This is a genomic window from Gorillibacterium massiliense (assembly GCF_000455485.1).
GTDB classification, from domain to species: domain Bacteria; phylum Bacillota; class Bacilli; order Paenibacillales; family NBRC-103111; genus Gorillibacterium; species Gorillibacterium massiliense.
On the sequence record NZ_CBQR020000061.1, the window covers coordinates 1 to 87705 of the forward strand.

Here is an 87705-nt window from a genome sequence, read left to right on the forward strand (position 1 = left end):
TCTCTTCGAATAACATGGGTGGATTCGATCCGGTTTTCGGTGCGAACGACTCTTATCCGGGCTACTGGCTCGACAACGGCGACGGCACGGTCACTTATGGAACGCTGACAGACAGCACGAAGAAGACGCTGGCTCTGCTGGCAGATTGGTACAAGAAAGGGCTCATTGATCCGGAAGTTGGCACCCGCGATAACGTTTCCGATCCGATCAACGCCAACCAGGCGGGCATCTTCTTCGGCCCTTGGTGGAACGGCGGCTACGGTAACGGCGACTCGTTTAAGAACGACCCGAAGGCCAATTGGCAAGCTTACCCGGTCTATACCGACGACGGAAAATGGAACGTTCATATGAAAGCGACGGGCAGCTCTTATACGCTAATCAGTAAAAATGCGAAGCCCGACGTCGCCAAAGCCATTCTGATCATGAACAACGCCCTCGTGCGAGATGAATCCACCTTCGACATCTCCGTCGCAGTCGCTTGGTACCCGCTGCGCAACGTCATGGCGGCAGCTAACGAGACGGAATACGAGTACAAGGAACTGCTTAAGATTCTGAACGGCCAAGCGAAGCCCGAAGATTATAACATCCCGAACAGTCTATATAAGCTGATGTACGCAGATGCAAAGAAAGTGAAAGATGTCATTAGCCCTCCTTACGATAATCTCAATGTCAGCAACTACAACATGACGAACTTTGGCGACTTCCAGCGGCTATATTCCGTCATGATCGGCGACCGTCCGTACACGACCATCCCGATCGATAAGAAGGTCTACAGCGTAACGTATAACCAAACGCCGACGATGGAGACCAAGTGGGCAAACCTGAAGAAGATGGAGGATGAGACGGTTCTGAAGATCATCCTGGGCCAATCCTCCATCGATTCCTTCGATAAGTTCGTGAAGGATTGGAAAGCTCAAGGTGGCAATGAGATCACGAAGGAAGTAGCGGAACTCCTCAAAAAGTAACCCTCTCCAAACTTGCCAAAGGCGTTAGGCGAGTCCAGCCTTTGGCAAGTTTTTTTATTCAGCCGCGAGAGATAGGAGGTTGATCGTCATGAAAACGAAGGGCGTGCAGAAGCACTATTACTTCATGCTGCTCCCGGGCATGGTGTGGCTCATTCTGTTCAGCATCGTGCCGATGGCCGGCATCGTGATGGCGTTTGAGAATTATAATCCGGGGCAGGGGCTTTTTCATTCCGAATGGGTCGGCATGGACAACTTCAAGTACATGTTCCAGCTGAATGACAGCAAGACGGTCATCATCAACACCTTTGTCATCTCCATCGGGAAAATCGTATTCAACCTGCTGATCCCGCTGATCTTCGCGATTCTCCTGAACGAGTTGAGAAGCTTGCGGTATAAGAAGATCGTCCAGACCGTCGTTTATCTGCCGCACTTTCTGTCGTGGGTCATCATGGCGACGATCGTCATCGGAATCTTCGGCTATTACGGAGTAGTTAACACGGTCATCAAGAGCTTCGGCATGGATCCCAAGCTCTTCATGGCGGATGCGAGGATTTTCCGACAGATCGTAATCGGCACTGACGTATGGAAGGAATTCGGGTATAACGCCATCATCTATCTCGCGGCGCTGACGGGTGTCAACCTGAACTTGTATGAGGCGGCGGCGATCGATGGGGCGGGCCGTTGGCAGAGCATCCGGAACATCACGCTCCCGGCGCTGGCCACCACCGTTGTGCTGCTTGGGGTGCTCAGCCTCGGCAACGTGTTGAATGCTGGGTTCGATCAGGTGTATAACCTGTATAACCCGCTGGTCTACTCCACGGGCGATATTTTAGACACTTGGGTATACCGGCTTGGCCTGCAAAATCTTCAATTCTCCCTTGCCACGGCAGCAGGTCTGTTTAAGTCGGTCATCAGCTTTGTGCTCATTTTTATCTCGTACCGGTTAGCGTATCGCTACGCCGATTACACGGTATTTTAGAGGGGGGAGCGGATTTGGTCCGAAATCGAACGTTAGGCTCGAGAACCTTCGAGACTGCCAACATCGTCATCCTCGCGATTCTGTTGATCAGCTGCCTCTACCCGCTATGGTACACCTTCTGCGTGTCTATCTCCGAGAAGTCGGCAGCGAACGCGGGGCTGGTCACCATCTATCCGATCGGCTTCTCGCTGTCTTCCTATAACGAGATCGTAGGCGACCGTCTCTTTTTTAATTCATTCTGGATCTCGATCCAGCGGACTGTGCTTGGGACGGTTTTCTCTATGCTGGTGTCCGTGCTGATGGCCTATCCGTTGGCGCGCCCCAAGCGGGAGTTCCCTCTTCGCAACACATTCATGTGGATTCTCGTCTTCTGCATGCTTTTCAGCGGCGGCTTGATCCCGTGGTATCTTACGATCCAGCATTATCATATGATCAACAGCATCTGGGCGTTGGTGCTCGGGGGCGGCGTGCCGATCTTCAACGTCATCCTGATCATGAACTTCTTCCGCAACTTGCCGAAGGACTTGAACGAAGCGGCCATCGTGGATGGCGGCGGCCCGTGGTCGATTCTGTTCCGGATTTACATTCCTTGCTCCATTCCCGTGCTCGCAGCGGTGGGGCTGTTTATCAGCGTGTACCATTGGAACGAGTTCTTCAACGGACTGGTGCTCATGAACACGACCGATAAATACCCGCTGCAGACGTATATCCAGCAGTTGGTCGTCAACATTCCAGTCGGCACCAACCTCACTCCTGACCAGTACAAAAAGTTGTCCGAACTGTCCAACCGAACGCTTAACGCCGCTAAGGTGTTTATCGCGATGGTTCCCATGCTGGCTGTCTACCCATTCCTTCAGCGATACTTTGTTTCCGGCATCATGTTGGGCGCGGTGAAGGAATAAGTCAGTTAAGCAAGAGCAAGAGCAAGAGCAAGAGCAAGAGCAAGAGCAAGAGCAAGAGCAAGAGCAAGAGCAAGAGCAAGGCACTCCATCCGAGAGGAAGGAGTGCCTCTTTTTTGTAAAAGAAAACCCCCAGTTTGACTGGGGTTCAGGAAAGCTTACAGCTATGAGTAGAAAATCCTTTGAACTCAATGATAAAATGGGTGCCGGTCTGCCAACCGCACACAAGAAATCAAAGGAGAACAAAGGATGGATAAAAGCAGTCTAGCACACACGAAATGGAACTGTAGTACCAAGCCCTTATAGGGCTGAAGGAAGCCACCGGCTAAGCCGGTGGTTATGACTACACAAGTGCTTCCTTTCCAGACCATTTTTAACAATACTAATTAACTGGAAAGTTTAGCTATATCCATTAACCACCATGTATTTATTTGGATGTAGTATAAAATAGTTTGTAATAGGGAGACGAAACAGCAAGTTACTATGGTTTTCCTTAGTCTTATTTAAGGAGTGAACACTTTGAAATCACCGCAAAATGTTTTGTTTATGAGTTCGTCTTATTACGAATGCCGCAGCATGTTTTCACAATACGTAAAATCCTTATCCGGTGTATATGATAATTACTTAGAAGACCACATACTCGATTCAAGTTTTTATGAAATTCGAATAGATGGGGCAATGATAGGGTATTTTGCAATTCACAATGAGGTGTTGTTAACGCAGTTCTATATTCAAAAATGCAATTGTATATATGCACAAAGTATTTTTGGAAAAGTCATTAAAGAATATCGTATTGAGACTGCCTATGTTCCAACATGTGATGAGTTGTTTTTATCTTTGTGCATGGAAAACCATAAAGAGATTGAAATACAGGCATTTATTTTTGAAGAAAGCGGAAGTGATGTAAGACCACCTGAATTTTCAAAACCGAATTTTAAGCTTGTATCCGAAGATAGGTGGGCGGAAGTAAATGAAATGACAGATGGCTTTTTTGAAGAGATGAATACCGATAAGGTTAAAAAAGACGGATTATTATTTGAGATATATGAGCTTAGTGTCAAGGATGAAGTCTTAGGTTATGGTTTACGTGAAGAAGTAAGGGTTTTTACTGACTATAATGCCACCGGAATGTATGTCATGCCGGAACATCGTCAAAAGGGTGCGGGGAGAAGCATTATTATCTACTTAAAGAACATCTGCGCAGAAAATGGTAAGAAACCGCTACCCGGTTGCTGGTATTATAATCATAATTCTAAATCTACTTTGGAGAGCTCGGGTTTTGTAGCCAAGACCAGGCTTCTAAAAGTAAGGTTTTAATTTACGTAAAGTCCCGATCCTTGATCGGGGCTTTTTCCTTGATACATGAAGTTTTCGAGGTTTTCTCATGGCTTTCTTTGCTCTACTTCTCTTTTTTCCCTAGCCAAAAATAAACCGCAGAGATGATCGTGAAAAACAGAAAATACCCGAAGAAGCTGTAAACATGCAGCCACTTATCGGTATGGGCAAAGAACCCTAGTTGCTCCGCCCATTTTTCCATAACAGGCACCAATAGGCTGACGAATAGGATGAGGATGGACCCCACCAATCTATTCACCAGAGAAAGGCAGTATAAGATAACCATCGTTATGATGGGCAGCCCAAATAGCGTGAAGGCGATATTCACCGGAAAGACTTCCGGAAGCAGCCGATGAGGAAACTGGTACAACCCTTTGCCGACAAAATAGAGATCAAGGTATGTGCCGAGCAGAGAAGCCAGTAGTGCGCATGTGAAGCTATCTTTGGTCCAAAAGGCTGACCGCTTTTTGGGCGAGGGCGGCAACTTCGAGGCGTTCCAGTGTTTTGCAGTATTCACTCTTAATCTCCCCGTCCATCATTTCAATGTCATCCGCTAAATAATCCACTACGCTTATATCCTGAAACCAATCTCCCGGTTCCGCCTCCGGCTGGCTGATATTTTTCCAGGCATACTCAAGCTTTGGACTGTAAATCCGCTTCGCTCCATCGCGCAGCCGGCAAGCTTTTAGCCTTAAGGGGTAGGGAATCCCCGGCACGCTTTCTTTAATGTCATTGAATAAATGCGGCCAGTAATCCTTTCTTGAACCCGTATGCGGGTGACGTTTCGCCCAATCGAGGGCCTGCAAATGGAAATTTTTATTTCTGAACAAAACGGCATATAACCTTTTTCCAAGTAAGATTCGCTCATGGAGAGATTGGAACTGATGCAGGGTCTGCCCCTTTAGCTTTTCACCTTCCGCAGGGAAAAGAATCTGGTTAAAGCTCAGCCAATCCTGAAGGGAAAATTCAAATTTGGATAATACCTCTTTTTGATAATGGTCGTTTTGAATAACTCGTTTTTCCAAGTAGCTTTGTTCATTGATCACTAATGCCATACAAAGGATAAACGGGTCGCGGACGCTCCAATAATAGTTCCAGACCGTCTCCATAAAAGTAGAAACATTCAGATGGGGCAGCAGATAAAATAGGGGGCGATTTTGCTTTAAGCTCTCCTCGTAGAGTAGAAATTGCGGATAGGCATCTTGGAAAATCAACCAATTTCCGCGTTCCAAAAAATGAAAGAACGACTCCTGTTCCTTTTTCGAGAGCAGTCTGGTGAGGAAGTCGCCCTTGAGGTCGGTCATATTCCATCCGCCATTCCGCGATACCATGTGGCCTAAAAAGGCCCAGTGGATGTCAGGATGCTGGAGGTAAAACGCGAGATAGGCTTTTGTGCGGGTCAAGTTATTTACGTTATGGTCCTGGGTGATCACGATGATTCGGTTCAAAAGCTTTTTCTCAGAGAGAGTTAACTCATTCGAGTTCGAGACGGCAGGGGAGATCTTTTTCTTCAATTCCTCGCGAATCGTATCAAGGGGTGTTTTTTGGCGGTTTCTTATGAAAAAAATATCAGCTTCCCTCCCTTATGAATGGCCTTTTGTAGAGCCGAATATGCATAGCTAAAGATGTTTTGCGGGGGGAAGGGGAACGAGAATGACCGATACGGCAAAAGGAAGGGAGTGGATCATTGACATTCTGCGAAATGACCAATCTCCCGATGGATCGTGGGCTTATCCCTTTGACACGGGGATTTCTACCGATGCTTATATGATTATTTTATTGCGATCATTAGAAATTGATGATGAGGAATTGATTGCTGGACTTTGCCGGAGGATTTTAAGCAAGCAGCAGAAAAATGGGGCATGGAAGCTTTTTTATGATGAGGGAGAGGGCAATCTATCCGCTACTTTAGAAGCCTATTATGCGCTGCTTTTTTCCGGATTGTACCCGAAAGAGAACGCGCGTCTTCGCGCCGCCAAACTGTTTATTATGGCTAAAGGCGGGTTGTCGGAAGCGAGTCTGTTTACGAAAGTCATCCTGGCGATAACCGGACAATACAAATGGCCGTCCTGGACCCCTTTACCTATTGAAATGATTCTGCTCCCGCGCCATTTCCCCATCCATTTCTATGCGTTCCCTGTTTTTGCGAGAGTCCATTTGACTCCGATCATGATATTGGCTGATAAAAAGTTCTCCATTCAACCGGCAAATGCTCCTGATCTATCTGATTTGAAGACGCGAAGAGAGGAAGACGATCAATGGGTCCGGTCAAATGCATGGCATTCTCTACACTCCTTGATTCAGGACGGAGTCAGACGATTGTTCGGCATCCCCAGTGAACTGCACCGTTTAGCCCTTGGACGTGCCCAAACATATATGCTGGACCGGTTGGAGCCGGACGGGACCTTTTACAGTTTTTTCACCAGTACCTTTTTGATGATTTTTGCCTTGCTTTCGTTAGGGTATAAAAAAACGGATCCGGTTATTACCAAAGCTGTCCAAGGGATTCGGGCGATGAAATGCGAAATCGATGCCCTTCCTCATATGCAATTTACAACGGCAAATGTATGGAATACCTCGTTAATCGGCTATACGCTTCAGGCAGCGGGAATTCCAAACGAAGACCCAATGGTGATGAAGGCGAATAATTATCTGCTGAGCCGCCAGCATGACCGCTTTGGCGACTGGGTTGTGCATAATCCAAACGGCTTGCCGGGCGGATGGGGATTTTCCGATGTGAACACGATGAATCCGGATGTGGATGACACAACGGCCTCGTTAAGGTCGATAGCCCGATTTTCCCTGAAGAATGGGGCGCCTTGGGGGAGGGGCATCAGCTGGCTTTTGTCGATGCAAAACGATAACGGCGGTTGGCCTGCTTTTGAAAGAAATACCGATAATAAGCTGTTCGAATTCTTTCCAATTGAAAATAGCCGATTTTTACTGGTGGATCCCTCTTGTGCGGATTTAACGGGGAGAACCCTTGAATTTTTCGGAAACTATACCACCCTTCCCGCCAGCCATTCCGCTGTTCGGAGAGCCGTTAATTGGCTGTTAAAAAATCAGCGGAATGATGGGTCGTGGTACGGACGATGGGGGATTTGCTTTATTTACGGTACATGGGGTGCGGTTACGGGTTTGGAAGCAGTGGGCCAGTCGAAAAGCCATCCAAGCATTCAAAAGGCTGCGGCATGGCTTAAGAGTATTCAGAATTCCGACGGCGGATGGGGCGAATCGTGCTGGAGTGACATTAAAATGACCTATGTTCCGTTAAGGACGAGCACGCTGACGGATACGGCTTGGGCGCTGGATACCTTGATCACGATTGCGGACCGGCCGACTGCGACCATCGAAAAAGGAATCCACTATTTGCTGGATTCCCTTGAGAAAGAGGATTGGACCACCGACTATCCAAAAGGCCAAGGCGCGGGGGGGGATCTCTATATGCATTATCATAGTTACCGGTACATTTTCCCCCTGCTTGCATTAGCGCATTACCGAAGAAAATTTGAATGAAAAACGAAAGCATTGGAGACCAATTCGCATTAAAGAGCAGCTAAACCTTGCGAACCAAAATACGGTGAGTTGGCCCATGCGGCAACCTGCAATCGGACCAGACTGCCATCATCGTTGATCGCAAATACGGAGACTGTGCCCTGATTCCCGTTAAGGGTATAAAAATGCCGTCCATCTTTGCTCACTCCAGCATCGATTGGCAAGCCGGTAGGTGATCCGACAGGTGTACTGGTCGTAAGCCCGACAACCGTCAGCGCTCCGTTGCCATCTATACGGTAGGTGGATATTGAGCCACTTAGGGTATTGGTGGTATATGCAAAACGTTCATTCCTCGTTGTTGTAACCCAGCAAGTCGTTTTCTGGCCGTTCAGTACAGTGCCGCTGATCACTTTAAGTATCCCGTTGTCGCTCATTGAATAGGATGACAGTCCATTAGAAAATGCCTCCGTAACGATAAGAACTCCGGAGGATAGGTAACAAGAACCGAAGGGTCCCATACCATTGGAGTCGTTAATGATGGGGCCAGTAACCGTGCCATTTCCACTAACATGATAGACACTTAGATGGTTTGTCGTAAGCTCAGATACGACGATTTTACGGCCATCAGATGTGAATAAGACCCGGGCCGGCTGAGCATTCATAGTACTTAGTGAATGGGTGGACCCCGGGATAGGAGTAAGGCGCCCATTATTTTCGATGTGAAAACCAGAAATATTGGATGCAAAATGATTAGCGTCACTACCCACATTGGAAACATAAAGAAGATTACCGAATCCATCTAAGCTATTTGGCTGAGCACCTCCCGATGGTTTCACATCGGCAAGAACGAGTCCTCCATTGCCCGTAATGATAAAGCTGCTGATACTATTGCTGCCTGCATTAACGGCAAATAAGAATCGCCCGTCACGGGACAACGTTAGTGAGCCTTGAGACGCAAGGGGATCCACGCCATCGTTTGCTGTCGCAGGTGAGACTTCCCTTGTACCTGTACCTCTTCCATTTGTCGGGTAGGCCCCCATAAAGGTGAGTAAACCATTCATATCCCGGAAAAACGCAATGACTTCATTACTTGCTTCCCTATTGGTCATCATGTAAACCATGCTGGCTCTGTTTGATTGTTGCATTTTTCGATACTCCTCTCCAAGTCGTTCTTCGGTTCTTCACGCTATCGTTCCATATTATTCATCTGCAAGAGAAACCTAGAACAATGCCCCTGCAGTTAGAGTGCGAGGGCCCTACTTCGAAGAGCATGTATTTTCGAATGAATGGTTGCCTATTTAACCTGATCAAAAAAAGAAACCCGCGCGTTATTTCGCAGCCGGGTTTCTCGTCATTTCGAGGGTAACCACTCAAATGGGTGGTTGTGTTCGGGTAAGGGTCATTCCCCTTGATAGGCTTTGTGCAGTTCCGCGATGTTGAATTTTTTCATTTTCAAAAACGATTGCGTGACACGGTCTCGCTGTTCCGGCGTACCTTTGGACATCAGCTCGTCCAATACGGATGGGGTGATTTGCCAGGAGACGCCGAACTTGTCTTTCAGCCAACCGCATTGCTCGGCTTTAGGATCGGCAGAGAGCTTTTCCCAGTAGGAGTCGATTTCATCCTGGGTTTCGCAAGAGAGCATCAAGGAAATCGCTTCGTTAAAGGTAAACTGGTGTTCGTAGGCGCTATCCATTGCCGTAAACCATGTATTTTCGATCATAAATTCGCTGAACATGACCGTCCCTTCTTTGTCTGGTGCTTGGTTTGCGCCATAACGGAAGAGGGAGCCGGGTCGGGTATTCCGGAAGACCGAAAGATAGAACTCCCGTGCTTCTTCCGCCCTGCCGCAGTTGTCGCCTACGAACAATAAAGAGGGGATAATCGTCGGCCGGGGCTCTCCTTCGGGATTCGTCAGAATGAGCTGCCACGTGATGCCGTATTTGTCCTGGATCCAGCCGTACCGGGCGCTAAAGGGATATTCGCCTAAAGGCATAAGCGCGGTACCACCTTCGGATAACTTGTTCCATACCTCGTTCAGTTTTTCTCTCGCCTCTTCATCCCGGGACGGATCGAAATTGACCATGAACGAGATCGAAGGATTTAGCGTGAAGTACGGCCCCGCGGAAATGGCCATGAACGGATGTCCCCAGACGCTGAACGAAACAAGATTGCTATCACCTGAAGGTGTATTGTCCAAAGCCGTCGTACTGGTGATTTCGGAATCAGGGAATACCGAACAATAGAACTGCGCGGCTTCCTTTGCCTCCTTGTCAAACCACAAATGGGGGGTAATGAGGTTAGTCTTCTTCATGATCATTGCCTCCTTAAATGGGATAGGCTTTCGGTCTAATTTTATCATAAAAATCAGAGCAATCGGATTTGACGGGACGCCAGATTCGGTTCATCAATGTCCAATGCATCAATGGAATAACATGGATATAATTGTGTCCAAGTTATGAAACTTTATCATATATACAAACTGAAAATTCTTGAATTTCATTTTTTCTATGTGATATAGTAACAAACAGACCGGTCGGTATGGAAGGAAGTTGAAGGAAATGGAAACAAAATCGTTGATTGTCGACATCGCGATAAAGCTATTTCAACAAAAGGGATACAACGGCGTGGGGTTGAACGAAATCCTGCAAAGCGGAAAGATTACCAAAGGGGCGCTTTACCACCATTTTCCGGGTGGGAAGGAAGAGTTGCTGATTGCTTGCATTGAAACCACAAACGCCATGATATGCGAGGATATCGGCAGCATATTCGCAGCTTTCCCGACGACGCAAGCGGCGGCAATTGCCCTGCTGGACAAACTGATCGTTCTATACGAAACGGAAGGGACCATCGCCTTCTACACCATCGGCAGCGTCGTAAGCGGGATGGACTCGCTACACGATCCGGTGCGTAAGGCATGCTCCCGATTGTATGCAGATATGCAGGAAATCTATTCGAATAAGCTTATGGCGGATGGATACTCCCGAGATGCTGCATCTTCCACCGCATTAATGATGACGGCTTCTATCGAAGGCGGAATCATGCTCTGTTTAACGAACCGATCCGCGGATCCCCTCCGCGTGATTAAACGCGGTGTATCAAATCTATTGAAGGAGTTTTAACGAAAAGTGAATAAAGCAATCAAAAGAGGACCGATCATGACGGCGCTTTTCGTAGCCGGCTTTGTCGGATTGTTTAGTGAAACGGCTTTGAACATCGCATTGAATGAATTGACGCAATTGTTTCAAGTGACCCCCACAACCATTCAATGGCTGGCGACGGGGTACTTTTTGACCCTTGGCATTTTAGTTCCAGTAACCGGGATATTGATGCAAAAGTTTTCCACGCGGCAAATGTTTTTGACCTCCATCATGCTGTCCATTGTCGGCACGATTATCGCGGCTCTGGCTCCTGCCTTTGGCATGCTGTTGTGCGCCCGAGTGATCCAAGCGGCGGGTCTGGCAATTATTTTACCTTTGACCCAAAACGTCATATTCACGATTTTCCCTCCGGAGAACCGTGGCGGGGCTATGGGTGTTATGGGCTTGGTGATATTGGCAGGTCCTGCACTCGGACCGACATTGTCTGGACTGATCCTCGATACTCTGTCGTGGCACTGGATATTCTGGTTTACGATTCCGTTCTTGCTCTTTTCGCTGATCGTCGGGTATGTCTTCGTTCCGAACGTCAATAAAATCCGCAACGTTTCCATCGATATCGTTTCCGTTTGCCTGTCCACTGTCGGGTTCGGAGGAATTGTCTATGGCGTCAGCGTGGCTGGTGATTTGGGATGGAACAGCGCAATCGTTATCGGTGCGATTCTGATCGGGCTATTTGCCCTGATCCTATTCTCCTTGCGCCAAACGAAGATGCCAGTACCGATGCTGCAACTAAAAGCGTTCCATCACCCGTTGTTTGTACTCGGTCTGGTCATGAGTTCCATCACGTTTTTAAACATGCTTTCGCTGCTAGTCGTTTTACCGATGTTCATTCAAATGGCTCTATTGGTTACAGCGTTTACGACCGGCTTGCTGCTCCTGCCGGGCAGCGTGCTGAACTGCGTGCTTTCCCCGGTTATCGGGCGCTTGTTCGACCGGTACGGGCCGAGAGCGATCATTACCCCTGGAACGATTCTGATCGCTGCTGGTTACGCTTTATACGCTCAATTTGACGCGGAAACGGCGTTATGGGCGGTGGCACTTACTCATATCGTCATGATGCTGGGGATCGGGATGGTGATCGCATCTGTGCAAACCAACACGCTTAACGCCCTTCCCCGGCAGCTTTACCCTGATGGCATCGCGCTTACTCAAACCTTTCAGCAAGTATCCGGGGCGGTAGGCATCGCTGTGATGGTATCGATTTTTACCTCGAAACAAAACGGCATTTTGGAGGGGGCAGCATCGGAAGCGGCGAATGCCGCGGCAGCGGGCTCTTCCCTTGTGTTCAAGATCGGTTTGGCGTTGGCGGTGATCAACGTTGCACTTAGCTTCTTCCTCAAGAAACCGAAATCATATATGGGGAGCGAATAAGGAAGAAACGATCCCGTAGACCGCCTACCCGGAAGGTACCATACCGTCGCCGGGAGGCTTGGAATCGAGTGGACCAGGTTGCTTTGGTTTGGGCTGCTTCTGTTTGTTCCCAATCAAATTGCGGATCATCTCGACAAGAGGATAAAGGAGCGGTAGGGACACAGTGAATAGCCCATGCACCATCCCAGCTTTCTTGAAGTAGGTATCAATATCGTTGACGTTTTCGAAAAGCCAGTAGGAAATGAAAACAGTGGTGACGGCAAGCATGAGGTTTAGCGGTTTTGAGTCTTTCAAGTTAAGGATTTGGCAAAACAACAGATTGCCGATGCGAATGTACAAGGCGATTTTGATGAACAGAGTGAACAGCCAAAGGATAATCAGGATCGGATCGAGATTGGCCAAAAAAGTGTTCGTGCGGATGAAACGGATCATTTCCAGATTGGGATAAGCGAAATCGCTGGCGAGCTTGGGGCCGAGCAGCAAAACGACTAAAATCATATTGACGATTGAATTGAAGGCGGCGGTTGCGATTGCCCAGAAAATGGCTTTTTTCGTTCTCTTGTAATCCACAAACAGCGGCATGAACCAGACGAGCAAGGAGACATCCGAGAATAAAGAGAAGGCCAAAAAGCTTCCGGGAAGGATCTCCTTTCCTTGCAGATTGGTAATCAAGGCAGAGTAGGAAGCCGGGACGATGGACACGCGGGTTAATAGCGCAATGGGAACAATCATGAAAATGGTGACAAAGAAAATTCCTTGTGCGGAGCGAAATATGGTTTGGAACCCGGCATGGGAGAGGCGGGCGATGCCGATACCGAGCAAAACGGAACCGGCCCATAGCGGGGTTTCCGGCAAGTAAATTTCGATGATAAACTCCGTTAATTGACGGAAGATGTCAGCCGCGAAAAAAAGGCAGGCAAGGGCGACAAACAGAACGAGGGGATAATGCACATATTTGCCGACGACTTCCTTACCATACTGTCCAAGATATTCATCGGGCCTGCGCTTCGAGTAACGCATCAGAATAAGGGTGAGCACAAGCGAGGCTCCACTGCCTATGAGGATGGCAAGCCAGGCCGAGTATCCGGCATATTCCACAATCGGCGTATTGAAAAAACTGACGATGGTGGATATCAAATATTGAGAGAACAGCATGTAGGTTTGGGAAGGATAGATCTTTTCCAAATCAATTCTCCTTATCCGCTGGGATCAGCATGCCTTGGATAGGCGAGATCGTATTCTCGAGAAATGTTAAGATTTTGTGGTTTTCCCGCATGGAGTAGACAAACAGAGTCAGAGACATGCAGAAAAGGGTCAACCCGATCACCTTGACGTAGGTTTTCGGTTTCCTGTTCTTGCGCCACAAATGGTTGAGCTGAAAAGCTGTGAGTATGAAGTAGGCAACGAAGATGGCAATCATTTTTCTGCCTCCGTAGCATGGATATCGGGAATTTTCCCTATGGAGACTCCGCCAAACCGGACAACACGGACATTGACGGACGTCTTGAATTCGACATCCTTTGCATAATAGTCGTGCCAGTCGCTTTTTACATCCTTCCATTTCCGGGGATATTTCCACTCCAGGTAGCGGTTGAGTTGGAAAACGTCGCTGCCGATTTTTTTCGTAAACGCAAGCATATCGTTTATCTGTGTGTTGAGATGCTCGGAAAAAGCGTTCTCGAGTTGATTGACTGCTTCCGTGCTTTTGATATCCAAATCCGATAGCGATGTGATCACTTCTATTTCGGGACGTGCGGTAATATGGAAGCCGACCCTCCCGTTATGCAGGTAGGGAGCGATTCGAACGTGATGCGTACGGATGATCGCATCGATGTATTGTCCATCCGTCGGAGAGGAGATGGCGATGTTTCTTGTTCTGGGCTTATCGACAAGCCAAAGCCCGCCTTGAATGGCGCTCTCCTTTGGAATGGTTGCGACCAGTTTATTATTCCGGAAAAAGCCGTCTCCGCGTAAGCCGATCCAGTTTTTCGCATTTTTCTCGTTTTCGACTCCTGTTTCACCGAATCCGATCATGGGGACAAAATCGTCGCCACCCCGTTCAGACGCAAACAGGAGTTCTTTGATCGTCAGGTCGGATTTCGGAGTCAGTTGCGAATAGGCGAACAAAATATCGGACGGGAAGCGTTCCATGACAACGGGGATTTTGCTTATCCGTTCCGCATTGCCTTGCGTCAGAAAAATGTTGGAGTTTATATGCATGCGGGGTTCGCGTGCTACGAGTTCTAAAATTTGATCGAGTCCTTCTTCCCGCGCCATTCTCTCTCCGATCACGACAATTTTGGTCTGCCCAAAGGTGATCCTGCGGGTACTGTCCGTCTGTATTTCCAGAAACGCCTCCCGAAGATTGGCAGCCGTTTTTGAGACGAAGCCGTAAGGTTTCCCAGCTTGCGAACCGCCGCCGCCGCTGGTCTGGCCGGAGATCAAGCGGTTGGCAAGGGGAAAGCCGATTGTCAGCTTGATGCCTTTATTGGTTTTGTCGATCAAGAATAATTGGGCAAATGCCCGATTGTTCAGTTCAACGGCAGACCAGCAACCCGGCAGGTAGAGTAAAAGAAAGAGAGAAAGCAGCGCGGTGATTCTCCGTATTTTCATAGGCGTCATTCATCCTTATCCTCGGCAGGTTTATCCCACTTACGTCCTTGCAGCCGCCTTCCGGCTTTGGAATTGGTTAACTTAAAGATTGGGCGAACTCCCATCGCCCACCAGGGAGCGCGGACCAGGGTATCCTTCAAATCTTTTCTGATCATTGGGGCAAGCGGCGACAAATAAGGGTAACCGAAGGATTTTAATTCCAAGAGATGGATATAGATCAGAAGCATCGCAATGGCTACTCCGACAAGTCCAAAGCTTGCTGCCAATATCATGATGGGGAACCGCAGCATGCGGAAAGAAAGTCCCAAGTCATAATGCGGAGTTATAAAGGAAGAGATCCCTGTCAACGAAACGATGATGACCATGACGGGGGAAGCGATCCCTGCTTGCACGGCTGCCGTCCCAATGATCAAGGCTCCGATGATGGAAACGGCTTGACCGATGGCTTGCGGGATGCGAACGGCTGCCTCTCGGAGGGCTTCAAAAAACAATTCCATAATGACAGCCTCCAGAACAGCGGGAAACGGAACGACCTCTCGAGCGGAAGCGACAGTGAGCAGTAGGTCTTCCGGAATGATCTCTGGGTGGAAGGTGGTAACTGCGATATAAAAGGATGGAAGCAAGAGAGAAAGAAGGAGGAAGACGAAACGAACCCAACGGATCCAGGTCGCGTACCAAAAGCGAGTGTAATAATCTTCCGCGGACTGCATGAGCATGAATAGGGTGACCGGCGCCATGATCGTGATGGGAGAACCGTCGACGATTACAGCGACCCTCCCCTCCAGAAGGGAGGCGCACACCGTATCGGGACGCTCAGTATATTGGAGTTGGGAAAAGGGAGACATCGGGTTGTCTTCGATAAATTCCTCCAGGTAACTTGAACCGAAGACGCTATTGATTTCGATGGAGCTGAGGCGGTACCTCATTTCCTTAACGAGCTTGTCGTTGTTTTTGCCCTCGATATAAACGAGAACGACTTTTGTTTTGGATTCGGTGCCAATAATCATTTCTTCCGTTTTGAAAGTGCTTAGTTTCAATCGTTTTCGCAGCAGCACAAGATTATCGTCAAGGCTTTCCACAAAGGCTTCCCGGGGTCCGCGAATGACTGTCTCTGTGTCCGGTTTCTCAATTCCCCGCTTGACGGGAGAACTTAACCCGATCAACAATTTCTTCTCGGAGCCGTCGACAATGAGCAGTACCTGCCCATCCAGGACACCGGTTAATGCATCTTCGGGAGTGCTGATTTGCTTCTGCTTGTTTACCGGAAGCGCGCTTTCATCGAACAGATGCTTCAACAGATCTTTTGAATCTGCTGATTCAGGGAATGAGGTCAATGGATTCAAGACGTTGTCCTGAAGGAGTCGAACGTCTACCATGCCATTGATATAGATGATGGTGCACGCAGTTTGGGCGACGGAGAAGTCATGATAAATGATATCAGAACAATTTGCTAACTCCTTTTTCAGGTACCCGACCGTAGCTCTCTGCGAAAGGGGAGCCTCATTTTTTTGATTCGTTGAGGTCTTCGTTTGACCTGAAGTGGAGAAGGCGGATGATTTGCCATGATTTTGATGGGAGATGCGTTTGAGCAACCGTTTCAGGAAGGATTTCATGAGTCCACCTTTTTTTCTCTCTATTTTTTCCATGGGGATTGGTTTTATTCGGGCGGGACAGAGAAGTCCTCTGACTGCCATATGGAGTGGAAAGTGTGATAAAATAAGCGCTAATAACTTCAGTAAAAACCCGAATAATTAACCACAAGGAGCGAAATAAGATGAAGATAGCCGTCATATATGGAGGAACCAGGAGGGGCGGCAATACGGAACTGCTTGCCGAAGCAGCGGTAGCGGGTTTGAACGCCGAACGCATTTTTCTTATGGACCACACGATCCGTCCCATTGAGGATCTTCGCCATAGCGAAGGGGGATTTCATGATGTTGACGATGATTACAACGCGATCATCGATCACGTGATGGAGCATGACATCCTTCTTTTCGCGACGCCGATCTATTGGTATGGGATGTCCGGACTTATGAAGAATTTCATCGACCGCTGGTCTCAAACCTTGAGGGATGCAAACCGCCCTAGTTTCCGGGAACAATTGAAGGGCAAGATGGCATATGTCGTAGCGGTAGGCGGCGATCAGCCCCGTCTGAAAGGGCTGCCGCTGGTGCTTCAGTTCCAGCATATCTTTGATTTCTTCGGTACATCGTACGGCGGCTATATACTTGGAGAAGGCCACCGGCCGGGGGATGTCAAAATGGACACGCAAGCGATACGCGAAGCGGAACTGATGAATGCTAAGTGGAAAGATCAAGTATGAAGATCAAGTATGAAAAAACGAACCACCGGCTTAGCCGGTGGTTCGTTTTTTGACTTTAGTCGGTTGCGTTCAGTCGAAGGGGCGATCGGATATCACACTTCCGCTCATTTCCGAAAACGTTTTCAATTGGAGTGCGGTAAAACGAGCCGAAAACTGCATTTGACATTATACACTGATTGTATTACTTTAATTAAAGTATATAGATTAGAGTGGAGAGGTGGAACTGTTTCATGAAAGCATATCTGAAGAACAAAGCCGTGATGGGTGGGGTATTCATGATGATTTTTTATCAAATTATCATGATCGTCATCTTTATGTCCGGTTACAGCGCGATTCCCAAAAACGTGCCGGACCTTAAAATCGCCATCGTCAACGAGGACACCCAGTATGGGGCACAGCTGATTGAAGGCATTAAAGGGAAACTGCCTTTTGAGACCGTTGCGGAGAAATCGCTGGAGCAAGCGAAGCAGGATTTGAATGATCGGAAGATATCCTTTTTACTGCATATTCCAAAGGATTTTACGGAGAAATTGTCCCAGCAAGGCGAGCAGGTGAAGCTGGAATATTTTATTAACCAGTCCAATCCGGCTTCCGTCGTAAGCACGATGCAGAATGTGGCGACGCAAATCACCGATGGCATAAAAACACAGCTGGAAACCCAAAGCATTCAAGGTGTTCTGCAAAATATGAAGCTGCCGGAAGAGCAGGCGAAACAGCTGGCGGAAGGGATCACCACCAAATTGTCTTCGAATGTGGTACTGACCAATCAGACGCCTGCCGGAATGCATAATCAAATGGCGCCTATGTTCCTGACGATGGCCAATTATGTCGGCGCTATGATTTATTCGATGATGAGTGTGACCGCATTGAACCAGATCAAGAAGAAGACAGGGAAATGGAATGCCTTCCTTTCCTTGCAGGGCTTTAACGTATTGCTTGCGTTGATCGCTCCCCTGGTCGGTGTTTCCATTTACTTTGGGTTCCAGGGCTATGGCGTCGAAGCCTTCTTCCAGGTTTGGCTTACCCATGCACTTGAAATGTTCACGGCCATTGAATTCACTAGTATTTTCTGCTTCCTGTTTGGTCAAGCGGGCATGATCCTGAATATGCCGGTGCTGCTCAGCCAAACCATCGCCGGAGGCGCTGTGCTGCCCCGTGCTATGATGCCTGGATTCTTTAAGGTCATCAGCTATATTTCCCCGATGTATTATACGATTCAGATCGATTTCAACACGTTGTTTGGCGGAGGGAAAACCGGGGAATACTTGCTGGCGCTGGGCATCATTGCAATAAGCGCACTTGCCATCAATGCGGTCGTTCATTTCTTTAATGGCGGCAGAGGTTTAAAGGCCGAGACTGCAATGGAAAAAGGCACTGCATTGGAGCCTTCATTCATGTAAAATAAAAGGGCCGGACACTTGGCTGCATGCGGTGTGCCGGCTCTGTTTCATTGATTTGTTGAGGAGGGAACGGCTTTGTCGCTTCAGATCTTTATTCTCGGCATGCTCTGCGAGGGAGAACACCACCCGTACGATATGAAGAAAATGCTTCTAAAACCTTTAGAGAATGCCATTTCCATTAATGACGGCACTTTGTATTACAATTTCGAGGTCCTGCATAAAAAGGGATATATCGAAAAAAAACAGGTGGTGCAATCGGAGAACCGGCCGGAAAGAACGACTTACGGCATTACGGATAAAGGCAGAGAGGCGCTAGAGAATGAGATCTATTCTGCGTTCCAAAACGTTACCTCCGTGCTATCGCTTTATTCATCCCTTATGTTTCTGGACAAGGTCAATCCGCATAAGCTTGCTTTTATTCTGGAGGAGGTTATTGCCAAGCGTGAGCGTAACCTCGAGCAGGTGGAACTGGCCAACCTCGGCTTGCCTGGCGTTCCTGAAAATAAGAAGGAGGCCGTACGCCTGGTGGTCGACCATGCCGGACAAGCTCTCAAGCAGGATGTGGAATGGCTGAAGAAATTGCTGGTTTATGTACGGGGCCTTCAATAGAAGGAAACGGGAATAAGGACGTTTGTCCAAATAGGAAAGATACAGTTGCGGATAACTTTGCGAATTAGGTTAGAAAACACGCCTTAAGGCGTGTTTTTTTTCATTATATGGAGAATACGCTGAGCGGATGATTACCCCTTGGGGATATTGCGGTATTCGGTGGGAGATTGCCCCATGAGCTTTTTGAACATACGGGAAAAGTAGTAGGGATCGTTCATGCCGACGGATGCGGCGATTTCCTTGACGGTCAAACCGGTGAGATCGAGCATATTGGCGGCGTGCTGCATCTTCATCCGCAGAAAATAATCGATCGGCGAGAAGCCGGTTTCCTTTTTGAAAAGGTGATTGACGTGCTGGCTAGACAAGCCCGTGCTCTTCGCCAGATCGGGCAGTTGGATGGAAGTGGCGACATGCTCTGTCATATACCGGATCGCGTTATCCAGGTGCCGGTCTCGTTTTCGGTCCTGGTCGGAGCGCAGAAGTTCTTGACCTAACCCGCTGATCAACCAGCGCATGGTCTGGGAGACATATACATGGGAGTGGAGGGAATAAGGCCTGTCTGCGATAATCGCCAGCGACTGGTCGATTCGCGCAATGAATTCTCCGCTGAAGCCGGCAGGCAACTTCTTTGGCATGTTTTCAAGCCCGTAAAGATGCGTCAACTCGCCTGTATGCTCTCCTTTTAGGTGAAACCAGTAAATACTCCATGGGTTCTGCTCAGATGCCCAATAACGGTGTGGGATGCCAGCGGGGATGATAACTAGACTGCCAGCAGGGACGGAAACGGAAATTTCTCCGGCTCTTTCAACAAATCCTTCTCCCTCGATGCAATAGATGAAAATATGGGCGTCGATTCCTTCCGGCCGTTCCCGGTAATGGTGTTTCGCGTGGGGGAAAAAACCGATGTCGCTTACAAAGAGCTGCCGCGTCAACTCTGCTCCCGCCAACTCCATCTGCATATATTCCGGAAGAACGAAAAGCCTTTGCTCGCGAAAGCCTTCCTTTTTTTTAATGGGTTCCATGTTTCTTGTTCCCTTCATACGAAATACGAATATCATCCATCATTACCCGCATTTCGTCAATTGGATTCACTCTTGGCCGGGGGTATAGTTAAGCTACCCTGAAAGGAGTGAACGCGTTGAACCAGATAGTGAATGAAAACCGGATGGCAGTCCGAGTGTGGGAGGAGGATGTCATGATTCCCACGTACGGCGTCGGGCAGCCGGACAAGAATCCGATGTTCCTTGAAAAGCGGGTTTACCAAGGCAGTTCCGGGCGGGTTTATCCGCATCCGGTTATCGATAAAATCGAAGACGAGAAGAAGCCTCAGGTGTACCGGATGGTGATTCTCGAGAATGAATATGTCCGGATCGAAATCATGCCGGAGCTGGGCGGACGCATCTATCGAGCTCTCGACAAGACCAATGATTACGACTTTGTCTATTACAATCAGGTGATTAAGCCTGCCCTAGTGGGATTGGCGGGTCCCTGGATTTCGGGAGGCATCGAGTTCAACTGGCCGCAGCATCATCGTCCGAACACCTATGGTCCGGTTGAATACTCTTGCGAAACGGGTGAGGATGGTTCAGCGACGGTATGGGTAAGCGAGATTGACCGGATGTACGGCACGAAGGTGACCGCAGGCTTTACCCTGCACCCCGGAAAAGCCTATCTGGAAATCAGTGCTCAGCTCTACAACCGGACCCCCGAACCGCAAACCTTCCTTTGGTGGGCGAATCCGGCAGTGGCGGTCAATGAGTATACCCAATCCGTCTTTCCGCCCGATGTTACAGCGGTTTTCGATCATGGGAAGCGCGACGTCTCCCGGTTTCCAATTGCGACGGGCACCTATTACAAAATGGATTATTCCGCCGGCGTAGATATTTCACGCTACAAAAACATCCCGGTGCCAACTTCCTATATGGCTTACAAATCGGACTATAATTTCGTCGGTGGATATGATCACGGCGTGCAAGCCGGGTTGCTTCACGTCGCCAATCACCATATCTCCCCTGGGAAAAAACAGTGGACCTGGGGCAACGGAGAATTCGGCCAAGCCTGGGACCGCAACCTGACGGACGAGGACGGACCTTATATTGAGCTGATGACGGGGGTTTATACGGACAATCAACCGGATTTTACATGGCTTGCCCCTTATGAAGTGAAATCTTTTACCCAATATTTCATGCCCTATAAAAAAATCGGCGTCGTAAAAAACGCCTCCATCGAAGCGGCGGTCAATCTGGAGATGGACGATGTGGCACAGCAGGCAACTCTGCAAGTATACGCCACCGGACGATACGAAAATGCTGTCGTTGAGCTGAAAGGAACGGGACGGACGTACATCCGGGAAACGGTTACCCTTTCCCCGACCCAAACGTTCAAATCGCTCGTATCTCTGGCCGAGGCCGATCAAGCCCATGATCTAATTGCGACCGTGCGCGGAGCAGACGGAAGGGTGTTGATTTCCTACCAGCCGAAACGTCCGGAAATTGAAGAGATTCCGGATGCGGCCAAACCGCTTCCCTTACCGGAGGAGCTCAAGACGAACGAACAGCTTTACCTGGCGGGCCTCCATCTGGAGCAGTACCGCCATGCTACCTTTGAGTCGGAGTCCTATTACCTGGAGGGCTTGAAGCGGGACCCGGGAGACATCCGCATAAATGTGGCCTACGGCACCTTGCTGATGCGGCGCGGCATGTTTACGCAGGCGGAATTGCATTTCCGTCAGGCGGTGAAATCGTTAACCTGGCGGAATCCCAACCCGTATGACAGTGAAGCCTACTACCAGTTGGGCTTATCGCTGATGTTCCAAGACCGGCTTCAGGAAGCCTTTGCCGCCTTGTACAAATCAACGTGGTCCGCTGCGTGGCAGGACCCGGGATATTTTACTCTTGCCCAGATCGCAAGCCGAATGGGGAACGAAGACGAAGCACTCCAGCTCGCAGAAAAATCGCTCATCCGCAACGGACGCAACTACCGGGCGAGACATCTGCAAGCGGCGCTGCTGCGTAGACTTGGCAGAGTAGAGGAAGCCTTGGCGTGTTCCGAAGAGACGCTGCGGCTTGATATGGCGGATTTCGGGGCGGCGAATGAGCGCGCATTAGCTCTGGCGGCGATGGGGAGAACGGCCGAATCCGCCGCAGCGATAGCCAGCCTGACACGCTTCATGCGGAACGACGCGCACAATTATTTGAATCTGGCGGCGGACTATGCTGGCGCCGGTCTTTATGGGGAAGCGATCGCCGTGATGGGCCGGATCTTGCCTGAGTCGCAGACAGACGCCTATCCGATGCTGTACTACGCAATGGCTTATGTGATGGAACTCGCAGGCCGTCGCGAAGAGGCAGCCGCATACCGCGATGGCGGCCGGAATACTGCTCCCGACTATTGCTTTCCGAACAGCCTGTTCGAGCAACTCGCACTGGAATGCGCCTTGAAGGCGAATCCATCCGACGACCGTGCCCATTATCTCCTGGGTAATTTGCTGTACGACAAGAAGCGTGCGGAGGATGCGATTCATCATTGGGAAGCTTCGGCGCAGCTCCGGGACACCTTCCCGACGGTTCACCGCAATCTGGCGCTGGCTTATTACAATAAGCGTCATAATCCCGAAGCGGCATTGACATCTTTGAAGCGGGCTTTCGAGACGGGGCCGCAGGATGCGCGGGTATTTTATGAACTGGATCAACTGTACAAAAAATTGGGCTACGCTGCCGAAGTACGATATACGAATATGAACGCTCACATGGAGCTTGTGGAAAAACGCGACGATCTGTTTCTGGAGTGCGTGACGCTCCTCAATTCCTTAGGCAGGCATGAAGATGCGGCGGCGGCGCTGGAAGTCCGCAACTTCCACCCGTGGGAAGGCGGAGAGGGCAAGACGACGGGACAGTATATTTTTGCCCATGTAGAAATGGCGAAGCGGAGCTTGCAGCAGAATTTGTATCAGAAAGCCGCCGGCTTGCTGCAACAGGCTCTCGTCTACCCCGTCAATCTGGGGGAAGGGAAGCTCGCCGGTGCCCAGGAGAACCATATCTACTATTACCTTGGCTGTGCCCATGAGAAAATGGGTGACCATGAGAAAGCCCGGGAATGCTTCGCCGTCGCTTCCCGTGGACTGGAGGAGCCGGCCAGCGCGATGTATTACAACGATCAACCGCCGGATATGATTTTTTATCAAGGATTGGCATGGCGCAAGCTGGGGAACGAAAAGGAAGCCAAGCGACGTTTCAACAAGCTGATGGATTACGCTGAGAAGCATTTGTTCGATGAAGTGACTTTCGACTATTTTGCCGTTTCCTTGCCGGATTTCCTCGTCTTTGAAGACGATCTTAATAAACGCAATCAAATTCACTGCCGGTATATGCGCGGGTTAGGGCTTGCCGGTCTTGGCCGCAGATCAGAGGCTGCTAGCGAATTCGACGAGGCGCTTCGTCTGGACGCCAGTCATCAAGGAGCGAAGATTCATAAAGATTGGCTGTTTACACATGATGATCAAGGAGCAGGGGAGAGATGACCATGACCGGCTATCGTATCGATGCGCGAGAGGACCGCAAGAAGATCGTCCACAAACCGCACTACATGGAAGGCAGCAATCCGTCGGGCGATAAGATCAGCTTCACGAATTACTTTATGGAGGTAAACGGACAGCCTTTCTTCGGGATATGCGGCGAATTTCATTACAGCCGTTATCGTGAAGACCAATGGGAAGACGAATTGATCAAGATGAAGATGGGCGGCATCAATATTGTCTGCACCTATATCTTTTGGAATGTGCACGAGGAAATTCAGGGTGTGTTCGAATGGAGCGGCCGCCGCAATCTCCGTCGGTTCGTCGAATTATGCGGCAAGCACGGTTTGTATGTCATCATTCGCATCGGCCCCTTCGATCATGGGGAAATGCGCAATGGCGGACTGCCGGATTGGCTGTTCGGGCGCCCCTTCGATGTCCGATCCAACGATGAAGGGTATCTGGCTTACGTTAAGGTTCTTTACGAGCAAATTAGCGCACAAGTGCAGGGTTTGTTATTCAAGCAAGGCGGGCCGATCATCGGGACCCAAATCGAGAACGAGCACGGCCACTCCGCCGCCCAATGGGCACTGACAACCGGCATTAGCAATGAATGGTTGACCCAGGGACACGATGGGGAAAATCATATGCGCAAGCTGAAAGAGATGGCGATCCAAGCCGGTATCGAGACTCCGCTGTATACGTGCACAGCGTGGGGCGGCGCCAATGCGCCGGCGGAGGAGATGCTGCCGCTTTGGGGCGGCTATTCCCATTGGCCGTGGATCTACTACGAGCATGACCGTTTCGGTGATATGCGTGAGCATCCGGCGACGCCGGAATATATTTTCCGGGATAAGCATAACAACGGAATCCCATCCAGCTACAACTTTGAACCGACGTATACTCCGGAGGATTACCCGTACGCTTGCTGCGAGATGGGCGGTGGGATGACCCCCTTTTACAAGTACCGTTTCGACTTTCCTTATATCAGCGTGCCGGCGATGACCGGGATCAAGGCGGCGGAAGGCTGCAATCTCATCGGCTATTATATGTATCATGGCGGCTCCAACCCCACGGGCAAACGCGACGTGTTCCTGAACGATCTGGCGACGCCAAAAATCTCCTACGACTTCAACGCCTGCATCGGCGAGTTCGGCCAGGTACGGGAGTCGTATCACCGGACCCGGTTGCAGCATTATTTTTTCCAAACCTTCGAGAACCGGTTCTGCCGGACGAAGACGATTTTGCCGGGCGATACGTCCAAGATGGACCCCCGCGATACGGATACTCTGCGTTACGCCGTTCGGGCATCGGAAGGCTCGGGGTATTTGTTTCTCAATCATTATCAGGATCATGCCGAAACCCACGATCTGCAGGTTGTGGATGGCGTGACTGTTCAGACGGGAGATGCGGACATTCGTTTCCCGCTGCACGGGCCTTTGACGCTTGCAAAAGACAGTTATGCCATGTTGCCTTACCGTTTCGACATGGAAGGCATCCTGCTGGAGATGGCCATGGCGCAACCGATTACCCGGCTTACGGCGCAGGGAATCGTCTATTATTTCTTTGTTTCGCCCAAAGGAATGGCTCCGGAATACGCCTTTCAGACTTCAACGTTAGCTGGGGTGGATGCGGGAAGGGCGCAAGTGTGCGAGGAAAAGGGGATCACAGTTGTGCAGCCCGAGGCGGGAGATTCCACGCCGATTCTGCTGAAGTCGGCTGCGGGTCAGACCGTAGGAGTGATCACTCTAACCGATGAAGAGAGCCTCGGATTTTGGAAAGCCGATATTTGGGGGCAGGAACGGATTCTACTGACGAATGCTAATCTGCTGGTCACAGCCGATGAGGTGAAGCTGGAGGTGACGGATACGGAGGAGGTTACGGTGCGGGTATTTCCCGATTTTGTCGGATGGGGGTCTATCGCAGGCGGAGAACTGCTGGAACGGTTCGAAGAGGGGCTGTACACAGTGTACCGATTCCGCATTCCACGCAAGGAAATCAACTTCGAGCTTAAGCGGGTTAAAGAGGACAAAGCCAGCCTCGCTTTTCCGGCGGATGCTTTTGACGGTATAAAGGATGCATTGCTCAAAATCGAATATACGGGAGATATCGGTTATGCCTTTATCGACGGCGATCTGATCAACGATAATTTCAGCAATGGGAAGACGTGGGAGATCGGGCTGAAGACATTCCGGGAGCGGCTTATTCAAAAGGGGATGTACCTCTATATATCGCCGATCCGCAAAGGCAGCGCGGTCAGCAGCCAAACGACCATGGCCGGTTGGAGCGAGACAGCGGCGGAGTCAATCGCGGAGCTTGCAAGGGTCCGGGCCGTGCCGGTGTATGAGCTTGTTTTGCGGAAAGGCTGATGGCGCAAGATGGACGATAAAGCAGTTCGGATTACGAACTCCACTTACCGAAGCTGGCCATCGATCGTCATGGAGAACGAAATCCTTCGCATTGAAATGATTCCCGGAATTGGAGCGAAAATCGTCTCCATGCAATACAAACCTACGGGAAGAGAGTGGCTTTTGGATGCCGGGACGCGTAAGCTGAATCTGCCTGCCTATGGATCTCCCTTCGGACAAGCGGATATGAGCGGATGGGATGAATGTTTTCCGACCGTCGATCCCTGCTATGCCGATGAGCGGAGGCAGGTTCTGCTGCCTGATCATGGAGAAGTGTGGCCGCTTCCTTGGGAAGCTTCCGTTTCATGCGGAGAAGACGCGGTTACCTGTACCGTGGAGGGAGTTGCGCTACCTTACCGGCTATCACGGACGTTAAGCTTTACTGCTCACGATGCGCTGCGAATGGACTACCGTGCGGAAAATTGCGGCAGCGAGCCTTTGCCTTTTTTATGGGTGCCACATCCGCAATTTGCCGTACCGGAGCCGACGGATATCGTGCTTCCGCCTTCTGTTCAGGAAGTGATTTGCGTCTTTGGCGGACTCACCCAAACGGTCGGTTGCTCCTATCCGTGGGCAGAGGTATCACGGGTGACGGAAGGGCAGACGGGGGACGGGCGCAAGATTTACGTGCCGGGCATCCACCAAGAGGGCTGGTGCGGTTTAGTCGGACAAAATAGCGGAGATTGGCTCTGGATGAAGACCGATCCTGCGCTTGTGCCTTATCTGGGAATCTGGATCGATGAAGGGCTGGGCAACGATCGCAACGCCATAGCCCTGGAACCTTCGATTGGCTATTTCGATCGACTGGATCGTGCCAGATACAACGGCACGGCGCAGATGGTCATGCCAGGGGAATCATGGGAATGGTCGATTACGGTTCTACTCGGAACGGGAATAAGGTGCAGGCCCGATTCTCGATGAGGCAGGCATAGGCATAATCCCCACTTATCTCGGAATACCGCATATCGCAATACCGCATCTGCGAAGGTGCGGTATTTTTTTATCATCTCATTCTCAAGTTGAACCCAAATGCCATCAAATCCGTACATATAATGATACCCGGCGTATTGCATCCGGCAAGGGGGGAATCTTAGTCATACGTCCGAGATCAGGCGTAATTCCTTTATGGGTCTAATAATAAACGAAGCGAGTGAATCACATGAACAATATGAAAGATTTTAAGCCACCGAAAAAGTCCCTTCTTTATTACTACGGAATCACCATCGTGTTGATTTTGTTGATTAATTCCTTTTTGCTTCCTTACATCAATAACCGTTCTGTGAAGGAAGTGGATTACGGGACGTTCTTGCGTATGGTGCAGGACGGCCAGGTTAAGGAAGTAGAAATCCGGGATAACGAGATTGGCTTTACGCCAACGGATAGCTCTTCCGGCACGAAGGTTTATAAAACGGGAGTCGTGGAAGATCCCAAGCTGGTGGACCGGCTGTATGATGCGAAGGTCAGCTTTTCTCGAGTTATCCCCAAGCAAATGTCGCCGCTTTTGAACTTTGTTCTGACCTGGATTCTTCCGTTCGTCATCTTCCTGGTCGTCGGGCAGTGGTTGATGAAGAAAATGGCGGGACGGCTCCCGGGCGGAGGCAATATGATGTCCCTGGGCAAGAGCAACGCCAAAGTGTATGTAGAGTCGGAAACCGGTGTTACCTTCACCAATGTCGCCGGGCAGGATGAGGCGAAGGAAGCGCTGCAGGAAATCGTCGATTTCTTGCACAACCCGAAGAAATACACGGAAATCGGCGCTAGCATTCCCAAGGGTGCGCTCTTGGTAGGCCCTCCGGGTACGGGGAAAACGCTGCTGGCCAAGGCGGTAGCTGGGGAATCCAAGGTTCCGTTCTTCTCCATATCCGGCTCGGAGTTCGTGGAAATGTTCGTCGGCATGGGTGCGGCGCGGGTGCGGGACTTGTTCAAGCAAGCTCAGGAAAAAGCGCCGTGCATCGTGTTTATCGATGAAATTGACGCCATCGGCAAAAGCCGCAATGCTGGCATCGCCGGCGGAAACGATGAGCGGGAGCAAACCTTGAACCAGCTGTTGACAGAGATGGACGGCTTCGATGCGGACAAGGGCGTCGTCATTTTGGCGGCGAGCAACCGCCCAGAAACGTTGGACAAAGCGCTTCTCCGTCCAGGCAGGTTCGACCGCCGGGTGCCCGTTGAACTGCCTGATTTAGCAGGGCGGGAAGCGATCCTGAAAGTTCATGCCAAGAAGATAAAGCTTGCGGAAAACATCGATTTTCACGTCATCGCCAGAGCAACAGCGGGGGCGTCGGGAGCCGATCTGGCTAACATCGTCAACGAAGCCGCGTTGCGGGCTGTTAAGTTTGGCCGCATCAAGGTGACGCAGAACGATTTGGAGGAGTGCGTGGAAGTCGTCATCGCTGGATACCAACGGAAAAACGCGCTTATTTCCATGAAAGACAAGCTGACCATCGCGTATCACGAGGTGGGGCATGCTTTGGTTGCGGCGAAGCAAAGCCATTCCGCTCCCGTTCATAAGATCACGATCATTCCGCGAACCTCCGGCGCGCTAGGTTACACGATGCAGGTGGATGAGCAGGAGACGGTTTTGATGTCCAAAGAGCAAGCCCTCGACAAAATCACGACCTTTATGGGAGGGCGCGCCGCGGAAGAAATCATTTTCAACCGGGTTACTTCAGGCGCATCCAATGACATCGAGCAAGCGACGAAGATCGCCAGAGCGATGGTCACCCGTTTCGGCATGAGCGAAGCCTTCGATATGATGGCTTTGGAAACGGTCAATAACCCTTACTTGGGAGGGGACACGTCATTGCTGGTTTCGGCGGATACGGCATCCAAGATCGACGATGAAGTACTCAAGATCATCAAAGCCTGTCACGAGAAGGCGGTTCGCCTTTTGGAGGAGAATAAGGATAAACTCCACGAAATCACCAAATACTTGATGGAGAAGGAAACCATTACCGGCGAAGAATTCATGGGGATTTTAAAAGAGGACGAAGAGCCGGACGATCAAGCTCAGCCTTGAAGTTTTTGGAGGGGAATTGTGGTAAAATAAGCGCGGGTGCCTTCAGAACAGGCATCCGCTTTTTCTTTTATCATTAGGGCCGCGAGCGAGGGGACAGGCAATCATGGACATCAGCATTATTTCGATCATGACGATCATCAATATTTTATTTGCCGGCATCGTCGTCTTTTTCGAACGCAAGGAAATCGGGGCAACCTGGGCGTGGTTGATGGTTCTCATTTTTATACCGGTTCTGGGCTTCTTTATTTACATCTTCCTGGGGCGATCTTTAAAGCAAAAAAATTTCTTCAAGCTATCTGCAAACGAACGCGCTTATCTAAAGCATGCGGCGGAAGATCAGGCATTGGCGATTCATCAGATGGGTCCTCTTTTAAACAAGCATTCCGATCTGGTGAAAATGAACCTGAAATCGTCCAACGCCCTTGTTACGATGGATAATGAAGTGATGATTTTCCACGACGGCAATGAGAAATTCGATTCATTATTTACCGATATTCAACATGCCAAAAAAGAAATAAACATTCAATATTTCATTATTAAAAGGGACTCCCTGGGAAAAAGATTGCGGGACGCGCTTACCAAGAAAGCACAGGAAGGCGTAAAAGTTCGGCTCCTTTACGATGAAATCGGATCGAGGCAAATCACCCGTTCGTTTTTTAAGGAACTGATTGCGAAGGGCGGAGAGGTGGAAGCCTTTTTCCCATCTCCCATACGGTTGGTGAACTTTCGCATCAATAACCGGAATCACCGGAAGCTGTGCATCATTGACGGGGAGATTGCTTATATCGGCGGGTTCAATGTGGGAAATGAGTACTTGGGTCTAAGTAAAAGGCTGGGCTATTGGCGCGATACGCACTTAAGGATCATCGGAGGAGCGGTCGACCATATTCAGGGCCGGTTTATCCTGGATTGGAATAAGGCGACGAAGCATCATAAAGAGAACTTGGAACAGTTCATGTTCCGACCGGAAAAGCATACGGGTGCCTGCGCCGTGCAAATTATCGCAAGCGGCCCCAACTCGCGGACCGAACATTTGAAAAACATGTATTTGAAATTAATGACGACCGCCAAAAAAAGCATCTATATCCAAACGCCGTACTTCGTTCCCGATTCCAGCTTTATGGATGCCTGTAAAATCGCGCTTTTATCCGGCGTGGATTTGCGGATCATGATCCCCAACAAGTCGGACCATCTGTTTGTCCGCTGGGCGACTCTGTCATCTGTTGGGCAATTGCTGCCCTATGGGGCCAAAATTCTGCTTTACGAGAACGGATTTTTGCACGCGAAGACGATTATCGTCGATGAAGAGGTGGCGTCCGCCGGCACGACGAATGTGGATACCCGCAGCTTTCGTTTGAACTTTGAGGTGAATGCTCTCCTTTATGATGAAAAGGTGGCGAAGCAGCTTCAGGATTTGTTCATTCAGGATAGCGAGGTCTGTACGGAATTGACCTCCGAAAAGTATGCGGCCCGTCCGCTTTTGATCAAAATGATCGAGGCGGTGGCGCGGCTTTTGTCGCCGATCCTTTAGGCGAAAAACACAGTTGGAGAGGTGAGGAAGATGCGATTGACGCGGGAGGAAGTAAAAACGTATCTGAAAAGAATCGGTATATCGGATATCCAACCGCCTACGCTGCCTTACTTGGTAGAACTTCAAAGAGCGCATGTGCAAAAGATTTCCTGGCAAACCGTCAATATTTTCGGAGGAAAACCGGCGTCCATTGATATAAGGGAATCGGTAGGGCTCATCTTGAACCATCGAAGCGGATACTGCTTTCATTTGAACGGCGCTTTTAGTACCCTTCTGCGTTCTTTGGGTTATCAAGTATCCTGGCATGCAGCGGGCGTGCAGTCCATTGACGAAAATTTCGATGTTAATCACCTGGGATTGATCGTCCACGTACCGAATGATGAAACGGGAGACAAATGGATTGCCGATGTTGGGATGGGGGTTATGCCCTATGGGCCGATTTTGCTGAAGGCGGGGGACTATGAACAAGGCCCGTTTTCCTATTCCGTGAAGGAATCGTCGGTAGTCCCAAACGGCTGGCGCTTCGAGCACGATCCAGCGTATTCCAGTATCGGAGTGGAATTGTCGCTTGATGTCGTGACGGATTTGGGCATATTCATGCCTGCACATGAAAAACTGAGCCGATCTGCCGAATCGCCATGGAAGAACTTGTTCGTCGCTCAGCAAATCTATGCCGGGGGATTCAATGAGCTAAAGAATTGCGTATGGAAGAAAACAAACAGGGAAGGCATTGAAAAGACGGAAATCGCCAGCAAATCCCTTTGGCTTGATGTATTGGCGGAAATTTTTCATGAACCGCTTATCAACTATTCGCGTGAAGAACGCAATGAATTGTGGAAGAGGGTACTTGAGCAACATGAGGGGTGGAAGAGGATGGCGAGCATGCAAGGTGCCCCCTCAGGAACTTCATCGGTTATTATGGGATGATTGCCTTCAAGTTCATTTCGAATGTCTTGCCGAAGTATTCGAACTCCAAACTTTAGTATATAATTGCAATAACAAACGAACTGAATCCGTTTTAGGAAAAAGATGGTGAATATCATATGAGCAATAAGATAACCATGCAGCATGTAGCGGATGCGGCAGGCGTCTCGAAATACGTCGTGTCCAAATCCCTGTCTGGCAAGCCTGGTGTAAATGCAGGAACCAAGGAACATGTTCGCCAAACGGCGGTCAAATTGGGGTACCAGTTCACTCCAAGATCTGGAGGCAAGACGCGGCAGGACGGGAACATAATGGACAAGCAAACGATTGTCGTTTTGCTGCCCAATGTTCGTGGCCAGTTTTTGGACTCGCTTTATTGGGGAAGGATCGTTGAGGGGATTACGCAAGAACTAAGAACCTTGGACGCCTCAGGTATCGTCATAACCGATCAAACCGTAGAAAGTTTCCTTTCTATGGTAGACAAGGCGAATATTCACGGTTTCATTGGCGTCGGGGAGATTGATACTGGTGTCTTGCAGGAAGTGAGCCGTCTGAATGTCCCGATCGTATTGATCGACCATGATGATTCGCTGGTTGTTTCGTCCCAACTGTTCGTCAACAATCGCGAATGTGTTTACCAACTAACCAACCATTTGATTTCACTTGGTCACAGAGATATCCGTTTCGTTGGCAATACCGGTTATTCGATTAGCTTCATGAATCGCTGGGACGGGTTTCGGGATGCCATGGAAGAGGGCGGATTGCAGATCGTTGGAAACGATCCTCTTTGTAAATTGCGGGGGGATACCCGAATAGAACACGAAGTGGAAATAGGGAAGATCCTTGAAGCGGATCGGGCTGCTGGAAACTTGCCCACGGCGTTGGTTTGCGCCAATGACGCGATAGCCGTCTGCGCGATGAACGTTATGGATCAGATGAACATACAAGTGCCTGACGACATTTCGATTACCGGATTCGATAATATCGAAGACTCTTACACCAGGATTCCCGGAATTACGACCGTTAACGTAGAGAAAGAAATCCTGGGTAAACGGGCGGTTCACATGCTTTTAGAAAAGATGAAATATACGGGGTTTCCCAGAGAATCCATTTACCTGTCTGCCTCGATCATTTACAGGGGTTCGATTGGTAAAATGAAAAAAGAAAAATGAGTGTCCCAAAGAAAATGTAGAGTAGTTTCATTTGTTTCACTACACAAAAAGAGGTGTGTCTCTCGAGGTCATTAACAATGACTGAGACACCCTCTTTTTTTAGTGTTCAGTTATGATAAAATTATCATAGAATTATCATAACAAGTATAGGAAACTTTAGTTATTTGTAACAGGAGGCATGGCGATGAGATTAACAAAAAACCGGTCCGATTTCGCCCATGCTTTACCCATGGAGTGGAAGCTGATTCTGATCTTCGTCATTCTGATCATGATTCCGATCCCATTATTCGGTTACCTTTCCAACTCGATATACGAGAAATCCATCCGGGCCAAATCGCTCTCCTACTTGACGCAGGTTGTTCAAGATATGTCTGCGAAATTCGACATGTACACCGAAGACATGAAGAGGATTTCGCGCAATCCCGCCTATGTGGATGCGATCAAAGATAATCTGGAGTTGTCCAATGAATTGTATGACAAGTTGGAAAAGGAGCAGGACAAGGGAACAAACACCAGCGATGGTTCGGCTTCCCTGTTCGTTACGCAGGCAATCGAAAGCAGTATCAGTTTTCTGAATAATATCAAGCAAGAAACGCAGTCCATCTATTTATTCGACCGGCATGGGAACCCCTACTACAGCTATAAAAACGGTTTTCGGAGAGACATTGTTCTCCAATATCCGGAATGGAAACAGGCACTGCAAGACCAGGAAGGAAGTCCTCTGCTCCTCAGAACCATGGAGATTGAGACAAATGCCAACATCCGCAATTACGTGTTCTCTGTGATCCGAGAATTGTTTAACGATTCTTATCAGTCCATTGGTATGATCGTTGTGGATTCAAACATCTCCTATCTGGAGAAGGTTGCGGGTGATGTATTGAAGGCTTCCGGAGGCGGCAGGGCTATGATTATCGATCAGAGCAGGTATGTCATATACGACAGCAATAAAGAATATCTAACGAAACAATTGCCGAACGATTCTTGGTTATCCAAAATGGTCGGGGATCAAGGGGATTACATAGCCGATTATTACGGTGAAAAGTCTATGATCGTCTACAATCGTTCAACGATCACGAATTGGACAGTGGTCGTGACTGTTCCTTTGACCGAGCTTACGAGGGATGTGCAGACAAGCCGTGTGCAAAACCTAGTGGCATCATTGTTCCTCACCGGATTGGCTATGTGCCTGTCCGTCATCGTGGCTTTCGCGATTACACGTTCTCTCCGGACGTTAATCAGGCTCATGAAGAACGTGCAAATGGGCGATCTCGACGTTGAATTTCCAGTGACTTACCGCGATGAAGTTGGCCGTTTGGGCCGGCAATTTAACCGGATGATCGAGCGAATCAGGATGTTGATCCAGGAAAACTTTGAAATTGGGGAAAGGAAAAAACAAGCGGAAATCAACGCGCTGCAGAGCCAAATCAACCCCCATTTCCTGTATAATACGCTGGAAACCATCCGAATGACGGCAGAAATCAACGATGATGAAGAAGTAGCGGACATGACCCGGCTGCTGGGGAAAATGCTCCGTTACAGCATATCCAAGGGTAGCGACCTGGTTAAGTTCGAACAGGAGCTCGAACATTTGAAACATTATATTTTGCTGCAACAATACAGATATCCGGGAAAGCTGCGGATCGAGTACGATATTCCTGAGGATATGGAGTCTGTACGTGTATTGAAGCTTATTTTGCAGCCCATCGTGGAGAACGCAATCTTTCACGGCATGGAATCGTCGAGGTCCTTTTTGTTGATAAAAGTTAGCGTCGAAGTCTCGGAGCAAGAATTGAAAATCAGAATCCAGGACAACGGGAAAGGGATGGAACTGTCCGAACTTAAGCAACTACGAAAACGGCTCGAGCAGCCGGGGACAGATAAGAGGGGGATTGGTCTGGGGAACGTCAACGAACGATTGAAAATGCACTATGGCGTTCAATATGGTCTCGAAATCGACAGTGAGGCCGGTTTGGGGACCGAAGTGAAGATCAAAATGCCGATTCATATAGATGGGGGAGACTCGAATGCTTCGAATCTTGATAGCGGACGATGAAGTTAAAATCAGACAGGGGCTTGCCAAAATCATCAGGAAAGCCGGCCCGCAATTTGAAATCGTTGGGCAGTGTGCGGATGCAAAGGAAGTAATGGATGCTCTCACCGAGATTGAAGCGGACGTATTGATTACGGATATTCGCATGCCGGGCAAAAGTGGCCTTGATTTGATCGAAGAGATCAGATCGGTTATTCCGACGATGAAGATCATTATCCTAAGCGGATACGGTGATTTTTCTTATGCACGTCGGGCGATCCACATGGGAGTCTTTGAGTATCTCCTTAAGCCCGTCGACACGGAAGAGCTTTATGTTGCATTGAACAAGCTGCTCAACTCCAATGAACGGAAGGAAGAAAGCAGTGAAAGCACCATTACCTTAGCCGATAACGGGAAAAGTGGAAACCGCGTCATCGAAGAAGTGAAAAAGATGGTTGAAGAGGAATACGGTAAGGTTATCGAGTTGCCTTCGGTAGCGGATCGTGTGTTCTTGACGGCCAGTTATCTAAGCAAACTATTCAAGTCCGAGACGGGTATGACGCTAACCGACTACATTACGGGAGTCCGGATCCACAAAGCGAAAGATTTGCTCAAGGGACGGATCGATCTGAAGACCTACGAAATCGGAGACATGGTCGGCTATCCGGATTCTGCTTATTTCAACAAGACCTTTAAAAAGTACGTTGGCATGACTCCTAAGGAATATAGGGATAGTTAGTGCCATTTCGTCCTCTTCGAGTGCGAATGACGGCTCGATTGTTTGCGTTTATTTAGCATAAAATAAGACAATAAATCGATACGGAATCCATTTTATTATAGGGTTCCTCTTTTTATAATTAACAATGAAAGCGATGTCAAAAAACAGAATGCGCTAATGGGGGGGAAAACCGAACGTGTTTAACATGAGTTATAAGAGCCAGAAAACGTTGATTCTGGTTTCCTTTTTGTTCATTCCGTTGGTTCTATTGTTCACCTTTACGTATTATCCGGCTGCTAACCTGTTTTATTACAGTATGTTGAGGTGGGACGGACTTACGAATAAGGAGTTTATTGGATTCCAGAATTACAAAGAAATTTTTACCAATCCGGATTATTTCGCTGTACTTAAGAACAATCTGTATTACTTTATTGGAGGTGTGGTCCAAACTGGTCTAGCCCTGTATTTCGCGGTTGTCCTGAACGGGAAGATTAGAGGAAGGAACGGATTCCGCGTTATTCTGTTTTTGCCCTACATCATGCATAGTGTAGCGATCGTGTTCATGTTCCAGGCTTTGTTTAATAATCAGTACGGTACGTTAAATGCATTTCTGCATGCCATCGGCCTCGATTTCTTGCAACAGAATTGGTTGGGGGACCGGCCAACGGTTAACTATGCACTGGCGTTTATTTCTCTTTGGAAGTATATGGGGCTCAGTTTGGTTATCTTCATGGGCGCACTTCAATCCATTCCGCAGGATGTCTATGAGGCTGCCAGGATCGATGGTGCATCCGCCAGTCAACAATTCTGGAGTATTACCCTGCCGAGTATTCGCAAGGTTGTGGAACTCCTCTTATTACTTACGATATCCGGAGCGTTGTCAGCGTTTGAAATTCCGTTTATCATGACGGGCGGCGCGAATGGAACGGAAACGTTTATCACGAAGACGATAGCTGTTGCCTTTAGTTTCAATCAAATTGGTTTGGGTTCCGCTCTGGCCGTCGTCATGTTGCTTATCGTTCTGCTCTTCATTGGACTGCAAAAAATCATTTTGAGAGGAGACGATGACCAGTGAGAGAAGAATCCAGAGTAGTAACTTTTCTAAAGTATGTTTCATTGTTGATAGCTGCTTTCGTTGTACTCTTCCCACCTTATACGGTACTCATTGCTTCCTTGAAAAGCAAAGAGGAGTACCTGGCGAGCAGATTTGCCTTTCCGTCCAACATATTTAACATGGACAATTTTCATTACTTATTTTCAAAGACGAAGCTTCTCACGACGGCATATCCAAACACCCTCTATATTATTGTTCTATCGGTTATCGGAAACATTATTCTCGGCACAATGGTCGCTTACGCATTAGGCCGATTTGATTTCAAACTGAAGAAATTTATCTTGGGCGCTTTTATGCTGGCTGCTGTCATCCCTCTCGTCACGACGCAAGTCGCCACATTCCGTGTGATGAAGATGCTCCACTTGTACAATACCATTAACGCTCCAGTAGTACTCTATCTAGGCGCCGACGTGGTATCCATTATGATCTATCTGCAATTCATTAAGAATATTCCCTATGCCCTGGATGAAAGCGCGATGCTTGAAGGGACTTCACTGTTCCGGATTTACTGGAATATCATATTTCCTTTGCTCATGCCTGCAACGGTTACAGTCGCTATTATGCGGATCATATACGTCTATAATGATTTCTACATTCCATTTCTGTATATGCCCAAGCAAAAACTGCAGGTCGTTTCGACAGCCATCTTCCAGTTCGTGGGGCCGAATGCGGCTAGTTGGAACTTGATATCCGCGATGATCGTGTTCATTTTCATTCCGATCATTATCCTGTTCCTGTTTCTGCAAAAATATATTTACGCAGGTGTCGCCAACGGCGCTGTGAAATAGGAGAACGATAGACAGCCGACTGTGAGGCCGGCTGGTCACGGAAAAAGTTATCAAAAAAGTTAGCATAAAAAAATGCAATAAAACAAAAACAAGGACAATGACTTCCGGAATAATGGCAATATATAATCGACATGTAAGCGGTAACAAGTAACCGCTTAACATGAAAATTGGGGGATCAGAAATGAACAAAGCGAAGTTTCTGAGCATGTCCATGGCAGTTGTTTTGTGTGGTACAGCATTGACCGCTTGCGGAAGTTCGAACAGTGACAAAGAAGCGAGCAGCTCGCCAAGCGAGACAAAATCCGGAACATCGGCTTCCGCTGCGCCATCGGCTTCCACTGCACCATCCGCAGATGCAAATGCTAACGTTAAAGGCAAAATTACGTTCATTACAAACCGTACTGACCTTGTAAACGACGGAACGTTTGAAAAGTACAAAAAAGCGTTCATACAAAAGTATCCGAACGTAACAGACGTGGAATTCGAAGGCATCACCAACTACGAGTCCGACATCCGTGTTCGTTTAAATGCTGGTGAAGTCGGCGACGTCGTGCTGATTCCGGGCAACATCGCCAATGCAGATATGGGGAATTTCTTCGAGCCTGTCAACGACCTTGCTGACAGTCTGGGTGATATCTACTTCCATGATTTCAAAGCCAACGAAGGCAAAGTTTACGGAATTGTCGCTGGTGTTAACACGGAAGGTCTCGTCTATAACAAAACCGCATTTGCGAAAGCAGGCATTGCCGCTCCTCCGAAAACTCTTGACGAATTATATGCGGACTGCGAGAAATTGAAAGCAGTTGGCATTACGCCGATGTATATCAACATGGGCGCTCAATGGCCGATGAAGCAATGGGGTGAAGTCCTCGTTCCGTTTATGAGCGGCAATGCCAAATACTTGGATACGATGCTGGAAACGGATGAGCCATTCAAAGTTGACAATGAATTCGGTAAAGGGTTCTCCATCGTAAGAACTTTGATTCAAAAAGGATACGTAGAGAAGGACCTTAACACCAACGTTTGGGAAGCCTCTAAGCCGGATGTGGCAACCGGTAAAGCCGGTATGTACTTCCTCGGAAACTGGGTTATCAACCAGTTGATCGGAGCTGGCGGCAAATCGGAAGATATCGGTTTCTCGCCATTCCCTTATGACAACAGCGGGAAACTGAATGCTCCCCTCAATCCTGACTGGTTCTATGCGATCAGCAAGAACAGCAAAAACAAAGACACAGCTAAGGCATGGATCAAGTTCTTGGTAGAAGACGCCGGGTATGTGGAATCTTCCGGTTTTATTCCTCCGCAAAAATCGAAAAAGTCCGACCTGCCGCAAATTTCCGAATTTATGGCTGCCGGAGCTAATATGATCGAAAGTGTTCCAACCTCCAGCAAATGGAATGAAGTCGGCAACCTTGCGCAAATCGATTTCTACGGAGGAAAATACATTCAAACGGTCGCCGTTGCCAAAGATTTAAAAGGCGAGCTGGACAAGTTGAATGCCAAATGGAAGAAGGCAAGAGCTAGCGCGAAGTAATAAACGGAATATGGCTTCCTGTTAAAATAGAGGAAGAAGATTACCCATTGCTCTGCCTGCCAGGCGAGGATCGTGGTAATCTTCTTCTTTTTTGCGCTTTAACTTCTCGTTCTAACGGCTAAGGCACTGAAGGATATCGGTCCGACAATGTCGGCTCTCGTACCAGCCATTCGGTTTTCGGCTGTGACGGTGTAAATATGGGCGCCCGGTCGTACATTTCGGTCTTCCGCCTGGAATGTAACGGCATAGTTTTGTTCGGAACCGGTGGATTCGATGCCTTGCAGCGTGTTGAAAATCTGCACTCCGTCACGGAAGACTCTGAAGAGGATTTGGGCAATACCCGTAACCCCCCGCACACCCACGGTTGCCACCAAATCAACCCGGTTCGGTCGAGAATTCACTACAGGAATTCGTATCACGACGGTTGCCAGGACCGTTCTTGCTGGTGAACGCCGGATCGTAACCGAATTCGCCAGGTTGAATCTGCTGCGCGGCTGGACGGCAGCTTTATCGAGAATGCGTACTATCAATTGATCAATCCCTCCTTCTGGTAGTTTAAGATATGCCAATAAATAGAGAATGTTTGGATAATCAACTAATGGACTTGATTTGAGTCATATGACCTTCATACATAAAACCCTGGTCGTCTGGAAACACTTAGCAAAGCTTTTCGGCATTCCCATTCTTATCATTCGGGCGAGAGACGACCCAGAGGAGAATCGCATGAAGCTTTTTCAAGTGTTTACAGGTGAAATCCGTCAATTTGTAAAAAAGCCGATACTCATCGTTACCTTTGTCGCGGTTGCGTGCATTCCTCTTCTGTACAGCGGGTTTCTTATTCGCGGAAACTGGAATCCATACGGCAATTTACAAAATCTTCCTATTGCAGTGGTCAATTTGGATGAGGGAGCGGATATCGCAGGGGTAAGCCGCAATGTGGGGGATGAGTTTTTGGCGGAGCTAAGGAAGAACGATACTTTTGCCTGGGATTTCGTCAGCGCAGATGAGGCGGCGCAAGGGATGAGGAGCAACCATTATTATTCGACCATTACGATACCGCCGGATTTTTCTCAGCATGCGGCTTCGTTAACAGGAAATACACCGCAGCAGGCGGAGCTTATTTTCGAATCAAACAGCTATTATAACTTGATTGCCGGACAAATCAGCGAAAACGCTACGAAGGAGCTGCGGACGAAGCTGTCCGAAAGCTTGACCGAATCGTATTCCCGCAGCATTTTGGCCCGCTTTGAGACGGTGGCTGCAGGGTTTGGCGATGCGGCGAAGGGATCGGCGGATCTGCATGCGGGCACTGAGTCGTTGAATGCCGGGATTATTAAATTGAAAACCGGCACGGAGGGGTTGGCGGCCGGAACGCAGAAATTAAGCGCAAGCGTGGGGGCCTTGTACACCGGAGCGGACAAGGTGCAGGCAGGCTCCTCTGAGCTAAGCAAGGGCGCGGCCGATCTAGCCAAAGGAGCCGCGGACTTGCAAAGCGCGGCGGTGAAGCTGCAGGATGGCGCGAGTCAAGCGACAGCGGGAACGGCGTCGCTGCAAACGGGAATGCAGACGTCAAAAGCGGGAGCGGACAAGCTGGCGGCAGGCGCCAAATCGGCTGCGACCGGAAGCGATCAGTTGACGTCCGGCCTATCTTCCTCGGCAGCGGCAAGCAAACAATTAGCCGCCGGCGCGGATCAAGTGGCGGCGGGCTTGGAGCAGTTGGCGGCTGCGCAGCCGGATCTGGCCAAGGATGCGACGGTGCAGAAGCTGCTTGCCGCGAGCAAATCGGTGGCGCAGGGCGCTAAGGATTTGCAGACGGGACAAGCTAAGCTTCTGGCAGGCAGCCAAAACGTGACCAAAGGGTTGGGCACTTTGGCGACAGGCGCGGAGCAGCTCAGCGCCGGGCAGCAGAAGCTGCTTGCGGGAGCGACGGACTTGCAGAAAGGACAAACGCAGCTGCTGGACGGGTTGAAAACCTACAACTCAAAATTCCCTGCGCTTGTAACGGGCAGCCGCAAACTGGAGACGGGGGCGGCTCAAATCAACACGGGGGCGGGGCAGTTGGCAAGCGGCGTCGGACAGTTCGCCACCGGCTTGAACGACGCCGCTACAGGGGCGAAACAGTTGGATTCTGGAGCCGCTGAGCTGGTCACCGGGGCGGGCCAGTTGGCTAACGGTTCCGGACAACTAGCGGATAAATTGAACGATGCGGCGTCGAAAACGGCGGCCGTCAAAGCGGATGACAGCATCATTCAGATGCTGGCCAATCCCGTGAAAATCAGCGAAAACGACGACCGGAAGGTGAAGTATTATGGAGTCGGGATTGCGCCTTATTTTATCTCGATGGCTTTGTTTGCGGGGGCTTTGGTCTTCACGACGGTATACGCCGCCCGCAGCACTACCCAAGCGGGAGCGAACACACTCAGCTTGATGGTCGGCAAGCTGCTCGTCTTCGGCGTGATGAGCGTGATTCAATCCCTTGTCATCTGCACCGTACTGCTTTTGTTCCTGGGCTTTGAAGTGGTGTCCGTGCCCCGGTTCTACCTGTTCACCGTTCTGACGGGACTTACGTTTATGATGTTGATTCAAATGCTGGTAACCTGGCTGGATTTGCCGGGACGCTTCGTTGTGTTGATTTTGATGATCCTGCAGTTGGCTTCCAGCGCCGGGACGTTCCCACTCGAACTGCTGCCGGGTTGGGCAAAAGCGATTCATCCCTGGCTGCCCATGACCTATAGCATAATAGGCTTCCGCGACGTGATCTCTAGCGGCGATTTCACAGCTATGTGGCATCAGGCGGGATACCTTTGCATCTATTTGGTCTTTTCCGTTGCGTTAACTTGCGGGTTCTTCTTGTACCGCATGAAATATTCAGGCAAAGAAAGGGTTTTCCCGGAAACCATTTAGAAGGCTCGCCTATACGTATCCAGTCGCCCCCCGCATTCGGGAAGAAACGGGGGCTTTTTGCCGTGAATCCGGTGACGGGAAAGCTTTCATTCTTTCAATCCGCTATAATAGAAGCATCAGAGAGCTTGAGACGAAGGAAACGGAACATATTTTCCAAGTAACCGTAAGTGCGAATCGTGATCAAGCTGCCCGCGTTTATCCACGTTATCGAATGGTGGGATTCTCTTGAAAGCAAGAGCTATTTTTCTATCGGCATTTGCACTCTTGGGCGTCGGAGTTTTAGGGCTGGTCGGTTATCACCGGTACTTTTACACATTTGAACCGATTAATCCCGCGAATGTCGTGACGGGTCCGATCATTTCACCGGACGGGAAGTACTCGGCCACCGCCTTTTATAAACCGTACGGCGGCGCGGCCGGCGGGGTTACCTACTATGTCCAGATCGAAGAGATGAAGACAGGTGGGAAAAAGACGATCTATGCAAGCGAGCATAAATATTTATTTACGTTAAAATGGACAGGGCCGGATATCTTGGCCATCACGAATAAGAGTCCCGAATATCATGTAGACCGGAGCGCGGAGCTGCATGTGGAAACGGAGATCTACGAAGAGAGCGGGGCGGCCTGCCGAAGCTTTCTTCTTAAAGGTACATACGAAAAATGCTACTCGATGCATGGCTTGTGATTCTAATACTTGATAAAGGTGAGGTGCCCTTTATGCGGGAGAAAATCAAGGAAATCCTTTCGCAAATGACGTTGGAGGAAAAGGCGGGTCTGTGTTCGGGAGCGGATTTTTGGAGTACCAAAGGGATCGACCGGCTTGGGGTGCCTTCCGTTATGATGACCGACGGTCCACATGGGCTGCGGAAGCAGAGAGAAGGCGCCGACCATTTGGGGCTGCACGACAGCGTACCGGCCACTTGTTTTCCTTCGGCGGCGGGCTTGGCGTCATCTTGGAACCGGGACCTGATATGGAGAGTAGGCGAAGCCCTCGGCGAGGAATGCCAAGCGGAGAATGTCGCCGTTTTGCTCGGACCCGGCGCGAACATCAAGCGTTCGCCTTTGTGTGGGCGAAATTTTGAGTATTTTTCTGAAGATCCGTATCTGTCTTCGGAGATGGCCGCTCATCACATTAAAGGCGTTCAGAGCAAAGGGGTCGGCACCTCGCTCAAGCACTTTGCCGCCAATAACCAGGAGCATAGGCGGATGAGCGTCGATGCCATCGTCGATGAGCGTACCTTGCGGGAAATCTATCTGGCCAGTTTCGAGGGGGCCGTAAAGCAGGGGCAGCCATGGAGTGTCATGAGTTCGTACAACCGGATCAACGGAACCTATGCATCGGAAAATGACTGGCTGCTGAACAAGGTGCTTCGTGACGAGTGGGGCTTTGAGGGCTTTGTCGTGTCCGACTGGGGAGCGGTTAACGAACGGGTAGACGCGCTCCGCGCCGGGCTGGAGTTGGAGATGCCGGCCAGCGCGGGGATCGGTGACGCTAAAATCGTAGCGGCGGTGAAAAGCGGCGAACTGGCGGAAGAGGTGCTGGACCGGGCGGTGGAGCGGATGCTCATGTTCGCGCTTCAAGCAGAGGAGAAGAACCAGAAGGGTCCGAAGGCGGATCTTGCCGCTCATCATCGGCTGGCACGGGAAGCGGCACGGGAGAGCATGGTGCTGCTGCGCAACCAAAACGCGATCTTGCCCCTTGCCAAACAAGGGACTGTTGCCGTCCTCGGCGAGTTTGCGAAAAAACCGCGTTATCAGGGAGGCGGAAGCTCCCATGTAAACCCGACGCAACTCGATGAGGCGCTGGCGGAGATGAGCAAGACGGCGGCGGGTGTCCATTTCCTATATGCGCCGGGTTATGAGCTGGACCGAGATGAAACCAACGACGCATTGATTAGAGAAGCCTGCGAGTTGGCGACTAGAGCCGATGTGGTGGTGCTGTTCGCGGGATTGCCGGATCGATATGAGTCGGAGGGCTACGACCGCACCCATTTGGCGATTCCCGCAAGCCAGCAGGCATTGATTGAAGCCGTCTCCGCCGTGCAAAACCGCCTGATCGTGGTTTTGAGCAACGGTGCGCCTGTCGAAATGCCGTGGCTCGACAAAACCCAGGCGGTGCTGGAAGGCTACTTGGGCGGGCAAGCGTTCGGCGGTGCGGTGGCGGATCTGCTTTTTGGCGATGCAAATCCCAGCGGCAAGCTGGCGGAGACGTTCCCGGCGAAGCTCAGCGATACACCGGCTTATTTGAATTTCCCCGGGGAAGGGGACAAGGTGGAGTATCGGGAGGGTCTTTTCGTCGGGTACCGCCATTACGATGCCACGGAGCGGGAACCGCTGTTTCCTTTCGGTTTTGGACTTAGCTATACCTGGTTCGCGTACAGCCATCTTGCCACAGATAAAACAAGTTTGACGGACCGCGATACGGCCCGGGTCAGCTTACAGGTGCAGAACATGGGAACCCGTGCCGGTCAGGAGATCGTCCAGCTGTATGTCCGCGCCATGAACAGCAGCGTCATTCGCCCGCAAAAAGAGCTGAAGGGCTTCCAGAAGATTCATTTGGAGCCTGGCGAGACCAAGACAGTGACCTTCACGCTGGATAAACGTGCCTTCGCCTATTATGACGTCGACCTGCACGATTGGTTTGTAGAAAGCGGAAACTACGAAGTTTTGCTGGGACGCTCCTCCCGGGACATCGAGCTGGGAACGGTGCTGGAGGTTCAGGGCACGCGCAGGAAAACGATTGTTTTTCACCGCAATTCAACGGTTGGCGACCTGCTGGAAAACGCGCGTACAGCCGGAAAAGTAAAGGAATACATGGATGCATTCGGCCTCGGCGATGTGCTCGGTGACAATCCTGAGATGATGTTAGCCATGATGAAGTACATGCCGCTTCGAGCGATGATCGGCTTCGGGCAGGGCAAGTACACGGAAGAGATGTTAGTTCGGGATTTGCAGCAGTTGAACGAGCTGGCTAATGCGGAAGGCGAATAGGCAGGGGTGCAACCAAACCAAGGGGATGGAGCTGGACGACGGCTTCATCCCTTTTTACGGCTATCAATCCCTCATTGACAATGAGAATGAGAATTGTTATCATTTGAAAGTCAAAAAGATCAGCATTACATACTAGATCAGATCATTCTAATAGGAGGCTTTTTACGTGGGTAAAGGAAAGAGAAGATCCATACTGGTACTGGTTAGCTTGATGGTCATGGCGCTGTGGCTGGCGGCATGTGGAGATAAAAAAGAGAGCGGCGAGTCCGCAAGCCCCGCAACCGAAACCGTAAGCCCAGCAGCAACGACAACACCGGCGGCTGAGACGGCAACGGAGAAGAAAATGACAGACGGCATGGGTCATGAGGTAGTCGTTCCTGCCAATCCGAAAAATATTATCGCTTCTTATTTGGAAGATTACTTGGTAGCTCTTGGCGTGAAGCCTGCTGCTCAATGGTCCGTCGCCAACGGCATTCAAGATTATTTGCAGGATACGTTGAAAGGCATCCCGACCATTGCCTACGATCTGCCTTATGAGGCGGTGGCCAGCTTTTCGCCCGATCTCCTGATCATCGGCTCCAACAGCTCGGTGGACGGTGGCAAGTATGACGAATATGCCAAGATCGCGCCGACCTTCGTGCTTGGAGATGAAGTAAACAACGATTGGCGCAAGGCTCTGCTGAAAATCGGCGAAGTACTGAACAAGAGCGGGGAAGCGCAGAAAGTGCTGGACGATTACGAGCAAAAAGTCGCCGATGCAAAAACGAAGCTGCAAGCGGCAGCACCTGATCAATCCGTCGCCGCCATCTGGCTCGTGCAGAAGCAATTCTATGTCGTCAGCGATAAAATGTCCAGCGGTGCCGTCCTCTACAACGATCTCGGCATGAAGGTTCCTAATGTCGTGAAAGAAATTTCGGCAAGCGGAAAGGGCAACTGGAACGCCATCTCCCTGGAAAAATTGGCCGATCTTGACGCCGACAACATCATTTTGGTCAACAGCGATAAAGCAACCGGCTCCGAAGCGCTGAACGACCCGCTTTGGAAATCCGTTCCGGCTGTCAAGAATGGCAAAGTATTTGAATATCCGGCTTCATCCAGCTGGCTGTATTACGGACCGATCGCAAGCTCGCAAATGGTCGACAACGTCCTGGAAAGCATTGCGAAATAAGCTGCGGGATAAGATAAAGGGGGACTTCACGTCCCTCTTTTCGCTTTTGCATCATTTCTATTTTTTATTACATAACTGGAGAAATCGTTGTGACGAAAAAAACGGATCAACTAACACCCGAGCGAGATCGAATGGAAGAGGGCGGGGGACTCTACGCACGGCCCCCTATCGCCATTCTTGTTATGGCAGGCGGACTTATCGCGCTGCTCTTCGGCATCGTGCTGTCCGTAACCTTCGGGGCGAAGGATATTCATTTCTTGACCGTATGGGATGCCGTCTTCCACTATGATTCGAGTTTGAAAGAGCATCAGATCATTCATGAGCTGCGTCTGCCGCGGGTGTTGGGCTGCATGTTGGTCGGGAGCAGCCTCGCTGTGGCCGGCGCGATCATGCAGGGGATGACACGCAATCCGCTGGCGGATTCCGGCTTGCTCGGATTGAACTCCGGGGCGGGTTTCGCCCTGGCCATCATCTTCGCCTTTTTTCCGGGAATGGACTATAAATATCTCATTCTGTACTCTTTCCTCGGCGCGGCGCTCAGCACGGCTTTTGTCTACGGGGTCAGCGCCAGCGTAAAAGGCGGCTTGTCGCCGATGCGGCTTGTTCTTGCGGGCGTTACGCTTTCCACGTTGCTAACGGCACTTAGCGAAGGCATCGCCCTTTACTACCATATCGGCCAGGATCTGGCCTTCTGGTATGCGGGAGGCGCTGCCGGGATGCGGTGGATGCATTTGAAAATCATGTTTCCCTGGATCGTCGTGGCGCTGATCGGCGCGTTCATTTTGTCACGCTCCATTTCGCTCTTAAGCTTGGGCGAAGAAGTGGCGAGAGGGCTTGGACTTCGCACCGGCTTGGTGAAACTCTTGGGCGGCTTGATCGTCGTCATCTTGGCGGGAACGGCTGTATCGGTGGTGGGAGCGGTTTCCTTTGTTGGCTTGCTCGTTCCCCATTTGACGCGACGTCTTGTGGGCGTCGATTACCGCTGGATTATTCCCACTTCCGCCGTACTTGGGGCGGTTCTCGTCGTGCTCGCCGACTTGGCGGCGCGTACCGTTCATCCGCCTTTTGAAACGCCGATCGGGGCGATGATCGCCATCATCGGGGTTCCTTTTTTCCTCTATCTTGCCAACCGGGAAGGGGGCGAGTTGTAATGGCGAGGATTTCTCCTTTATCTCCGGCTGAACGGCACAGACGCACCCGTAACTTGATCGTGGTGAGCGTGTTTATCGTGGGTATTCTTGCGGCTTTCGTCGTCAGCATGAACACGGGAGTCATCAAATTGACGCCGGCGGATTTGCTACGCACGCTATTCGGCGGGGGGACCGATCGGCAAAGGCTGATCCTGTTCGACTTTCGTCTGCCGCGTATCGTGATCTCTCTGCTCGTCGGAGCGGGACTAGCGGTTTCCGGTGCAGTGCTGCAGGCCCTCTCCCGAAACCCTTTAGCCGATCCTGGCGTAATCGGCATCAACTCCGGCGCCGGCTTGATGATTTTGCTGTATGTCGCTTTTTACCATACGGCTGCTGATGCTCCGGCTTATTTGCTGCCATTCCTGGCGTGGATTGGCGGCGGCGGTGCGGCTGCCTTGGTTTTCGTCATCTCTTACCGGAAAAACAAAGGGCTGTCCTCGAACCGACTCGTTCTGAACGGCGTCGCGATCAACGCGGGTATTTCGGCGGTGACGCTGGTCGTGTCGCTTCGCATCAATCCGGAGCAGTATCAATTCGTCTCCACCTGGATCGCCGGCAGCATCTGGGCGAAAAACTGGGACTACGTTGTTGCGCTGCTGCCTTTTATCATCATCCTGCTTCCCTTTGTCTACTACAAAGCCCAGACGTTAAACGTTCTCCATCTCGGACCGTCGATGGCATCGGGGTTGGGCGTGTTCGTGAGCCGGCAGCAGGTGCTGCTTCTGGCCGCCGCCGTCGGCTTGGCCGGTTCCTGTGTCGCCGTCAGCGGCAGCATCGGCTTCGTGGGCTTGGTCGCGCCGCATCTGGCTCGAAAGCTGGTGGGCAGCCGGTACCAGATTCTCATTCCGACGACGGCTCTGGCTGGCTCGCTGCTTGTTCTCGTGTCGGATACGCTGGCGCGGTGGATTTTGCAGCCCGCCGAAATCCCTACCGGGATCATCGTTGCGGTCATCGGCGCGCCGTATTTTCTTTATTTGATGTTCCGCTCGAAGTAAATCTCAATCGAAAAATATGGAACAGCATTCAGCCTGCAAGCCGACGAATTTCAATGAATTCGGCGTTTTTGTGGGCTTTTTCGACATGAATAGGGATGGTATGATAAGGAAAAAACTAGGGCGGTGTCCCGTGAAGAAACGTCCGTTCCTCTCCTTTTGTGTTTGCATAATGACGGTAATGCTGTTATCTTCCTGCAAGTTTAGCTCATCTCCCGCCGTGACTGTCACCAGCCAGAATTCCCCTGAAACCGGCACGGATACGGCCCTTCGCACAATGGCCACGGAAACAGCAGCTCCGATCGCGGAAAAGGAAACAGATAAGGGAGCGCCAACTTCTGCATCGTTTAAAGAAACGGCTTCTCCATCTCCAACGACGGCTCCAACTCCCGATCCGAATGGGGCAACATCTTCACCGAGCACAACCATGAAGGAGGATCGGACGAATTCTCCGGAGGCGATCTTGCAAGAAAACGGATCGGCGGAGTTCAAGCCTTTCTTGGATTTCGTAAAGGCGAAGCATCTCGATGAAGACTGGTCGAGCACATCCATCCAATTTGCGGACCTTACTCCGGAAGCTGCCGATGAGGTGATCGTGATCAGCAAAGATTCCGAGTATATCAACTCGCTCTATATCCTAAGGGAATCGGAAGGCGGCATTGAAGAAGTAGGAGGCGAATGGTCGGCCGGAGGTTATAGCGTCTACGAGATGCAGTTGGTTCGATTAGAGGGCAGAGATTATCCGGTCATCCTGTTGCTGCTGACGAACGGCGGTCCAATGACAGGTTTTGAATTATTGGCTGTGGATAATAACGCATTGACCACTCTCGTGTACAGCGCATCCCCCACCGGTGCGGGAAACGACCAGTTGAAAGATTTCGATGGAGACGGCCTATACGATGGTTATGTCCAGAATCGTTACAGTTATGATGTGCTTTATTACGATGTGACTCGAACGTATTTGTTGAAATATGGTGAGTTTGTCTTGGACGGAATGGTAGTGAACCTTCCGGATTACCCGGCAGATCCCAAATCGGTCGTTGAACAGTTTCTATCGTTAAAGATTTTATACGGGTACGATGATTCCCGGCCATCTCCCGATATGGAGAGCCGGCTTCTACAGCTATATGCGAAACACGGCCAATTCCAAATGGACGATGCTTGGATAGAAGCGATTATGCAAAGCCTTTGGGAGTATGAGGATTACATGCCTTATGAGGTGACGGAGAGCGCCGGCCAGTCTACCGTATCGGTATCGTTTAAGGGAGAGGACGGAAGCGTACATAAGCTATCTTTTCAGTTGGTTATGGATAACGGGAAATGGACGATTTCTCGAATCGATAAAATCTTGTGATAAATCGAAAAGGGAGACTGTATTCAACCAGCCTCCCTTTTTTATGCATTTATGTAACTGTGCAATTCTTCTGAATAATGTCAGCTATCTCATGAAAAGTGTACTGGTGATTTACCATGTCGACGGTAAAATTCTCAGCATCTTTTTGATTCATGACAAAATAATGATCATTGAACTGCAGAAAGGGCCGCATGAGGGCTGATTCCAATAGATCGGGGTCCTTGATGCCGATTTGATATATAAAGCTGCCCGTTTATGGTTGATAGATTCCCGGTAATGTTATAATAAAAAGCTATCGCGATTAGAGAGAATGAAAGTGGAAAGGACAACCAGAAATGAATGCACTATCAGTTTTTTTCGAGCGAAAAAAACAGGAGCTAGGCATAGAGTTAAACGATGTGCAAAAACAGGCGGTGCAGCAAACGGAGGGACCGCTGCTTCTCTTGGCGTCCCCGGGTTCGGGTAAAACGACGACGATCATTATGCGCATCGGCTTTTTAATAGAGGAAAAAGGCGTCAATCCCTCGCGGATCAAAGCAGTGACCTTCAGCAAGGCGGCAGCTGCGGATATGAAGGCGCGGTACAAGCGGTTTTTTCCCGGGCTGGAACCTGTGGATTTTTCCACGATTCACAGCTTTGCTTTTGAGGTGGTGCGGGAGCATTTTCGCAAAACCCGGACGAAGTTTCAAATCATCGAAGGAGAGATCGACCGGGAAGAGGATGAAGCCTCCGGACTGGATAATCCGCTGCCGCTACATAAGAAGCTGATTTTGCGGGAGATGTATTCATCGCTGGCTGGCGAGCGGATCACCGACGATCAACTGGAGGAGCTTACGACCTATATCAGCTATGTCAAAAACAAAAGAATCCCGCTAGACGAGCTGCATCTGGTGAAATGCGACGTACCTCAGGCGGAGCGGATTTTTCGCGAGTATGAGGCGTTCAAGCGTTCGCAGCCGGACAAGCTGCTGATTGATTTTGACGATATGCTGACCATCGGGAATGAGGCGCTGGAGACGGACCGGGAGCTTTTGTGGAAAATGCAGCGGCGGTTCGACTACCTTTTGACGGATGAAAGTCAGGACACTTCGGCGATCCAACATGCCATTATCGAAAAACTGGCGCAGGAGCACCGCAATTTGTGCGTTGTCGCCGATGATGATCAGTCGATCTATAGCTGGCGTGGGGCGGACCCGTCTTACCTGCTTGATTTCAGGCGGGTGTATCCCGAGGCCGTCACTCTTTTTATGGAGCAAAATTACCGGTCTTCCCGGCAAATCGTGCAGGCGGCGAACCAGTTCATCAAGCGCAACAAAAACCGTTACAGCAAAAACATGTTCACCCTGAACCCGGCGGGAGATGGCGCTATTGAAATCAAGAGCTTTGGAGATTTTATAGAGCAGGCGAAACATCTGGTTCAGGAGATTTCAGGCTTGGAGCAGTTGAACGAAGTAGCCGTTCTCTACCGCAATAATGCCTCTTCCATCATCCTGATGAACGTATTTGAGCGGGCGGGGATTCCTTTTTACATGAAAGATGCGGACAACCGGTTTTTCAAACATTGGGTGGTGGAGGATATCCTGAATTTTATGAGGTTAACCTTTTCCGACAAACGGACGGATATTTTCGAAAAAATCCACCTCAAGCTGAACGCCTACATCACCAAGCAGCAGATGGCCGCGCTGAAGGGTATCGACAATGGCGAGTCGGTTTTTGATAATTTGCTCGCGCATGTCCCTCTTCAAAGCTACCAGGTTAAGTTGGTGGAAAGCTGCAAGATGACGATACAGCAAATGAAGGGCATGGCGCCGCTCCCAGCCATTCGGCTTATTCGCATTGAGTTGGGCTACGAGAAGGCCATCGAGAAAATGTGCGAACGCCTCGGTTTCCGCAAAGACTATTTGATCGGCATTTTGAACACGTTGGAGGAGATCGCGGATACGCTCCCGACGATGGAGGACTTTGCGAAACGGTTGACTGAACTGGATGCAGCGCTGAAATCGTCGAAGCGAAAAAAAGGCCAAAACGTCGTCACCTTCTCCACGCTGCACAGCGCAAAGGGGTTGGAGTTTGACCGGGTATATATGATCGATTTGGTGGAGGGCAATCTCCCCTCCTCCGATGACCGGCGCGGGGCGGCGGAGACAAAGGATGCGATGATGGAGGAAGCGGCGCGGTTGTTTTATGTGGGCATGACCCGAGCCAAGACCCGCCTGGAACTGCTGACCTACCGGGAAAAGGATGGGGCAAAGACGGCGGAGTCCGTTTTCGTCACGGAGGTGCGGGGGATTATGAAGGCTCTGGTAGAACCTAAGCCGATGCGGGGGGGCTCGGAAACTGCCGCTGACGCTGCCGAACCCTCGGGCGGTTAAGAGCCGGTTTGACATGAAAATCGGGCAGAGGGTCCGACACCGGGCGTTTGGCGAGGGCGAGATTTTGCAGCTTAGCCAAGAAACGATAGAGGTTCAATTTTCTGCCGGCCTTAAGAAACTGTCGGTGAACGCCTGCTTGGACATGGGGCTGCTGGAGCCGGTTTAGGTTCGTTTAGCAAAGGCCGTATAGGCAGGGTTCGGTGTCAGCGGGTTTCGTTTCGCAGCCTCTCAACTGCCTGAACCATTCTCTAATCAGCTCGTAATCGACGTAAGATTGCGGCACGCCGAGCTGATCGGTCCAGGCATTCATATGGACGGCGACACGGCGGAAGCCGATTTTTTCATAGACATGCTGGGCGCGGATGTTCCGCAGATTGGTATCGAGGAGAATTTTGCGGTAATCCCCTTGGTCAAATAAATAAGTGATCAGCATGGATAAATACTGGGTGCCGAAGCCTTTTTCCCGCTGGCAGACGTCGCATATTTTGATGCCGATTTCGGCGGTGTTGTCGGCAACGGTCCGATAGTTCATCTCCCCGATGGCCGTTCCTTCCAGTTCCAGAATCAGCCGCCGGTTCCAGTCCGTATCGGTTTTCAGGCTTCTGGCAACTTCCGCCGCCGTCGTGTATATCCCGTTGGGGAACCCGGCATGAGCCATGATCTCCCCATCGTTCCACCAACAGGCTAGCGTGGCTGCATCCTTGGCCGTTGCAGGGCGTATAGCTAATGATCCGTTTTGCAAGTACATTTTCGTCACCTCCGGCTTGGTCTCTTTCCGTTCGATGAATTCTTCTATTTCCATAGTACCTGTTCGAGCTGACGGGTTTAAGATAGAAAATGGTTTTAATGAAAGTTGGCAAAAAAGTCTGTATAGAGGATATGGGGATGGCGGAGGAGAATGGTAAAGTGGAGCTATACCTAATAATCGTTGACCCGTAAAGCGAGGATGAACATGAACGAGAACCCATTCTTATACCACTATTACGATGAAACGACAGGCCCCTTCCGTAATCTGTCCGATCTGGAGCTTGAGGAAGCCGAGGGTGTCCTTCAGGATATCCGCCGGAAAAATCGGGGATTCGCCAGCAGAAGGGCCCCGAATTATTTGGAAGTAAGGCGCCGCTTGGAAGAAAAGGCGCGGGAGCAGTTCATCGCCAAAGGCGGCAAGCCTGTCCGTCGGGCTCCCCACTACATGACGATGGGGGAATGCCCTTGGCTTCTGGAATGGTACCCGAATGGGAAGGGGCTTGCGATTCCCCTTGCCGAGTTTAAGCCGGAGACGATCAGCTTTACCTACGGAGACTTGTTCCCCACGATGAATGTCGCCGACGGCAAACCCTATCGCGGGCAAGTCTATACGCTGGACGAGATCATTCGCGTGGTTAACCAATTCGGCCTGCCTCAAGAATGGAATGCTGCAGGGGACAAAGGACCGGAGCGGTATATCGAGGTACAAGTGTGGGATGATGCGGCGTTGGCGCAGTGGACTCTATAACTTTATAGCTGCTCTAAAGACTCAAAACCGTCATCTGGCGGTTTTTTTGCATCTCAATGGAATCGGTTGGAAACTTCAGCTGAGCAGCTAAGCCGAAGGAAGCCAATCTTCGAGCCATGAGGGCGCATGAGAACGTGTAAGATCATAGCTACCTGAAGGGACGCTACCTAAGTCACAATTCGGCTCATAAATTTCACAGTACTTTATCAAATTAGTCATTCACGGTTTCAACGCTTCACCTAATTAACGTAGAGATAAAACAACGAATAAAAGCGCTAAAACCCTTATTATAAGCTGGGTTTTTACTTTTGTTTATGTAAGATAGCGTTTTCACAAAATTAATAGTGTGGAAAATCATTCTACAAAAAATAGATAAAATATCCACTTCAAATTATTATATGTTATATTAATTAACTTGTAACGTGACTGATTTTTGGATTTCATTCATAAAAAGCCAAATATATCTTTTTTATTCCCCTGAATCAACATCGTTATGACCAATGGTTAAAAAAATTCCTTCATAGCGTGATAGTTATATTGACACTAAAATCTAGGCTCAGTATAATTCAAAAAAGGCTTAAAATTCCTAGCAGTTTCTAGGGTTTTTTATCTTTTATTCTATCATTGGGGGGAAAGGCTCTTGAAAAAAGCAACGATACTCATGATCATTCTATCGGTTGTTCTCGTTTTCGCCGGCTGCTCCAAGAAGAGCGACGATTCGAGCGCTTCATCCACACCTAAGCCATCGACAGCGGCTTCAACGGATGCCAGCAAAGCGCCGGATACAGCGGCAAGTGGCTCCAAGATTATCAACTTGGGCAAAGATGTGGAACTCGCTTCCATGGACTCGGCCATCGCTACCGACGGTCTGTCCTTTGAAGCCATTGCAGCAACCATCGAAGGGCTCTACACCATCGACGAAAAGGGCGTGCCGCAACTGGCTATGGCGGAAAAAGCCGACGTAAGCGCCGACGGCAAAACGTACACCTTCACCATCCGGGACGCCAAATGGTCCAACGGAACGCCGGTAACGGCAAAGGATTTCGAATTTGCCTGGAAGCGTCTGGTCAACCCGGAAACCGCCAGCGAGTACAGCTTTATCATGGGCGTTGCAGGCGTGAAGAACGCTGACGACATCGTAGCCGGCAAGAAAGGCATCGATGAGCTGGGCGTAAAAGCCACCGACGACAAGACATTGGTTGTCGAACTGGACCGTCCGGTCGCTTTCTTCAACTCTCTCATGGCATTCCCTTCTTTCTATCCGATCAACGAAGCTTTTTATAAAGAAAAAGGTGCTCAATACGCTTTGACCGCGGATGCGCTCCTTGCCAACGGACCGTTCAAAATGAAAACCTGGGACGTAGGCGGAACGACATTTTTCCTGGAAAAGAACCCGGATTATTATGACGCGGCAAACATCAAAGTGGATGGCCTGAACTATCAAGTCATCAAGGATACCCAACAAGCTGTATTGGCTTATGAAAAAGGCGACTTGGACTACGTTCAATTGTCAGGCGAGCAAATTACCAAGTATCAAAAGAGCCCCGAATACCATAGCATTATGGCGGGTTACTTGTGGTACCTGTCTCCGAACCAAAAGGTCAAAGGCTTGGAAAACGTGAACCTGCGTAAAGCACTGTCGTTGGCTTACGACAAGCAAGCTATCGTCGACGAAATCTTGAAGGATGGCTCTATCGTCGCCGACTTCGCGGTTCCGACCTTGCTCGCAGCCGGTCCAGACGGTAAGGACTACCGGGAAACGGCGAGCAAATACCCGACGACGGACAAAGCGAAAGCGCTGGAATATTGGAACAAAGCCAAATCCGAACTCGGCATCGACAAGATTAAGCTGGAGCTGCTGTTCGAAGACACGGAATCGGCAACCCTCGTCGCCCAATTCCTCCAGTCCGAAATCGAATCTACGCTCCCAGGCGTGACCTTTGAACTCAAATCCCAACCGAAAAAGAACCGGGTTGAGCTCATGCAGCAAGGGAATTTCCAAGTTGGTTTGACCCGTTGGGGTCCTGACTATGCCGACCCGATGACCTACCTGGATATGTGGATCACCGGCAGCCCGAACAACTACGGCTTCTGGTCCAACAAGGATTACGACGGCCTCATCGCTAGCGCCAGCAAAGGCGATTTGGCAAGCAAGCCGGAGGAACGCTGGGCAGCTCTGAAGAAGGCAGAAGATATCGTAATGGATCAAGCGGTCATTTTCCCGGTCTATCAAAAAGGCAACGCGGTGCTCATTAAGCCGAACGTGACCGGCATGGAATTCCACTCCGTTGGCGTCAATATCTTCTACAAGCACGCTGAAAAGAAATAACCAGTAACAGACAGCATCACCCATAACAGCAAATGTATTGTGCCATTTGAGCAGCCGAATTACAGTGGCGAATCTTCGTCACTGTAATTTGGTATTTTAAGAGGTGAGTGTATTTGAAACGGTATGTGCTCAAACGATTGGCCATTTCCATCGTGACGGTATTATTCATTCTTCTTGTTTTGTTTCTGATGTTGGAGTTTATGCCGGGTTCTCCCTTCAATGATGAGAAGATCAATGCGACACAACGTGCGTTGTTGAATGCTAAATACGGACTAGATCAACCTTTATTCGTGCGCTTCCTCAACTACATTAAGGCGATGCTCACCGGCGACTTCGGCGTATCCTATGTCATTCAAAAAAATATGCCAATCTCCACCATGCTCCACGCCCGTCTGCCCGTTTCTTTGCAGATCGGTTTTCAGGCGGTGCTGCTGGGAACCGTGATCGGCATCATTCTTGGTATTGTGGCGGCACTCAAGCATAACAGCTTCGTCGATAACCTGACCACCTTCATTTCTGTTATTGGCGTCAGCTTCCCATCCTATGTTTTCGCCTTGGCGCTTTCCTATTTTCTCGCATCCAAGTTGGGGTGGTTCCCGATTCTCTATTCCGCCCATAAGCCCATTTTCTCGACGATATTGCCGACGATCGCTCTCGCGATGTTCACGGTAGCGACGGTGGCCCGGTTCGCCCGATCGGAGATGATCGAAGTCCTCGGATCGGAGTATATGCTGCTGTCCGAGAGCAAAGGGGTGAAGCGGGGGAGACTCATTCTCGTTCACGGCCTGCGCAACGCCTTGATCCCGATCATTACGGTTCTGGCGCCGCTCATCGTCAGCTTGATGACAGGGAGTCTCGTGGTCGAGCAGATCTTTTCCATTCCGGGTATCGGAAGCCTTCTTGTAACCGCTATCCAAGTTAACGATTATAATGTGATTCTCGCTTTGTCCTTTGTTTACAGCGTGATGTTCATCGTCACCATGCTGATCGTGGATATCCTGTACGGGGTTATCGATCCGAGAATCCGCTTGGCAAAGGGGGAGAACCATGGTTAACCCGACGACAGCTATCGAACCATCCGATTTTGAGCTCTCCAACAATGAAGGCAGGGCTCAGATCGACCACAATTATTCCAGCCAATCTTACTGGCGAGACGCGTTCAACCGGTTCAAAGCCAATAAAGGCGCCGTATTCGGCCTCATTGTCATTGCCATTATCGCCATCTTCGCCATCGTCGGACCGATGGTCAGCGACCATACGTACAAATCCATGAATATCCGGCACAAAAGCTTGGCTCCACGGATTCACGGCTTCGAGCACATGCCGATTTTCAACGGCGTCGCCAATGGCATCAATTCTTACGAGCAAAAAGGCCTCAAGGACGTTTACTACACCTTCGGCACCGATACTCTCGGACGGGATTTATGGACCCGCACTTGGATGGGGACCCGCATTTCCCTTTATATCGCGCTCATCGCCGTTGCCATCGATATGGTGATCGGCATGGGCTACGGACTGATTTCGGGCTATTTTGGCGGTAAAGTCGATAATATCATGCAGCGGTTTATCGAGATCTTAAGCGGTATACCCAATCTGGTTATCGTTACGCTGCTCATCGTGGTCTTGAAGCCGGGGCTTGTGACGATTACCCTCGCGCTTATGATTACCGGCTGGATCGGCATGAGCCGAGTCGCCCGAGCACAGATGCTGAAGCTAAAGGAGCAGGAGTTTGTCCTGGCTTCCCGGACTCTTGGGGCGAGAAACCTCGCGATCATTTTCAAGGATGTCCTACCGAACATTCTCGGCCAAATCATCATTATGTCGATGTTCTCGATTCCAAGTGCCATCTTCACCGAGGCGTTCCTCGCCTTTATCGGTTTAGGGATTCCCCAGCCGATGGCTTCACTCGGGTCGCTTATCAGCGAAAGCTTCAAGTCCATGACCATCTATCCGTACATGATCGTAGCGCCGGTTGTGGTGTTGGCTCTCTTGATGCTCAGCTTCAATCTGTTGGCCGATGGTCTAAGAGACGCGCTGGACCCGAAAATGAAGGAAATGTAGGGAGACGGCAAAGCCGTCGTCCGCCTGCGGGATATCAGGAGACGGCAAAGCCGTCGTCCACTTGTGGAGTTTTAGAGGAGCGTGAACATAAATGAGTGAACCGGTGCTTTCCATTCGAGATTTATCTATATCGTTTCAAACGTCTAACGGCATGGTGAACGCCATTCGCGGTGTGGACCTGGATTTGCATAAAGGGGAAACCGTAGCCATCGTGGGCGAGTCCGGCAGCGGCAAGTCCGTTACGGTAAAGGCGATCATGCGCATTTTGAGCAGCAATCAGATGATTAATTCCGGTACGATCCAGTTCAAATATGAACGGGAGAACGAGAAGGTCAGCCAGGACTTGCTCCAGCTTTCGAAAAAAGAAATGCGCAACCGCATCAACGGAAAGCGGATCGCCATGGTTTTTCAGGACCCGATGACCTCGCTCAATCCGACGATGACCATCGGCAAACAGATCATGGAAGGCATGATCATCCACCTGAACATGTCAAAATCGGCGGCGCGGGCGCGGGCTTTGGAGCTGCTTCGGTTAGTCGGCATCACCGATCCGGAGAAGCGGATGAAGAGCTACCCCCACCAGCTTTCCGGCGGCATGCGACAGCGGGTGGTCATCGCCATCATGCTGGCCTGCAATCCCGAAGTGCTGATCTGCGATGAGCCGACTACCGCTCTGGACGTGACCATTCAGGCAAAAATTCTTGAGTTGATTAAAGAAATTCAGAAAAAGACGCAAATTTCCGTCATCTATATCACTCATGACTTGGGTGTCGTGGCCAAGGTGGCGGATTACGTAGCGGTCATGTACGCAGGGAAAATCGTAGAAAAAGGTACGGTGAACGACATCTTTTATGATCCGCGGCATCCGTATACGTGGGGTCTGCTTTCCTCCATGCCGGACATTGGAACGGATAATGAAAAGCTGTACACCATCCCCGGCAGCCCGCCGAATCTCCTGCACAAGATCGAGGGGGACGCTTTCGCTCCGCGGAACGCTAATGCCCTTAACATCGATTTCAAGCAGGAGCCGCCGATGTTCAAAGTTTCGGATACCCATTATGCGGCCACCTGGCTGCTTCATGAAAATGCGCCGAAGATCCCGATGCCGGAGAACCTGCGGCACCGGATCGACCGGATTGTAAAGGAGGCGGGGAGCGCATGGCAGGAACACCGCTCTTACAAGTAACGGAGTTAAAGCAGCATTTTCGCATGAGCAGCAAATATACGGTGAAGGCCGTGGATGGCGTCTCCTTCGAGATCCGCACCGGTGAAACCTATGGCTTGGTTGGGGAGTCCGGAAGCGGCAAGTCCACCATCGGCCGGTCGATCATCCGGCTCTACGAGCCGACCTCTGGCGAGATTACGTTTGAAGGCACCGATATCTCTGGCAATTTGAACCGCAAAGAGCTGAGGCTGCTGCGCACGAAAATGCAGATGATTTTCCAGGACCCGATGGCATGCCTCAATCCGCGGAAAAAGGTCATCGACATCATCGCCCAAGGACTGGACATCCATAAGCTGTACAGCTCGAAACAGGAACGGACGGAGAAGGTGTACCGCATCCTCGACAAGGTAGGATTGTCCAGGGAGCATGCGAACCGGTATCCCCACCAGTTTTCCGGCGGGCAGCGGCAGCGTATCGGTATTGCCCGGGCTCTCATCATGGAGCCGCGGCTGATCATTGCCGACGAAGCCATCAGCGCCCTCGACGTGTCCATCCAGGCACAGGTGGTGAATCTCCTGAAGGATATTCAAGAGGAGACGGGTATCGCGCTTCTGTTCATCGCCCACGATTTGTCCATGGTGAAGTACATCTCCGACCGTATCGGCGTTCTGCATTTGGGACATATGGTGGAGACGGGGACGACTCAGGATATCTTCGATAATCCGATCCACCCCTATACGAAATCGCTGCTGTCGGCCATTCCCCACGCCAATCCAGTCAAGGAGAAATCGCGGGTGGCCATCGCTTACGATTATGCAACCAGCGGTATTGATTACGGAAAAGGTGTGCAGCATCAAGTGTCCGATACCCACAGCGTTTTGGCAACGGAAGAGGAGCTGCAGGCTTGGACAGCGGGATAGGCGAGGGAGATTATTGACTAGGGAGTCGCGAGGCCGGAACAGCTTACCGAAGCTGTTCCGGTTTTTTGTCGTGAAAAGGGAATATATTTACAACAAAGGTGAGGTGCCAGACGTCTATTCTAGTAATCATAATGTAACTGGAAAATGGGGAGGACATGGGTGTGCGGTTCATTCGTTTTTATGTCATTTTGATGGTGGGGTGCGCGGTTCTTGCGGGCTGTGCGGAGACGGGAGGGAGTGCGGCTGATTCGGCAAATGCAAGGAAATCGGTATCCGCAGAAATAACGGCAAAGCCAACTCCGTTGGCAACCGCAGTCACAACAACAACAACAACTGCACCAACAAGCGCGCCCGAGATAACACCACCACCGCATTTGCGCACGGCTCGAGCGACAAGTTCACCCGAGGAATCGACGATCCCGTACGAAACCCGGCTGTTGGCGAGCTTACCGGACAAAGATGTCTATTTATTCAGCAAGTATAGTGCAGATTTTGATGGAGTCGTTTTGTACATTGGCAAGAACTCTCATGCTTACAATTGGATCTACATGACACCAAGAGGCATTGAACCACGGATGGCGGTGGCCGATTACGACGGGGACGGAACGGAGGAGCTTGCGGTCATCCTGTATATGGGCTCCGGAACCGGAGTTTCCGTTGAGGAACTGCACATTGTCGGCATGCAGGATTTCAGCGACCATGTCTTTAAGGATTATGTGCCGCAGCTCATGAAAGCTGTTCAAATGAAAAGCGAAATGAAAGCGGGCGAGCTGGCGTACAAGATTACAACCGGCGGAAAAACTTATTCGGCAAAAGTAAACGGCTATAAGGCGGACGAATTCGGCAAGCCCAGGAACACACCTCTTTTCGGCAATATTGTCGGCTTTTCCGCGGAGGGAGGCAAGCTAAAGGCGGAATTCGGTCTTGGCGTCGGTTTTGAAAATTTCGTTGAGCCGCAATATTATGGTGCTGTTAATGCTGATGTCGAATATCGAGCAGGGCAATTTGTATTGACGAACTTTGGGTACAAGGAATATCCATTCTGATGGCGTCCTCTCTGATCTTGAGTCGGGATTGGAACCTTTCGGATTCCTTGCTATAATGAACATAAGGCCTCCCTGCGCGGAGGTCTATATTTCTATAGGAGGTTTTGATATGGTAAGCGCTTTTATATTCGGTGCACGTGGAGCTTTTCGCAAGGGAGGTGAGATCTACTATGAACCCTAGTTTGCTGGATCAAATGACACGTCTGCAGCTGACCAATCAGTTGGTTTATTTTGACGAGGAGAAGATTCACTTTCTCGATCACTATTTTCCGGATCACAATCAAAAACGCCGCGCCGCAGAAAAGACATTGGCGGACTATACCTCCGTTGTCGAGAGTATTCTCAGGGACTTGAATGAAGAAACTCTCAACTCCGTAGCGCTTATCGGCAGCAAGCTGGAGCTGCGCTATCTGGATGACGGCTCGACGGAATCGTATACGATTGTTTTTCCCGATCAAACGGATCCCGCCAGCGGCCACGTTTCCTTTTTGTCTCCCATCGGATTTCAACTGCTGATGACCCGGCGGGATGACGTGCGCCAGCTTGCGGTTCCTTACGGAGAGACGTCCGTAAAAGTGGAAGAAGTCAAATTCGTCAATCATGGTACCGTTCATGAACGATTTTGAACGGCCTTGGCGATAAAGATTTGCCGTTTACGCAGCCTCCCATCTTGGGAGGCTTTTTTGCGTTGCAGGGGCTGCGGGGACTTGATTTCATTGACATAAAAATGAAGAAATGCTATAAAGAATGAGGGTTGGCACTCTGGTGGCTAGAGTGCTAAAATAGGCGATAGAGCACAAACAAGAATATATGCTTTTTATTGAAGGGAGAGCACTTCATGGCAAAGAAGCAATTTAAAGCCGAATCCAAACGGCTGCTGGAAATGATGATCAACTCCATCTACACTCACAAAGAGATTTTTTTGAGAGAATTGATTTCCAATGCCAGCGATGCCATCGACAAGCTGTACTACAAGGCTTTGACCGACGAAAAACTGGTGTTTGACAAAGATAGCTACTATATTCGTCTCACCGTGGACAAGGCAAACCGTACCTTGACCATCGCGGATACCGGTATCGGCATGACGAAAGAGGATTTGGAAAACAACCTTGGCGTCATTGCCAAGAGCGGTTCCCTCGCCTTCAAAAAAGAAAACGAGTCCAAAGACGGCCACGACATCATCGGCCAATTCGGCGTCGGCTTCTATTCGGCGTTCATGGTAGCCGACAAGGTGACGGTGATCAGCCGCTCCGTTGACGAGGCGGAAGCGTATAAATGGGAATCCGCCGGAGCAGACGGCTATTCTATCGAGCCTGCGGAGAAAGCAGCCCCAGGTTCCGAGATCACCCTCAAGATCAAAGACAACACCGAAGACGAAAACTACGACGAATACCTGCAGGAATACCGCCTGAAGGCTATCGTGAAGAAATACTCCGACTTCATCCGCTACCCGATCCGTATGGATATCTCCAGCAGCAGACCGAAGGAAGGCAGCGAGAACGAGTGGGAGGATTACACGGAAGAACAAACCGTCAACAGTATGGTCCCGATCTGGAAAAAGAACAAGAATGAATTGACCGACGAGGACTATGCCAATTTTTACGCCGAAAAACATTATGGCTTTGACAAGCCTTTGAAGCACATCCACGTCAGCGTCGACGGCTCGGTGAGCTACAACGCCATTTTGTTCATTCCGGAAAACATTCCTTTCGACTACTACTCCAAGGAGTTCGAAAAAGGTCTGGAGCTGTACTCAGGCGGCGTTTTGATCATGAACAAATGCTCCGACCTGCTGCCGGATTACTACAGCTTCGTCAAGGGGATGGTGGATTCCGAGGATCTGTCCCTGAACATCTCCCGGGAGCTTTTGCAGCACGACCGCCAACTGAAGCTCATCGCCAAGAGCCTCAAGAGCAAGATCAAAAACCAACTGAAGAGCATGCTCAAGGACGAGAGAGAAAACTACGAGAAGTTCTACAACTCTTTTGGCCGCCAACTGAAATATGGCATCTACAGCGATTACGGAACCAACAAAGAAGAGCTGCAGGATCTGCTGATGTTCTATTCCTCCAAGGAGAAGAAGCTGGTCACCTTGGACGAGTACGTTTCTCGCATGCCGGAAGAGCAGAAGTACATCTACTACGCCACCGGGGAATCCAACGCGCGCATTGAGAAGCTGCCGCAAACGGAACTGGTCGCGGAAAAAGGCTACGAGATCCTCTACTTTACCGACGACGTGGACGAGTTCGCCATCAAAGTGATTATGAATTACAAGGAGAAGGAGTTCCGCTCCGTATCCGGTGGTGATCTCGGTATCGACACCGACGAGAATAAGGACGAGGCGGCCGAGGAAGATAAGGAATCCCAAGACTTGTTCGCGTCCATGTCCTCCGTGCTCGCAGGAAAAGTATCCAAGGTCAAAGCCTCGAAACGGCTGCGTTCCCATCCGGTCTGTCTCTCCGCCGAGGGCGAAGTGACCATCGAGATGGAGAAGGTATTGAAGATGATGCCGAACAGCCCTGGCGTCCAAGCGGAAAAGGTGCTGGAAATCAACCGCAACCACGAGGTGTTCCAATCCCTGAAGCAGGCGGCCGGAGATCAAGACAAGCTGGCGTTGATTACCAACCTGCTCTACAATCAGGCACTCTTGATCGAAGGACTGTCCGTCGAGGACCCGGTTCAATTCACCAACGATATTTGCAAGATGATCGTTTCCGCAAGCAAGTAAATGATTAACGATAGAAAAGATTAAGACGCGGCTGTTCGCTTGGGCGAACGGCTGCGTCTTTTTTTTCGTGGCGGCTGGCTGAGCGCCTTCCCAGGAAGAGAAACGGGGCGGAATCGAAGAGCCTACGAGATGATTTGTGGTATGATAAAGATCACATGATACTCCGATCAATCAAACGAATATAAAATCATGCATCCGAGGTGAGGAGCTTGTTCTATGTCTTATTCTTACTCGTCGTTTTACTTGATCAGGCTGTAAAGCTATGGGTTCGCCTCCATATGATCGTGGGACAATCCATTCCCGTGCGGGAAGGGTTTCAATTGACGTATTATCAAAATACCGGCGCTATGGGAAGCAGCTTTGAAGGGTATGGCAGATACTTTATAGTTCCCGCGATCTTCGCCGTCTTCATAGCCGTCTACCTGTTGCGCAAAGGCAGGCTGAACGGCGTGATGCTGAAGTGCGGTGCGGCGCTCTTTACCGGCGGTGCTGCCGGAAATGCAATCGATCGGCTGCTTTTCGGACGGGTGACGGATTTTTTGGATTTCGGCAGAGGGATTTCCAATCTTGCCGACCATGCGATTAGCGTAGGCCTGCTATTCATCTTGCTTCACGAGTTGATCATTGACCCGCTAATGAAGAAGAAAAATAAAAAGCTGTGTTATTAAGCCATTTTAAACCAATCAAGCTGCCATTCGGCGGCTTTTCTTTTTTTTGGCTATGTACTCCGCTCATCATTGTCCGCTTCTTGTCACTGGTTAAAAAGAGGAGAATTTAAGGATTAACAGGGGACACGGCAAGTTATCTAATGGATTTCTCCAAAATGATAACCCCTCCATGTCCGGGCCATGGATCATCCCAATGAATGATCGAGTGTGGCCGGTCATGAAGGGGTAGGAGATTCCGGATTCAAGTTGTCCTCATTTATAGACGATTCTTCTTGGTTCTATGCCGTAAGGGTGGGCTTTGGACGTGCCGCCAAACCATTCGTAAGAGATATCCCCTTCATTCTTACCTTCATAGACTTCTTTCACAGCATTCCGGTGATCTTCGTAGAGGGACGCATCCTCAATGTCTCGACTATGTCCGGTTAAGATGAAATCATATTCACCGCGAATTCCCTTCAGCGCATCAAGAGAGTGGAGGAACACCTCCATGGGCATGCTTTCTTCCAACTGCATCCACGTCTGTTCAATAATGCTGTCACCGGTAAACAAGATCCGATCCCGACGGTCCAGCAAACAGATGCCTCCCGGGGTATGTCCCGGAACGCCATAGACTTCCAGCTCGATCTCCCCAAGGTTGATCATTTCGCCTGAGAGAATCGGTCGAAAAGCCGCCGGTTTCAGCTTCATTTGCTCGATTGCTTCCGTAAACAGCGGTTCCTGATAAAAATGCTGCGCCAACGCCATATCGTCAGGATGAATAAAGACTTCATCAAAATAGATGTTGCCATAGATATGATCGGGATGACCGTGGGTGTTCACGACTATAAGCGGTAAGCTTGTTAACGTTTCTGCAATCTCTTTCACATTTTCATAGCCATTCATCGTGTCGATGATCACTGCTTTTTGTGAACCTACCACAAGATAGCCAGTTGCTTCGTCGTTGTCATTCATTAACCAGATGTGATCCTTGATTTGTTTTAATTTTACTCGCTCGAACATGGGTTCACCCTCAACTTATCGTTCATGTGATTAACGCATGGTTCCAACTGCGATTTCCTTTCATTAGTTTAAATCCGATCTCCAGAGATTTCTAGTTCCAATTGCGATAAAGCAAGAGGCCGTTACCTTGAGGTTTCGTCTGGAGTCTAGTCGGCAGTTCATGGATGTCTGCATTGCATATTCCAACCGATCGTTTGTCATGTATAATTTTGGTATCTGTATTCTTACGAATCTAGTTGATCTCTCATATGGAGGATGAATCGTTTGAAAAAAGGTCGATTCGGCTTGTGGAAAACGATTTTGGTTAGCTTTGTAGTATTGGTAGGGTGCGTGCTACTAATCGGGTACTTGCTAAAACCTCATCATGAGCCTCAACAAGTCGCCCAGCCGATACCAACGGTTGAACCGACATTGACAGTTGCACCTACCTCAACCGTTGCTCCGACGGAGGCGCCAGTGAAAAGCATGGAGGAGTGGGCAAAGGAATACGGCTCTTTACCCTTGGCGGATGCTCATAATCATGGCTCGGTTTTGGGGATAGCCGGAAAGCTGGTGCTGTGGGGAAATGCCGGCATCGATCGTGTAGTCTTGTTCGGAGAAGTTTCAAAGGAAATAGCGGTTACCCATGATATTTATACTTGGGAATATTACAAGCAGCATCCGGAACTGATCATTCCGTTCTTTTCCGGAATTAATTTGAAAGATCCGGCTGCTCTTCAAGTGGCCCGTGACCAATTGGAAAAGGGCTTCTTCGGAATTGGGGAAATCGCGGCGGCTTCCACGTATTCGCCTGCTGTTTCGGGCGCGGAATGGAAAGCTGATGACCCCATGGACGGGATCTTGCCTCAACTGTATAAGCTTTGTGCGGAATACAAGGCGCCTTTGCTGCTACACATCGATCCGCCCTCAGGCCTTCCTATCTTCAAGCTGGAAGAGGCATTGGAGGCTTATCCCGATACGACCATTATTTTCGGACACGCCAACGCGTATAACTCGCCGCAAAACATCGAGAGTCTACTTAAGGCGCATTCCAATCTGTATATCGATATCTTTGCGGGATTTACCGCTTTTAACCCGGACAGTACCAATAAACTGGAGGATTTTGTGGATGTGATACGGGAATTTCCGGACCGGTTCATGTTAAGCACAGACTCTGGGTATGACATGGAAAGAGGCGAGGAACAGGCAATCGAAGGCATGTATCAAATGCTGGATTTGTTGAAAGACGATCCGGTGCTGATGCGCAAAGTGGCTTATGACAATTTGGATGCCTTGATACGAAACCAGCCGGCTACCAAGACTCAGAAGGACCAGATTCGCGAACTCGATAAAAAGATAGGCAGCAAACATGATCTTTCCGCGATCACCAAGCTTGAAGCAGGCCGAATCTTGGCTGAAGCGGATCAATAAGTTCGCCTTTGCGGTTTGGCAGAACCCTGGATGAATATAACCAAACTTTCCCTTTTTTCGGATAACCCGGCTTGCTAGTATGTTGGTGACGATAGTTAGCCAAAAAGGGAGGCTTATTTGTGATTTTGAATTGGATCAATCCTGAAGAATTTTCGTTTAGTAGTTTCTTGTTGATGGACAGATGGATCGTTCGAATGATCAGTACCCAGTATGCCGGATGGCACGAGTTTACGAATAACCTCGGGATTGCCCTTAAGTATAATCCTACGGTTGCATGGTATTTTGCTCAAAGGAGTCCGGAAAGCAAGCCGTCCATTGATGACATGGTGGCCGCCGCTCCATCTGATCTTCCTCCCGACGAAGTCCGAAAAGCGGAGGTGTTTGTGATCCGGGCTATGGAGACTTCGGTTGTATACGCCTATCCCGATATCATGCAGCGAAATTGCGATTATATCTACGATTGGGATAAAAACCTCCTTTTTGAGCTTGCGGATTTTACCGACAAGCTAGTTCTGGATGTAGGAAGCGGCACCGGGAGATTGGCGTTTGCGGCAGCCGAAAAGGCGAGACGGGTTTATGCAAGTGAGCCGACCGATATGCTGAGGGAATATATGCGGGACAAAATCATACGCGAAAATATCCCTAATGTTACCGTCGTCGACGGGACAGTCCAGACAATTCCCTACGAGGACGATACCTTCGATATCGTCATGTCCGGGCATGTAGTCGGAGACGATTACGATCGTGAAATTGCCGAATTGACGCGGGTGGTGAAGGACGGAGGCTGGATCATCGATTGCATCGGAGAGGACAACCTGAAAAGAACCGTTAAGGATGAGCTGTTGAAACGGGGCTTTGAATCGTTTTATCACGTCAGCAAAACGGGTGGAGATATTTACAGGTACCGTAAAAGGGTTTGGAAATAAAGGGCTTGAAGGGGGAGGATCGCTAACTTGAAAAAGTTGATATTGATTTGCGGAGCAAACGGTGTGGGGAAATCCACTGCAAGCAAGGCGCTTCTGGCAGCGATGGAAAAATCAGCTTATATCGACAGCGAATATTGCTGCGCGATTCATCCATTTGAATTCACAACGGAGACGATTGCCCTCTTCAAGAGCAACATCGCGGCTTTAATGCTGAACAGTTTCCGCTCTTCCAGTATCGATGCGGTCATTTTCCCCTACGGCTTTCATGGCCCCAGACAGCAAATCTTCCAAGGGGTTCTCGCCGATCTGGAGCTTCATAAGATCCATTACGAGCTTTGCCCGATTCTGTTGGAATGCGACGTCGAAGAAAATGTCCGGCGGATGCAAAACGATGGGAGAGAGACAGACCGGATCGAACGTGCGTTAAAGAATACGCGGCATCTTTATGATGCTTATGATTATCCCAGAATCAACACGACGAACATGACCGTGGCAGAGACGGTTGGCGCCATGCTATCTATCATCCATTAAGTCGAATGAGCGAAAAAAGGACGCAGCCACTGGCGATTGCCGTAGGTTGCGTCCTTTTCATACTGGGGGATTCTGAGTTTCGTCCGTTTACATACCTTCCGCTAGTCCATCCACATTGCTAACGAACGGCTCCACTTCCCTGTTTTCGCCATACAATTCGTTTAGATGTTGAACATGCGCCGTCCCCCATGTGTTCATGGCGTCGAGGACAGGCAGCATCCCTTTGGCGTATTCGGTAATGGAGTATTCCACCTTGGGGGGAACTTGCAAATAAACCTTTCTGTGGACGATATCGTGGTATTCCAGTTCCCGTAATTGTGCGGTAAGCATTTTTTTGGTGATGTCGGGCAGCGTCTTTTGCAGCTCACTGAACCGCATCGTCCCTTTCGAAAAAAGATGAAAGAGAATGATAGGCTTCCATTTGCCCACCAGGATTTCTAACGCTGTTTCTACTTTGCATTCTGAAGCCATGATGCTCTCCTCCTTAGCTTTCTATGGTATCTTTTTGGATACTATGTTTCTTTAAAGTGCCTACTTCCTAATAATGATTCTAGAGATTATTATATCTCCATAAGGAATCTTATTCAAGGAGAGGGGATATTTTATGAATATCGCGTTATGGATCGCACAGGGGATTTCGGCGTTGATGTTTTTAATGGCAGGGATGATGAAATCTTTTCAATATGAAAAAGCGAAGGCGAGCATGGATTGGGTTAAAACCTCCCCAAAAGGGCTGGTCACGTTTATCGGCGTAGCGGAGCTGCTGGGTGGGTTGGGAGTCATTTTGCCCTATGCGACTGGAATTGCACCGGTACTGACGCCTATCGCAGCGATCGGTCTTGCGGTGGTCATGCTCCTTGCCGCCGTTTTTCATGCCCGGAGAAAAGAATACTCATCTATCGGCATGAACATCCTGTTCGTAGCGCTGGCTGTTTTTGTAGCGGTGGGACGCTGGTAAGGAGGTAAAAGATCATGATTCCATCTTTATTTATCTGTCATGGATCGCCGATGCTGGCATTGGAAGATTCGGAGTACACCCGTTTTTTGGCGGAGGCCGGGAAAAAATACCGACCAAAGGCCATCGTCATATTTAGCGCCCACTGGGAGGAGCGGCAGACGACCGTCTCTTTTGCGGAGGGGACCCTTGAAACCATCTATGATTTTGGCGGATTCCCGGATGAGTTATACCGGCTCACGTACCCTGCGCAAGGATCGCCCGAATTGGCGGAGAAGGTGGAGGAGCGATTCCGGCTTCATGGCATCCCAACCAAAAGGGATCATCACCGTGGGCTAGATCATGGGGCGTGGGTCATTTTGCGGCACATGTATCCGGATTCGGATATTCCGGTGGTCAGCGTGTCGGTCAATCCCTATTTTTCCACGGAGGAGCAGGTCCGCATCGGTGAAGCATTGAAAAGTCTGGGAAACGACGACATCCTCGTGATTGGCAGCGGAGCATCGGTGCATAATTTCAATGAAATCAAGTTTCGCCAAGAACAGCCGGAGCCGTGGGCAATGGAATTTGATAGCTGGATTGCCGATAAGGTGGTGAACCGGGACACGGAAAAACTGCTGCAATACGACCGGTTGGCGCCACACGCACGGCGCGCGGTTCCCCGGGCGGAGCACTTTATCCCGCTGTTTCATGCGTATGGCAGTTCATCCGGAGCGGAAAAGCCGCAGGTGATTTTCAGCGGTTACCAATTCGGCACGTTCAGCCATTTATGTCTTCAAATGTAACGAAATAGAAGAAAGAAAGGGTGTTTATTGTGAAACTATTGGTAACCGGAGCAACCGGTCATTTAGGAGCTTTGACTGTCGAATATTTATTGAAGTTAGTACCGGCAGAGGAGATTGCGGTAAGCGTCCGCGATCCGAAAAAAGCGGAGAAGCTGCAAGCTCTGGGCATTGATGTGCGCTACGGCGACTACCATCATCCGGAGTCTTTGGATGCGGCCTTCTCCGGGATCAACCGGCTTTTACTTATCTCCACCTCCGATATGAACGATCGGGTGGGGCAGCATAAGGCGGCCATCAAAGCCGCGAAGGATGCGAAGGTGGAGTTTATTGTTTACACCAGCGCGCCGAATGCAGAGGAAAGTGGGTTGGCTCTGGCCCCGGATCATCGGGAGACAGAGAGAGCCATCAAGGAGTCGGGTATTCCATACTCGATTTTGCGCAACAACTGGTACTTGGAAAACGAGCTGGGGACGATTCAAGCCGTTTCCCAAGGAGCGCCTTGGGTTACATCCGCAGGCGGGGGAAAAGTCGGCTGGGCGGGACGTCGGGATTATGCGGAAGCGGCAGCGAAGGTATTGGCTGGGGAAGGACATGGCAACACCGTTTACGAATTGTCCGGCAAGCCGCTGACCCAGGATGAGCTGGCTTCAATCGTTGCCGGCGTCATCGGACGCGACGTTCCAGTCCAGCATGTGGATGATGAAACATACGGAAAGATCATGAAAGACGCAGGCGTCCCGGAAGCGATGATCCCCTTTGTCGTCGACATCCAAAAAGGAATCCGCGAGGGCTATCTGGACGTGGAGAGCGATGATTTTGCAAAGGTGTTGGGCCGTCCAGTCACTCCGCTTGCCGAAATCCTGCGGGAGATATTGCCGCAAGGTTAATGGTGTGAACGATGCAAGATGAAACGGTTGGATCAAGAGTAACCATTTGATAAAAACAGGCGGTTTAGGAGCCATCCCGGCTTCGAGACCGTCTTTTCATTTTTTTCTTGGTATAATGGCGAGACAAGGAGGCTTGGCCATGAAAAAACGAATCGGCATCCTGCACGCCCATTATTCCAATATTGCTTATATCGAAGAAGCATTGACGGGCTGCGACGTGGAACTGCTTCATTTTGTCGACCCGGGACTTGTTTATCGGGTTGGGTCGGACGAGTCGTTTAGTGAGGAACAAGCCGCGGAAAAAGTTAACCGGCAGGTAGAATGGATCGCTGCGTGCCATGTGGACATCATTCTCATCACGTGCACCAACTATATTGCTTTGCTTCAGGAAGATCAGCTTGCCTTTAAGGTGCCGCCAATCGTTAAGATTGATGAACCTTTTTTTGAGAAGATCATCTCGCTGGAGGAGCCGCAGATCCTGCTTTTTACGAATCCCGCAACGGTGGAGGGGACGATGAACAGGCTGTGCCAATATGCAAAGGCAAACGGGAAGTCGCCGCAGATCGAAGCGAGGATCATCGGAGATGCGTTTCAGCTTGTCATGCAGGGCAAGAAAGAGCAAACTCATAGAATCATGACGGATTACATAAGAACGCTGCTGGAATCGGAGTCCGGCAAAGCCAATGCGGTGTCCGTCGCCCAGCTTTCTATGGTTGGCGCCGCCAGGGCGATAACCGCAGAATACGGCTTTTCCGTTCAAGACCCGCTAGCTCCTCTTGCGGCGCATTTGAGGACTTTATTGCAGCATGATACGGATGAAGCGCTATAGAGGAAGATCAGGTGGAAGGGGGAGTGCAGGATGCCTAAATCCAAGCGTTTGCTGGAATTGATGATGACGGTCAACCGAAAAAGGCGTTTCAAGGTGCAGGAGCTTGCCGACGAATTCGGCGTATCCAAGCGGACTATTTTACGGGATTTGCAGGAACTGAGCGAACTGGGCGTTCCACTTTATTCGGAGGTAGGGCCTAACGGGGGATATCAGGTGATCCGCGAGCGGGTGCTCCCGCCTATCGCCTTTACAGAAGAGGAGGCAGTGGCGATGTTCTTTGCCGTGCACGCTCTGCGTCATTACTCCTCGCTGCCCTTTGAAGCGGAGTCCGCCTCTGCTTTGAGCAAGTTCTATCTTCATATGCCCGGAGACGTGCGGGACCGGATCGACAGCATGAAAAACCGGGTCGACTTCCTGACGCCGACCAGGCGGGATGATGCTCCATGCCTCGCAATCCTTCTCGATGCGGCGGTGCGGCAAAACGTGCTCTCCATTACGTATGGTACGAAGGGGGAGGAGGCTAGCTGCCGGCAGATTCAACCGGTCAGTCTTTATGCGAGTAATGGGTATTGGTACTGCAAAGCCTACTGCTTTTTGCGTAAAGAGCTCCGCGTGTTCCGCTGCGACCGGATTCACAACGCGGAAGCGGACATGTCCGGCATCCAACCGCTGATCTTGAGCGACGTTAATCTTGATGAGCGTGCGATTACAGAAGGGAAAGAGCCGGTGCGGCTTCGCGCAGCGTTGAGCCGGGAGGGCGTGCAACGCTGCGAAGCCGAACTGTGGCTTGCTCCCATGCTGCAAGTGCGCGAAGACGGAACCGGCTCCATTGATGCCGATGTGTCCAGCAGCGACATTCCATTTTATGCGGAGTTTTTCATCGCATTAGGAACGAGAGCTACTCTGGAGGAACCGGCGGAATTGAAGGATGCGATCCTGCAGAAGCTAAACGAACAGCTTGCCCGGTATCAAGGTTAAGCGGGCCTGCGGGTAAAAAGTTGGAAAACTACTCCGAATTTGTCGGCGACAATGCCGTAGAGTGGGCTGAAATGAATGGCTTTCAAGGGAAGGATCACCTTTCCGTCTTGCCGCAAAACCTCGAATATCTGCCGCGTCCTGTCGGCATCTGGAATCGTTATGCAGATTTGCAACCCATTGCCGCTCTGCACCGTTTCCCCAGGAAATGAGTCGTAAACGAACAACTGGGAGTCTCCAACGCTCAAAATGGAGTGGGAGATGCGGGCTTTGGCGGCTTCCGGTACGGGGTCCGGCCCTTCTCCGTAGGTTTGCTTGAAAACAACTTTTGCATCCAACGTTTCTGCATAAAATCGGATGGCTTCGTCTGCCGTTCCGTCCAGCAGGATTTGCGGGGTTAATTGCAGCGTCATCGTTATCACTCCTCTTTTTGTTTGGGATCGTCTCCCTTAATCGGGATTGGTTTCATTGTATCGTTCAATCGTGACAGGTTCTGTCATAGAATAAATTCTTTACACAACAAAAAGCACCTAACCGGGTGCGCTTTGTTTCGTCAAGAGATGACCTCTCCGCAAACCCAACGTCGCGATTAATAATGACAGTGCGGAATTCCACGAAATGGAATGAAAGCTTTGACAATAGGGAATCAAGCATGCTATGTTCAGTGCATATATCGCAGGGAGGTTTATTAGATGATTGTTGTGACGACGGAAAATATCGTAGGGTACCGGGTTGATCGCGTCATCGGGCAAACTTTTGGAGTAGTCGTAAGAAGCCGGGGGATTGGCGGAAATTTGGCGGCAGGGCTCCGCAGCATTGTGGGCGGGGAAATCAAGGAGTACACGGAAATGATCGAGGATGCCCGCAAGACGGCCATCGATCGGATGACGCAAAACGCTCATGCCATGGGGGCTAACGCCATCGTGATGATGCGTTTCGATTCCGGCGAGATCGGTCAATCGATGTCCGAAATTGTGGCATACGGAACTGCCGTTGTGGCTGAAAAGATCTAACAATGTGGAAAATACTGGGCGTTTATGCCGGCATTCAGATTTTTGCGGTAATCGTCATTATCATTGCCATACTTAGCACGGTTGTCATCCGACGGAACCGTCTGAATAATGCAACGCACCAGCCTCCTCCGGGTTTTCAAAGGACGGATGAAATCTTTATTGACCCGACAACGGGCATCCGGCAGCAGGTATGGTTTAACCCGTACAGCGGCGAACGGTTTTATCAAAGTACGGATACGAAAAGATAATCCCGCTAAGGGATAAATTACGGGTTCAGTCAAACACTCCTTCAGGTTTTGGGAGTGTTTTTCTATGGTATTATGGGATTATTAACCTATTAAAGGAATGAAACCATTGAAGCGAGTAAAGAGATTAACATTCTCCATTTCAATCCTTACAATTATGGTTCTTTTGAGTTCCTGTTCAAATGTATTTAGCGAAATGAATAATCAAATTACCCTTGAAAATGACCTTTCAACGAATAACGAGAAGGGTATGGAATTGATGAACAAAGGAGAATACGAGGGAGCCAGATTCTATTTTAATAAAGCATTGGATAGCGTATATGAATTAGACCCGAGCTTGAAGACGATAACGAAGGAAAAGAAGGCGCCTATAAACAGGGATTCCCCGCTTAATAACTTGAGTTGGGCATACAATGAGTTGGGCGAGTTCGAGAAAAGTTTGGAATATATCAAAAAGTCTTTGCTTATCCTTCCAAACACGGATGTGGAGTACGTAAATGAAGGAAATGCTTATTACGGATTGAACCAGTTTGATTCGGCTCTAATTGACTACGATAAGGCCATCGCACTAAATGCAAACGATAAAAGCGCTTATTACGGCAAGGGTATGGTCGCCTATGATAGTCATAAATACGAGGAGGCTGTCAAACAGTTCGATAAATACCTCTCGCTTGATGAGAATGACACTGATGCGCTGCTAAAGATAGCCTATTCTCATTTGAATCTTGACGAAGTCTTGAAAGCACAGACCTATGCGAATCTGTATGTCCAAAAACTGCCGGATGCTTATGAAGGCTACAAGCTGCGGGCGGACATTGTCAATCACAAGGGCAACTATGAAATAACGAAAGAATATTATCAGACGGTCGCAGAGAAATTTCCCGACAATCCGGAAGCGCAGAAACTGCTGGGCGAACTCTATTATGAAAACAAGCGTTATGACCAGTCGATCGATCATTTCAATAAACTTCTGGCAAAGCATCCGGATGATATGGATCTTTACGATTGGATCATGGATAACGAAGTCGCAAAAGGTGATTTTGAGAGTCTTCACAAGACTTGTGAAAAAGCAGCCAAACAAGACGGAACCAATCCAGACTTGTACACCAAAGTGGGGAATCTCTACCTAAATAACGGATATTACAGAGAATCAGTCGACTATTTTTCCAAGGCGATCATGCATGGCAAGTCTGATGAGAAAACTTATACGATAAAGCTGAAAGCCTTGTATCTGAGTAAGAAAAACACGCAGTGCGTTGAATTCGGCAAGACGGCTAAGAATTCACTTTCTTCTATATCTACTTCAGATATTGACTGGTATATGGGAAAGTGTAATTTTGAATTGGGCAACTATCAGGATGCGGCAGCGAATTTCATCGATGCGACGATTATCGATCCCAAAGATGACGAAGCCTTTTCCGACTTGGCCTTTACTTATTTCTCACTAGGAAATTATAAATTGGCAAAGGATTACAGTTCCAAAAGTCTAGATTTGAACACGGAAAATGCATTGGCATTGTACGTCAAGAATGGATTGGTAGAGAAGGAACTGCCTCTCGGCCAACAGGTGAAAAAGTTTTTTACCGATCATTATTTATATGCAGACAGCATGGACGACCTGGATCAATCGTTAGCCAGGCTGGATGATGCGAATATTTCCGTTCAAGAGATCGCAAACGTGATAGACAAAGCGAAAAAGAAAGACGACATTTTCACATTTACCGTATATGGCGATGAGTATGACCGTTTGCAAAAGGAGAGCGAGCATGATCTAACTTATAAAGAGGAAGGCGGAATTTGTTATTTTCGGATCAACACGTTTGCGATCAATACGGACGATAAATTTATCGATGCGCTTGATAGCATTCCGGATAAAGAAAGCAAGGTTTTAGTCATCGACTTGCGCGGCAATTCGGGAGGCTTGTCTGACAGCTCAAACCATATCCTGGATGCGCTTCTGCCGAATCTCGTAACAAGTACGCTGATCTATAAAGATGGATATACCGACAGTTACTATTCTGACGCTTCCCAAACGAAGTTTAAGAAGATTGATATTTTGATAGATGAAAATACGGCAAGCGCGTCGGAACTGCTGGCCTTAGGCTTAAAAACGTACTTGAAAAATGTTACGGTTATTGGACGCGACTCCTTCGGAAAAGGGGTAGGCCAGCAAGTTTTTGAGGATAAGAAAAACAAACTCATGGTATTCGTCGTTAGTTTCTATTGGAACGTCAAGCAAACCAACATTATGAACGAACACGTGAAGCCGGATATCTATATCAAAGGAAATGACTTGGCAAGCTTCATGAAGGCGGTCAAATCTTGATCAGTGCAGGCAAAAGGGAGGATGGCTATTTCATGGACATAAAAGCGTTAACTCCGGATAGGGTTGCGGATTTCGTAGCCTATTGCAGGAAGCATCGGCCCGAAGTGGATGATTCGTTTTTGTATGACGAGGACTTGCATGCATTTGAGCCGAACGTTGAAAATCCGACTTCTATTGCAGTGAACGATCAGGATGAGATTATCGCGGTGGCATCATTGATTGTGGATGATTATAACCGGAAAGGCCGCAAAGCGCGGTTTCGCATCTTCCATTCGGAATCGGAGGATAATGCCGTCTACGGAAAGCTGATGGAGGAAGTCGTAAAGATTACCGTCGGTTTGGACTATGTCTTTCTGTTCGTGCCCGTGGTTAATGATAAGCTGACGGCAGCCGTGGAAAAGTTGAGGTTTCAAATGGATCGGTATTCTTTTCTGCTGGTTCGGGAAGATTTGGACGTGCCGGATGTTCGATGGCCCGAGAATTTCACACTTCGGCCTTTGGTACGGGAGAGAGATGAACAAGTCTGGTGCGAGGTGCGCAACGCGGCGTTTGCCACACTGAAGGGCAGCGAAACTCCGATTACGTCCGATATGGTGTCCAAAATGACAAAGGCAGATGACTACTTGGACGGCGGCATGATAATTCTCTATCACGGCGATATTCCCGTTGGATTGGTTCGGTGCGCGGACGATGATTTTGAAGGCGCGACTATCATGAATATCGGTCCCCTTGCGATCATACCGGAGTATCAGGGGCATGGATTGGGGAGAGGTTTGCTGCGGGCGGCATTGGCGTTTGCTCGGAATCAGGGGTACAACCGGACGGTTCTGTGTGTTAATGCGGATAACGAAAGGGCGAAGGCGCTGTATCTTCAGGAAGGCTTCAAACAGGTGGAGGCTGTAGCCTGCTATCAGTATGATTTGCTTGAACTTCTAGAGTGAATTCATTACCATGAGATGGAAACGTAAAAACACGGTCTGGTTGGTAGTCCAGACGCATGGCAGCCTAACGTTCGGCTGAGAGCCATGTCAGTATCCTTCCCCCTCGGGATGTCCGTCGTTTCGGATATGAAGAGGGGAGTTTCATTTATGAAGCTTACGGTTTATCACGATGGTCAGTTTTGGGTTGGCATTCTGGAAGAGCAGCTTGGAGAAAAGCTGAAGGCGGCGCGGTATGTGTTTGGCGCTGAGCCCCGGGATGAGGAAGTGCTTCAATGGGTTCGCAGCCAAATGTGTAGCCTTATGGAGGGCCTATCGCAACAGGTGGAGGTCAAAGCACCGAAAACCGGCAGGATCAGTCCGAAACGGTTAGCCCGCCAGGCTGCGGAGGAAACGAAAAAGCATGGCGTTTCGACGTTTGCTCAAGCTGCTATGAAACTGGAGTATGAGCAGCGCAAGCTGGAGAAGTCGGCAGCCTCCAAGGAAAAGCGGGAAGAGGAGCAGGAGCGCCGGCGGCTCTTAAAAGTGGCCAAAGCAAAAGAAAAGCATCGCGGGCATTAGCCGGCGGGAGGAGGATCTGCATGGGCAGGTTCTCCTTTTTTTTATCCGTTCGAATATCCATTCGAAATCCGCAGCAGCTTATTGGGGTTCGAGACCAGGTAAATGGCTTGAATGGCACCATGATCCTCTCCCGGCAAGAATGCAAAAGCAAAGGGCGGCTTGTTCTCGCGCAGCAGGAGCAGTCCGGGCTGACCGCTTATCCATATCCGGTGGGGCTCGCCAGTAAGGGAGCCTTTGCGGGAGATGCCTCGGAGGAATGCGGAAACCCGCTCCCGGCCCAAGATCGGGTTGTACGCGGAACGCACGATGCCGCCGCCGTCGCTGATCATGACCGCCTGATCCGTAAGTAGATGGATGAAGGACTCGAAATGGCCGGTTTCGATGGCTTGGGAAAAAGACTGCACGAACCGTTCGATGGAACGGTCAAGGGCAGCATCGTCCTCATGGCTGGGACGGTGGCCGATCTTGGCGGAGGCGCGGCTGAATATTTTACGGCAGGCGGCCTCGCTTTTATCTAACATGGTGGCAATGTCCGCATACTCGTAGCCGAAGGATTCACGTAGCACAAAGACGGCGCGCTCCGGTGGTGTGCACGTTTGCAGTAGAACTAACAGGGCATAGCCAAGCCGTTCTTGTTGGATGGCATGTCCTTGAGGCTCGTCTGCCGCCGCTAGTTCGATGACCGGCTCCGGCAGCCACTGACCGGGATAGCTTTCTCGTTTGCGGGGAGCAGCCTTCATCATATTAAGCGCGCGGTTGGTGACCATTTTGACCAGATAAGCTTTCGGAAATTCGATGTCGGTTCCGTCCAGCTTGCTGATGGCGACGAAAACGTCCTGCACCGCATCTTCCGCCTCCGTCATGGAACCGAGCATCCGGTAGGCGATGGAAGTGAGCAGCGGTTTATAGTCGCGGTAGAGCTGTTCGATTGCTAGCGTCGATTCACTAAGCATCAAGCGGAATACACCTCCACATCGGGGTAATCTCATTTTAGCCGGAGAAGATGATGAAAGCCACCCAGCCCAGGGTGGCTTTTCTCCGTATGTGCTACCTTTTGTTTTAGTTTTCGAAACAACCCGGGAACATGCCGGTAGTGATGGCGATGCGGTTCCAGCAATTGATGGCATTAATCGCCATGATCAAGGAGACGATCTCACTCTCGGTGAAATGCCGGTTGACTTCGTTATACAGATCTTGCGGTACGCCTGCCTCGGAAATACGTGTGACGGCTTCGGTCAGAGCCAATGCTGCGCGTTCCCGCGGGGTGAACACGGGGGATTCCTGCCATACGACGACCAGATTCAACCGCTGCTCGGTTTCGCCCATCTTCCGAAGATCGGTGGTGTGCATGTCTACGCAATAGGCGCATCCGTTGATTTGCGAGGCCCTAATCTTGATCAGTTCGAACAGGACCGGTTCCAATCCCATTTTTTTCGCCGCATCCTCCAGCTTAAGCAGCGCTTGAAAACCGGCCGGGTTAACTTCGCGATGATTCATCCGCAATTTCATATCGATTCCTCCAATGATTACGATTTTTGCGTTTCCGGTATTGAAGACAACGGAGGGGCTGATTTTGTGACAGGGGCAGCTAACGTGACAAATAGAGCCTTTACAAAAAAGTGTTACCTAAGTTAATTTTATTACACGGGTAACGATATTGTCGGGAGAGTGAGAGCAATGGCTATCCTTTCGAGCATTCTCAAGGGGTTCATGGAGAAAGCGACTTGGACGAAGGCGGTGATCGCGCTAACCTGTTCACAAACCCTTTATTTCGTCATGCTGTTCGCAACCATACCGGCTGTGGAGAAAAAAGCGGGTGGCATGAAGCTTTTCGATCTGATGTCTTCGGGGTATACCCCGAAATATGCGGCGCAATTTTTGAATGCGGCGGGAGAAGAGGGACGGCGGCTTTATTTGACGCATCAACTCCCCCTCGACTTCGTTTATCCCGCTCTCATGGCCATTACGGGCGCGCTGTTTATATCCCTTTTTTCGCGAAAAACGGACCGGCGCTTTGGTGTGCTTCTGTTTGTACCGGTATGCGGAGCAATATTTGATTACCTGGAAAATGTATCGGTCACCACCCTGCTGTTCGCTTATCCGCATGTGCCGACGACAGTTGTCCGCCTCGCCAGCCTGTTCACCATTTCAAAATCAATTTTCGTTACGGTATACTTTATCGTGTTGGGCGCGTTGTTTATCCTGTTTTTGTACACTATCATTCGCGAAAAAACCGGGCGCGGAAGCGATCCATCCATACCCGGTTAAGGAGAACCTATGGACACCACTTTTTCGTTAAGAGAACGGAAAAAGTATCAGACCATGCAGGTCATTTTGGATACGTTTCTGTCGCTGCTTGAAAATAGCCGGTTCGATGAGATCCATATTGAAGAGGTTTGCAGCCGGGTTGCCATTTCCAAAGTAACCTTTTTCCGCTATTTTGCCTCCAAAGAGGAGGTACTCGACTATTTCGTTCTGCGTTGGTGCTACGAGCGAAGCGTCGAGATCGGGGAGGGGACCCGGTCAGGAGAAGAGGGGATACGCCACGTCTTCCAAACGGCGGCAAGCATTCCCCGTGGGGAGAAAATTTTGCTCTCCATTATCCAGTATTATGCCAAGCTCAAGGCGGTTCCGAAAAAAAAGGAACGAAGCGGGTACGAACGCCGTATTATTTCACAAAACGTCAGCGGAGAGGCTGAGGTCCGGCTATTGCCGCTGGAGGGGATTTTCGATCATTATTTAGGCCAGATCGGAGAAATACTGCCTGCGCAAAGGGAGCGCATTTCTCGGCAACTGGTCGCACTATTTTACGGGGTGCCGTTTCAGGTGCACCTTCATCCGGAACAGTCTGTATCTCAGGAACAGGCTTATCGGGATAGCTTGGACTTATTGTTTGGATAACAGATGGAGAGGATACAGATTAGAACATTACATACATAGCTAAAGGAGTCAGGCGATGGAGCTTTTCTTGACGATCATCATTCTTCTTGCCCTAATCGGAGTATCTAACGTACTGAACCGTCACATCCTCTTTATTCCCGTTCCGCTCATTCAGATTGCCCTTGGTTTCATGCTTGCAGCGATTCCCTCGGGGATGCATATGGAACTGGAACCGGAGCTGTTCTTCGTATTGTTTATCGCCCCGCTCCTTTATAATGACGGAAAGCATGCTTCCCGCAGCGCGATGTGGAAGCTGCGCATTCCAATTTTATTCTTGTCCATCGGTCTTGTGTTTGCGACCGTTCTAATCGTCGGGTACGCGATTCACTGGATGATTCCGGCGATCCCGCTGCCGGTGGCATTCGGGCTTGCCGCCATCCTGTCGCCTACCGACGCTGTTGCAGTGAGCAGCTTGGCCGGGCGCATCCATTTGCCGAAGACGTTGATGCATCTTTTGGAAGGGGAAGCCCTTATGAATGATGCATCCGGTTTGGTCGCCTTCAAATTTGCGGTCGCTGCGGCTGTGACCGGTGTCTTTTCTTTGCCGACGGCCAGCTTCAGCTTTTTGGTCATTGCCATCGGAGGTCTTGCCGTTGGCATCGTGCTGGGTATGCTCATCACTGGACTGCGCATCTGGCTGCGGCGGTCCGGAATGGAAGATGAGACGATGCATATGCTGCTTCAGATCTTGACGCCTTTTGCCCTCTATCTGATTGCGGAAGAGTTGGGTGTATCCGGAATTTTGGCTGCCGTTGCCGGAGGGTTTTTCCATGCGATCGAACGGGACCGCACTTCAAGCGTGATGCCCCGTTCCAATGAGCTTTTTGATCATACGTGGTCGGTTATCGTTTACTTGTTGAACGGGCTCGTCTTCGTTATTCTGGGCTTGCAGCTTCCCCATGTTTTCCGCGAGGTGTTCGAAGAGCCCCGATGGAACAACGGAGTCGTGTTGGGGTATGCTTTGGTTATTTTCGTCATGCTGCTCGTTCTCCGCTTTCTCTGGGTGTTCGTCTTCACGCTGGGGAAAAACTGGTTTGATCAAGAAAATAAGAACAACAAAATTTCCTTCAAATTGCTGGCCATGACCTCTTTATCCGGGGTACGGGGAGCTGTTACGCTGGCCGGTGCTTTTTCCATCCCGTTATTTGTAGGCAGCGGAGCGCCTTTTCCCGAGCGCAGCCTTGTTATCTTCCTCGCCGGCGTCGTCATTTTGCTTTCCCTGATTGCCGCAAGCACACTGCTCCCTCTTTTGGCCAAGGGGAAAACGGAGCCGGAAACGACACATCGAGAGGAGCTTCTGTACGGACAGGAACTGATGATGAACGCCGCCATTCGCGCGGTGCATCAGGTCACGGTGGAGGAGAATAAAGTGGAATCCGCCGTCATCATCGGCAATTACGACCGGTGGAAGCGGCAGACCAAACTTGCCAAGACCAGCAGTGGACGCCGCAAGTTTCAAGGCGATCGTGGGGAACAGGAACTACGTTTGCAAGCCATTGAAATCGAACGGGAGACGTTAAAGCGAATACAGCAAGAAGAGAAGGTAAGCTCGCGGGCTGCAACCTTCTTCATGAGGAGCCTGGACGAACTGAAGCTGCTTTTGTCAGGCGGCACTTATCGCAGTAGACTGTTTTTTAAGTACATGATTCGGGAATTAAGAGGCTTGATTATCAAAAATAGCCCTGATTCCACCCGTTTTATATCGGAGGAAGATTTTACCGAGTTTTGGGCAATCAAGCAGCGCACAAGCAAAGCCGTATTGGAAGCTTTTCGCGCTCTTCCTGCAAGCCACGAAAGAGATGAAGTCGTCCGGCATTACTATCAAATATTGAAACGCGTATCCGATCTTAGCATAAGTGGCAGACAAACCGGCAGCGGGAACGAAGAGATTCAGCGGGATTTGCAATGGATCGCGGTGCAGGCCGAGCGGAACGAAGTGCAGGCTATGTTTGAACGGGGCGACATCGGCCGGAAAACGGCCAATGAGCTGAGAAAGGCAATCCGGGACCGGGAAGCCGCCATTTTGGAATAGATACAAGGAAACAACGCAGGGGGAGGATTCGCCATGGCCGCACATAAAATCAGCAAGCGGACGGGAGAACACTATCTTTGGGGAGACGGCTGCGACGGATGGCATCTGGTGAAAAATCCCGAGCTCAGCGTCATTCATGAGCGTATGCCCGCCGGCACCGGCGAGGTCCGGCATTACCATAACCGGTCGACGCAGTATTTCTTTGTTTTGTCAGGGATTGCGACAATAGAGATCGCAGGGGAGGAAGTGATCCTCCATCCCCAGGAGGGCGTGGAGATTCCTCCTTTGACGGCGCATCAGATGTTCAACAAATCGGAGGAAGCCATCGAATTCTTGGTTATCTCCCAACCGACTACCCGAGGCGATCGGGTGAGCATAGAAGAGTGACAAGGGCGCGAAAGCGCCCTTGTTTGTTTTTTGTCGCGGGTGAGTTTGCTGTTGACATAGGCGCAAATATGAGGTAAACTTTGTTCAGTCACTTACAAAAAGTTATCGATATATAAATAATAAGTTAATAGGAGGAAGTAACAATGACAAGAGCAAAATGGGCGGTAGACGCCTCTCACAGCAGTGTAGATTTTTCCATTCGGCATATGATGATCGCAAAAGTAAAAGGCACCTTTCATGCCTTTGAAGCAGCGATAGAAGCGGATCCGGCGGACTTGACGACGGCTGACATTTCCTTCAGCGTGGATCTCGCCAGCATCGATACCCGTAATACGGACCGGGATAACCACCTGCGTTCGGGCGACTTCTTCGAGATCGAGAAATTTCCGAAGATGACCTTCCAATCGGCGAAAATCGTGAAGACCGACGACGGCGAATACGACGTCACCGGCAACTTGACTCTACGCGGTGTTACCCGGGAAGAAACCTTTAGCGTCACCTTTGAAGGGGCAGGCAAAGATCCTTGGGGCAACGAAAAAGTCGGATTCAGCGGTAAAGGAAGCATCAAGCGCAGCGATTATGGTTTAACCTATAATGCGGCTCTTGAAACAGGCGGCGTTCTGATCGGAGACGAAGTGAAAGTATCCATTGAAGTGGAAGCAGCCAAGCAAGGGGAATAATCGCATACAGAACGTGCCTGATGCAGGCATCACCGGCTGTCGAGATGATCTCGGCGGCTTTTTTATTTTTATCCTTAACATTTATCTGGAAAAACGTTTACGTCCGTCGAATATTGCACAGGTAAACTGTTCGTATAACGCTAGAACGGGAGATGGGCTGCAAAGGATGGACAAGCTGCAAACATTATTGGGTGGGAAGCGGGTCATTCCTTCGGTTCTGAAGGCTGAGGATATTAAAACGGCATGCAAGAGCGGGCTGCCTGTCATTTTTCTGTTGTCCGGCGACTTGTTTACCATCGGCGATTACGTTACCGAGATGATCCGCGCAGGCAAGATGGTGTTTATCCATATCGATTTCATCGCCGGGTTTGGCAATGATTCCATTATCGTTAAATACGTTGCGGAACGGATCAAGCCGACAGGCATTATTTCGACCAAGGGCCACTTGATCAAGCAGGCGAAAAAATGCGGATTAACAGCCATTCAGCGGATGTTTCTCATCGATTCTGCAGCCCTTGAGCATGGACTTAGCACAATTCGGCAAAATCAACCGGATGCCATCGAGGTCATGCCCGGGCTTATCCCCAGAGTGATCCGCGAACTGCATCAGGAATTGGACATTCCGATTATCGCCGGCGGTCTGGTCAAATACCCGGAAGAAATCGAGCTGGCCTTGAATGCCGGAGCCATGGCAGTATCGACAGGGGACAAGAGCCTGTGGATGTAGCCAAATGCGGAGATTTACTAATTCTTATAAGTTTAGTAATACTGCGAAAACAAAAGTGCTTTATTGTTAGGGTATGAACAGACATTTGAATCCATGAGGGTTGAGACGATGAGAAAACCCTTTATGCCATGAACGGGATGATCTGCCGCTGTTGTTCGGTACGTCTTTCGTTGTTGGGATAAAGGGTTATTTGTGTTGTCCGGACATAGGGAGGATGAGCGGTTTGGTGCCACCGCGGGATTTTGACGCTTATTTTTTTGATCTGGATGGCACGATTTATTTGGGCGACCGGCTGCTTCCCGGTGTGGAGCAAACCATACCTTATTTGCGCAGTATTGGGAAGAAGGTCATGTTTCTGACGAACACGACGACTCAAACCCGCGAGCAATGCCGAGGCCGCCTACGCCAATTGGGGCTTCCCGTCCCGCTTGAAGAGATCGTAACAGCAGCTTCGTTGTCTGCGCTGTATTTTCGGGAACGGTCCGCGTCCTCTGTCGTTTTCGCAGTGGGGGAGGAGCCCCTTGAGGCCGAGCTTCAAAATGCGGGCATCCGGCTGACTCGGGAGCCCCTTGCCGCCACCCATGTTCTCGTCGGGATGGATCGGGCTTTCGATTACGGCAAATTGCATGCCGCCATGAAAGCCGTGCGCAATGGAGCCATTCTGATCGCGGCCAATCCGGACCCTTTTTGTCCTGTTCTGGACGATGTGCTTCCGGATACATGGTCGATGGTGAAAGCCATTGAGGCTGCCAGCAGTACGAACGCCAAATTCGTCATCGGCAAGCCGTCGGCCTTTTACGCGGAAAAAGTGTTCGAGAAGGTGGGGCTGCCCCCGAACCGCTGCTTGATGGTAGGCGATCGGTTGGAAACGGATATCCTCTTCGGTTTGAATAACGGTTTGCCCACAGCCTTGGTGCTGACCGGCGCCGCCTCTGCGGAGGATATGGCCTCAGCCGGAATTCGGCCAGATTATTTGCTAAAGAGTATCGATGAGCTTTGTCTTTGAAAAAGGGCGAAAGCGGCAGTATGCAAAGGTGTTGAACCGCATTCCGCATCGAAAAAGGACGAGCGGGGCGGATTAAAATAAAAACGGTTGGGAGAGAAGAAGGTATGCGTATGAAAAAAATGGCGGCGGCAGCATTGATCTTGAGCATAAGCGGCGGGTTACTCGCAGCTTGCGGCGACACAGACTCCGCAAACGGATCGACGGACACGAAGGCGACGGGGTCGACGGCTCCGACAGCATCGGAAAGCGCGCAGCAGACAACGAATGATCCGACAAAAGCCCCGGAGGAGAAGGTAGAATTGACCTTCTATTACCCCATCGCAGTAGGCGGTCCGCTGACGGCAACCATCGAGGGAATGGCCGCCGAGTTTACGAAGGAAAACCCAAACATCGTGGTGAAGCCGGTTTATACGGGCAGCTACGCCGATACGACGATCAAGGCGCAAGCCGGCGTCCAGGGAAAGAACCCTCCGGATGTAGCTGTGCTGCTGTCCACTGAGCTTTACAGCTTGATTGACATGGATGCCATTGTTCCCTTGGATGACTACATAGAGCAAGAGGGCGGACAATCGTACATCTCCGATTTTTATCCTGCCTTTATGGCCAACGCCCAAACGGAAGGCAAAACCTACAGCATTCCGTTCCAGCGCAGCACTATCGTGCTTTACTACAACAAGGACATGTTCAAAGAAGCGGGGCTTGATCCCAACAAAGCGCCGCAAACCTGGGACGAGCTGGCCGCAGATGCGAAAAAGCTTACGAAAGACGGAAGATGGGGGCTGGAAATTCCGGCATCCGGCTTTGCTTATTGGATGATGCAGACCTTCGCGCTGCAAAACGGCAAAAACCTGATGAGCCCGGATGGCAAACAAGTCTTCTTCAATACCCCTGAAAATGTAGAGGGCTTGCAGTTCTGGTTGGATCTGGCTAAGAAATATAAAGCGATGCCGAGCGGCGTTACCGATTGGGCCACCGTACCTTCCGACTTCATCGCCGGGAAAACGGCCATGATGTACCACACCACTGGCAACTTGACCAACGTAAAGAAAAACGCGAAGTTTGATTTCGGCGTATCCTTCCTGCCGCAGAAGAAAAATTTCGGTTCGCCGACTGGCGGCGGAAACTTCTACATCTTTAAGGATATCGACAAGAAAAAACAGGATGCCGCCTGGAAATTCGTGAAGTTCATGACCGAGTCGGAGCGTGCAGCCCAGTGGAGCATCGATACCGGGTATGTCGCCGTCCGCAAATCAGCCTATGAGACGCAAAAGATGAAAGATTATATCGCCGGTTTCCCGGCAGCTGAAGTCGCCCGCGATCAGTTGGAAGTAGCGGATGCCGAATTGTCCACCCACAATAACGGCAAGGTGACGAAGTCGCTGAGCGACAATATCCAGGCCGTTCTTACAGGTACGATGGATGCGCAAACGGCGTTGAAAAAAGCGCAGGAAGATGCGACGCAAGCGCTAGCCCCTTTCAACAAATAACGCTGTAATCCGATTGGCGTAGAGACTGGGCGACGGGAGAGTTTCCGGTTCATTCGGGGCTTCTCCAACGCCCACTCTCCGTTTATCGGAGAACGAAATCCAAACAGAAGATGAGGAGACCCTGTGGGAAAAGAAAGACATGCCGCCCGGATCAAACGAAATGCATTCGCCTGGATGCTGCTGTTTCCGTCCCTTGTATTTTTGGGCTTGTTTACGTACTATCCCATCGCCAAAACCGTCAAGCTGAGCTTCTATCAAGCGGACTTGTCCATCCGGAAACCGCTGTATATCGGCTTGGACAACTACAAGACGATGCTCCATGACGCGGTTTTTCATAAAGTGTTCCTGAACAACCTTTGGTTTGCCGCCGGGACGATCCCGATATCCCTTGCGTTAGCCCTCGCCATGGCCGTCTTCGCCAATCGGGCTTTAAAGACGAAAGGGTTGGTGCGCACTGCTTTTTTCTATCCGACAGTCATCCCGATGATCGCCATCGCTAACATTTGGCTGTTCATTTATACGCCGCAATACGGACTGCTGGACCGGCTGGCGAGAGTAATTGGAAGCGGGGAGACCAATTGGCTTGGTACGCCCCATACCGTTATGTGGGCGATGATTGCCATGATCATCTGGAAGGAAGCCGGCTATTTCATGGTCTTCTATTTGGCCGGGATGCAAAACATTTCAAAAGAGCTCTATGAAGCCGCAGATGCCGACGGAGTCGGGGGTTGGAAGGTTTTTCGCAAGATCACGTTTCCGCTGCTCCTGCCGACTACGCTACTTG

The 87705-nt window shown here is 50.0% G+C and carries 78 protein-coding genes and 1 pseudogene; 63 read left to right on the forward strand and 16 right to left on the reverse strand.

Translation table 11 applies throughout. The annotated features are described in order from the left end of the window. The 4 genes from TJ79_RS27525 to TJ79_RS06275 all read left to right on the forward strand — a co-directional run. A partial coding sequence (locus TJ79_RS27525; RefSeq protein ID WP_040949439.1) for an ABC transporter substrate-binding protein occupies positions 1–965 on the forward strand: 965 nt, incomplete at its 5' end. A gap of 88 nt (positions 966–1053) precedes the next feature. Beyond that, complete coding sequence (locus TJ79_RS06265) at positions 1054–1944, forward strand: ABC transporter permease (RefSeq protein WP_040949440.1); 891 nt, start codon at positions 1054–1056, stop codon at positions 1942–1944. A 14-nt stretch (positions 1945–1958) separates the two neighbouring features. Beyond that, the gene (locus TJ79_RS06270) at positions 1959–2846 is read left to right on the forward strand and encodes a carbohydrate ABC transporter permease (protein ID WP_040949441.1); all 888 of its coding nucleotides are present in this window, start codon (positions 1959–1961) and stop codon (positions 2844–2846) included. Between the two features lie 516 nt (positions 2847–3362). Continuing rightward, positions 3363–4160, forward strand: coding sequence for a GNAT family N-acetyltransferase (locus TJ79_RS06275; protein WP_040949442.1), 798 nt, complete (start codon positions 3363–3365; stop codon positions 4158–4160). Positions 4161–4242: 82 nt separating this feature from the next. Here TJ79_RS06275 and TJ79_RS06280 read toward each other — a convergent pair whose 3' ends face one another. Together TJ79_RS06280 and TJ79_RS06285 are read right to left on the reverse strand one after the other, a co-directional pair. Next, the gene (locus TJ79_RS06280) at positions 4243–4695 is read right to left on the reverse strand and encodes a CBO0543 family protein (RefSeq protein WP_040949443.1); all 453 of its coding nucleotides are present in this window, start codon (positions 4693–4695) and stop codon (positions 4243–4245) included. After that, positions 4616–5737 carry a DUF2515 domain-containing protein gene (locus tag TJ79_RS06285; protein ID WP_040949444.1) on the reverse strand — a complete coding sequence of 374 codons (1122 nt, stop codon included), beginning with the start codon at positions 5735–5737 and terminating at the stop codon, positions 4616–4618. Before TJ79_RS06285 ends, TJ79_RS06280 begins: the two co-directional genes overlap by 80 nt. Positions 5738–5831: 94 nt before the next feature. Here TJ79_RS06285 and TJ79_RS06290 point away from each other — a divergent pair, with 94 nt between their 5' ends. Beyond that, positions 5832–7694 carry a terpene cyclase/mutase family protein gene (locus tag TJ79_RS06290; RefSeq protein ID WP_040949445.1) on the forward strand — a complete coding sequence of 621 codons (1863 nt, stop codon included), beginning with the start codon at positions 5832–5834 and terminating at the stop codon, positions 7692–7694. Positions 7695–7723: 29 nt separating this feature from the next. Here TJ79_RS06290 and TJ79_RS06295 read toward each other — a convergent pair whose 3' ends face one another. Both TJ79_RS06295 and TJ79_RS06300 read right to left on the reverse strand, forming a co-directional pair. Continuing rightward, on the reverse strand, positions 7724–8818 hold the full coding sequence (locus TJ79_RS06295; protein ID WP_040949446.1) for a lactonase family protein: 1095 nt from the start codon (positions 8816–8818) through the stop codon (positions 7724–7726). A 254-nt stretch (positions 8819–9072) separates the two neighbouring features. Beyond that, positions 9073–9987, reverse strand: a complete 915-nt coding sequence (locus TJ79_RS06300; protein WP_040949447.1) for a VOC family protein — start codon at positions 9985–9987, stop codon at positions 9073–9075. A 247-nt stretch (positions 9988–10234) separates the two neighbouring features. Here TJ79_RS06300 and TJ79_RS06305 point away from each other — a divergent pair, with 247 nt between their 5' ends. Together TJ79_RS06305 and TJ79_RS06310 are read left to right on the forward strand one after the other, a co-directional pair. Then, positions 10235–10795, forward strand: a complete 561-nt coding sequence (locus tag TJ79_RS06305) for a TetR/AcrR family transcriptional regulator (RefSeq protein ID WP_040949448.1) — start codon at positions 10235–10237, stop codon at positions 10793–10795. A gap of 6 nt (positions 10796–10801) precedes the next feature. Continuing rightward, positions 10802–12205 (forward strand): DHA2 family efflux MFS transporter permease subunit, encoded by a 1404-nt coding sequence (locus tag TJ79_RS06310; protein ID WP_040949449.1) that lies wholly within the window; start codon positions 10802–10804, stop codon positions 12203–12205. 24 nt (positions 12206–12229) lie between these two features. Here the strand turns inward: TJ79_RS06310 and TJ79_RS06315 are convergent, their stop codons facing one another. From TJ79_RS06315 to TJ79_RS06330, 4 genes are read right to left on the reverse strand one after another with little or no spacing between them, the layout of a single operon-like run. Further along, positions 12230–13390, reverse strand: a complete 1161-nt coding sequence (locus TJ79_RS06315; RefSeq protein ID WP_052339333.1) for a GerAB/ArcD/ProY family transporter — start codon at positions 13388–13390, stop codon at positions 12230–12232. Position 13391: 1 nt separating this feature from the next. Beyond that, on the reverse strand, positions 13392–13625 hold the full coding sequence (locus TJ79_RS06320) for a hypothetical protein (protein WP_040949450.1): 234 nt from the start codon (positions 13623–13625) through the stop codon (positions 13392–13394). After that, a complete protein-coding gene (locus TJ79_RS06325; RefSeq protein WP_162162925.1) occupies positions 13622–14818 on the reverse strand; it encodes a Ger(x)C family spore germination protein in 1197 nt (398 codons plus the stop codon). The genes TJ79_RS06320 and TJ79_RS06325 overlap by 4 nt, the downstream gene beginning before the upstream one ends. A 5-nt stretch (positions 14819–14823) precedes the next feature. After that, positions 14824–16431 carry a spore germination protein gene (locus TJ79_RS06330; protein ID WP_052339334.1) on the reverse strand — a complete coding sequence of 536 codons (1608 nt, stop codon included), beginning with the start codon at positions 16429–16431 and terminating at the stop codon, positions 14824–14826. A 161-nt stretch (positions 16432–16592) separates the two neighbouring features. On the opposite strand from TJ79_RS06330, the gene TJ79_RS06340 reads away from it, so the two are divergent. From TJ79_RS06340 to TJ79_RS06350, 3 genes are all read left to right on the forward strand, one after another. Beyond that, positions 16593–17141, forward strand: a complete 549-nt coding sequence (locus tag TJ79_RS06340) for a flavodoxin family protein (RefSeq protein WP_040949453.1) — start codon at positions 16593–16595, stop codon at positions 17139–17141. 230 nt (positions 17142–17371) lie between these two features. After that, entirely contained in the window at positions 17372–18541 is a 1170-nt protein-coding gene (locus TJ79_RS06345; protein ID WP_040949454.1) for a YhgE/Pip domain-containing protein, read from the forward strand. 75 nt (positions 18542–18616) lie between these two features. Further along, entirely contained in the window at positions 18617–19150 is a 534-nt protein-coding gene (locus tag TJ79_RS06350) for a PadR family transcriptional regulator (protein WP_040949455.1), read from the forward strand. Positions 19151–19281: 131 nt separating this feature from the next. On the opposite strand, the gene TJ79_RS06355 is transcribed toward TJ79_RS06350, so the two are convergent. After that, positions 19282–20172 (reverse strand): AraC family transcriptional regulator, encoded by an 891-nt coding sequence (locus tag TJ79_RS06355; protein WP_040949456.1) that lies wholly within the window; start codon positions 20170–20172, stop codon positions 19282–19284. A gap of 143 nt (positions 20173–20315) precedes the next feature. Between TJ79_RS06355 and TJ79_RS06360 the strand changes: the two genes are divergently transcribed. The 12 genes from TJ79_RS06360 to TJ79_RS06415 all read left to right on the forward strand — a co-directional run bounded on the left by TJ79_RS06360 (position 20316) and on the right by TJ79_RS06415 (position 38900). Beyond that, positions 20316–23669: a DUF5107 domain-containing protein gene (locus TJ79_RS06360; RefSeq protein WP_052339343.1), complete on the forward strand. Its 3354-nt coding sequence runs from the start codon at positions 20316–20318 to the stop codon at positions 23667–23669. Between the two features lie 2 nt (positions 23670–23671). Further along, positions 23672–26032, forward strand: a complete 2361-nt coding sequence (locus TJ79_RS06365; RefSeq protein WP_040949503.1) for a beta-galactosidase — start codon at positions 23672–23674, stop codon at positions 26030–26032. A gap of 69 nt (positions 26033–26101) precedes the next feature. Then, on the forward strand, positions 26102–26992 hold the full coding sequence (locus TJ79_RS25745; protein WP_238322842.1) for an aldose epimerase family protein: 891 nt from the start codon (positions 26102–26104) through the stop codon (positions 26990–26992). A 238-nt stretch (positions 26993–27230) separates the two neighbouring features. Beyond that, positions 27231–29090, forward strand: a complete 1860-nt coding sequence (ftsH, locus tag TJ79_RS06375) for an ATP-dependent zinc metalloprotease FtsH (protein ID WP_052339336.1) — start codon at positions 27231–27233, stop codon at positions 29088–29090. Between the two features lie 103 nt (positions 29091–29193). Then, a complete protein-coding gene (gene cls, locus TJ79_RS06380) occupies positions 29194–30621 on the forward strand; it encodes a cardiolipin synthase (protein WP_040949457.1) in 1428 nt (475 codons plus the stop codon). Positions 30622–30651: 30 nt separating this feature from the next. Beyond that, positions 30652–31548, forward strand: a complete 897-nt coding sequence (locus TJ79_RS06385) for an arylamine N-acetyltransferase family protein (protein WP_052339337.1) — start codon at positions 30652–30654, stop codon at positions 31546–31548. A 116-nt stretch (positions 31549–31664) separates the two neighbouring features. Then, positions 31665–32717, forward strand: coding sequence for a LacI family DNA-binding transcriptional regulator (locus TJ79_RS06390; protein ID WP_040949458.1), 1053 nt, complete (start codon positions 31665–31667; stop codon positions 32715–32717). Positions 32718–32901: 184 nt separating this feature from the next. Further along, positions 32902–34770 (forward strand): cache domain-containing sensor histidine kinase, encoded by a 1869-nt coding sequence (locus tag TJ79_RS06395; RefSeq protein ID WP_052339338.1) that lies wholly within the window; start codon positions 32902–32904, stop codon positions 34768–34770. Continuing rightward, positions 34742–35485: a response regulator transcription factor gene (locus TJ79_RS06400; RefSeq protein ID WP_040949459.1), complete on the forward strand. Its 744-nt coding sequence runs from the start codon at positions 34742–34744 to the stop codon at positions 35483–35485. The genes TJ79_RS06395 and TJ79_RS06400 overlap by 29 nt, the downstream gene beginning before the upstream one ends. A gap of 184 nt (positions 35486–35669) precedes the next feature. Then, positions 35670–36539: a carbohydrate ABC transporter permease gene (locus TJ79_RS06405; protein WP_081756752.1), complete on the forward strand. Its 870-nt coding sequence runs from the start codon at positions 35670–35672 to the stop codon at positions 36537–36539. After that, positions 36536–37366 carry a carbohydrate ABC transporter permease gene (locus TJ79_RS06410; protein ID WP_040949461.1) on the forward strand — a complete coding sequence of 277 codons (831 nt, stop codon included), beginning with the start codon at positions 36536–36538 and terminating at the stop codon, positions 37364–37366. The genes TJ79_RS06405 and TJ79_RS06410 overlap by 4 nt, the downstream gene beginning before the upstream one ends. Positions 37367–37547: 181 nt before the next feature. Beyond that, the gene (locus tag TJ79_RS06415) at positions 37548–38900 is read left to right on the forward strand and encodes an ABC transporter substrate-binding protein (RefSeq protein WP_040949462.1); all 1353 of its coding nucleotides are present in this window, start codon (positions 37548–37550) and stop codon (positions 38898–38900) included. Positions 38901–38998: 98 nt separating this feature from the next. Here the strand turns inward: TJ79_RS06415 and TJ79_RS06420 are convergent, their stop codons facing one another. Then, the gene (locus TJ79_RS06420; protein ID WP_040949507.1) at positions 38999–39427 is read right to left on the reverse strand and encodes a hypothetical protein; all 429 of its coding nucleotides are present in this window, start codon (positions 39425–39427) and stop codon (positions 38999–39001) included. 196 nt (positions 39428–39623) lie between these two features. On the opposite strand from TJ79_RS06420, the gene TJ79_RS06425 reads away from it, so the two are divergent. The 9 genes and pseudogenes from TJ79_RS06425 (at position 39624) to TJ79_RS06465 (ending at position 52036) form a co-directional block, all read left to right on the forward strand. Next, positions 39624–41804: a YhgE/Pip family protein gene (locus tag TJ79_RS06425; RefSeq protein WP_040949463.1), complete on the forward strand. Its 2181-nt coding sequence runs from the start codon at positions 39624–39626 to the stop codon at positions 41802–41804. Between the two features lie 225 nt (positions 41805–42029). Further along, positions 42030–42488 (forward strand): DUF5412 family protein, encoded by a 459-nt coding sequence (locus tag TJ79_RS06430; RefSeq protein ID WP_052339339.1) that lies wholly within the window; start codon positions 42030–42032, stop codon positions 42486–42488. A gap of 32 nt (positions 42489–42520) precedes the next feature. Continuing rightward, on the forward strand, positions 42521–44794 hold the full coding sequence (locus TJ79_RS06435) for a glycoside hydrolase family 3 C-terminal domain-containing protein (RefSeq protein WP_040949464.1): 2274 nt from the start codon (positions 42521–42523) through the stop codon (positions 44792–44794). Next, positions 44778–44930, forward strand: coding sequence for a hypothetical protein (locus TJ79_RS27100; RefSeq protein WP_155987793.1), 153 nt, complete (start codon positions 44778–44780; stop codon positions 44928–44930). The genes TJ79_RS06435 and TJ79_RS27100 overlap by 17 nt, the downstream gene beginning before the upstream one ends. A gap of 30 nt (positions 44931–44960) precedes the next feature. Then, positions 44961–45962, forward strand: coding sequence for an ABC transporter substrate-binding protein (locus TJ79_RS06440; protein ID WP_040949465.1), 1002 nt, complete (start codon positions 44961–44963; stop codon positions 45960–45962). Positions 45963–46093: 131 nt separating this feature from the next. Then, complete coding sequence (locus TJ79_RS06445) at positions 46094–47113, forward strand: FecCD family ABC transporter permease (protein WP_052339345.1); 1020 nt, start codon at positions 46094–46096, stop codon at positions 47111–47113. Then, on the forward strand, positions 47113–48147 hold the full coding sequence (locus TJ79_RS06450; RefSeq protein ID WP_040949467.1) for a FecCD family ABC transporter permease: 1035 nt from the start codon (positions 47113–47115) through the stop codon (positions 48145–48147). The genes TJ79_RS06445 and TJ79_RS06450 overlap by 1 nt, the downstream gene beginning before the upstream one ends. 169 nt (positions 48148–48316) lie before the next feature. Beyond that, positions 48317–49498, forward strand: coding sequence for a nuclear transport factor 2 family protein (locus tag TJ79_RS06460; RefSeq protein WP_238322843.1), 1182 nt, complete (start codon positions 48317–48319; stop codon positions 49496–49498). A 335-nt stretch (positions 49499–49833) separates the two neighbouring features. After that, positions 49834–52036: pseudogene (locus TJ79_RS06465) on the forward strand (ATP-dependent helicase). A gap of 6 nt (positions 52037–52042) precedes the next feature. On the opposite strand, the gene TJ79_RS06470 reads toward TJ79_RS06465, so the two are convergent. Next, the gene (locus TJ79_RS06470; protein WP_238322844.1) at positions 52043–52672 is read right to left on the reverse strand and encodes a GNAT family N-acetyltransferase; all 630 of its coding nucleotides are present in this window, start codon (positions 52670–52672) and stop codon (positions 52043–52045) included. A gap of 150 nt (positions 52673–52822) precedes the next feature. On the opposite strand from TJ79_RS06470, the gene TJ79_RS06475 reads away from it, so the two are divergent. The 10 genes from TJ79_RS06475 to lspA all read left to right on the forward strand — a co-directional run bounded on the left by TJ79_RS06475 (position 52823) and on the right by lspA (position 64282). Then, on the forward strand, positions 52823–53365 hold the full coding sequence (locus TJ79_RS06475) for a hypothetical protein (protein WP_040949470.1): 543 nt from the start codon (positions 52823–52825) through the stop codon (positions 53363–53365). Between the two features lie 640 nt (positions 53366–54005). Then, positions 54006–55694 carry a peptide ABC transporter substrate-binding protein gene (locus TJ79_RS06480; RefSeq protein ID WP_040949471.1) on the forward strand — a complete coding sequence of 563 codons (1689 nt, stop codon included), beginning with the start codon at positions 54006–54008 and terminating at the stop codon, positions 55692–55694. A gap of 113 nt (positions 55695–55807) precedes the next feature. Next, on the forward strand, positions 55808–56749 hold the full coding sequence (locus TJ79_RS06485; RefSeq protein WP_040949472.1) for an ABC transporter permease: 942 nt from the start codon (positions 55808–55810) through the stop codon (positions 56747–56749). Then, positions 56742–57755 (forward strand): oligopeptide ABC transporter permease, encoded by a 1014-nt coding sequence (gene opp3C, locus TJ79_RS06490; RefSeq protein ID WP_040949473.1) that lies wholly within the window; start codon positions 56742–56744, stop codon positions 57753–57755. Before TJ79_RS06485 ends, opp3C begins: the two co-directional genes overlap by 8 nt. Positions 57756–57846: 91 nt before the next feature. Next, a complete protein-coding gene (locus TJ79_RS06495; protein WP_040949474.1) occupies positions 57847–58941 on the forward strand; it encodes an ABC transporter ATP-binding protein in 1095 nt (364 codons plus the stop codon). Further along, the gene (locus TJ79_RS06500) at positions 58914–59840 is read left to right on the forward strand and encodes an ABC transporter ATP-binding protein (RefSeq protein WP_040949475.1); all 927 of its coding nucleotides are present in this window, start codon (positions 58914–58916) and stop codon (positions 59838–59840) included. The genes TJ79_RS06495 and TJ79_RS06500 overlap by 28 nt, the downstream gene beginning before the upstream one ends. Positions 59841–60001: 161 nt before the next feature. After that, positions 60002–60886: a hypothetical protein gene (locus TJ79_RS06505; protein WP_040949476.1), complete on the forward strand. Its 885-nt coding sequence runs from the start codon at positions 60002–60004 to the stop codon at positions 60884–60886. A gap of 170 nt (positions 60887–61056) precedes the next feature. After that, a complete protein-coding gene (locus TJ79_RS06510) occupies positions 61057–61512 on the forward strand; it encodes a GreA/GreB family elongation factor (protein ID WP_040949477.1) in 456 nt (151 codons plus the stop codon). A gap of 212 nt (positions 61513–61724) precedes the next feature. Then, positions 61725–63614, forward strand: a complete 1890-nt coding sequence (gene htpG / locus TJ79_RS06515; RefSeq protein ID WP_040949478.1) for a molecular chaperone HtpG — start codon at positions 61725–61727, stop codon at positions 63612–63614. Positions 63615–63823: 209 nt separating this feature from the next. Beyond that, entirely contained in the window at positions 63824–64282 is a 459-nt protein-coding gene (gene lspA, locus TJ79_RS06520; protein WP_040949479.1) for a signal peptidase II, read from the forward strand. Between the two features lie 252 nt (positions 64283–64534). On the opposite strand, the gene TJ79_RS06525 is transcribed toward lspA, so the two are convergent. Further along, complete coding sequence (locus tag TJ79_RS06525; RefSeq protein ID WP_040949480.1) at positions 64535–65281, reverse strand: MBL fold metallo-hydrolase; 747 nt, start codon at positions 65279–65281, stop codon at positions 64535–64537. 264 nt (positions 65282–65545) lie between these two features. Here TJ79_RS06525 and TJ79_RS06530 point away from each other — a divergent pair, with 264 nt between their 5' ends. The 3 genes from TJ79_RS06530 to TJ79_RS06540 all read left to right on the forward strand — a co-directional run bounded on the left by TJ79_RS06530 (position 65546) and on the right by TJ79_RS06540 (position 68148). Next, on the forward strand, positions 65546–66691 hold the full coding sequence (locus TJ79_RS06530) for an amidohydrolase family protein (protein ID WP_238322846.1): 1146 nt from the start codon (positions 65546–65548) through the stop codon (positions 66689–66691). Positions 66692–66810: 119 nt separating this feature from the next. Beyond that, positions 66811–67617, forward strand: coding sequence for a class I SAM-dependent methyltransferase (locus tag TJ79_RS06535; protein ID WP_040949481.1), 807 nt, complete (start codon positions 66811–66813; stop codon positions 67615–67617). 27 nt (positions 67618–67644) lie between these two features. After that, entirely contained in the window at positions 67645–68148 is a 504-nt protein-coding gene (locus TJ79_RS06540; protein ID WP_040949482.1) for an AAA family ATPase, read from the forward strand. Positions 68149–68235: 87 nt separating this feature from the next. Here the strand turns inward: TJ79_RS06540 and TJ79_RS06545 are convergent, their stop codons facing one another. After that, complete coding sequence (locus TJ79_RS06545; RefSeq protein WP_052339341.1) at positions 68236–68619, reverse strand: winged helix-turn-helix transcriptional regulator; 384 nt, start codon at positions 68617–68619, stop codon at positions 68236–68238. Between the two features lie 133 nt (positions 68620–68752). Here TJ79_RS06545 and TJ79_RS06550 point away from each other — a divergent pair, with 133 nt between their 5' ends. The 5 genes from TJ79_RS06550 (at position 68753) to TJ79_RS06570 (ending at position 72582) form a co-directional block, all read left to right on the forward strand. Continuing rightward, complete coding sequence (locus TJ79_RS06550; RefSeq protein ID WP_040949483.1) at positions 68753–69106, forward strand: DoxX family protein; 354 nt, start codon at positions 68753–68755, stop codon at positions 69104–69106. Between the two features lie 14 nt (positions 69107–69120). Next, positions 69121–69888: a DODA-type extradiol aromatic ring-opening family dioxygenase gene (locus TJ79_RS06555; RefSeq protein WP_040949484.1), complete on the forward strand. Its 768-nt coding sequence runs from the start codon at positions 69121–69123 to the stop codon at positions 69886–69888. Between the two features lie 29 nt (positions 69889–69917). After that, positions 69918–70775: an SDR family oxidoreductase gene (locus TJ79_RS06560; RefSeq protein WP_040949512.1), complete on the forward strand. Its 858-nt coding sequence runs from the start codon at positions 69918–69920 to the stop codon at positions 70773–70775. 139 nt (positions 70776–70914) lie between these two features. Beyond that, the gene (locus TJ79_RS06565; RefSeq protein ID WP_040949485.1) at positions 70915–71604 is read left to right on the forward strand and encodes a hypothetical protein; all 690 of its coding nucleotides are present in this window, start codon (positions 70915–70917) and stop codon (positions 71602–71604) included. A gap of 30 nt (positions 71605–71634) precedes the next feature. After that, entirely contained in the window at positions 71635–72582 is a 948-nt protein-coding gene (locus TJ79_RS06570) for a helix-turn-helix transcriptional regulator (RefSeq protein ID WP_040949486.1), read from the forward strand. Here the strand turns inward: TJ79_RS06570 and TJ79_RS06575 are convergent. Next, positions 72579–72992: a VOC family protein gene (locus tag TJ79_RS06575; protein WP_040949487.1), complete on the reverse strand. Its 414-nt coding sequence runs from the start codon at positions 72990–72992 to the stop codon at positions 72579–72581. The genes TJ79_RS06570 and TJ79_RS06575 overlap by 4 nt on opposite strands. Before the next feature lie 279 nt (positions 72993–73271). Between TJ79_RS06575 and TJ79_RS06580 the strand changes: the two genes are divergently transcribed. The 5 genes from TJ79_RS06580 (at position 73272) to TJ79_RS06600 (ending at position 77662) form a co-directional block, all read left to right on the forward strand. Beyond that, positions 73272–73592: a heavy metal-binding domain-containing protein gene (locus TJ79_RS06580; protein WP_040949488.1), complete on the forward strand. Its 321-nt coding sequence runs from the start codon at positions 73272–73274 to the stop codon at positions 73590–73592. Between the two features lie 2 nt (positions 73593–73594). Beyond that, positions 73595–73840: a hypothetical protein gene (locus TJ79_RS06585; RefSeq protein ID WP_040949489.1), complete on the forward strand. Its 246-nt coding sequence runs from the start codon at positions 73595–73597 to the stop codon at positions 73838–73840. A gap of 193 nt (positions 73841–74033) precedes the next feature. Then, the gene (locus TJ79_RS06590; protein ID WP_238322848.1) at positions 74034–76163 is read left to right on the forward strand and encodes a S41 family peptidase; all 2130 of its coding nucleotides are present in this window, start codon (positions 74034–74036) and stop codon (positions 76161–76163) included. 32 nt (positions 76164–76195) lie between these two features. Further along, complete coding sequence (locus TJ79_RS06595; protein WP_155987794.1) at positions 76196–77104, forward strand: GNAT family N-acetyltransferase; 909 nt, start codon at positions 76196–76198, stop codon at positions 77102–77104. A gap of 147 nt (positions 77105–77251) precedes the next feature. Then, positions 77252–77662: a YjdF family protein gene (locus tag TJ79_RS06600; RefSeq protein WP_040949492.1), complete on the forward strand. Its 411-nt coding sequence runs from the start codon at positions 77252–77254 to the stop codon at positions 77660–77662. 41 nt (positions 77663–77703) lie between these two features. Here TJ79_RS06600 and TJ79_RS06605 read toward each other — a convergent pair whose 3' ends face one another. Further along, positions 77704–78615 (reverse strand): sigma-70 family RNA polymerase sigma factor, encoded by a 912-nt coding sequence (locus TJ79_RS06605; protein ID WP_040949513.1) that lies wholly within the window; start codon positions 78613–78615, stop codon positions 77704–77706. A 106-nt stretch (positions 78616–78721) separates the two neighbouring features. Further along, entirely contained in the window at positions 78722–79171 is a 450-nt protein-coding gene (locus TJ79_RS06610) for a carboxymuconolactone decarboxylase family protein (protein WP_040949493.1), read from the reverse strand. A gap of 168 nt (positions 79172–79339) precedes the next feature. Between TJ79_RS06610 and TJ79_RS06615 the strand changes: the two genes are divergently transcribed. From TJ79_RS06615 to TJ79_RS06655, 9 genes are all read left to right on the forward strand, one after another. After that, positions 79340–79930: a hypothetical protein gene (locus TJ79_RS06615; protein ID WP_052339342.1), complete on the forward strand. Its 591-nt coding sequence runs from the start codon at positions 79340–79342 to the stop codon at positions 79928–79930. A 9-nt stretch (positions 79931–79939) separates the two neighbouring features. Continuing rightward, on the forward strand, positions 79940–80563 hold the full coding sequence (locus TJ79_RS06620; protein WP_040949494.1) for a TetR/AcrR family transcriptional regulator: 624 nt from the start codon (positions 79940–79942) through the stop codon (positions 80561–80563). 55 nt (positions 80564–80618) lie between these two features. After that, positions 80619–82634, forward strand: coding sequence for a Na+/H+ antiporter (locus TJ79_RS06625; protein WP_040949495.1), 2016 nt, complete (start codon positions 80619–80621; stop codon positions 82632–82634). A gap of 33 nt (positions 82635–82667) precedes the next feature. Further along, positions 82668–83021 carry a cupin domain-containing protein gene (locus tag TJ79_RS06630; RefSeq protein WP_040949496.1) on the forward strand — a complete coding sequence of 118 codons (354 nt, stop codon included), beginning with the start codon at positions 82668–82670 and terminating at the stop codon, positions 83019–83021. A gap of 143 nt (positions 83022–83164) precedes the next feature. Beyond that, positions 83165–83701, forward strand: coding sequence for a YceI family protein (locus TJ79_RS06635; RefSeq protein WP_040949497.1), 537 nt, complete (start codon positions 83165–83167; stop codon positions 83699–83701). A 166-nt stretch (positions 83702–83867) separates the two neighbouring features. Beyond that, positions 83868–84428, forward strand: a complete 561-nt coding sequence (locus tag TJ79_RS06640; protein WP_040949515.1) for a glycerol-3-phosphate responsive antiterminator — start codon at positions 83868–83870, stop codon at positions 84426–84428. Positions 84429–84642: 214 nt separating this feature from the next. Further along, positions 84643–85434 carry an HAD-IIA family hydrolase gene (locus TJ79_RS06645; RefSeq protein ID WP_040949498.1) on the forward strand — a complete coding sequence of 264 codons (792 nt, stop codon included), beginning with the start codon at positions 84643–84645 and terminating at the stop codon, positions 85432–85434. A 110-nt stretch (positions 85435–85544) separates the two neighbouring features. Further along, entirely contained in the window at positions 85545–86921 is a 1377-nt protein-coding gene (locus tag TJ79_RS06650) for an ABC transporter substrate-binding protein (RefSeq protein WP_040949516.1), read from the forward strand. Between the two features lie 123 nt (positions 86922–87044). Further along, positions 87045–87705 (forward strand): carbohydrate ABC transporter permease (locus TJ79_RS06655; protein WP_040949499.1); only part of this gene is annotated, 661 nt, incomplete at its 3' end.

What these genes read in the sequence shown, in the direction of transcription:
- TJ79_RS06460 (WP_238322843.1), top strand. Translation starts at nt 48,317, where the DNA reads ATGACGGTAATGCTGTTATCTTCCTGCAAGTTTAGCTCATCTCCCGCC.
- TJ79_RS06625 (WP_040949495.1), top strand. Translation starts at nt 80,619, where the DNA reads ATGGAGCTTTTCTTGACGATCATCATTCTTCTTGCCCTAATCGGAGTA.
- TJ79_RS06390 (WP_040949458.1), top strand. Translation starts at nt 31,665, where the DNA reads ATGAGCAATAAGATAACCATGCAGCATGTAGCGGATGCGGCAGGCGTC.
- TJ79_RS06525 (WP_040949480.1), bottom strand. Translation starts at nt 65,281, where the DNA reads ATGTTCGAGCGAGTAAAATTAAAACAAATCAAGGATCACATCTGGTTA.
- TJ79_RS06550 (WP_040949483.1), top strand. Translation starts at nt 68,753, where the DNA reads ATGAATATCGCGTTATGGATCGCACAGGGGATTTCGGCGTTGATGTTT.
- TJ79_RS06365 (WP_040949503.1), top strand. Translation starts at nt 23,672, where the DNA reads ATGACCGGCTATCGTATCGATGCGCGAGAGGACCGCAAGAAGATCGTC.
- TJ79_RS06300 (WP_040949447.1), bottom strand. Translation starts at nt 9,987, where the DNA reads ATGAAGAAGACTAACCTCATTACCCCCCATTTGTGGTTTGACAAGGAG.
- TJ79_RS06610 (WP_040949493.1), bottom strand. Translation starts at nt 79,171, where the DNA reads ATGAAATTGCGGATGAATCATCGCGAAGTTAACCCGGCCGGTTTTCAA.
- TJ79_RS06570 (WP_040949486.1), top strand. Translation starts at nt 71,635, where the DNA reads ATGCCTAAATCCAAGCGTTTGCTGGAATTGATGATGACGGTCAACCGA.
- TJ79_RS06290 (WP_040949445.1), top strand. Translation starts at nt 5,832, where the DNA reads ATGACCGATACGGCAAAAGGAAGGGAGTGGATCATTGACATTCTGCGA.
- TJ79_RS06360 (WP_052339343.1), top strand. Translation starts at nt 20,316, where the DNA reads ATGGCAGTCCGAGTGTGGGAGGAGGATGTCATGATTCCCACGTACGGC.
- TJ79_RS27100 (WP_155987793.1), top strand. Translation starts at nt 44,778, where the DNA reads ATGCGGAAGGCGAATAGGCAGGGGTGCAACCAAACCAAGGGGATGGAG.
- TJ79_RS06265 (WP_040949440.1), top strand. Translation starts at nt 1,054, where the DNA reads ATGAAAACGAAGGGCGTGCAGAAGCACTATTACTTCATGCTGCTCCCG.
- TJ79_RS06395 (WP_052339338.1), top strand. Translation starts at nt 32,902, where the DNA reads ATGAGATTAACAAAAAACCGGTCCGATTTCGCCCATGCTTTACCCATG.
- TJ79_RS06565 (WP_040949485.1), top strand. Translation starts at nt 70,915, where the DNA reads ATGAAAAAACGAATCGGCATCCTGCACGCCCATTATTCCAATATTGCT.
- TJ79_RS06340 (WP_040949453.1), top strand. Translation starts at nt 16,593, where the DNA reads ATGAAGATAGCCGTCATATATGGAGGAACCAGGAGGGGCGGCAATACG.
- TJ79_RS06640 (WP_040949515.1), top strand. Translation starts at nt 83,868, where the DNA reads ATGGACAAGCTGCAAACATTATTGGGTGGGAAGCGGGTCATTCCTTCG.
- TJ79_RS06555 (WP_040949484.1), top strand. Translation starts at nt 69,121, where the DNA reads ATGATTCCATCTTTATTTATCTGTCATGGATCGCCGATGCTGGCATTG.
- TJ79_RS06405 (WP_081756752.1), top strand. Translation starts at nt 35,670, where the DNA reads ATGAGTTATAAGAGCCAGAAAACGTTGATTCTGGTTTCCTTTTTGTTC.
- TJ79_RS06605 (WP_040949513.1), bottom strand. Translation starts at nt 78,615, where the DNA reads ATGCTTAGTGAATCGACGCTAGCAATCGAACAGCTCTACCGCGACTAT.
- opp3C (WP_040949473.1), top strand. Translation starts at nt 56,742, where the DNA reads ATGGTTAACCCGACGACAGCTATCGAACCATCCGATTTTGAGCTCTCC.
- TJ79_RS06345 (WP_040949454.1), top strand. Translation starts at nt 17,372, where the DNA reads ATGAAAGCATATCTGAAGAACAAAGCCGTGATGGGTGGGGTATTCATG.
- TJ79_RS06585 (WP_040949489.1), top strand. Translation starts at nt 73,595, where the DNA reads ATGTGGAAAATACTGGGCGTTTATGCCGGCATTCAGATTTTTGCGGTA.
- TJ79_RS06590 (WP_238322848.1), top strand. Translation starts at nt 74,034, where the DNA reads ATGAATAATCAAATTACCCTTGAAAATGACCTTTCAACGAATAACGAG.
- htpG (WP_040949478.1), top strand. Translation starts at nt 61,725, where the DNA reads ATGGCAAAGAAGCAATTTAAAGCCGAATCCAAACGGCTGCTGGAAATG.
- TJ79_RS06470 (WP_238322844.1), bottom strand. Translation starts at nt 52,672, where the DNA reads ATGGAAATAGAAGAATTCATCGAACGGAAAGAGACCAAGCCGGAGGTG.
- TJ79_RS06425 (WP_040949463.1), top strand. Translation starts at nt 39,624, where the DNA reads ATGAAGCTTTTTCAAGTGTTTACAGGTGAAATCCGTCAATTTGTAAAA.
- TJ79_RS06305 (WP_040949448.1), top strand. Translation starts at nt 10,235, where the DNA reads ATGGAAACAAAATCGTTGATTGTCGACATCGCGATAAAGCTATTTCAA.
- TJ79_RS06635 (WP_040949497.1), top strand. Translation starts at nt 83,165, where the DNA reads ATGACAAGAGCAAAATGGGCGGTAGACGCCTCTCACAGCAGTGTAGAT.
- TJ79_RS06620 (WP_040949494.1), top strand. Translation starts at nt 79,940, where the DNA reads ATGGACACCACTTTTTCGTTAAGAGAACGGAAAAAGTATCAGACCATG.
- TJ79_RS06295 (WP_040949446.1), bottom strand. Translation starts at nt 8,818, where the DNA reads ATGCAACAATCAAACAGAGCCAGCATGGTTTACATGATGACCAATAGG.
- TJ79_RS06400 (WP_040949459.1), top strand. Translation starts at nt 34,742, where the DNA reads ATGCTTCGAATCTTGATAGCGGACGATGAAGTTAAAATCAGACAGGGG.
- TJ79_RS06545 (WP_052339341.1), bottom strand. Translation starts at nt 68,619, where the DNA reads ATGGCTTCAGAATGCAAAGTAGAAACAGCGTTAGAAATCCTGGTGGGC.
- TJ79_RS06630 (WP_040949496.1), top strand. Translation starts at nt 82,668, where the DNA reads ATGGCCGCACATAAAATCAGCAAGCGGACGGGAGAACACTATCTTTGG.
- TJ79_RS06575 (WP_040949487.1), bottom strand. Translation starts at nt 72,992, where the DNA reads ATGACGCTGCAATTAACCCCGCAAATCCTGCTGGACGGAACGGCAGAC.
- TJ79_RS06450 (WP_040949467.1), top strand. Translation starts at nt 47,113, where the DNA reads ATGGCGAGGATTTCTCCTTTATCTCCGGCTGAACGGCACAGACGCACC.
- TJ79_RS06330 (WP_052339334.1), bottom strand. Translation starts at nt 16,431, where the DNA reads ATGAAATCCTTCCTGAAACGGTTGCTCAAACGCATCTCCCATCAAAAT.
- TJ79_RS06615 (WP_052339342.1), top strand. Translation starts at nt 79,340, where the DNA reads ATGGCTATCCTTTCGAGCATTCTCAAGGGGTTCATGGAGAAAGCGACT.
- TJ79_RS06320 (WP_040949450.1), bottom strand. Translation starts at nt 13,625, where the DNA reads ATGATTGCCATCTTCGTTGCCTACTTCATACTCACAGCTTTTCAGCTC.
- TJ79_RS06435 (WP_040949464.1), top strand. Translation starts at nt 42,521, where the DNA reads ATGCGGGAGAAAATCAAGGAAATCCTTTCGCAAATGACGTTGGAGGAA.
- TJ79_RS06475 (WP_040949470.1), top strand. Translation starts at nt 52,823, where the DNA reads ATGAACGAGAACCCATTCTTATACCACTATTACGATGAAACGACAGGC.
- TJ79_RS06500 (WP_040949475.1), top strand. Translation starts at nt 58,914, where the DNA reads ATGGCAGGAACACCGCTCTTACAAGTAACGGAGTTAAAGCAGCATTTT.
- TJ79_RS06595 (WP_155987794.1), top strand. Translation starts at nt 76,196, where the DNA reads ATGGACATAAAAGCGTTAACTCCGGATAGGGTTGCGGATTTCGTAGCC.
- TJ79_RS06580 (WP_040949488.1), top strand. Translation starts at nt 73,272, where the DNA reads ATGATTGTTGTGACGACGGAAAATATCGTAGGGTACCGGGTTGATCGC.
- cls (WP_040949457.1), top strand. Translation starts at nt 29,194, where the DNA reads ATGGACATCAGCATTATTTCGATCATGACGATCATCAATATTTTATTT.
- TJ79_RS06645 (WP_040949498.1), top strand. Translation starts at nt 84,643, where the DNA reads ATGAGCGGTTTGGTGCCACCGCGGGATTTTGACGCTTATTTTTTTGAT.
- TJ79_RS06355 (WP_040949456.1), bottom strand. Translation starts at nt 20,172, where the DNA reads ATGGAACCCATTAAAAAAAAGGAAGGCTTTCGCGAGCAAAGGCTTTTC.
- TJ79_RS06650 (WP_040949516.1), top strand. Translation starts at nt 85,545, where the DNA reads ATGAAAAAAATGGCGGCGGCAGCATTGATCTTGAGCATAAGCGGCGGG.
- TJ79_RS06325 (WP_162162925.1), bottom strand. Translation starts at nt 14,818, where the DNA reads ATGAAAATACGGAGAATCACCGCGCTGCTTTCTCTCTTTCTTTTACTC.
- TJ79_RS06510 (WP_040949477.1), top strand. Translation starts at nt 61,057, where the DNA reads ATGAACCCTAGTTTGCTGGATCAAATGACACGTCTGCAGCTGACCAAT.
- TJ79_RS06495 (WP_040949474.1), top strand. Translation starts at nt 57,847, where the DNA reads ATGAGTGAACCGGTGCTTTCCATTCGAGATTTATCTATATCGTTTCAA.
- ftsH (WP_052339336.1), top strand. Translation starts at nt 27,231, where the DNA reads ATGAACAATATGAAAGATTTTAAGCCACCGAAAAAGTCCCTTCTTTAT.
- TJ79_RS06415 (WP_040949462.1), top strand. Translation starts at nt 37,548, where the DNA reads ATGAACAAAGCGAAGTTTCTGAGCATGTCCATGGCAGTTGTTTTGTGT.
- TJ79_RS25745 (WP_238322842.1), top strand. Translation starts at nt 26,102, where the DNA reads ATGGAGAACGAAATCCTTCGCATTGAAATGATTCCCGGAATTGGAGCG.
- TJ79_RS06600 (WP_040949492.1), top strand. Translation starts at nt 77,252, where the DNA reads ATGAAGCTTACGGTTTATCACGATGGTCAGTTTTGGGTTGGCATTCTG.
- TJ79_RS06385 (WP_052339337.1), top strand. Translation starts at nt 30,652, where the DNA reads ATGCGATTGACGCGGGAGGAAGTAAAAACGTATCTGAAAAGAATCGGT.
- TJ79_RS06445 (WP_052339345.1), top strand. Translation starts at nt 46,094, where the DNA reads ATGGAAGAGGGCGGGGGACTCTACGCACGGCCCCCTATCGCCATTCTT.